This is a genomic window from Stenotrophomonas testudinis (genome assembly GCF_024499815.1).
Classification (GTDB): Bacteria; Pseudomonadota; Gammaproteobacteria; order Xanthomonadales; family Xanthomonadaceae; genus Stenotrophomonas.
This window is the reverse complement of the sequence record NZ_JAMOKY010000001.1, coordinates 228,070-315,923: the sequence shown is the minus strand read 5'-3', so window position 1 is coordinate 315,923 and position 87,854 is coordinate 228,070. Positions and strand designations below refer to the sequence as shown.

At 67.5% G+C, this 87,854-nt stretch carries 80 protein-coding genes; 47 read left to right on the top strand and 33 right to left on the bottom strand.

Annotated features, from left to right (window positions below):
- Together NQ204_RS01375 and NQ204_RS01370 are read left to right on the top strand one after the other, a co-directional pair.
- Window positions 1-502 (top strand): SPOR domain-containing protein (locus NQ204_RS01375; protein WP_256642855.1); only part of this gene is annotated, 502 nt, incomplete at its 5' end.
- 98 nt (window positions 503-600) lie between these two features.
- Complete coding sequence (locus NQ204_RS01370) at window positions 601-1,818, top strand: D-alanyl-D-alanine carboxypeptidase family protein (protein ID WP_116865054.1); 1,218 nt, start codon at window positions 601-603, stop codon at window positions 1,816-1,818.
- Window positions 1,819-1,967: 149 nt separating this feature from the next.
- Here the strand turns inward: NQ204_RS01370 and NQ204_RS01365 are convergent, their stop codons facing one another.
- The gene (locus NQ204_RS01365) at window positions 1,968-3,026 is read right to left on the bottom strand and encodes a lipid A deacylase LpxR family protein (protein WP_256642854.1); all 1,059 of its coding nucleotides are present in this window, start codon (window positions 3,024-3,026) and stop codon (window positions 1,968-1,970) included.
- A 276-nt stretch (window positions 3,027-3,302) separates the two neighbouring features.
- Between NQ204_RS01365 and NQ204_RS01360 the strand changes: the two genes are divergently transcribed.
- The 8 genes from NQ204_RS01360 to gnd all read left to right on the top strand — a co-directional run bounded on the left by NQ204_RS01360 (window position 3,303) and on the right by gnd (window position 12,015).
- The gene (locus NQ204_RS01360; protein ID WP_116865056.1) at window positions 3,303-4,295 is read left to right on the top strand and encodes a CsgG/HfaB family protein; all 993 of its coding nucleotides are present in this window, start codon (window positions 3,303-3,305) and stop codon (window positions 4,293-4,295) included.
- A 164-nt stretch (window positions 4,296-4,459) separates the two neighbouring features.
- Window positions 4,460-4,738, top strand: a complete 279-nt coding sequence (locus tag NQ204_RS01355; RefSeq protein WP_116865057.1) for a DUF493 family protein — start codon at window positions 4,460-4,462, stop codon at window positions 4,736-4,738.
- Window positions 4,726-5,436 (top strand): lipoyl(octanoyl) transferase LipB, encoded by a 711-nt coding sequence (gene lipB, locus NQ204_RS01350; protein WP_256642853.1) that lies wholly within the window; start codon window positions 4,726-4,728, stop codon window positions 5,434-5,436. Before NQ204_RS01355 ends, lipB begins: the two co-directional genes overlap by 13 nt.
- 18 nt (window positions 5,437-5,454) lie before the next feature.
- Window positions 5,455-6,465, top strand: a complete 1,011-nt coding sequence (lipA, locus tag NQ204_RS01345; protein ID WP_116865059.1) for a lipoyl synthase — start codon at window positions 5,455-5,457, stop codon at window positions 6,463-6,465.
- Window positions 6,466-6,804: 339 nt separating this feature from the next.
- On the top strand, window positions 6,805-8,982 hold the full coding sequence (locus NQ204_RS01340) for a carboxy terminal-processing peptidase (protein ID WP_116865060.1): 2,178 nt from the start codon (window positions 6,805-6,807) through the stop codon (window positions 8,980-8,982).
- 180 nt (window positions 8,983-9,162) lie between these two features.
- Window positions 9,163-9,843 (top strand): DUF2242 domain-containing protein, encoded by a 681-nt coding sequence (locus NQ204_RS01335; RefSeq protein WP_116865061.1) that lies wholly within the window; start codon window positions 9,163-9,165, stop codon window positions 9,841-9,843.
- A gap of 2 nt (window positions 9,844-9,845) precedes the next feature.
- The gene (locus NQ204_RS01330) at window positions 9,846-11,099 is read left to right on the top strand and encodes a hypothetical protein (RefSeq protein WP_256642852.1); all 1,254 of its coding nucleotides are present in this window, start codon (window positions 9,846-9,848) and stop codon (window positions 11,097-11,099) included.
- A gap of 10 nt (window positions 11,100-11,109) precedes the next feature.
- Entirely contained in the window at window positions 11,110-12,015 is a 906-nt protein-coding gene (gnd, locus tag NQ204_RS01325; protein WP_108747384.1) for a phosphogluconate dehydrogenase (NAD(+)-dependent, decarboxylating), read from the top strand.
- Window positions 12,016-12,390: 375 nt separating this feature from the next.
- On the opposite strand, the gene NQ204_RS01320 is transcribed toward gnd, so the two are convergent.
- Window positions 12,391-13,434 carry an oxidoreductase gene (locus NQ204_RS01320; RefSeq protein WP_256642851.1) on the bottom strand — a complete coding sequence of 348 codons (1,044 nt, stop codon included), beginning with the start codon at window positions 13,432-13,434 and terminating at the stop codon, window positions 12,391-12,393.
- 171 nt (window positions 13,435-13,605) lie between these two features.
- Here NQ204_RS01320 and NQ204_RS01315 point away from each other — a divergent pair, with 171 nt between their 5' ends.
- The 4 genes from NQ204_RS01315 to NQ204_RS01300 all read left to right on the top strand — a co-directional run bounded on the left by NQ204_RS01315 (window position 13,606) and on the right by NQ204_RS01300 (window position 17,859).
- Window positions 13,606-13,977 (top strand): BON domain-containing protein, encoded by a 372-nt coding sequence (locus tag NQ204_RS01315; RefSeq protein ID WP_116863443.1) that lies wholly within the window; start codon window positions 13,606-13,608, stop codon window positions 13,975-13,977.
- A 114-nt stretch (window positions 13,978-14,091) separates the two neighbouring features.
- A complete protein-coding gene (locus NQ204_RS01310) occupies window positions 14,092-15,906 on the top strand; it encodes a sensor histidine kinase (protein WP_256642850.1) in 1,815 nt (604 codons plus the stop codon).
- On the top strand, window positions 15,903-16,343 hold the full coding sequence (locus NQ204_RS01305; RefSeq protein WP_116863445.1) for a response regulator: 441 nt from the start codon (window positions 15,903-15,905) through the stop codon (window positions 16,341-16,343). The genes NQ204_RS01310 and NQ204_RS01305 overlap by 4 nt, the downstream gene beginning before the upstream one ends.
- Window positions 16,344-16,347: 4 nt before the next feature.
- A complete protein-coding gene (locus tag NQ204_RS01300) occupies window positions 16,348-17,859 on the top strand; it encodes an ATP-binding response regulator (RefSeq protein ID WP_116863446.1) in 1,512 nt (503 codons plus the stop codon).
- Between the two features lie 71 nt (window positions 17,860-17,930).
- On the opposite strand, the gene NQ204_RS01295 is transcribed toward NQ204_RS01300, so the two are convergent.
- Window positions 17,931-18,680: a proteasome-type protease gene (locus NQ204_RS01295; RefSeq protein ID WP_116863447.1), complete on the bottom strand. Its 750-nt coding sequence runs from the start codon at window positions 18,678-18,680 to the stop codon at window positions 17,931-17,933.
- A 93-nt stretch (window positions 18,681-18,773) separates the two neighbouring features.
- Here NQ204_RS01295 and folK point away from each other — a divergent pair, with 93 nt between their 5' ends.
- Complete coding sequence (folK, locus tag NQ204_RS01290; protein WP_116863448.1) at window positions 18,774-19,259, top strand: 2-amino-4-hydroxy-6-hydroxymethyldihydropteridine diphosphokinase; 486 nt, start codon at window positions 18,774-18,776, stop codon at window positions 19,257-19,259.
- 42 nt (window positions 19,260-19,301) lie between these two features.
- Here the strand turns inward: folK and NQ204_RS01285 are convergent, their stop codons facing one another.
- Entirely contained in the window at window positions 19,302-20,039 is a 738-nt protein-coding gene (locus NQ204_RS01285) for a pteridine reductase (RefSeq protein WP_116863449.1), read from the bottom strand.
- Between the two features lie 58 nt (window positions 20,040-20,097).
- Here NQ204_RS01285 and NQ204_RS01280 point away from each other — a divergent pair, with 58 nt between their 5' ends.
- Complete coding sequence (locus tag NQ204_RS01280) at window positions 20,098-21,282, top strand: class I SAM-dependent methyltransferase (protein ID WP_116863450.1); 1,185 nt, start codon at window positions 20,098-20,100, stop codon at window positions 21,280-21,282.
- The gene (locus NQ204_RS01275) at window positions 21,279-21,671 is read left to right on the top strand and encodes a VanZ family protein (RefSeq protein WP_116863451.1); all 393 of its coding nucleotides are present in this window, start codon (window positions 21,279-21,281) and stop codon (window positions 21,669-21,671) included. The genes NQ204_RS01280 and NQ204_RS01275 overlap by 4 nt, the downstream gene beginning before the upstream one ends.
- Before the next feature lie 88 nt (window positions 21,672-21,759).
- Here the strand turns inward: NQ204_RS01275 and NQ204_RS01270 are convergent, their stop codons facing one another.
- The 3 genes from NQ204_RS01270 to NQ204_RS01260 all read right to left on the bottom strand — a co-directional run bounded on the left by NQ204_RS01270 (window position 21,760) and on the right by NQ204_RS01260 (window position 28,004).
- Entirely contained in the window at window positions 21,760-24,084 is a 2,325-nt protein-coding gene (locus tag NQ204_RS01270) for a beta-N-acetylhexosaminidase (protein WP_256642849.1), read from the bottom strand.
- A 128-nt stretch (window positions 24,085-24,212) separates the two neighbouring features.
- Window positions 24,213-26,837 (bottom strand): TonB-dependent receptor, encoded by a 2,625-nt coding sequence (locus NQ204_RS01265; protein WP_116863453.1) that lies wholly within the window; start codon window positions 26,835-26,837, stop codon window positions 24,213-24,215.
- Window positions 26,838-26,987: 150 nt separating this feature from the next.
- Window positions 26,988-28,004, bottom strand: a complete 1,017-nt coding sequence (locus NQ204_RS01260) for a glucokinase family protein (RefSeq protein WP_116863454.1) — start codon at window positions 28,002-28,004, stop codon at window positions 26,988-26,990.
- A 375-nt stretch (window positions 28,005-28,379) separates the two neighbouring features.
- Here NQ204_RS01260 and NQ204_RS01255 point away from each other — a divergent pair, with 375 nt between their 5' ends.
- The 6 genes from NQ204_RS01255 (at window position 28,380) to NQ204_RS01230 (ending at window position 37,285) form a co-directional block, all read left to right on the top strand.
- The gene (locus NQ204_RS01255; protein WP_116863455.1) at window positions 28,380-29,669 is read left to right on the top strand and encodes a sugar MFS transporter; all 1,290 of its coding nucleotides are present in this window, start codon (window positions 28,380-28,382) and stop codon (window positions 29,667-29,669) included.
- Between the two features lie 39 nt (window positions 29,670-29,708).
- Window positions 29,709-30,776 carry a LacI family DNA-binding transcriptional regulator gene (locus tag NQ204_RS01250; protein WP_116863476.1) on the top strand — a complete coding sequence of 356 codons (1,068 nt, stop codon included), beginning with the start codon at window positions 29,709-29,711 and terminating at the stop codon, window positions 30,774-30,776.
- Between the two features lie 7 nt (window positions 30,777-30,783).
- Window positions 30,784-31,812 (top strand): SIS domain-containing protein, encoded by a 1,029-nt coding sequence (locus NQ204_RS01245; protein ID WP_116863456.1) that lies wholly within the window; start codon window positions 30,784-30,786, stop codon window positions 31,810-31,812.
- Complete coding sequence (nagA, locus tag NQ204_RS01240; RefSeq protein ID WP_116863457.1) at window positions 31,812-32,960, top strand: N-acetylglucosamine-6-phosphate deacetylase; 1,149 nt, start codon at window positions 31,812-31,814, stop codon at window positions 32,958-32,960. The genes NQ204_RS01245 and nagA overlap by 1 nt, the downstream gene beginning before the upstream one ends.
- Entirely contained in the window at window positions 32,960-34,027 is a 1,068-nt protein-coding gene (locus tag NQ204_RS01235; protein ID WP_256642848.1) for an acyltransferase family protein, read from the top strand. The genes nagA and NQ204_RS01235 overlap by 1 nt, the downstream gene beginning before the upstream one ends.
- A gap of 237 nt (window positions 34,028-34,264) precedes the next feature.
- Window positions 34,265-37,285, top strand: a complete 3,021-nt coding sequence (locus tag NQ204_RS01230; protein ID WP_116863459.1) for an autotransporter family protein — start codon at window positions 34,265-34,267, stop codon at window positions 37,283-37,285.
- An 88-nt stretch (window positions 37,286-37,373) separates the two neighbouring features.
- On the opposite strand, the gene NQ204_RS01225 is transcribed toward NQ204_RS01230, so the two are convergent.
- Window positions 37,374-37,805 (bottom strand): hypothetical protein, encoded by a 432-nt coding sequence (locus tag NQ204_RS01225; protein ID WP_116863477.1) that lies wholly within the window; start codon window positions 37,803-37,805, stop codon window positions 37,374-37,376.
- Window positions 37,806-38,192: 387 nt separating this feature from the next.
- On the opposite strand from NQ204_RS01225, the gene NQ204_RS01220 reads away from it, so the two are divergent.
- The 5 genes from NQ204_RS01220 (at window position 38,193) to NQ204_RS01200 (ending at window position 40,786) form a co-directional block, all read left to right on the top strand.
- Entirely contained in the window at window positions 38,193-39,218 is a 1,026-nt protein-coding gene (locus NQ204_RS01220; RefSeq protein ID WP_256642847.1) for a S41 family peptidase, read from the top strand.
- A gap of 3 nt (window positions 39,219-39,221) precedes the next feature.
- Window positions 39,222-39,560 carry a hypothetical protein gene (locus tag NQ204_RS01215; protein WP_256642846.1) on the top strand — a complete coding sequence of 113 codons (339 nt, stop codon included), beginning with the start codon at window positions 39,222-39,224 and terminating at the stop codon, window positions 39,558-39,560.
- A 46-nt stretch (window positions 39,561-39,606) separates the two neighbouring features.
- On the top strand, window positions 39,607-39,909 hold the full coding sequence (locus NQ204_RS01210) for a type II toxin-antitoxin system HigB family toxin (RefSeq protein ID WP_256642845.1): 303 nt from the start codon (window positions 39,607-39,609) through the stop codon (window positions 39,907-39,909).
- Complete coding sequence (locus NQ204_RS01205) at window positions 39,906-40,265, top strand: helix-turn-helix domain-containing protein (protein ID WP_116863463.1); 360 nt, start codon at window positions 39,906-39,908, stop codon at window positions 40,263-40,265. The genes NQ204_RS01210 and NQ204_RS01205 overlap by 4 nt, the downstream gene beginning before the upstream one ends.
- Window positions 40,266-40,351: 86 nt before the next feature.
- Window positions 40,352-40,786, top strand: coding sequence for an SseB family protein (locus tag NQ204_RS01200; protein ID WP_116863464.1), 435 nt, complete (start codon window positions 40,352-40,354; stop codon window positions 40,784-40,786).
- Between the two features lie 43 nt (window positions 40,787-40,829).
- Here NQ204_RS01200 and NQ204_RS01195 read toward each other — a convergent pair whose 3' ends face one another.
- Window positions 40,830-42,050 (bottom strand): multifunctional CCA addition/repair protein, encoded by a 1,221-nt coding sequence (locus NQ204_RS01195; RefSeq protein WP_116863478.1) that lies wholly within the window; start codon window positions 42,048-42,050, stop codon window positions 40,830-40,832.
- A gap of 78 nt (window positions 42,051-42,128) precedes the next feature.
- Entirely contained in the window at window positions 42,129-44,102 is a 1,974-nt protein-coding gene (locus tag NQ204_RS01190; RefSeq protein WP_256642844.1) for a transglycosylase SLT domain-containing protein, read from the bottom strand.
- Window positions 44,103-44,366: 264 nt separating this feature from the next.
- On the opposite strand from NQ204_RS01190, the gene NQ204_RS01185 reads away from it, so the two are divergent.
- The 4 genes from NQ204_RS01185 (at window position 44,367) to NQ204_RS01170 (ending at window position 47,952) form a co-directional block, all read left to right on the top strand.
- Window positions 44,367-45,263, top strand: coding sequence for a nitrilase family protein (locus tag NQ204_RS01185; protein WP_116863466.1), 897 nt, complete (start codon window positions 44,367-44,369; stop codon window positions 45,261-45,263).
- A gap of 9 nt (window positions 45,264-45,272) precedes the next feature.
- Window positions 45,273-46,463, top strand: coding sequence for a hypothetical protein (locus tag NQ204_RS01180; protein ID WP_256642843.1), 1,191 nt, complete (start codon window positions 45,273-45,275; stop codon window positions 46,461-46,463).
- On the top strand, window positions 46,460-47,458 hold the full coding sequence (locus tag NQ204_RS01175) for an asparaginase (RefSeq protein WP_256642842.1): 999 nt from the start codon (window positions 46,460-46,462) through the stop codon (window positions 47,456-47,458). The genes NQ204_RS01180 and NQ204_RS01175 overlap by 4 nt, the downstream gene beginning before the upstream one ends.
- Window positions 47,459-47,544: 86 nt before the next feature.
- Window positions 47,545-47,952, top strand: a complete 408-nt coding sequence (locus tag NQ204_RS01170; protein ID WP_256642841.1) for an ExbD/TolR family protein — start codon at window positions 47,545-47,547, stop codon at window positions 47,950-47,952.
- 406 nt (window positions 47,953-48,358) lie between these two features.
- Here the strand turns inward: NQ204_RS01170 and NQ204_RS01165 are convergent, their stop codons facing one another.
- Window positions 48,359-48,895, bottom strand: coding sequence for a hypothetical protein (locus tag NQ204_RS01165; RefSeq protein ID WP_256642840.1), 537 nt, complete (start codon window positions 48,893-48,895; stop codon window positions 48,359-48,361).
- Between the two features lie 253 nt (window positions 48,896-49,148).
- Between NQ204_RS01165 and NQ204_RS01160 the strand changes: the two genes are divergently transcribed.
- The gene (locus NQ204_RS01160; RefSeq protein ID WP_116863469.1) at window positions 49,149-52,010 is read left to right on the top strand and encodes a TonB-dependent receptor; all 2,862 of its coding nucleotides are present in this window, start codon (window positions 49,149-49,151) and stop codon (window positions 52,008-52,010) included.
- 149 nt (window positions 52,011-52,159) lie between these two features.
- On the opposite strand, the gene fhuE is transcribed toward NQ204_RS01160, so the two are convergent.
- From fhuE to NQ204_RS01140, 4 genes are all read right to left on the bottom strand, one after another.
- The gene (fhuE, locus tag NQ204_RS01155) at window positions 52,160-54,322 is read right to left on the bottom strand and encodes a ferric-rhodotorulic acid/ferric-coprogen receptor FhuE (RefSeq protein WP_256642839.1); all 2,163 of its coding nucleotides are present in this window, start codon (window positions 54,320-54,322) and stop codon (window positions 52,160-52,162) included.
- 226 nt (window positions 54,323-54,548) lie between these two features.
- Window positions 54,549-55,025, bottom strand: a complete 477-nt coding sequence (locus NQ204_RS01150; protein ID WP_256642838.1) for a hypothetical protein — start codon at window positions 55,023-55,025, stop codon at window positions 54,549-54,551.
- A gap of 75 nt (window positions 55,026-55,100) precedes the next feature.
- A complete protein-coding gene (locus tag NQ204_RS01145) occupies window positions 55,101-55,652 on the bottom strand; it encodes a M23 family metallopeptidase (RefSeq protein ID WP_256642837.1) in 552 nt (183 codons plus the stop codon).
- Entirely contained in the window at window positions 55,649-56,122 is a 474-nt protein-coding gene (locus NQ204_RS01140; RefSeq protein WP_116863473.1) for an Lrp/AsnC family transcriptional regulator, read from the bottom strand. Before NQ204_RS01140 ends, NQ204_RS01145 begins: the two co-directional genes overlap by 4 nt.
- A 72-nt stretch (window positions 56,123-56,194) precedes the next feature.
- Here NQ204_RS01140 and NQ204_RS01135 point away from each other — a divergent pair, with 72 nt between their 5' ends.
- Window positions 56,195-57,070, top strand: coding sequence for an EamA family transporter (locus NQ204_RS01135; protein WP_116863474.1), 876 nt, complete (start codon window positions 56,195-56,197; stop codon window positions 57,068-57,070).
- A 78-nt stretch (window positions 57,071-57,148) separates the two neighbouring features.
- Here the strand turns inward: NQ204_RS01135 and NQ204_RS01130 are convergent, their stop codons facing one another.
- From NQ204_RS01130 to NQ204_RS01115, 4 genes are all read right to left on the bottom strand, one after another.
- The gene (locus NQ204_RS01130; protein WP_256642836.1) at window positions 57,149-57,886 is read right to left on the bottom strand and encodes an endonuclease/exonuclease/phosphatase family protein; all 738 of its coding nucleotides are present in this window, start codon (window positions 57,884-57,886) and stop codon (window positions 57,149-57,151) included.
- A gap of 53 nt (window positions 57,887-57,939) precedes the next feature.
- Window positions 57,940-58,767 (bottom strand): thiol:disulfide interchange protein DsbA/DsbL, encoded by an 828-nt coding sequence (locus NQ204_RS01125; RefSeq protein ID WP_256642835.1) that lies wholly within the window; start codon window positions 58,765-58,767, stop codon window positions 57,940-57,942.
- Between the two features lie 106 nt (window positions 58,768-58,873).
- Window positions 58,874-59,524 (bottom strand): thiol:disulfide interchange protein DsbA/DsbL, encoded by a 651-nt coding sequence (locus NQ204_RS01120; RefSeq protein ID WP_256642834.1) that lies wholly within the window; start codon window positions 59,522-59,524, stop codon window positions 58,874-58,876.
- Window positions 59,525-59,630: 106 nt separating this feature from the next.
- Window positions 59,631-60,431: a c-type cytochrome gene (locus NQ204_RS01115; protein ID WP_116865410.1), complete on the bottom strand. Its 801-nt coding sequence runs from the start codon at window positions 60,429-60,431 to the stop codon at window positions 59,631-59,633.
- A 157-nt stretch (window positions 60,432-60,588) separates the two neighbouring features.
- Between NQ204_RS01115 and yihA the strand changes: the two genes are divergently transcribed.
- Complete coding sequence (yihA, locus tag NQ204_RS01110; protein WP_079223317.1) at window positions 60,589-61,191, top strand: ribosome biogenesis GTP-binding protein YihA/YsxC; 603 nt, start codon at window positions 60,589-60,591, stop codon at window positions 61,189-61,191.
- A 93-nt stretch (window positions 61,192-61,284) separates the two neighbouring features.
- Here yihA and NQ204_RS01105 read toward each other — a convergent pair whose 3' ends face one another.
- The 3 genes from NQ204_RS01105 to NQ204_RS01095 form a co-directional block, all read right to left on the bottom strand.
- On the bottom strand, window positions 61,285-62,259 hold the full coding sequence (locus tag NQ204_RS01105) for an MBL fold metallo-hydrolase (protein ID WP_116865409.1): 975 nt from the start codon (window positions 62,257-62,259) through the stop codon (window positions 61,285-61,287).
- Between the two features lie 702 nt (window positions 62,260-62,961).
- Window positions 62,962-63,786 carry a helix-turn-helix transcriptional regulator gene (locus NQ204_RS01100; RefSeq protein WP_116863821.1) on the bottom strand — a complete coding sequence of 275 codons (825 nt, stop codon included), beginning with the start codon at window positions 63,784-63,786 and terminating at the stop codon, window positions 62,962-62,964.
- Window positions 63,783-64,487 carry a VIT1/CCC1 transporter family protein gene (locus NQ204_RS01095; RefSeq protein ID WP_116863822.1) on the bottom strand — a complete coding sequence of 235 codons (705 nt, stop codon included), beginning with the start codon at window positions 64,485-64,487 and terminating at the stop codon, window positions 63,783-63,785. The genes NQ204_RS01100 and NQ204_RS01095 overlap by 4 nt, the downstream gene beginning before the upstream one ends.
- Window positions 64,488-64,638: 151 nt before the next feature.
- Here NQ204_RS01095 and NQ204_RS01090 point away from each other — a divergent pair, with 151 nt between their 5' ends.
- Window positions 64,639-66,003, top strand: a complete 1,365-nt coding sequence (locus tag NQ204_RS01090; RefSeq protein ID WP_256642833.1) for a glutamate--cysteine ligase — start codon at window positions 64,639-64,641, stop codon at window positions 66,001-66,003.
- Between the two features lie 130 nt (window positions 66,004-66,133).
- Here the strand turns inward: NQ204_RS01090 and NQ204_RS01085 are convergent, their stop codons facing one another.
- Window positions 66,134-67,186 (bottom strand): NAD(P)-dependent alcohol dehydrogenase, encoded by a 1,053-nt coding sequence (locus NQ204_RS01085; RefSeq protein WP_116863824.1) that lies wholly within the window; start codon window positions 67,184-67,186, stop codon window positions 66,134-66,136.
- Between the two features lie 105 nt (window positions 67,187-67,291).
- Here NQ204_RS01085 and NQ204_RS01080 point away from each other — a divergent pair, with 105 nt between their 5' ends.
- Window positions 67,292-68,176, top strand: coding sequence for a LysR family transcriptional regulator (locus NQ204_RS01080; RefSeq protein ID WP_116863825.1), 885 nt, complete (start codon window positions 67,292-67,294; stop codon window positions 68,174-68,176).
- 48 nt (window positions 68,177-68,224) lie between these two features.
- Here the strand turns inward: NQ204_RS01080 and NQ204_RS01075 are convergent, their stop codons facing one another.
- Window positions 68,225-68,641, bottom strand: a complete 417-nt coding sequence (locus NQ204_RS01075; RefSeq protein ID WP_256642832.1) for a VOC family protein — start codon at window positions 68,639-68,641, stop codon at window positions 68,225-68,227.
- A 115-nt stretch (window positions 68,642-68,756) separates the two neighbouring features.
- Here NQ204_RS01075 and NQ204_RS01070 point away from each other — a divergent pair, with 115 nt between their 5' ends.
- The gene (locus NQ204_RS01070) at window positions 68,757-69,434 is read left to right on the top strand and encodes an SMI1/KNR4 family protein (protein WP_256642831.1); all 678 of its coding nucleotides are present in this window, start codon (window positions 68,757-68,759) and stop codon (window positions 69,432-69,434) included.
- 52 nt (window positions 69,435-69,486) lie between these two features.
- On the opposite strand, the gene NQ204_RS01065 is transcribed toward NQ204_RS01070, so the two are convergent.
- Window positions 69,487-70,590 carry an alkene reductase gene (locus NQ204_RS01065; protein ID WP_116863852.1) on the bottom strand — a complete coding sequence of 368 codons (1,104 nt, stop codon included), beginning with the start codon at window positions 70,588-70,590 and terminating at the stop codon, window positions 69,487-69,489.
- A gap of 128 nt (window positions 70,591-70,718) precedes the next feature.
- Between NQ204_RS01065 and NQ204_RS01060 the strand changes: the two genes are divergently transcribed.
- The 4 genes from NQ204_RS01060 to fghA all read left to right on the top strand — a co-directional run bounded on the left by NQ204_RS01060 (window position 70,719) and on the right by fghA (window position 74,033).
- Window positions 70,719-71,627 carry a LysR family transcriptional regulator gene (locus NQ204_RS01060; protein ID WP_256642830.1) on the top strand — a complete coding sequence of 303 codons (909 nt, stop codon included), beginning with the start codon at window positions 70,719-70,721 and terminating at the stop codon, window positions 71,625-71,627.
- Between the two features lie 82 nt (window positions 71,628-71,709).
- Window positions 71,710-71,985 carry a metal/formaldehyde-sensitive transcriptional repressor gene (locus NQ204_RS01055; protein WP_256642829.1) on the top strand — a complete coding sequence of 92 codons (276 nt, stop codon included), beginning with the start codon at window positions 71,710-71,712 and terminating at the stop codon, window positions 71,983-71,985.
- 59 nt (window positions 71,986-72,044) lie between these two features.
- Window positions 72,045-73,154: an S-(hydroxymethyl)glutathione dehydrogenase/class III alcohol dehydrogenase gene (locus tag NQ204_RS01050; protein WP_116863828.1), complete on the top strand. Its 1,110-nt coding sequence runs from the start codon at window positions 72,045-72,047 to the stop codon at window positions 73,152-73,154.
- Window positions 73,155-73,202: 48 nt separating this feature from the next.
- Window positions 73,203-74,033, top strand: coding sequence for an S-formylglutathione hydrolase (gene fghA, locus NQ204_RS01045; RefSeq protein WP_256642828.1), 831 nt, complete (start codon window positions 73,203-73,205; stop codon window positions 74,031-74,033).
- 92 nt (window positions 74,034-74,125) lie between these two features.
- Here fghA and NQ204_RS01040 read toward each other — a convergent pair whose 3' ends face one another.
- Complete coding sequence (locus tag NQ204_RS01040) at window positions 74,126-74,989, bottom strand: PA4780 family RIO1-like protein kinase (RefSeq protein WP_256642827.1); 864 nt, start codon at window positions 74,987-74,989, stop codon at window positions 74,126-74,128.
- A 199-nt stretch (window positions 74,990-75,188) separates the two neighbouring features.
- Here NQ204_RS01040 and NQ204_RS01035 point away from each other — a divergent pair, with 199 nt between their 5' ends.
- A complete protein-coding gene (locus NQ204_RS01035) occupies window positions 75,189-76,634 on the top strand; it encodes a GGDEF domain-containing protein (RefSeq protein WP_256642826.1) in 1,446 nt (481 codons plus the stop codon).
- Between the two features lie 62 nt (window positions 76,635-76,696).
- On the opposite strand, the gene NQ204_RS01030 is transcribed toward NQ204_RS01035, so the two are convergent.
- Window positions 76,697-77,038 carry a hypothetical protein gene (locus NQ204_RS01030; RefSeq protein ID WP_116863832.1) on the bottom strand — a complete coding sequence of 114 codons (342 nt, stop codon included), beginning with the start codon at window positions 77,036-77,038 and terminating at the stop codon, window positions 76,697-76,699.
- A gap of 69 nt (window positions 77,039-77,107) precedes the next feature.
- Window positions 77,108-77,548 carry a universal stress protein gene (locus tag NQ204_RS01025; RefSeq protein WP_256642825.1) on the bottom strand — a complete coding sequence of 147 codons (441 nt, stop codon included), beginning with the start codon at window positions 77,546-77,548 and terminating at the stop codon, window positions 77,108-77,110.
- Between the two features lie 141 nt (window positions 77,549-77,689).
- Between NQ204_RS01025 and NQ204_RS01020 the strand changes: the two genes are divergently transcribed.
- The 4 genes from NQ204_RS01020 to NQ204_RS01005 all read left to right on the top strand — a co-directional run bounded on the left by NQ204_RS01020 (window position 77,690) and on the right by NQ204_RS01005 (window position 82,809).
- A complete protein-coding gene (locus NQ204_RS01020; protein WP_256642824.1) occupies window positions 77,690-78,595 on the top strand; it encodes a LysR family transcriptional regulator in 906 nt (301 codons plus the stop codon).
- 223 nt (window positions 78,596-78,818) lie between these two features.
- A complete protein-coding gene (locus NQ204_RS01015) occupies window positions 78,819-80,333 on the top strand; it encodes an MFS transporter (RefSeq protein WP_343238406.1) in 1,515 nt (504 codons plus the stop codon).
- Window positions 80,334-80,359: 26 nt separating this feature from the next.
- Window positions 80,360-81,397, top strand: coding sequence for an HlyD family secretion protein (locus NQ204_RS01010; RefSeq protein WP_116863836.1), 1,038 nt, complete (start codon window positions 80,360-80,362; stop codon window positions 81,395-81,397).
- Window positions 81,394-82,809 (top strand): efflux transporter outer membrane subunit, encoded by a 1,416-nt coding sequence (locus NQ204_RS01005; RefSeq protein WP_256642822.1) that lies wholly within the window; start codon window positions 81,394-81,396, stop codon window positions 82,807-82,809. The genes NQ204_RS01010 and NQ204_RS01005 overlap by 4 nt, the downstream gene beginning before the upstream one ends.
- Window positions 82,810-82,886: 77 nt before the next feature.
- Here the strand turns inward: NQ204_RS01005 and NQ204_RS01000 are convergent, their stop codons facing one another.
- The 5 genes from NQ204_RS01000 to NQ204_RS00980 all read right to left on the bottom strand — a co-directional run bounded on the left by NQ204_RS01000 (window position 82,887) and on the right by NQ204_RS00980 (window position 87,648).
- Window positions 82,887-83,225, bottom strand: coding sequence for a hypothetical protein (locus NQ204_RS01000; protein WP_116863838.1), 339 nt, complete (start codon window positions 83,223-83,225; stop codon window positions 82,887-82,889).
- A 69-nt stretch (window positions 83,226-83,294) separates the two neighbouring features.
- On the bottom strand, window positions 83,295-84,236 hold the full coding sequence (locus NQ204_RS00995; RefSeq protein ID WP_116863839.1) for a DegV family protein: 942 nt from the start codon (window positions 84,234-84,236) through the stop codon (window positions 83,295-83,297).
- A 92-nt stretch (window positions 84,237-84,328) separates the two neighbouring features.
- Window positions 84,329-84,961 carry a 2-hydroxychromene-2-carboxylate isomerase gene (locus tag NQ204_RS00990; protein ID WP_256642821.1) on the bottom strand — a complete coding sequence of 211 codons (633 nt, stop codon included), beginning with the start codon at window positions 84,959-84,961 and terminating at the stop codon, window positions 84,329-84,331.
- A gap of 18 nt (window positions 84,962-84,979) precedes the next feature.
- A complete protein-coding gene (locus tag NQ204_RS00985; protein WP_256642820.1) occupies window positions 84,980-86,242 on the bottom strand; it encodes an amidohydrolase family protein in 1,263 nt (420 codons plus the stop codon).
- Window positions 86,242-87,648, bottom strand: coding sequence for an amidohydrolase (locus NQ204_RS00980; protein WP_116863842.1), 1,407 nt, complete (start codon window positions 87,646-87,648; stop codon window positions 86,242-86,244). The genes NQ204_RS00985 and NQ204_RS00980 overlap by 1 nt, the downstream gene beginning before the upstream one ends.
- Window positions 87,649-87,854 lie beyond the last annotated feature (206 nt).

Here is an 87,854-nt window from a genome sequence, read left to right as displayed (position 1 = left end):
GCGTGCCGCCGCGCCAAGCGATATCGACCGCCTGGTCCAGCGCCTGCCCGCCGATGGCACGCCGGCCCGTGGCCAGCCCGCCACCACCCAGGCCGCCAGCAGCGCCCTGCCCGAAGTGGCGGTCAGCAGCCTGCCGCCGAGCGCAGCGCCGGTGCGCAGCGCCGCCATCGCTCCGGTGGCCGTGGCCGCTGCCGCCCCGCGTGCGGGCACGCCGCCGGTCCGCAGCACGCCAGCCGCCACCCCGTCGCCGACGCTGTCGCAGCAGGTGGTGGGCGCGGTGATGGTGCAGGTGGCCAGCTTCTCCAGCCGCGACAACGCCACCCGCGCGATGGGCCAGCTCAACGCCGCCGGCATCGTCGGCGCGACCATCAGCGACATCGCCGCCGGTGGCCGCACCCTGTTCCGCCTGCGCGTACCGGCCAGCGACCATGCCAGCGCCGCGGAACTTGTCGGCCGCATCGCAGGTCTCGGCCTGGGTTCGCCGCAGATCGTCAAGGATTGATCCGCCCGGGCCGGTGCTGCCGGCCCCTGTCACACCGGCCTTACAATGGTCGTTCGAACCACCCTCCATTCTGGCCGTCCCCTGGAGCCTGCAGTCCAATGAATTTTCGTTCCGCCGCCACCGCCCTGGCCGCCACCCTGGTGGTTGGCCTGGCTTCCGCCCAGACGCCGCTGCCGACCCCGGCCACCCCGGCGCCCGCTGCCGCCGCCGCCCCGGCTGTCGTCGCCACGCCGCCGGCCCCGGTGCCCAGCACGTCCAAGGCCTGGATCCTGATGGACTACGCCACCGGCCAGATGCTGGCGGGCGAGAACGTCCATGAACAGCTGGCCCCGGCCAGCATCACCAAGGTGATGACCTCCTATGTGGTCGCCGCCGAGGTCAAGAACGGCAAGGTCCGCGCCGATGACCAGGTGATGATGAGCGAGCGCGCCTGGCGCGAAGGCGGCGCCGGCACCGACGGCAGCTACAGCGGCTTCCCGGTCAACCAGACCGCGCGCCTGGAAGACATGGAAAAGGGAATGGCGATCCAGTCCGGCAACGACGCCGCGATCGCCCTGGCCGAGCACGTGGCCGGCAGCGAGGAAGCCTTTGCTTCGTTGATGAACAGCTACGCCGCCAAGATCGGCATGAAGGACTCGCACTTCGTCAACGCCCACGGCCTGAGCGCCCAGGGCCACCACAGCACCGCCTATGACCTGGCGCTGCTGGGCCGCGCGATGGTGCGTGACTACCCGGAAACCTACGCCTACAACAAGGTGAAGGAATTCCAGGTCGGCAACATCAAGCAGCCCAACCGCAACCTGCTGCTGTGGCGCGATGGCAGCGTGGACGGCATCAAGACCGGCCACACCTCCGAAGCCGGCTACTGCCTGATGAGCTCGGCCCAGCGTGGCGACCAGCGCCTGATCGCCGTGGTGCTGGGTGGTTCTTCGGAAAAGCAGCGCGCCGATGACAGCCTGGCCCTGCTCAACTGGGGCTTCCGCTTCTTCGAAACCCACCGCCTGTACGAGCCGGGCAAGGCCGTGGCCGAGCACAAGGTGTGGAAGGGTGCCACCGACAAGGTGCAGCTGGGCGTGGCCCAGCCGATGCTGGTGAGCGTGCCGCGCGGTCGCTACAACGACCTGAAGCCGAGCATCGATGTGCCCAAGACCCTGGAAGCGCCGTTCACCGCGGGCCAGCAGATCGGCACCGTCAAAGTGACCCTGGATGGCAAGGTCGTCGCCGAAGCCCCGCTGGTGGCCGTGGCCGCCGTCGAACAGGCCGGCTTCTTCAAGCGCCTGTGGGACAGCTTCTGGATGTGGTGGGAATCGGAATGATCCACGCCCCGGCGTGGTGAATGAAAAGGCCGGCGAAAGCCGGCCTTTCTTGTTTCGCGAGGATGCTGTAGTGCCGGCCGCTGGCCGGTTCCCCGTGAACCCATCCGTACATACCGGGAGCCGGCCAGTGGCCGGCACTACCATCAGCCTTAAATCGAGCGGCTGATGGTGAAGCTGCCGAACACCGGGGCTTCGCGCTGGCCGTTGAACTCGCGGGTGCTGTGGTAACGCGCCATCGCGAACTTCCAGCGGCCGCGCATCACCGCGATGCCGTAGCCGCCGTAGGCCACCACGTGGCGCTTGTCGACGCTGTGGCTGTCGCGGAAGGTGTTGCCGTCCAGGGTGATATCGCGGATCACCCAGGCTGCATCGGTGGTGGCGAACAGGTGCCACGACCAGCCGCTGGGCTTGCCGCCGCGGGTCGGCGCGGTGTTTTCACCGGCCGGGCGCAGCGGGGTGCTGCCGAAGTCGTCGGGCAGCTTCCAGCCGAAGCGCACTTCACCACCGAAGTTGGCCTTGGTTTCCAGGTTGCCGATCGAGCCGCCGTAATGGCTGATCGCATCCCAGCCCCAGCCGCCGGCATTGACGCTGGCATCGCCCGGCCAGCGGCGCATGCGCTCGTGGGTGTACATCACCACCGGCTCGTTGTGCAGCTGGTTGTCCCAGCCCTGGAATTTCTCGTCGCCCAGCAGGTCGTGCACCGCGTTCTGCACCTGTTTGCCCTGCGCCCATGGGCCGACCACGCCCAGCGTCAGCAGGGTGGTCTGCAGGCGGTCGCCGCGGCGGGCGTTGTAGCCGAAGCTGGCCACCAGCACGCCGGCATACGGCCGGTCATCCTCGATCAGGTCCTTGCGGGTGAAGTCGGTGGGCGTATAGATGCCCTGGCCGAGGCTGAAGATCATGTTCTGCTGCTCGAACTCACCCGGGTGCAGGCGCTCGAGATGGCGGTTCACCCAGCGGGCCAGGCGCGGCAGGCAGGGGTCATCGGTGTAGTCCACCAGGTTGGGCGAGACCAGGGTCAGCTGGGCGCCGTTGGTATAGCCCTGGTCCTGGTCCTTGGCGCCGAACAGGTCGTTGTCGACGCGGAAATTGACCTGCGGCGGGTGCTCACTCATTGCATCGGATCCGCACAGCGCGGCGGCATGGGCAGTGAGGGGCGGGGCGGCGGCGATCAGTCCGGTAAGCCCCAAGGCGGCGATTGTACGCATGGATGGGATGATTCTCGGCAGGAGAGAAGGAGGAAGCATTTTTATGCAACGGCACGGTACTCCTCCCCGTGTGATGGAACGAGGGTGTGGCGTTCACCGGTGTGTTCCAGCGCCGGGGCTGGCGGGAAGGCTGCCTCTTCCGGGCGCGTTGTGGTCGGATTCGACCTGCTCTATGCTCTGCGCGGGCGCCTGGGGAGGCGCCGCCAGGACCCGGTTACCAACCCTTTCTCAACCATGGATTGTGCTTTGCCGACGGCAGGGCACTGGACGACTGAAATGAACAGATCAAACGTGCTCGACCACGCGCTGGCGTGTGTGCTGGTGGGCGTCAGTCTCGCTGCTGTCAGCGCCCCGGCGTCTGCCGGTCTGCGTGATGCTTTCGGCGGAGGTCGCGCCTCGGCGCAGGATCAAAGCAAAAAAGGACAGGCCGAAATTCCGGTGTGCGCCAAGCCGCTGGGCACCATTGCAGTGATCGAGCCGGAAGATTCGGTCAACTGGTGGACCGGCCAGCAATTGCCGGCGCCGTCCAAGCTCATCAAGGTCTTTGTCAATAAATCCAGGTGCTTCACGCTGGTCGACCGCGGCGTGGGCATGTCTGCGGCGCAGTCCGAACGCGCGTTGGCCGCTGAGGGGCAGCTGCGTGGTCGTTCCAATATCGGCAAGGGCCAGATCCGTGCTGCTGACTACGTACTGGTTCCGGACTTGATCTCGCAGAACAGCAACGCGAGCGGCAATGCGGTGGGCGGCCTGATTGGCGGTCTCATCGGCGGCAACGCCGGCAAAATTGCCAGCGGTCTGAACCTGCGCAGCAAGACCGCCGATGTGACCCTGACCCTGACCGATGTGCGCTCGTCCGAGCAGGTTGCGCTGGCCGAGGGCAATTCCAAGAAGACTGATCTGGGCTGGGGCGCCAGTGGTGGCCTGTTTACCGGCGGTGGCCTCGGAGCAATGGGCCTGGGTGGCTACACCAACACCGAAATCGGCCAGGTCATCACCCTGGCCTACCTGCAGGCCTATACGAACCTGGTCGGCGAGCTTGGTGGTCTGTCCGGCAACCCTGCCGCGTCCAATGTCGCCCAGGCCGTGACCATGCTCAAGCCCGGCCGCCTGCTTGCCAATGCCAAGGGCACCGGCGCACCCGTGCGCGCGCTTGAGCCGGGCATGCTGCTGTATCCCACCGGTGTGAAGGAAGGCTCCATGTGGGAAGTGGAAGACGAAATGGGCAACAAAGGCTGGGTCAATTCCACCCTGATGGAACTGGCCAAGTAAGCACCGGGCCCGCTGGCCCAGCGGCCAGCGGGTCGGCCCCGTCCACTGGCCCGGGTGGGCCGGGCTCTTCAGGGCGGGGACTGCAACCCAGCAGTCCGCCGGTGCGCGCTCTGGCTTTGATGAATACTCTTGGGTTTGTCGCCCTGCGGCCCGATAATGGGTCCATGGAAATCAAGTCCGACAACCCCGAACACGGCTTCCAGTTCCCCGGTCAGTTCGAGCTCAGTGCCATGGGCCCGGCCAACCGTGGCCTGGAGCAGGAGCTTCCCAGCCTGCTGAGTGCTGCAGGCGTCGATGTGGTGAACGAGCGCATCAGCTGGAAGCATTCATCCAACGGCAAGTACGTCTCGGTGCGCCTGGTATTCCGGGCCGAGAACCGCGAGCAGTACGACGTGGCCCACCAGGCCCTGCGCGACCACCCGGAAGTGAAGTGGACGGTGTAGCCACCCACTGCGCGGCCGAACCTGCCCCCGGGCAGCGTCCGGCCCGTCCTGCGGTGGTGCGCGACCTCGGCCGCCAGGCCTATGAACCGGTCTGGCGCGCCATGCAGCGCTTCACCGACCAGCGTACCGACGACGACGCCGACGAATTGTGGGTGGTCGAACACGATCCGGTGTTCACCCGCGGCCAGGCCGGCAAGGTCGAACACGTGCTGGCGCCGGGCGATATCCCGGTGCTGCACGTCGACCGCGGTGGCCAGGTGACCTACCACGGCCCCGGCCAGATCGTGGTCTACCCGCTGCTGCGCCTGCCGCGGCTGGGCATCGGTGTGCGCGACTATGTCTGCCGCATCGAACAGGCCCTCATCGACACCCTCGGCGAATGGAACATCGGTGCCGAGCGCCGTGATGGTGCGCCGGGCGTCTATGTGGGCGATGCGAAGATCGCCGCCCTCGGCATCCGCGTCCGCCGCGGTTGCACCTTCCACGGCCTGGCCTTCAATGTGTCGATGGACCTGGAACCCTTCCACCGCATCAACCCCTGTGGCTATCAGGGGCTGCAGGTGACCTCGGTGGTAGACTTGGGAGGCCCGTCCGGGATGGACGCCGTCAAGCCGGTGCTGCTGGACCATCTGGCCCGCCAGTTTGGCCTTCTGCTGCAGCCCACGCCCGAACTGCCCGATCTTTCTGCGGCCGCCTGACCGCCCCCCGGAACTGCCATGACTGAGACCACCGCCCGCACCATTCCCCTGCAGATCGTGCAGGCCGAGCTTCCGTCCGCCGCGCCGCTGCAGGTGGGCGTCAAGCAGATGGGCGGGGACAAGATCAACCGTTCGCCGGTGCAGTTCGCCGACGCACCGGTGCTGCGCAAGCCGTCCTGGATCCGCGTGCGCATTCCTTCGGGCAATGCCGTGCAGAACCTGAAGGCCAAGCTGCGCGAGAACCGCCTGGTGACCGTGTGCGAGGAAGCCAGCTGCCCGAACATCCACGAGTGTTTCAGCCACGGCACCGCCACCTTCATGATCCTGGGTGAGGTCTGCACCCGTCGCTGTTCGTTCTGCGACGTGGCCCACGGCCGTCCCAAGCCGCCGGATGCCAATGAGCCGGCCACCCTCGGCCAGACCGTGGCCGACATGGGCCTGAAGTACGTGGTGGTGACCAGCGTCGACCGCGATGACCTGCGCGACGGCGGTGCCCAGCACTTCGTCGACTGCATCACCGCCATCCGAGAGAAGTCGCCGGGCACCCGCATCGAAGTGCTGACCCCGGACTTCCGTGGCAAGGGCCGCATGGAGCGCGCGCTGGAGATCCTGGCGCAGAACCCGCCGGACGTGTTCAACCACAACATCGAAACCGTACCGGACCTGTACCGCAACGTGCGCCCGGGTGCGGATTACCAGTGGTCGCTGACCCTGCTGAAGAACTTCAAGGCGCAGCACCCGTCGGTGCCGACCAAGAGCGGCATCATGCTGGGCCTGGGCGAGGAGTTCGAGCAGATCAAGGCCACCATGCGCGACCTGCGCGCGCACGACGTGGACATGATCACCATCGGCCAGTACCTGCAGCCGACCGCGCACCACCACCCGGTGCTGAAGTACTGGACCCCCGAGGACTACAAGGCGCTGGAAGACTACGGCTACGAGCTGGGCTTCAGCCACGTGGCCTCCGGCCCGATGGTGCGCTCGTCGTACCACGCCGACGTCCAGGCCAAGGGCGCCGGCGTCCGGTAAGCGGTTGCGCGATGCGCGCTACCGCTTCCCACGATGCGCTGTGCACATCGTGGGCCCCGGCTTACCACCACCCACACCCCCGCCGCTTCGCAGCCGCCCCCTGACTCAGGGGGCTCTCCACCCGATGCCATCGGCAATCTGACAGCCGGCGTCTCATGAGGCAGGTGCGGACCGTTGGTCCGCACGCCTTGCCCTGCATTCACAATTTGCTACACCGGCCCCGCTAGGCTGGATTTCCACCGAACGCGGCCGGGTGACAAACACGGCAACTTTCGGCACTGTCGTGGTGTCTGAACACCCTGCAGTCTCCCCCTTGGCAAGGCGCCTTCGAGCACGTCCATGAAATTCAAAGCCCCCGCATTCCTGATGGCCCTGGCGCTGGTCGCGCCGTTGGCGCTGGCGGCCAAGGCCGACTCGCCGGCGCTGCCGGCGGCCGCGACCGCCGACCAGGTCACCACCTCCAAGCTGGTCTACGGCCTGCTGTCCGACAGCCGCTACGCCTACCGGCCGCGCGCGCTGGACGAGGCGACCTCCAAGGACGTGTTCAAGCGCTACCTGGAAACCCTCGACGGCGGCAAGCAGTACTTTACCCAGGCCGACGTGACCCGTTTCGCGCCGTTCCAGGCCGGCATCGCCAACGCCATCCGTGGCGGTGAGCTGGAGCCTGCCTTTGAAGTGTTCGCCGTCTACAAGCAGCGCGTCGGCGAGCGCGTCGGTTACGCACGCAAGCTGCTGAAGCAGGAACCGGACTTCACCGCCGACGAGCGCTTCGAATACGACCGCAAGGACGTGCCGTGGGCGGCCAGCAACGCCGAGCTCGATGAGCTGTGGCGCAAGTCGGTGAAGAACGATTGGCTGCGCCTGAAGCTGGCCGGCAAGAAGTCCGACGACATCCGCAAGACTCTGGACAAGCGTTACGCCACGCTGGAAAAGAGCGTCAACGAGCTGAAGGGCGAAGATGTCTTCCAGTTCTTCATGAACGCCTACACCAGCGCCGTCGACCCGCATACCGACTACTTCACCCCGCGCACCGCCGAGAACTTCAACCAGGCGATGTCGCTGTCGCTGGAAGGCATCGGCGCGCAGCTGCAGCGCCAGGACGACATGGTGGTGATCCGCGAGATCATTGCCGGTGGTCCGGCCGCCGTGGACGGCACCCTCAAGCCGGGCGACCGCATCGTCGGCGTCGGCCAGGGCAAGTCCGGGCCGGTGGACGATGTGATCGGCTGGCGCATCGATGACGTGGTGGCCAAGATCCGTGGCGCCAAGGACACCCAGGTCCGCCTGGAGTTCATCTCCGCCGAGGACGGCGTGGACGGCAAGCACCACACCCTGCTGCTGACCCGTCAGAAGGTGCGCTTGGCCGAACAGGCCGCCAAGGGCGAAACCATGACCATCCCGGGCAAGGATGGCCAGCCCGAGCGCAAGGTGGGCGTGATCAAGCTGCCGACCTTCTACCAGGATTTCGAAGGCCGCCGCCGCAACGCTGCCGACTACGCCTCGGCGACCCGCGACGTCACCAAGCTGCTGGCTGGCTTCAAGGCCGACAAGCTGGACGGCGTGGTGCTGGACCTGCGCAACAACGGCGGTGGTTCGCTGGATGAAGCCATCGAACTGACCGGCCTGTTCATCGAACAGGGCCCGGTAGTGCAGGTGCGCGAATCCGGTGGCCGCGTCACCGTCAACAGCGACCGCAACCAGGGTGTTGCCTGGGACGGCCCGCTGGCCGTGCTGATCAACCGTGGCTCGGCCTCGGCGTCGGAGATCTTCGCCGGTGCCATACAGGATTATGGCCGTGGCCTGGTCATCGGTGAAACCAGCTTCGGCAAGGGCACCGTGCAGAACATCGTCGACCTGGACCGCTGGCCGAGTGGCGAGACCCAGCGCTTTGGCCAGGTGAAGCTGACCATCGCCCAGTTCTTCCGCATCAGCGGCAGCAGCACCCAGCACAAGGGCGTGGTGCCGGACCTGGCCTTCCCGGCCAGCGTCGATGCGACCGAATTCGGCGAAAGCACCTACGACAACGCGCTGCCGTGGACCCGCATCGCTGCCGTGCCGCACACCCAGTACGGCAACTTCGCGCCGCTGCTGCCGAAGCTGGAAACGCGCCACGAAGCCCGTATCGCCACCGACAGGGAATTCCAGTGGTGGAACGAGGACGTGCAGCAGTTCCGCACCGAGGCGGCGAAGAAGTATGTCTCGCTCAACGAAGCCACCCGTCTGGCCGAGCGTGAGCGCCAGGACAAGCAGCGCAAGGACCGCCAGGTCATCCGCAAGGAACTGGGCCTGGCCCTGGACCCGCTGGCCGATGACAGCAGCGATGACGGCCTGACCGGCAACGAGCGCGACATCGTCAAGGATGCCGCCCGCGAGAAGGCCGCCGAGAAGCGCCCGGACCCGCTGCTGCGTGAATCGGCCTCGATCCTGTCTGATGCGGTGAACCTGCTGGAAACCGACCGCCCGCTGTCGGCCCAGGTGTTGCCGCAGTCCACCGGCGCCGGCCGCTGGGCCGACTGACCCGCCGCTGACGTGAAGTACCCCACGGGGCCGGCACTGCCGGCCCCGTTTGTTTTTCCGGTAGCGCCGGGCCATGCCCGGCGGGCGTCGATGAACCGGGAGCAACGGGGGCGGGGGCTTCGACCTGGCGCACACGGCCCCGGGTCTACCCTTGGGGCTTCCGTTCTCGCAGGAGTACCCATGCGGGCCTCCCGTCTTTCGCTGTCCCTGCTGGCCGTGGCCAGCACCCTGGTCCTGGCCGGTTGCGGTGGCCGTGCTGCCGACAACAGCCTGCTGCGCGAATCCTTCGATTCGGGCGACACTTTCTCGCGCACTGTCGACGGCCGCCCGGCCGAGGCATGTGAGGCGGCACGACGCACCCTGCTCAGTCAGGGCTATGCGATCGCGCGTGCCGACGATGGGCAGGTGGAAGGCAACAAGAACTTCCAGGTACGCGAGGACGACCATGAGCAGCTGGTGCTGCGCATTTCCTGCGCGCCCCGTGGCAGCGAGCAGGCGCTGGTGTTCGTCAGCGCCGTGCAGGACCGCTATGCGCTGAAGAAGAGCCCGACCTCGGCCAGCGTCGGCGTGGGTGCGCTGGGCTCGGTGTCGCTGCCGTTCGGCAGCAACGACGATTCGCTGGTGAAAGTTGCCAGCAGCACGATCACTGATTCCGACTTCTACCGCCGCTTCTTCGACCGCCTGCACCAGTATCTGCCGGCGGCCGCAGCGGCGAAGCCGACGCCGACGCCTATGCCCGCCCCGCAACCGGCGGCGGTGCAGGAGCCGGCACCGGCGGCTGTGCCTGCCCCTGCGCCCGCGGCGCCGGCCACCCCCAGACCTGACGAGCCAGTCCCGCAACCCGCGGCCGAACAGGGCTGACGATGAAGGTCAGGGCGCTGGGGTTGGCCCTGCTGCTGGGCTGGCCCGTGCTTGGCAGCGCCTCCACCGGCGCGTGCGCGCAGGGCCTGCTGCAGCGGCTGGGCTGGCGCTTCGAAACTGCCACGATTGAAGCGCCGAGCATCCACGGCGGACCGGTCTGCACGCGCGCGTCGCTGCAGGCCGCGCAGCAGGCCGGCGACCTGCAGGTGCGCTGGCCGGCGTCGATGACGGACGACGCGCGGCAGGACCTGTTGCAGCGTCTGCTCGACGACCCGGCCACGCTCTGCGCCTACACCTTCGAGCTGGGCGCAGCGGCGCAACGCGCGGCGCAGGCGCTGCAGGACAACCCCGGGTTCCGCTTCAGCGGCCTGCAGCTGGGCTGGATCGGTTTCGGCGCACGCGGCGCGCCTGCGCAGGGCTGGCAGAACACCCGCAGCTTCGGACGTGGCTACACGCCGCTGACCGGCAACAGCCGTGCGCTGGATGCGTTCTACACCGGCAGCGTGCGCGCCGAATGTGGCGTGGGCCGCCAGGTCGCACAGCTGGCCACCCAGCGTGAGCTGTACGGCGATGCCGCCTTCGATGCCGAATTCGCGCCCGGTGAGTTGTCGATCGGCACCCTGCTGGGCCTGCACGACACCGACAGCATCCTGCTCGGCACGCGAGCCGGTGAGTTCTTCGCTGATGGCAAGGCGGTGCGCACCGCAGCGATGGGGCGCACCGCCTTTCTCGGCGTGCCCGGTTTCATTGAACACGTGGGCGACGTCGCCACGCTGGACGACCTGAGCAACCAGGCCGAGAATTTCATCGTCGTCGACGTGGGCGCAGACGCGGCGCAGGCGCTGGCCACGCACGGCGGGCTGGCCTGGTACGACCAGCGCAACGCCGAGATCTGGACGCTTGCGCAGGGCATTCCGCGGCTCGGCCGCCGTTACTTCGAACGCCTGTTGTACGAACGCGACCCCGGCCTGCGCGCGCAGCTGCAACCGCGTTTCCAGGCCACGCTGGCGCGGATGGACCAGCTGCTGGACGATCCGTTCTACCAGCAGTTCGTGATCTATGTGCACCCACGCGGTATACGTCCCATCGGTTACCACATCATCCGCCTGCTCGACCGCAACCCACGCACGTCGTTTTCCATCGACCTGGCGTTGCACAATCTGCATACCACGCTCTTTCGGCGTTGGCGCGAGGCGCAGCTGCGCCACTGCGCGGCGACCGGCCGGCCAGGCAGCCTGACCCTAGACTCCAACTGAAGGTGAAACAATGGACATTGCAATGATCGGCCTCGGCCGCATGGGCGCCAACATGGCCCAACGCCTGCATCGCGGCGGCCACCGCGTGGTCGGCTACGACCCGGGCGAAGGTGCCCGCCAGCGCGCCGCCGAGGCCGGCCTGGAGGTCGTCGATTCGCTGGCCGCGGCGGTTGCCGCGCTGCCGGTGCCGCGCGTGGTGTGGCTGATGGTGCCGGCCGGCGAGACCGTCGACCAGACCCTGGGCCAGCTGACCCCGCACCTGGCTGAGGGTGACATCGTCATCGACGGCGGCAACTCCAACTACCAGGACTCGATCCGCCGCGCCAAGGCGCTGGCCGAGGATGACCTGGGCTACGTCGACTGCGGCACCAGCGGTGGCGTCTGGGGCCTGCAGGAAGGCTACAGCCTGATGGTCGGTGGCGAAGCATCGGTGGTCGAACAGGTCGCGCCGCTGCTGCGCACCCTGGCACCGGCAGAAGACCGCGGCTGGGGCCGTGTCGGCCCGTCCGGCGCCGGCCACTTCACCAAGATGGTCCACAACGGCATCGAGTACGGAATGATGCAGGCCTATGCCGAAGGCTTCGCGCTGATGGAGCGCAAGCAGGAGATGGAACTGGACCTGGCCCAGGTGGCCGAAGTCTGGCGCCACGGCAGCGTGGTGCGTTCGTGGCTGCTGGACCTGAGCACCGAAGCACTCAAGCGCAATCCGTCGCTGGATGGCATCGCCCCGTACGTCGAGGATTCCGGCGAAGGCCGCTGGACCGTCGCCGAAGCGATTGCCCTGGACGTGCCCGCACCGGTGATCACCCTGTCGCTGCTGGAACGCCTGCGCTCGCGCGAATCCAATTCGTTCACCGACCGCCTGCTCTCGGCGATGCGCAACGAATTCGGCGGCCACGCGATCAAGAAGTCGTAAGCCCCGCAACGGGAGGCCGCAGAAACACATTCCGATCGATACCACGTCATCCACGCATGGCGTGGCTCTACCGTGTCGACCAAGGTCGACACCTACCAGATCCGATCCCGTGCCGACCAACGGTCGGCACCCACCAACAGCACCCACCAAAAGCACCCACCATCAGCAGCAGGTTCCAACAGCCTGCAGGAAACTGTCGAAGGCGGGGTGGGTCCGGTTGAGGGGGTGTGAGCGGCATGGATGCCGCGACCAAGCCCCCATGGATGGGTTTACGGCGTCCCCCTCAACCGGACCCGCCCCGCCATCCCACGGAGAGCCAGCTTTTGACGTTGAAGTCGACGTTGATTCGGCAGGTGCAGGGCGCAGCCCTGCCGATCACCCCAGCACCACCCGCCGTCCTTCGCGCGCACTCATCATCCCCGCCTCCAGCAACCGCATCAGCTGCAGCGCCTGCACCGCACTCACCGTCGGCTCGCCCTCGCCACGCATCGCCCCTGCGAACTGCGCATACAGCCGGCGGTAGTCACCCGGCAGGTTGTCCACCGTCGTGCGCTGCACGTTGTCCTCCGCATCGCAGCGCAGCAGCTCGCCATGCCGCGGGTCGATGCCCCAGCCGGGCGCGCCCGGTGCCACGCCACGGCGCAGCTGCGCTTCCTGCACGTCCAGGCCGTGCTTGACCCAGCTGCCGCCGCGGCCATGCACCGCGAAATGCGGCGTCGGCGCCGCCACCAGCGAACCGGCATGCACGATCGCGCGATGCCGTGGGTAATGGAGCACCGCATGGAAATAGTCGATGCCGCTGCCGCCTTCGCGCTGCACCGCCAGATCGGCATCGATCGCCTGCGGCCATCCGAACAGCACCAGCATCTGGTCCAGCAGGTGCGGGCCAAGGTCGTACCACAGGCCGCTGCCGGGTCCTTCCTTTTCGCGCCAGCGATCGCGTACCTGTGGCCGGTAGCGGTCGAAATGCGCGTGGCATTCGGCCACCTCGCCCAGCGTGCCCTCGACCAGCAGCGCCTGCAGGGTGAGGAAATCCGCATCGAAGCGCCGGTTCTGGAACACCGTGGCGATGCGCCCGGCATCGCGCGCCGCGGCCAGCACCGTTTCCGCCTCGGCCACGTCCAAGGCGAACGGCTTGTCGACCAGCACGTGCTTGCCGGCGGCCAATGCGGCAATCGCCAGCGGTGCGTGCTGCTCGTTCGGCGTGGCGATCACCACCGCGTCCACGGCGGGGTCATCGAACACCTCCTGCGCGGTGGCACGCACGTGCACATCGCTGAAGCTGCGCAGCAGCGTGTCACGCTGCGAACTGACGATGCTGTGCAGGGCCAGCCCGGGCGTGTGCTGGATGAGCGGGGCGTGGAAGACACGGCCGGCCAGGCCGTAGCCGATCAGGGCCAGTTGCAGGTCGGGGCGCATGGGCGCGTTCCGCAGAGTGGGGAGACAAAGCGTAGAACGTGGTTACGGGCGAGGCAAAACTGAATGGCTACCGATGCCTTTCGCGGATTCACGGCAGCGTGACCCCAGCCCGACGCGTGCAACACAGGCACCTGTCCACACTGGCAGCACATCCAGAAGGAGCACCGCACGATGAGCAGCCTGACCCGTACCCTGATTGCTTCGTCCCTCACCCTGGGCCTGGCCCTGTCTTCTTCGGCGGTAATGGCCAAGGACCCGCCGAAGGCCGACCATGCCGCGATGACCCACGCGGATCGCCACGACTCCAACGAGCCGGTGACCGACAGCTGGATCACCACCAAGGTGAAGGCCGACCTGCTGGCCAGCAGCAATGTCCCGGGCACCGAAGTGAAGGTGGAAACGGTCAACGGTGTGGTCAGCCTCAGCGGCACCGTTGCCACCCAGGCCGAGAAGGACAAGGCCGTCACCACCGCCAAGGGCATCAAGGGCGTGACCCGCGTCGATTCGGCCGCGCTGAAGGTCAACGCCGCCGCCAAGCGCTGATCCCGGCGCTCGCTTGAAGTGGACAGGGGCGTCCCGCGAGGGGCGCCCCTGTCGTGTGTTCGCGGAGTGAACGGCTGCGCTATATTGGCGGCATCGCTTCGTTGACGGTGGATCATGGCGCTGGTGTTCAGTGATGGCATCTGGGACCGCTGGCGGCTGCCTGCGCTGGCACTCGCCGCTGCTGCGATCATCATCGTCCCTTGGCTGACCCTGCGTCAGCTGCAGCAGGACAACGAACAGGCGATGGCCTGGGTCAGCCACACGCAGGCGGTCGGCGTGGCCCTGCAGCAGCTGCAGGCCGACGTGCGTGACGTCGAGTCGGCGGCGCTGACCCTGTCCAAGGGCGTGGATGCGCCCGGCCTGCGCGAGCGCATGGGCAAGGCCAATGACATTCCCGGGCGGCTGACCGAGCTGGCCCGGATGACCCGCGACAACCCCGACCAGTTGATCCGCATCGGCCGCATCGAGTCGATGCTGGAAGGGCGCATGGCGCTGGCCCGCCAGCTGGCGCGGTCCGAACCCAATACCGACCAGCGCGAACTGGTGCAGGACCTGAGCACGCGCTACCCGATCCGTGGCCTGGTGGAAGAAATGCAGGCCAGCGAACAGAAGCTGCTGGCGGCGCGTGCCGAACAGGCGGCGCGCCAGCGCAAGCAGACCGAGCTGGTGTCGTGGAGCTCGCTGGTGGTGCAGCTGTGCCTGCTGGGCCTGGTGCTGTGGCTGCTGCAGCGGCAGATCGGCCGCCGCCTGCACGCCGAGCGGCAGTCGCTGCGCGCGGCCGCGCGTGCCGCCTCGGTGCTGCAGACCGTGCGCGAGCCGATTGTGCTGCTCGACCGCGACCTGCGCGTGCAGCTGCACAACCCGGCGTTCGCCGAACTGTACGGGCTGCAGGACGAACGTGCCGACGGCACGTTGCTGGCCGATGTCGGCGAAGGCGCGTGGCAGGATCCGGTAGTGCGCCAGCGCCTGTCCGACGTGCTGCTGCGAGGGCGCGAGCTGTGGGACTTCGAACACGAACAGCGCACCGACGGCACGGTGCGTTACATGCTCATCAATGCGCGGCGCATGCCGCTGCCCGACACCGATGATGAAGTGGTGCTGATGACGGTCAGCGACGTGACCGTGCAGCGTGCCGTGCAGTGGCGCGTGGAAGAGCTGAACCGCCAGCTGGAAGGCAAGGTGGCCCAGGTCTCGGAGGTCAACCGTGAGCTGGAGGCCTTCAGCTATTCGGTGTCGCACGACCTGCGCGCACCGCTGCGCCACGTCGCCGGTTTCTCCGACAAGCTGTCGCGGCACCTGGGCGAGGGCGCCGACGAGAAGAGCCATCACTACCTGGACGTGATCTCCGGTTCGGCGCGGCGCATGGCGGCGCTGATCGACGACCTGCTGGTCTATTCGCGGCTGGGCCGCGCGGCGATGCGCCAGCAGGCGGTGGACATGCAGACGCTGGTGGCCGACACGCGGGCCATGCTCGATGCCAATCTGAAGACCGATGCCGAAAGCAGCGGTGTGGCCCACCACGTGGAGTGGAACATCGCGCCGCTGCCGATCGTGGTGGCCGACGAGAACATGATGCGCCAGGTGTGGCTGAACCTGCTCGGAAACGCGGTGAAGTACTCGGGCAACCGTGAACCGGCGCAGATCCACGTGGACTACCAGCAGCAGGCCGATGGCGGCCATCAGTTCACGGTCAGCGACAATGGTGCAGGCTTTGACATGGCCTACGCCGGCAAGCTGTTCGGCGTGTTCCAGCGCCTGCACAAGGCCAGTGACTACCCTGGCACCGGCATCGGCCTGGCCAGCGTGCGCCGCGTGCTGACCCGCCATGGCGGCCGCATCTGGGCCGAAGCCGCGCCCGATGCCGGTGCCACCTTCCACTTCTATCTGCCTCCGGCACTGGATGCAGTCAACCAAGGGTCTTCCGCATGACGACGCTGCGCACCATCCTCCTGGCCGAAGACAGCCCGGCCGACGCTGAAATGGCCATCGATGCACTGCAGGAGGCCCGTCTGGCCAACCCCATCGTCCACGTCGAGGACGGCGTGGAAGTGATGGACTACCTGCTGCGCCGTGGTGCGTGGGCCGGCCGCGAAGAGGGCTTGCCGGCGGTGCTGCTGCTGGACATCAAGATGCCGCGCATGGATGGCCTGGAAGTGCTGCGGCAGATCCGCGAGCACGACGAACTGAAGCGGCTGCCGGTGGTCATCCTGTCGTCCTCGCGCGAGGAAAGCGATCTGGCGCGCAGCTGGGACATGGGCGTGAACGCCTACGTGGTAAAGCCGGTGGACGTGGACCAGTTCTTCGGCGCGGTGCAGACCCTGGGCAAGTTCTGGGCGCTGATCAACCAGGCACCGGAGGTCGAGTAAGGCCATGCCCTTGACTGGTCCGGCCCTCGGGGCGCTGCGCATCCTGCTGGTGGAAGATTCAGCGGAAGATGCCGAGCTGATGTCCGAACAGATGCTCGACGCGGGCCTGGACGCCCGTTTCGAGCGCGTGGAGAGCGGCCCCGAGCTGCGCCAGGCGCTGGCCAGCTTCGCGCCGGACATTGTGCTCTCGGACCTGAGCATGCCGGGTTTCTCCGGTGACGAAGCGCTGCGCATCGTGCGCGAGGCCGCACCGGATGTTCCCTTCATCTTCGTCTCCGGCACGATGGGCGAGGAGAACGCGGTGGAGGCCCTGCAGAAGGGCGCCAATGACTACATCATCAAGCACCACCCGGCGCGCCTGCCGTCGGCGGTGGCGCGCGCGGTGCGTGATGCACGCAGCGCGGTGGAGCGCCTGCGCGTGGAAACCGAGCTGATGCGTGCGCAGCGGCTGGAGAGCCTCTCGCTGCTTGCCGCCGGCCTCAGCCACGATCTGCGCAACATCCTGCAGCCGCTGCTGATCATGCCTGACCTGCTGAAGGCGCGTACCGAAGACCCGCAGCTGCATCATCTGGCCGATGTCATCGCCGAGTGCGGCCGCCGTGGCCACGAGATGGCCGAATCGATGCTGTCCTTCGTGCGTGGCTCGCGCAATCCCAGCGAGCGCATCGTCATTGATGATCTGTTCCAGGCCGTGGCGCTGCTGTTGCGCAGCAACGTGCCCGAGGCGGTGAACCTCGAGCTGGAGGTGCAGGACGAAGGGCTGGTGGTCGATGCCAACTACACCGAACTGCAGCAGGTGCTGCTGAACCTGGCGCTCAACGCGATCCAGGCGATGCCGCAGGGCGGGCGCCTGAGCCTGACCGCCGAACATGCCGGCGAACGCGAGGGCGTCGATTGGCTGCGCATCGTGGTCGAAGACGAAGGCATCGGCATGGATGCCGACACGCTGTCGCACCTGTTCAATCCGTTCTTCACCACCAAGGCCGACGGCACCGGGCTGGGCCTGATTTCCTGCAAGCGCATCGTCGAAGGTGCCGGTGGCAGCATCCACGTCAGCAGCCAGCTGGGGCAGGGCACGCGATTCGAGCTGCGGCTGCCGATGCATGAGCTGGCCGAGGGCGGTGAGCCGGTCGAACAGCTGGTGGCGCTGGGCAGTGGCCAGTCGATCCTGGTGGTCGATGGCGAAGCCACGCGCCTGTCGCTGCTGGGCAATGCGCTGTCCAGCCAGGGCTACCAGCTGCAGTTGGCTTCCGACGGCCCGGCCGCGCTGCGCTGGATGCAGCAGGAAGCGATGCCGGCGCTGGTCATTGCCGATGCCGGCTCGCGCCTGCTGCCGGCCAGCCAGCTGCTGGGTGAGATGGCCACGCTGGGCTACGCCGGCCCGGCACTGGTGCTGGAAGAGGCCGCGGTGGAGCTGGACACCAGCGCCTTCCCGGCGGGAATCGACGTGCACGTGCTGCGCAAGCCGCTGCAGATGCAGCAGGTGTTCCGCGCGGTGGCCGAAGCGCTGGGTTGAAGGGGCTGCCGGCCAGCGGCCGGTACTACCGTCACCGTGACCCGGTAGCCCCGGGCCATGCCCGGCCGGTCTTATTGGTCGGTGCCGGGCGCTTCCCACGGGAACCGCGGCAGGCTTGCCACCGCCTGCTCCAGCCGCCGTGACCAGTTGTTGTGGATGTCGGCATACAGCGGCGAATCGGCGGTGAAGCGCAGCTGCTGGTCTACCTGCAGTTCGCCCTTGCGCAGCATCACCATGTCGATCGGCAGGCCCACCGACAGGTTGGAACGGATGGTCGAGTCCAGCGACAGCAGCGCCGTGCGCGCGGCATCTTCCAGCCGCGTGGCCGGGCTGAGGATGCGGTCGAGGATCGGCTTGCCGTACTTGGATTCGCCGATCTGCAGGTAGGGCGTCTCCGGCGAGGCGGCAATGGCATTCCCCAGCGGGTAGATCATGTACAGGCCTGGCTGCTCGCCGGCGATCTGCCCACCGAAGATCAGCGTGGCCTGCGTGTTGATGCCGTCGTGGCCGTGTTCGGTGTGCTGGCACTTCACCTGGCTGTCCACCAGCAGCGCGCCCACGTAGGCGGCGGCTTCGAACAGGTGCGTCATCTGCCGCAGGTTGGGCGTGCGCGCTTCGGCGGCATCACGCTGCAGGCGCGAGACCAGCAGCTGGGTCGTGGCCAGGTTGCCGGCGGCCATCAGTACGAAGGTCGCCTCGCCGGGGTACTCGAACACGTGCAGCTTGCGGTGCACGCGGACATCGTCCAGCGCGGCATTGGTCCGGGTGTCGGCGGCGAAGACCAGGCCTTCGTCCACCTCGATTCCAACGCAATAGGTCATGTGGGTGTCCTATCATGTGCGTCCTGGATTGTAGGCAGGCCGCCGTGACGATGGCATGCCCACCCCCCCCCTGAACGCCGTCACCGGAACCGCATGACCACCGTGCTCCTGAGCCTGGGCAGCAACGTCCAGCCCCGCCGCTACCTCCACGCCGCGGTGACGGCCCTGCGCAAGCGTTTCGGCGCGCTGCGGGTATCACCGGCCTACCGCACGGCCGCGGTCGGCTTCGATGGCCCGGCCTTCCTCAACAACGGCGTGGCGATCGAGACCGATCTGCCGCTGCAGGAACTGGACGACTGGCTGCACGCGCTGGAAGACGCGCATGGCCGCGACCGCAGCGGGCCGCGCTTTTCCGACCGTACGCTGGATATCGACGTGGTGTTCTACGGCGACCTGGTGGTGGAAGGGCCCGGCCACCTGCGCATCCCGCGCCCGGAGCTGAAGCATGCCTTCGTGCTGAAGCCGCTGGCGGACATCGCCCCGGACTTCATCGATCCGGTGAGCGGCCGGGATCTGGCCACGCTGTGGCGCGCGCACAAGCAGCATGGCGAAGCGTTCGAGGTCGTGGACCTGGAATGATGGGTTTTTGTTGCCGGCCAGCGGCCGGCACTACCGGTCGTGTCAGCTGACAGTACGCCCGCCATCCACGCGCAGCGTGTGGCCGGTGACGAAGCTGGCCTCGGCCACCAGCCAGTACACCGCCTCGGCGATCTCCTCGACGGTGCCGATGCGGGCCAGCGGCGTGCGCGCCAGCAGCGCTTCGCGGGCGAAATCATCCTTGCCCTGTTCCGGCCACAGGATCGCGCCCGGCGCCACGGCATTCACCCGCACCTTCGGCGCCAGTTCCAGCGCCAGCGAACGGGTGGCCATTTCCAGCGCGGCCTTGGCCATGGTGTAGGCGACGTGGTCGCGCATCGGGTCGGTGCCGTGCAGGTCGGTCAGGTTGACGATGCAGCCCTGCTGGCGGCGCAGGTAGGGCGCGGCCGCCTGTGACAGCAGCAGCGGCGCGCGGGCGTTGACCGCGTAGAGCTCGTCCATGGCCTCGGCGGTGACCTGGCCGAACGGGGTGGGGAAGAAGTTGGAGGCGTTGTTGACCAGCGCGTCCAGGCGGCCGAAGTGGGCCACGGCCTGTTCGACCAGGTCGGGCAGGGCATCGGCGTCGCGCAGGTCGGCCTGCAGGGCCAGCACGCTGCCCGGGCGGACGTTCTCCAGGTCGAACGCGGCCTGCTGCAGCTCGGCGCTGGATGCGTGGGCGTGCAGCACCACCGACCAGCCACAGGCGTGGAACTGGCGGGCGATGGCCGCACCGATCCGGCGGGCGCTGCCGGTGATCAGGGCCACGGGGGCGGTGTCGCTCATGAGGGTCCTCCAAGGCTCGGCTATCCTGTGCACCATTGTCACCGCATTCGAAGACACCATGCAGCCCACCTTCCCCCTGCCTGAAGCCGACGCCCTGGCCCACAGCGACCAGCTGGCGGCCGCCCTGCGTGCCGAAATCCTTGCGCAGGGCGGGGCGATCCCGTTCTCGCGCTTCATGGAGCTGTGCCTGTACGCCCCCGGCTGGGGCTATTACAGCGCCGGCGCCAGCAAGTTCGGTGGCAGTGGTGATTTCACCACCGCGCCCGAGCTCGGCAGCCTGTTCGCCGGCAGCGTGGCCAACGCGCTGGCCCCGGTGTTCGCACAGCTGGATGCGCACGCGCGCATGCTGGAGCTGGGCGGCGGCACCGGCGCCTTCGCCGAGGCCGTGCTGCTGCGCCTGGCCGAACTGGACGCGCTGCCGGCACGCTACGCCATCCTCGAGCCCAGCGCGGACCTGCGCCAGCGCCAGCAGCAGCGCCTGCAGCAGAACCTGCCGGCCGAGCTGGCCAGCCGCGTGGAATGGGTCGACCGCCCGTTCGATGACGACTGGGACGGCGTGGTGTTCGCCAACGAGGTGATCGACGCGCTGCCGACCCCGCGCTTCCTGATCAAGGACGGCGAGGTCTACGAGGAAACCGTCGAGCTGGATGGCGAGGGCAACTTCATGCGCGGCGCGCAGCCGGCCGACGTGCTGCTCAATGGCGCGGTGCGCCACCTCGAGCGCTACCTGGAAAAGCCTTTCGCCGATGGCTACCGCTCCGAAGTGCTGCCGCAGCTGCCGTACTGGCTGCAGGCGGTGGCCGGTGGCCTGCAGCGTGGCGCGATGCTGTTCGTCGATTACGGCTACAACCGTGGCGAGTTCTACCAGCACGACCGCGACGACGGCACCGTGCGCGCGTTCTACCGCCACCACGTGCACAACGAGGTGTACCGCTGGCCGGGCCTGCAGGACATCACCGCATCGGTGGATTTCACCGCCATGGCCGAGGCCGGCCTGCACGGTGGCTTCGAGCTGGCCGGTTACTGCAGCCAGTCCAGTTTCCTGCTCGGCAATGGCCTGGACCAGGTGCTGGTGCTGGCCGAAGAGCGCACCGATGAAGTGGGCCGCATCCAGCTGCGCGACCAGGTGAAGAAGCTGACCCTGCCGACCGAGATGGGCGAACGCTTCCAGGTGATCGGCCTGCAGCGCGAGGTGGATTTCGAACCGGCCTTCGAGCTGGGTGACCTGAGCTGGCGCCTGTGAGCGCAGGGTTGCCGGTGATCAAGCCGCTGCGTCGGCCGCGGCTGTGGACCGCGCTGTGGCTGCTGGCGGTACTGGTGGTGATCGTGGTCTGCCTGATTCCGCCGCCGCCGATCGACCTGCCGGAGAACGGCGACAAGGTCGAGCACTTCCTGGCCTATTTCATCCTGTCCGGCAGCGCGGTGCAGTTGTTCCGTCGTGGCACGCCGCTGCTGTGGGCGGGCGTGGGCCTGGTGCTGATGGGCGTGGGCATCGAGTTCGCGCAGGGTGCGCTGACCAGCAACCGCAGCGCCGACCCGATGGATGCGCTGGCCAATACGGTGGGCGTGCTGTCGGGTCTGGCGACCGCCTTGACCCCGGTGCGCGACATCCTGCTGCGCTGGCGCGGTTGAGGTAGCACGGCGGTGCCAGTACATCCACGCCATGCGTGGATGTCGTTCCGGTGGAGCCGAGACATGCTCGGCTCCACCGTGTCCCGCATCACTTCTGCAGCGTCACCTCATCCAGCACCCACATCGCTGGGCGCGTGTCGCCGGTGAAGTTGATGCACAGATCGTCCGTGCCCGACCCACCCTTCGGCAGCGCCGCGCGCAGGGTGACGAAGCCATCGGCATCGGTGCTGGCCGGCAGCGGCACCTGGGCCACGACCTTGCCGGTGCAGTCGCCACGACGGATCAGCATTTCGCCGTTGCGGCCCTTGGCCTTCTCGAACCTGCGCGCCGGTTCGTCATGGGCCAGCTGAAAGTAGTACGGAATGCGCCCGGCACGTACTTCCACGCTGCCGATGCCATCGAGCTGCGCGGCCGGCCAGCGCCAGCACGGCTGGAAGATGTCCACGGTGAACACCTTGCGCGCACCTTCGCGCGGGCCATCGTCTTCCAGGCGCAGTACCAGGCCCTTCTCGCCCACGCAGCTGTGCAGTTCCTCGCTGTGGCGGCTGAGCAGCGACTGCGCGGTGTAGGACGCCACGGTCGGTGCCGCTGCCAGCGGCTGGCCCTGGAAGAACGCAGCGGCCTGCACCGTGGCGGGCAGCGGCTGGGTCAGCGGCTGCTGGTACAGCGGCGAGCTTGCGGTCACCGGCGTGCCGTCGGTGCTGTAGCGCACCTCATAGCCCAGCGGATTGGCCAGCGACACCGTCACCGTGTTAGCGGCGCGGTCGTCGGTATGGCCCACGCCCACTTCGAACGGGGTCTGCGCATAGGCCAGGCCCCAGGCGCGGTAGCGCTGCAGCTGCGCCGGCAGGCGGGCGAGGAAATCGCGGAAATCGCGATGCTCCGGCGCGCTCCAGCCGGTTTCGGCGACCGCGGCCAGGCGCGGGAACAGGTTGTGCTGCAGGCGTGCGTAGGTGCGGGTGTGCTCGGTGAACATGTTCGCCTGCAGGCCGAGGATGTGCCCGCGCTTGTCGGCGGCCAGCTCGGCCGGCACCGGCTCGAAGTTGTACAGCTTGGCCAGGTTGACCTGGGCCGGGCGGCCCGGCGGCTCGTTCGGCGAACCGGTCTGCAGGTAGTCCAGATACAGGTGGCTGACCGGCGACATCACCACGTCATGGCCGCTGCTGGCCGCGGCGAGGCCGCCTTCGGTGCCGCGCCAGGACATCACCGTGGCCTGCGGCGGCAGGCCGCCTTCGAGGATCTCGTCCCAGCCGATCAGGCGGCGGTCGTGCGCTTCCAGGAAGGTTTCCAGGCGCTTGATGATGTGGCTCTGCATGGCCATCTCATCCTTGATGCCCAGCTCGCGCATGCGCTTCTGCACCTGCTTCGAGGCGATCCACTGGTCCTTGACCGCCTCGTCGCCACCCACGTGCACGTACTTTGCCGGGAACAGCTGGATCACTTCCTCCAGCACGTTCTCCAGGAAGGTGACGGTGCCGTCCTCGACGTTGAACAGGTTGGGGAACACGCCCCATTCGCTGATCGGCTTCAGCGGCGTGCTGATCGAGCCCAGTTCCGGGTAGGCGGCGATCGCGGCCGTGGCATGGCCGGGCACGTCGATTTCCGGGATCACCTGGATGTGCAGCTTGGCTGCATAGGCAATCACTTCGCGGATCTGGTCCTGGGTGTAGAAGCCGCAGTACGGGTATTCCTGCTTCGTCACCGGATCGATGCCGCCATCGCCGGCCGGCAGGCGGCAGCTGCCGACCTCGGTCAGCTTCGGGTAGCGCTTGATCTCCATGCGCCAGCCCTGGTCATCGGTCAGGTGCCAATGGAAGGTGTTGAGCTTGTGCGCGGACATCGCATCGAGCACGCGCTTGATCTCGTCCAGGCTCTGGAAGTGGCGCGCCGAGTCGAGCATGAAGCCGCGCCAGCTGAAACGCGGTGCGTCCTGGATCTGCACGGCCGGCAGCGCGCCCTGGCTGCCGCCGGTGGCCAGCTGGGCCAGGGTGGTGGCGCCGTAGAACAGGCCGGTCTCGTTGCCGGCCTGCACCAGCACGCCCTGCGCGGTGCTCTCCAGCGTGTAGCCCTCGCCGGTATCGCGGAAGGTGGGGATGATCTGGAAGCGGATGCCGCCGGCCTTGCCGGTAGCCAGCGCCAGGCGCGGGCCGCCACTGCGGGCGAGCAGATCGGCGAACTGGCCGGCCACGCGCTGCTCGGCTTCGCTGTCGGCGCGCAGGGCCGTGCCTGCGGCCACGGTGATGCCGGCGCCATTGCCGCGCTGCACCTTGGCCGGTGCGGGAATCAGCATCAGGCTGCCGGCGCGCAGCTGCGGGCCGGGGCCGGTATCCAGTGCCGGGGCATCGGCGGCGCGGGCGGCGGCGGGAAGCATCGCCAGGCCCAGCAGCATGCTGGCAAGGGGGAAGGGTCGCATCGTCTCACTCCTGTGGTGGGCGGCTCGCTGTGCCGCGCGTGGCCGCCGCGCAGGCGGCGATTCCGGTCTCCCATCGTACGACGGGCCCGGAAATCCGGGCCCGTCGCGATGTGCAGCTGGGTGCAGTCTTAGAACTTGAAGTGCAGGGTGGCCATGTAGCGGCGGCCGCTCTTGTACTTGCCAGCCAGGTGTTCCTTGTCGCCCAGGTACTGGAAGTAGGTCTCGTCCAGCAGGTTCTGCGCGTCCACCGTCAGCGACCAGTTATCGTTGAAGGTATAGCCGAAGCTGGCACCCAGTTCCGCGTAGTCGTCCACGCTGGACGGGGCGGCACCGGCCACGTAGCCGCCGGCCAGATAGCTGTCACGCCAGTTGTAGGTCAGGCGCGCATTGATCGGGCCCTTCTCGTAGTACGGGCTGAAGGCGATGGCATTGCGCGACTGGTACGGCAGCGGATCGCCGGTGTTGTTCTCACCGTTGGCGTAGGTGTAGTTGGCGGTCAGGCCGAAGCCGCTTTCGCCGAAGGGCTGCTGGAAGCTGATGTTGAAGCCCTTGACGTGGCCGCTGCCGGCGTTGCGCGGGCGCTGGATGCTGTAATCGCAGTAGCCGTCGGCGGTGCAGCCGTTGGTACCGACGAGGTTCGCCCAGGTGGCCGGCGAGGTATCGCGGATCGAGTTGTACTGGCGCTCGATGGTGGCCGAGGTGTCGATGTAGTTGTCGATCTTCTTGTAGAACACCGACCACGCCACCACGGCCTGCGGCGCGTAATAGTACTCGGCCGAGGCGTTGAAGTTCCACGACTCATACGGCGACAGATCGGCGTTGCCGCCCGAACCGGTCAGGGTGGTGTCGTTGAGGAAGGTGTTGTTGACCATCTGGTTGTACGGCGCCCAGGCGATCACCTTGGCCGCGGCGAAGCGGAACACCCAGTCGTTGTCGGTGTCCCACGCGACGTTCAACGACGGCAGCACGAAGTCTTCCTTCTTGGTGCGGGTCTGCCACTTGCTGTCCAGGTCGGTCAGGGTCGGCGTGCCGCCGTAGACGAAGCCGCTGCCTTCGGTCTTGGAATCGACGTAGCGCACGCCCAGGTTGCCGCGCAGCGGGCCGTTGGAGAAGTTCAACTGCGCGTAGGCCGCGTTGTTGGTCTGGGTCAGCGCCCAGCTGTTGTTGAGGTAGCTGGCCGGATCGGGGTTGCTGTAGTCGATCGGGCTGTTGCGCACCCAGTTCAGCACGTTGTTGCGGCCGGCCTGCACGTGGCGGCCCTGGTCGCTGGTGAAGCCCTGGATGTCGGTCAGGCCGATGGTGCCGACGTCGGCCAGCGTGCCCGGGGTGACGCCGCCGTACACGTTGAGGGTGAAGGCTTCATCGTGCTTGCCGTGGCGCACGCCGAACTGCAGCTGGTTGAAGATGCTGTCGAACTGGACGTTGAAGTCGAGCTGGGCGTAGGTGTCCTTGCTCTCGGTGGAGAACACGCCGTTGTTGCCGAACCATCCGCCGGCCGAACCCCAGTTGGCCGGGTCGCGGGCGCCTGCCGGGTCATCGAAGGTGATGCCCTTGTCCATGTTCCAGCTGTAGCCGCCGTTGTAGAACGGCTCGATGAAGTACTGGGCCAGGTTCTTGTTGTCGGACTTGCTCTGGCCGGCCTGGCCGGTCACGCCCCAGCTTTCGCCCTTCCAGGCGCCACGCAGGTCCACGCCCTTTGTGACCACTTCGGACAGGCGCACGTTGTTGTCATAGATCAGCGTGCCGCTGTTGGCGATGGCGCTGGCGTTGGAGTGGCCGCTGGTGGCCACGCCGTTGCGCACGTCGCCGAGCTGGTTGACGGCGTTGACGGTGCCCGGGTTCCAGGTCAGGAAGGAGTAGAGCGACTGGTTGTAGTTGTCGAACTTTTCCTTGATGTACATGCCGCTCAGGTTGAACTCGAGGTCATCGGTCGGCTTGAACTGCAGGTTGACCACGGCGCTGTCGCGCTTGCGTTCCTGCTGGAACCAGGCGGCGTTGAACGAGTTCGGCACGTCCACGTCGGCAGCCACGCCGGTGGCATTGGGGAAGGTGCTGGCCTTGGTGTAGCCGAACACTTCCTTGCCCTGGCGGTCGACGGCTTCTTCGTAGTGCTGGGCCGAGACGGCCACGCCGAAGGTCTCGTCGTTGTTCTTCCAGCTGTACAGCACGGCCGCGTTCGGCTTGCCTTCGCTGGCCTGCTGGCTGTAGCTGTAGCCCACCGAGGCGGCCACTTCGTTCTGCTTCAGGTCCAGCGGCTGGCGGGTGTGCATCAGCACGGTGCCGCCGAGGCTGCCTTCGGTCAGTCGCGCTTCGGACGACTTGATGATCTCCGCGCGGCCCAGAATCTGCGGGGCCAGCAGCGTGTAGTCGAAGCCGCGGTTGGGCTGTTCGCCGTACAGCCAGATGGCCTGCGCAACCGGGTGGTTGTCCAGGAAGGACAGGTTGAGGCTGGGGTCGGTGCCGTCGATGCTGACGCGCTCGCCCTGGCCGAATCGGCGGTCCAGGGTCACGCCCGGGATCTGCGACAGCGCTTCGGCAACGTTGGTGCTGGGGAACTTGCCGATGTCCTCGGCGGTGATCGCTTCGGACACACCGACGTTGTTGCGCTTGGTGTCCAGCGATTTTTCCAGGCTGGCGCGGATGCCCACCACCTGCACGGTGTCCAGGTCCTGCGGGGTAGCCTGCTGGGCGTGCGCCGAGAAGGCGAGGCAGCCGACGATGGCTGCCGAAAGCAGAGTCTTGCGGGTGTTCATGATGTCTCTCCTCATCACTGATGTGCGTTGTCGGCGGCGAACGGATGGCAGGTCATGCCTGGCGCCAGCAGGGGCTGCCGGGCGCGATGGTGCGGTTCCAGTGCGTCGTGCGTACTGCGGTGCTGCGTACTGCTTGCTGCGTACTGCGGTTCAGGCGTTGGCGTGGAGCAGGAACCAGCTGGCGGCGCCGATGACGCCCAGCTGCCCGTGCTCGACCACCTTCACCGGGATGCGTGCCAGCGCTTCGCCCATCGGCCCCTTCTGCAGGTAGCGTTCGACGAAGGTGCTGGCATGCAGGTATTCACGGATCTGCGGCAGGATGCCGCCGGCCAGGTAGACACCACCCTGCGCACCGTAGAACAGCGCCATGTCGCCGATGGTGCTGCCGAGCAGGCCACAGAACACATCCAGCGCCTGGCGGGCGAGGGCATCGGTGCCGGCCATCGCTGCGGCGGTCACCGCATCCGGGCTGGCCAGCACCGGGGACTGCCCCTGCAGGGCGCAGATGGCGTGGTACACGTTCATCAGGCCGGGGCCGGACAGCGCATGTTCGATCGACACGTGCGCGCGGTCGCGCTGCATGTGGCGGACGATGGCCATCTCCAGTTCGGTGCTGGCCGCCAGCGTCGGCTGGCCGGCCTCGGTGGCGAGCACCACCGGACCATGAGGAGTGGGGATCCACAGCGCGGCGCCCAGGCCGGTACCGGGGCCGACCACCAGGGTCGGGCCGCGCGGCGCAGTCTCGGGGCCGCACAGGTGCAGCACGCCGCTTGCGTCAACCTGAGCCGCGGCATAGGCCACCGCTTCGAAGTCGTTGACGATGTGCACGTGCTGCAGGCCGACCTCGGCTTCGACCTGGCGGGCCGACAGCGGCCACGGCAGGTTGGCGGTGATCACCGTGCCGTCCTCGCGGGCGAAGCCGGCGGTGGCGACCACGCACTGGCTGGGCCGCGCGCTGTCACCGAGGAAGTCGGTGAGGATCGCACTCAGGCCTGCGTAGTCCGCATTGCGGTACTTGCGGTATTCCAGCAGCTGCACCGGATGGGCCTCGTCGCCGCTGGCCTGCGCCCTTGCCACGCGCACATGGGTGCCGCCGACGTCGGCGGCCAGGAACGAGGGCGCGACGCAGGACAGGACATGGGCCGGGGCGGGATGGCTTGCGGTCACGCGGGCTCCTGCTGCAGGTGGGAAGCGGACCCACGAAAGGCCCGTCGATGGGGCGGAGTCTGTAACTGCGTTGACAACGATGTCAACGAGTTCGTGACACTTTCGTTGCTGCGCCGCAACGAATGACAGACGCCGTAAACGTTTACATCGTCTTGACCCGGTATTAACCCGCTAGCCGTTGCGCCATGGGCTTCTAGGCGCAGAGCGCATTCAGCGCTGAGCGTGCTGGTGCTGTTGCGCAGTGCAGCACGGCCGCACCGGGCCTGTGCAATCAAGTTGACAAACGGCGGTACTCCACCGAAAGAATGTGACAACGTTGTTCCCAGCCACTCTCCGACACCGCCTTCTGCGGTCGTCGCCGCAGGAGCCCACCTGATGTCCGCCGTCACTGCTGCAAGCGCGCGTCCAAACGTTGCCGCCTCCATCGCCATCGTCGGCGTGTTGTTCTTCCTGATCGGCTTCTTCACCTGGCTCAACGGCCCGTTGATCACCTTCGTCAAGCTGGCATTCGAGCTCAGCGAGGTTGGCGCCTTCCTGGTGCTGATGGTGTTCTACCTGTCGTACTTCTTCCTCGCCCTGCCGTCGTCGTGGATCCTGCGCCGCACCGGCATGAAGAAGGGCCTCAGCCTGAGCCTGCTGGTGATGGCCGCGGGCGCGGCACTGTTCGGCGAGTTCGCCACGCAGCGCTGGTATCCCGGTGCGCTCGGCGGCCTGTTCGTGATCGGCAGCGGCCTGGCCCTGCTGCAGACCGCGATCAATCCCTACATCTCCATCCTCGGCCCGATCGAAACGGCCGCGCGCCGCATCGCGCTGATGGGCATCTGCAACAAGATCGCCGGCATGCTGGCACCGGTGCTGATCGGCACGCTGGTGCTGCACGGCATCGGCGATCTGTCGGCCAGCGTGGCCGCTGCCGATGAAGCGACCAAGGCGCAGCTGCTCAACGAATTTGCCGCCAAGATCCACGCGCCGTACCTGGCCATGGCCGGTGTGCTGGTGGTGCTGGCGGTGGCGGTGCTGTTCTCGCCGCTGCCGGAGATCAAACCGTCCGAAGCCAACGCCACGCCGACTGCAGCGGGTGCCGCCGAGCGCCGCAGCATCTTCCAGTTCCCGCACCTGTGGCTGGGCGTGCTGTGCCTGTTCGTCTACGTCGGCGTGGAAGTGATGGCCGGTGATGCCATCGGTACCTACGGCCACGGCTTCGACCTGCCGCTGGACCAGACCAAGATGTTCACCTCGCTGACCCTGTTCGCCATGCTCATCGGCTACGTGGTCGGCCTGGCGTTGATTCCGAAGGTGGTTTCGCAGTCGCGTTACCTCACCGTCTCGGCAGTGCTGGGCGTGCTGTTTTGCCTGGGCGCGTGGGCCACCCACGGCTATGTCTCGGTCGCCTTCGTGGCGCTGCTGGGCTTCGCCAACGCCATGATGTGGCCGGCCATTTTCCCGCTGGCCATCCGCGGCCTGGGCCGTTTCACCGAAACCGGCTCGGCCCTGCTGGTGATGGGCATCGCAGGCGGCGCGATCATTCCGCAGCTGTTCGCCGTGCTCAAGCAGCACATCGACTTCCAGCTGGTGTTCGTCCTGCTGATGGTGCCGTGCTACCTCTACATCCTGTTCTACTCGGTGATCGGCCATCGCGCCGGCCTGCCGCAGGACAAGGCCTGATCGGCGATGATGGACGGCAGCCAACCCCAGGAAAAGCCGATGCGCAGAGCGACCATCAAGGACGTTGCCGAAAAGGCCAAGGTCTCGCTGAAGACGGTGTCGCGGGTCATCAACAACGAGCCGTCGGTGATGCAGGCCACCCGTGCGCGGGTGCTGCGTGCCATCGCCGAGCTCGACTACGAACCCGATCCGTCGGCGCGGAACCTGCGCAGCGGCACCACGTTCGTGATCGGGCTGGTGTACGACAACCCGAACCCGTACCACATCATCGGCGTGCAGAACGGCGTGCTCGCCGCCTGCCGCGAAACCGGCTTCGGCCTACAGATCCATCCCTGCGATTCGAGCTCACCGATGCTGGCCGATGAACTGGCCGACTGGGTGCAGCGTTCGCGCCTGGCCGGGCTGGTGCTGACCGCGCCGATGTCCGAGCGTCGCGACCTGATCCAGATGCTGACCGCGCGCGGCATCAAGCTGGTGCGGATCATCGCTGCCACCGAGGACCCGGCCGATGGCGCCTGCGTGTTCGTCGACGACCGCGAGGCCGCCTACGAAGTCACCGAGCATCTGATCCAGCTCGGCCACCAGCGCATCGGTTTCCTCTGGGGTGGCGCCTCGCACCGTTCCTCGGGCGAGCGCTACGCAGGTTACGAAGCCGCGCTGAAGGACTACGGCATGACCGTGGACAAGCATCTGGTGGTGCAGGGCGACTACACCTTCGACGATGGTTTCCGTGGTGCGCGACGCCTGCTGGCGCTGCGCGAACCGCCCACCGCCATCTTCGGGTCCAACGATGAAATCGCCGCCGGCGTGCTGGCGGCCGCGAAGTCGGCCGGCATGAACGTGCCCTACGACCTCTCCATCGCCGGCTTCGAGGACAGCCCGTTCTCGCGCCAGTCGTGGCCGCCGCTGACCACCGCCAAGCAGGCCACCGAGGACATCGCCCGCCACGCCGCGCGCCTGCTGATCGCGCAGCTGCGCAGCGATGCCTACGACGATGCACCGGCCGCCCTGCAGAACCAGGGCTTCGTGCCGCAGCTGGTGGTGCGCGGCTCCACCGCACCGATGCGCCCGGCCGGCGTGCGCCCCCTTCCTTCCGAACCCGCCTGAGTCCGCCATGTCGCTGTCCGACCCCACCGCCACCCTGATGTTCGCCGAGGCTGCTGAAGCGGCCGACGTGGTTGCCCGCCAGTTCGCCCGCAACCACGCCACCATGGAAACGCTGGCCGCCAGCCTGCGTGCGGCACCGCCGCCGTTCGTGGTGACCTGCGCACGCGGGAGCTCCGACCATGCCGCCACCTACGGCAAGTACCTGCTGGAAACCCAGCTGGGCCTGGTGGTCGCCTCGGCCTCGCCGTCGGTGGGTTCGGTCTACGCCGTGCCGCTGCAGCTTCGTGGTGCATTGTTCATCGTCATCTCGCAGTCGGGCAAGAGCCCGGACCTGCTGCGGAATGCAGAAGCCGCCAAGGCCGCCGGTGCGCGCGTGGTCGCCCTGGTCAACGTCGAGGATTCGCCGCTGGCGCAGCTGGCAGACACGGTCATCCCGCTGCATGCCGGCGCCGAGAAGAGCGTGGCCGCGACCAAGAGCTACCTGGCCTCGCTGGCCGCGCTGCTGCAGCTGGCCGCCTACTGGAAGCAGGACAGCAGCCTGCGCAATGCGCTGGACCTGCTGCCCGATGCGCTGCGTGCGGCGTGGCAGTGCGACTGGAGTGCGGTCTCCGATGGCCTGGTCGATGCCACCAACCTGTTCGTGCTCGGCCGTGGCCTCGGTCTCGGCGCGGCGCAGGAGGCCGCGCTGAAGTTCAAGGAAACCTGCAGCCTGCATGCCGAGGCCTACAGCTCGGCCGAGGTCAAGCACGGCCCGATGGCGCTGGTCGGCCGCGGCTTCCCGGTGCTGGCCTTTGCCCAGCCCGATGAAACCGGTGCCGGCACCCGTGCGGTCGTCGAGGAATTCAGTGCGCGCGGCGCCCAGGTGTGGATGGCCGGCGCCGGTGGCAACCTGCCGGTGGCGGTCGCGCCGCACCCGCTGTGCGCACCGCTGCTGACCGTGCAGAGCTTCTACCGTGCCATCAACGCACTGGCGATCCGCCGTGGCTTCAATCCCGACCTGCCGCCGCACCTGAACAAGGTCACGGAGACGGTCTGATGGCCACGGTCCTGCGCAACGCCCGCATCCTCACCGGCGATGATTTCCGCGACGACCTGGCGGTGGTGATCGAAGACGGCCGCATCATCGCGCTGCTGCCCGACGCCGCGCCGCAGCTGGGCGAGGCCGACGAACAGGTGGACCTGGGCGGTGGCTGGCTGCTGCCGGGCTTCATCGACGTGCAGGTCAACGGCGGTGGCGGTGCGCTGTTCAACAACACGCCGGATGTCGCATCGCTGCGCACCATCGCGCAGGCCCACCGGCGCTTCGGCACCACCGCGATGTTGCCGACTCTGATCAGCGACGACGTGGACGTGATGCGCGAGGCGATGGGTGCGATGCGCGAGGCGATCGCGCAACAGGTGCCGGGCATCATCGGCATCCACCTGGAAGGCCCGTACATCGCCCCGGCGCGCAAGGGCACCCACGATGCCAGCAAGTTCCGCGTGCCCGATGCCGATGAAATCGCACTGGCCGCGTCGCTGGACAACGGCGTGACCCTGCTGACCCTGGCGCCGGAGCGCGTACCGCTGGAGACGATCCGCGCGCTGGTCGAGCGCGGCGTGATCGTGGCGGCCGGGCATACCGCCGGTACCTATGAAGAGATCCGCGACGGACTGGATGCCGGCGTGCGCGGCTTCACCCATCTGTACAACGCGATGTCGCCGCTGCAGGGGCGTGAGCCCGGTGCCGTGGGTGCAGCGCTGGAAGACCGCGACAGCTGGATCGGCATCATCGTCGATGGCGTGCACGTGCACCCGGCCAGCCTGCGCGTGGCGCTGGCCGCCAAGCCACGCGGCCGCCTGCTGCTGGTGACCGATGCGATGCCGCCGGTCGGTGCCGATGACCCCAGCTACGTGCTGTACGGCGAGACCATCACCGCCGTCGATGGCGTGGTGCGCAATGCCGCCGGTGCGCTGGCCGGTTCGGCGCTGGACATGGCCACGGCCGTGCGCAACACCGTGCAACTGCTCGGCCAGCCGCTGGCCGAGGCGGCGCGCATGGCGTCCACCTATCCAGCGGAATTCCTCAACGTGGATGACCGCCTGGGCCACATCGCCGAGGGCTACCAGGCCGACCTGGTGCTGCTGGATGATGCCCTGCAGGTGCGTGGCACCTGGATTGCCGGACAGTACGAGGCGGCCTGATGGACGCAGCGCCGCCACGCCGGCTGGGCTCGATCGACGCCCTGCGCGGCCTTACCGTGGCGGCGATGCTGCTGGTCAACAACCCCGGTGACTGGAGCGCGGTGTTCGCGCCGCTGCGCCATGCGGACTGGCATGGCTGCACGCCCACCGACCTGGTGTTCCCGCTCTTCCTGTTCCTGGTCGGCGTGTCGATGGCCTTCAGCGTGGCACCGCGCGCGCACGACGACGCCGCGCGCCCGGCACTGGCCCGTGGCGTGCTGCAACGCGCGCTGCGCATCGCCCTCGCCGGCGTGCTGCTGCACCTGCTGGTGTGGTGGGCGCTGCACACGCATCACTTCCGCATCTGGGGTGTCCTGCAGCGCATCGCGCTGTGTGCGGCCGTGGTCGGCGTGGTGGCGGTGTACGTGCGGCCACGCACCCAGGTGGCGCTGCTGGTCGCCCTGCTGGTGGGCTACACGGTGCTGCTGCTGGGCATCGGCGATCTGGCGCCGTGGACCAATCCGGCCAGCCGCCTGGATACCAACCTGTTCGCGCCCTTCATCTACCAGTGGCAGGCCGACACCGGCCTCGGCCACGATCCGGAAGGCCTGCTGAGCAGTCTCGGCGCACTCGCCAGCACCGTGCTCGGCCTGCTGGCCGGTGGCCTGCTGCGCCACGGGCGCGCTTCCGCACTGGCCGGTCTGGGCGTGGCGACCGCCGTGCTGGGTCTGCTGCTGGCCACGGTGCTGCCGCTCAACAAGCAGCTGTGGACACCGAGCTACGTGCTGTGGACCGGCGGCCTGGCGGCGCTGGCGCTGTGGCTCGGGCACCTGCTGGTCGACCGCAGGGGCTGGCCCGCGCTGGGCCGCCGCTTCGGCGTCAATGCCATCACCGCCTATCTGGGGGCCTCGGTGATGTCGGTGATCCTGCTGGCGACCGGTGCCTGGGGATGGGTCTGGCAGCAACTGGCTGCAGCGATGCCGCAGGCGTTGGAGCTGGCCTCGATGCTGCAGGCGTTGGTGTTCGTCGCGCTGTGGTGGGGCGTGGCGTGGTGGCTGGACCGGCGTCGCATCTACCTGAAGATCTGACCCGGGCCGGGGCCTTGGCAACTCAGTAGATCCACGCCACGCGTGGATGCTCTTCACCATGATGGGTGAAAAACATGAACCCTTTCATGCACATGCACCCGGTGTGATGCATGAATTACTTCACGCGCCAAGCGTGATGCATCCGGCATAACGTCAGACCTGAATGCTTACGGCGCCTCTGCAGCGCCAGCAGTGCCCATCTCCGCAGTTCCTGACCTTCCGACCCAGGAGTGCCCTATGTCCGTTGCCGCACCAAGTCCGCGCCGCTTGACCCGCTGCCTGCTGCAGGCCCTCGCTGTTCCCGCTGCACTGGCTGCCACCGTGCCCATCGCGTGGGCGGGCTGTGACAACGTCGCCCCGCTGGCCGGGCAGAGCGTCACCTGCAGTGCCGCAGCGCCCAACCCGCAATCCGTGCCGGTCAGCGCCAACGGCGAAGCCGGCATCACTCTCAACGTCGCCAGCGGCGCACAGCTGCAGCAGAACGGTGGCGGCAGCGCCATCAGCCTGGTCGGCGCCGGCGGCCATCAGCTTGGCAACCAGGGGGCGATCAGTTCGGTCGGTGGCATCGCCGTGCAGCTGGGTGGCGGCAGCCGTGTCGACAACCTCGGCAGCATCAGCACCGGCAACAACACCGCATTGCAGTTCGTCGGTGCCGGCGACAGTGTGCTGGTCAACCGCGGCACCATCAGCGGCCGCACCGGCGTACAGTTCGGCGCCGGCAATGATCGCCTGGAGATGCTGGACGGCAGCATCAGCGGCGGCGTGCTGCAGGCCGATGGCAACGACGTGCTGCTGATCAGTGGCGGCACGCTCGACAGCGTCGACCAAGGCAACGGCGATGACCAGATGACGGTCAGCGGCGGCACCATCACCGGCCTGGTGGCGCAGGGCAGCGGACGCGATGATTTCGTCATGACCGGCGGCACCCTCGGCGCGCTGCAGCAGGGCGACAACATCGACACCTTCCGCATGAGCGGCGGCCGCATCATCGGCGCCTTCGAGGATGGCGACCAGGCGTGGATGACCGGCGGCCGCATCGGCCGGGTCAACATGAAGCTGGACAAAAACCTGTGGGACCAGTCCGGCGGCACGGTCGACGGCAACGTGGTCACCGGCTTCGATACCGATACCATCATCATCTCCGGCACCGCGTACATCGGCGGCAACATCAGCGTCAGCGGCGGCAATGACAGCGTGACCATCACCGATGGCACCGTGCGGGGACAGGTGCTGCTGAGCACCGGCAACGACACCTTCAACTGGAATGGCGGTGGCATTGTCTACGGCGCCATCGACGGCGGCCCGGACGATGACGTGGCCAACCTCAGCAACCTCAACCAGGCCAACCTGGGCGCAGTGCCATTGTTCGACGGTGGCACCGGCAATGACCAGCTCAACTTCCGCAACGTCAAAACCACCGGCGTGGCCCGCTTCCAGAACTGGGAAGCGATCAGCCTGGCCAGCAGCACCGAGCTGACCTTCGACGGCGACCTCATGCTCGGTGACAGCGGCACGGGCACCGGCACGCTCACCCTGGATGACACCAGCACGCTCTACGCTGGCAACGGCGCGCATGCACTGCGGCCGTTCGCTGCGGGCGCGCTGGTCAACGTGGTCAACGCCGGGCGCATCGATCTCACCGGCATGGGCGCAGGCGATGTCTTCAGCATCCGCGGCAATTACCGCGGCGAGGGCGGCGGCCTCTACCTGCGCACGGTGCTGGCGGGGGATGGCTCCAACAGCGACCGCTTGGTCATTGACGGCGGCACGGCCAGCGGGACGACCGGCATCGGCATCCTCAACGCCGGCGGCGGTGGCGCGGCGACGTTGGCCGACGGCATCCTGGTAGTGCAGGCGTTGAATGGCGGTACCACCGCGGCGAATGCGTTCTCGCTGTTCGCTCCGGTATCGGCCGGTGCCTATGAGTACTTCCTGTTCAAGGGCGGCGTCAGCGCAGGCACCGGCGAGAACTGGTACCTGCGTTCGACCCTGGTGGCTGGCCCGACGCCGGCACCGAACGGCAACGGCAACGCCACGCCGCCGCCACCCACTCCCGACGTCGCGCCACCGCCGCCGATCACGCCGGCACCGCCACCGCCGCCGGAGGATCCGATTGATCCCGACCTGACCGCCGGCGAGACCGCACCGCCGCCGCCACCGCCGGAGCCGACACCGGTAGCGCCGCCCGGCGACCCCGCCGTACCCGATGTACCGGTGGCCGGCAGCAGCCTGCCCGGTGCAGGCTCGACCCCGCCCAGCCCGGGTGCACGGCCGGCGCAGGGCGACGTGGTGCCGCTGTACCGCCTGGAAACCGCCGCCTACGCGGTGGTGCCGCCGCTGCTGCGCGAGACCTCGCTGGCCAGCCTCGGTACCTTCCACGAGCGCCAGGGCGAACAGCGCCTGCTCTACAGCAACGGCGCCTTCCGCACCGCCTGGGGGCGACTGGTGGGGCAGAGCAGCGAGATCCATTGGAAGGGCGACGCACAGCCTGGCTTCGATGGCGATGTGATGGGCGTGCAGGCCGGTCTGGATGTGTGGGCGGCAGCCGCCGACAACCATCGCAACCAGGTGGGCGTGTTTGTCGGCCGCACCCGCGCGCAGGGCAGGACCACCGGCCTGGCGCTGGGCTGGGAGAACGTACAGGTCGGTCAGAGTCGCCTGGACGACAAACATGTGGGCCTTTACTGGACCTTGACCGGCAGCGAGGGCGGTTACCTCGACGCGGTGGCCCTGCAGAGCCGCTACGACGGCCGTGTGCGTTCCTCGCGCGGCCTCGGCATCGACGTCAAGGGCGATGGCACTACGTTGTCGCTGGAAGCGGGCAAGCCGCTGCTGCAGTTCGGGCAGTCCTCATGGTGGCTGGAACCGCAGGTGCAGGTGATCTGGCAGCGCAGTTCGCTGGATGACCGGCGCGACGACGTGTCTGCGGTGCGCTTCGACAGTGACAACGCCTGGACCGGCCGCGTCGGCCTGCGCCTGGCCGGTGATTACCAGCTGGCCGACAACGGCTGGCAGCCGTATTTCAAGGTGAACTACTGGCATGGCCGCTCGGGCGAGGATCGCATCCAGTTCGACAGTGACACGATCATCAACGCGCAGCGCTCGCGTGCGCTGGAAGCCGGTGTCGGTGTGGTCGCACGCTTCAACCGCACCATCAGCTCGTATGCCGTGGCCGACTACACGCGCGAGCTGGGCGGTGACCGCAACGAGGAGCGCCGCATCATCGAAGGCAACATCGGCTTGCGCGCGGACTGGTAGCGCCGGGCCATGCCCGGCGAGGTGGCGGGTGTGCCGACGGCGGTCGGCACACCCCGCAACGCGGCCATGATCCTCGCTTGAATCGGCGTCATGATCTCTCGCCTGCGTCCGATGCCACCAACGCCTCCGCATGATCGGCCATCACCACCACGGCATGCAGCAATCCCTCCTCCACCTGCGGTGGACACTGAGCTTCAGCATCATCCAGTTCCCGCGCGGCCTGCGCCGCCAGCAGTACGCGCCCGCACGCCGACACCGCCGCCATGCAGCGCGTGGCTTCAGCCATTCCCCGCATACGCGCGTCGCTGAGCTTTCGATTCTGCCAAGGCTGCCCATCGGCGCCATGACCGCGCGCGAGGCCGTACAGCCTCGCGAAGAAGGCCGAGGGCGGGGCACTTTCTTCAGCCACGCTCAATGCATCTTCCAGCGCTTTCGCCGTGGTATCGGGCAGGGCCAGGGTGGACAGCGCATCGCCCAGCAGAGACTGCAGGCAGGGATAGGTGGGGTAGGGCGTATTCATGGCGACAACCTCACAAGACAAGGCCACCTGCGGGGTGCAAGGTGGCGGACGGTGCGGGTTGGCGTGCCGGTCAAAATCCGAAGAGAAAAAGCCGACGGATCGCAAGGATCCCCACGCACCGCCCGCCATGGGCGAGCCGGTGCATTGTCGTGATTGCCTCAATGAAGGCAAATCATTCTTTCGGATGTTTGATTCAGGACGCCAATCCCGGCCAGCGCAAAGCGCGCTGGCATACGGAATGTCACTCGCGTTCTCCGGCAGTGGAATGAGTAAAGTTGCAAAGCTTCCCCATGGCAAACATTGGGTCGAAAACGACGTAATGCGCGATAGCGCCAGATCGAACGACGCGGTTATTCTGCCCCTCTGCTACGTGACAAGGAGTCGTCAATGCTTGACCTTCGTTCCGCCGTGCTCGCTGCGCTGTGGTTTTCATCTTCTGCCGCCATGGCAGAACAGACAGTTGAATTGCCGTCGCCAGAAGCGCGCGAACAGATGCTGCATTTCCTTGAGTTCCAATCGCTGTACCGCGATCGCGTCGATTGGAGTAATGCGCGCGCGCGGCTGGCCGCCGCAGGCGACGATCGTGCACAGCAGCGCCGCGTGCTGGATGAGGCGGCCACGCGCAGCAGCGGTGGACATGGCCGGTGGATATCGCCCAGCCAGCAGCGCGAACGCTCCAGCCTCGCCCAGCGTCTGAATGCCGGGCAGAGCACTGCGTTGGCAGAATCCCCAAGCGTTGATGCCCGCATTGGCGTACTGAAGGTCGGCCCCTTCGTGGAGGATCTGCAACGCAGCGAACAGCAGCGCTACGACGCGCGCAAGGCCTACGCGTTGGCACTGCAGCAGCGCATCGTCGATCTGGACGACGGCACGCGCTGTGGCTGGGTGGTCGACGTAAGTGGTAATGGCGGCGGCAACATGTGGCCTATGCTGCTCGGGCTGTTGCCGTTGTTGCAGGGGACTCCAGATGCGCAGGGGGCATTGATCGGTGCCTTCCGCAGTGCCAATGGCCTGCAGTGGTGGCGACAAGAGAAAGGTGAGGTGAGGCAGGACGGCACGCAGGGGCTGCGCTCACGGCAGGCTGCCTATCGCCTGCGTGCGGGTAGCGCCCCGGTGGCGGTGCTGATGGGTGCGCGCACCGCGAGTTCGGGCGAAGCCGTCGCGCTGGCATTCCGGGGACAGGCGGGCAGCCGCAGTTTCGGCCAACCCAGCGCAGGTTTCTCAACCGGCAACCGGCCCGTCAAGCTGGTGGACGGCAGCACCCTGCTGTTGACCCACAACGTGATGGCCGACCGCAACGGGCTGGGCGACGGTGCCAGGTTGCAGCCGGACGAGGCCACCGCTATTGGACCGGACACTCTGGCCGCCGCGCAGGCTTGGCTGCTGGCCCAGCCTGCGTGTGTCGGGGGCTGACCGATGATGATGATCGGCCAGCAGGAGCGAGTGGTGGTGGTTGGCCCGACCGAGGCCCATCACTGCCTACGCTGCCAGACCGAGACAGACTTCGCCCCGCAGCTGCGTTACCGCATGGCGCGCATCGACCTGCTGTTCGGCTTCGTCTACCAGCGCCGTTACGAGCTGGCCTGCACCGGCTGCGGGCATGGCTGGGTGCTGGACACCGACACCATGGACCAGCAGCTGGGCGGGGTGCCGATCCCGTTGCGGCACCGCTTTGGGCTGCTGCTGATGCTGCTGGTGGTGGCTGGGCTGGCGGTGGCAGGGTGGATGTGGCGCTCAGGGGCTGGGGCGGGCTGATGGCGATTGATTTGCATATGTCCCAAATTGGGACTAGGATCCTCCCTTGAAGATATTCTCGCTTTCCACGTTGAGGCGCTACTGGGAGAAATTTCCGGAATGCGAGCAGGCTCTGAAGGCTTGGCATGACGAGGTGAGGCGCGCCGTCTGGGCGAGCCCACACGACATCCGCGACCGCTTCGCCAGCGCCAGTTTCGTGGGCAGCACCCATGTGGTTTTCAACATCAAGGGCAACAGCCATCGTCTTGTGGTGGATGTCTCTTATCAGCGACAGATGGTCTACATCAAATTCATTGGCCGTCATGCCGACTACGATCGAGTAGACGTCTCGACTGTGGAGGGAAAATGAACATTCGCCCCATCCGTACCGAAAGCGACTACGAGATCGCGCTGCGCGAGCTTGAGGCCTATTTCGAGAACGAGCCTGCCATCGGCACTGAAGAAGGGGATCGTTTCGAGATTCTTTCCACGCTTGTCGAGGCCTACGAAGCGAAGCACTACCCGATCGGACTGCCAGATCCCATTGAAGCGATCCGTTTCCGCATGGAGCAGGGTGGGTTGACGGTAAAGGACCTGGTGCCTTCCATCGGCCAGCTCAATCGCGTCTATGAGGTGCTGAACCGCAAGCGCGGGCTGACCCTGGAAATGATCCGCAATCTGCACCGCAACCTGGGCATCCCTGCCGAGAGCCTGATCGGTCGTTGACTGTTCCCATGACGGCGGGTCCGGCACGTGGACCATGCTTCCGTCCTGCTAAAGTGACCCCCTGCAATCACGTACCGGAACCGACCATGGACCACGACACGCCGTTCGAACCCCTCAACGACCTGGAGGTCCGCCTGCTGCAGGCACAGGACGGTACGCTGACTGCCTCGCAGTTCCTCGATGGCCTGCTGACCGCGCCGGTGTTCGTGCTGCTGGACAAAGCCATCGGCGAGGATGGCGCTTGGGACGAGAGCATTTCGCCGCTGGTGCTGACCAGCGAGGGCGGCGAGCCGATGTTCGCGGTGTTCACCGCGCCCGAGCGCGCCGGTCTCTGGCACGAGCAGCTGCCGCAGTTCGCCCATGCCATGCCGATTGCCGTGCACGCGCTGCTGGCGGGCATCGGCGAGGGCGTGGGCCTGGTGCTGAATCCGGGCCTGGATGTGGGCATGGAGATGATTCCCGACGCGGTGGCGCAGCTTAAGGAACGTGCTGCGGCGATCACGCGTGGGATGGCGCACTGATAAAGCTGTGGTTGCCGGCCAGCGACCGGCACTACCAGATGCTTCAGCGGGCGGCGGCGATCGCCTTCACTCGCGCCTTGGCCAGCGCCTCGCCAATGGCCGGCCCCTTCAGGTGCGTGGTATCCAGATCACGTGCCTGCACTGACAACGCGGCCTGGTGCAGGCGCTTGAGCGTTTCGCCCTGCGGGTAGTCGCTGTCCTCGAAACCAAGCCGGCCGCGCTTGTCGGCCTCGCAGCACAGCGCGATGCGGGCCACCCGTTCCGGCCGGCGCAGTGCATCGCAGCGGCCCAGCAGGTCCAGCACAGTGGCATCACGCAGTTCGTCGATGCGGTGCACGTTCAAGTGCTCGCGGCAGACCGCTTCGGCCAGCTGCTGGTGCTCGGTGGGAATCTTCAGGCGCGCACACAGCTCCTTGAGCGGCTTCAGGCCACGCTGTTCGTGCATGATGTGGCGTGGCCATTCGTCCGGCGGCGTCAGGCCCTTGCCAAGGTCGTGGGTGAGCGCGGCGAAGCCGACCAAGTCATCGCCCGGTGCCAGCCGGGCGGCCATGTCACTGACCATCTCCTGATGGATGCCGGTATCCACTTCCGGATGGAACTCGGCGCGCTGCGGCACGCCATACAACGCTTCCAGTTCCGGCAGGATCGGGCCGAGCGCGTGCGCGTCGTGCAGGGTGCGCAGGAAGGCCGACGGCCGTTCGCAGGCCAGCGCCTTGCGCAGTTCCTGCCACACCCGTTCGGGCACCAGCGCATCCAGTTCGCCACTGGCGGCGACCTGGCGCATCAGCGCCATCGTTTCCTCGGCTACCGTAAAGCCCAGCGGCGCGAAGCGCGCCATGAAGCGCGCCGCACGCAGCACGCGCAGCGGGTCTTCAACGAAGGCGGGACCGACATGGCGCAGCACGCGCTGCTGGATGTCGCGCGCACCGCCGTAAGGATCGACCAGGGTGCCATCGGCCTCATCGCAGGCGATGGCATTGATGGTGAAATCGCGGCGCTGCAGGTCTTCCTCCAGGGTGACCCCCGGATCGGCATCGACCACGAAGCCGCGGTAGCCGCGGCCGGATTTGCGCTCGGTGCGCGCCAGCGCGTATTCCTCACCGGTCTTCGGGTGCAGGAACACCGGGAAATCGCGGCCCACGGCGGTGTAGCCCTGCGCTTCCATCTGCGCGGGGGTGGCACCGACCACCACCCAGTCACGGTCGCCGGCGGGGCGCTGCAGCAGGCGGTCGCGTACGGCGCCGCCGACAAGATAGATCTTCATGGCGGTGATGATCGCACGGGCGTGTGCCGCCGCGCTGTGTGCTCGCCGGGCATGGCCCGGCGGCACTACCCGCGTCGATCAATCCCCGCCCTGGTCGGCGTCCGCCGCACAGGTGAACGCCTTGCGCTTGTCCACCAGGCGGCCCATCAGGCGGTCGCTCAGCGGCAGCGCATTGCCATTGAGGCGCCAGTCGTAGATCACGCTGAAGGCCAGCACGCGGGCCACGTACTCGCGCGTTTCCTTGTAGCTGATCGTCTCGATCCACAGGTCCGGGTCGAAGCCCGGGCGCTGGCTCTGCCAGCGCGCGGTCGGGGTCGGGCCGGCGTTGTAAGCGGCGATGGTGACGTAGGGCAGGCCGTCGTACTTGTTCATCAGCTGGCGCAGGTAGGCCGTACCGATGGCGATGTTGGTGTCGGGGTCGTACAGGCTGTCGGCGCCGCCGTAGGCGGTCAGGCCGATGTTCTTGGCCACGCCCGCACCGGTGGCCGGCAGCACCTGCATCAGGCCCATGGCGTTGGCAGGCGAACGCGCGCGCGGGGTGAAGGTGCTTTCGGCGCGGATCTCCGCGGCCACCCAGGCCGGGTCGATGGCGTTGCGCGAGGCTTCGCGGCGAATGGTGCCGTCGTGGTGCAGCGGGAAGCGCAGGTCGTACAGGCGCTGTTCCTGCGGCTGCTTGCCGAGTGCGAACACGGCGCGGTCGAACCAGCCGTTGTCCTGCGCCACGCGTACCGCCAAGCGGCGCTGGGTGTCATCGAAACGCGACAGCGCGCTGTTCCACTCGGCCACGGCCCAGCCATTGCGGTCGATCTGGTACAGCGCCATCGCGCGCTGGATGGCCGGGTCGCGGGCGACGGCGGCCTGCGCCTGCGCACTGTCGTTCGGCTTCCACGGGCACAGCGTGTAGTTCTGCTGCAGCTTGTCGGCGGCCAGGAAACCGTGGAAGGTCGGTGCGCGCGCGGCCGTGCGGAACAGCGGCTGGGCCTGCTGCGCCTGCCCGGTCTTTTCCAGCATGCGTCCTTCGAAATACGCCCAGCGCGAATCGTTGCGCTGCTTGCTGCCCATCTTGCGGATGGCGGTCAGCGCGGCCGCCCAGTCACCGCGCGACATCGCCTCGCGCACGCGCCATTCGTGCAGGCGCTCGTCGTAGGCCGATTCGGGCACGGCGTTGAGCCGGCGCGCGGAGTCGGGCAGGTAGGAGGCCACCGTCCACAGCGCGATCTGGTAACGCACCTGGGCCTGCTGGTCGGCGCTCAGGCCCAGTGCCTGCGCGTACTGCGGCAACTGCTGTTCGGTGGCGCCGGGGTCGGCCTTGGCCAGCTTTTCCAGGCCGTCGGTGGCGATGCGCCGGCTGCGCTCGTTGCGCGGCCAGTTCAGCGCGCTGGCATTGGGCGTGTCAACGAAGGCGGCGTAGGTGTTGGCCAAGGCCAGGTCGGCCGCGGGCAGGCCGCGTGCGGCGCTGCGCATCACTGCCGGCTGCTGTGCATCGGCGGCGGCGTCGATGCGTTCCCAGCGCAGGGCATCACTCATCCCACCCTGCGCCTGCAGTACCGCGAACACCGCGTCACAGGCATCGGGCAGTGACTTGCCGTTCTTGCGCCACAGATCCTGTGTTTCGCTGATCCACTGCGGATCGACCTTGCCAGTGGCCTGGCGCGCCGTCAGCTGGGCGCAGCGCAGGCCGAGGTTGTCGGTAGGTGCCCAGTTGGCCAGCAGGGTGGTCCAGTCCTGGCGGCGCGCCACCGAGGGCAGCCAGACGCTGCGGAAACTGTTGGCCACGGCCTGGCCGTCATAGCGCTTGAGGAAGGCCTGGGCCTGGCCGGTATCGACCGTGTCGATATTGCGGCGAAGCTGGGCAAACTCGACCCAGCCGTAGGCCGGGTGGCGGCTGAGCGCGGCGGCCTGGCGTGGATCGAGCTGGCCGCGTTCGGCCGCAGCGATGGCGGCCTTGAGCTGGCCGCTCTGGGCGTCGAGTGACTGGGCGCTGGCGCAGCCGATCAGCAACGATGCGGACAGCGGGAGCAGGGACAGGGCGGTCGAAGAGCGTCGGGTCATGGGCCCAGCATAGCGGGCGCTGGCTGAATTCAGTTTCGCATCGCGTGCACGGTGGCTGCACTGATGCAAATGGCCCGCTTTGGCGGTGGGTCAGGCCGGATGCTCGGGCCGGTCCAACGCGGAATTCAGTGAGAGTCGTCGCATAAAGCCCACTTTGAAGGCGTTTCGCGCAGTTGACGCTTTTGCCAATTGAAGCGGCCGCACAACGGGTGCCTGCTGCAGTGAAACGGGAGCAGCCGCTCCGCCCCTGCAGAGGACCATCGCATGTCAGACCAGCCCAAGCCGTTCAGTCCTGTCTCGGTTGCCGCCATCCAGTTCGACCCACAGTGCGGGCCGGAGAACGTCCCCGCCAACATCGAACGGGCGCGCCTGCTTGCCACGCAGGCGGTGGAACGTGGGGCCCGCCTGATCGTGCTGCCGGAGCTCTGCTGCACCGGCTATTCATTCAACAGCCGGGCAGAAGCGTTTGCGATGGCTGAATCCGTACCTGATGGAACGACGGCGCAATACTGGGAGGCCTTCGCGCGCGAGGCAGGCATCCATCTGGCCGTGGGCATTGCGGAACGCGATGGTGCCCGTCTTTACAACACCGCCGTGCTGTTCGGTCCGGACGGCTATATCGGGCGCTATCGCAAGACCCATCTGTGGTGCCGCGAGAAGCTCTACTTCTGTGCCGGCGACCTCGGCTATCCGGTGTTCGAGACGAGCGTTGGCCGGATCGGCCTGATGGTCTGCTGGGATGTCTGGTTCCCGGAGGTGCCGCGCCTGCTGGCGTTGCAGGGGGCTGACATCATCCTCAGCCTCAACTGCTGGGTGTGGACGCCGCCGCCGCTGTTCGATGAAAGCGGCCGCTGCATGGCCAGCTACCTGACCATGACTGCCGCACACGTCAACAATGTGTTCATCGCAGCGGCCAACCGGGTTGGCACTGACCGCGGGGATCGGTTCCTGGGCTGTTCGCTGATCGTCAGTACGAACGGATGGCCACTGGCCTCCATCGCAGCGCCTGAAGGCGAGGCGGTGGTGATGGCCGAGGTGGACCTTTCCACGGCACGCAGTGCACCGATCTGGAATTCTCTCAACGACCTGTGCCGCGACCGGCGTACCGATCTCTTCGATCCGATGCTGGGCTATCGCCAGCATCCCATGCTGCCGCGCTGAGGCTCACGCATGGCGCGCACCCCCTTACCGGCCCAGTCGCCAGCCGCCCGCTGCCACTGGGGCTGGGTACTGTTCTCAGCGACATTTGCACTGGCGATCATCGTGACGATGGTGGCTGGTTGGCGCACGATGCCCCCCGGCCAGCTCTGGCCAGACCACAGCCAGTTGATGGGCAGCCTCGCAACATGGGCGGGCCGCTGGCGATGGTGGGTTGGCGATGCCAGTGAGGTGACCTTCTACAAGCACGAGTTCGCCTCGCTCGGTCTGATCGGGGGTGCTGCAGTGGCTCATTGGGCGAACAGGCGTGGGAAATCATGGGAGGGATTCCCGATCTGCTACGGCACTGGCCGCTGGCCCTGGGTCGCAGTAGCGTCGATTGGCGGACTACTGCTTGCCAATATGATATTTGCCAGCACAGTGCAGGACGGGAGCTGGCAGCCCACGTTTGTTGCTGCGGTCTCGCTGCCGGCGGCGATGGTGCTGCTGTTCGGTGGCGGCTGGAAGATTACGGGAATCGCCGCCGCATCTGGCGCATTGCTGGTCACGCCGCTGGCGTTGTTGCTGGTGAATCAGCTCTGCGCACCGCTGGGCCTGCCAGCCGTCATCGGCAACGTCCTTGCAATGGCACTGGCAAGCGCGGCCGCCTTCGTCGCCGCGAGGCGGCTGGGCTGGAAGCCGGTTCCCGCTGCGCCTAGGCCAGAGCCCGTTGTGCACGTCACGCGGTATGGCTGGCAATGGGGCATGCGCCGGGTGCTGGCGGACTTCAGCGAAGCTCCATTCCTGGGCAACGAGCTCGCCAGTGCCGGGCTGATCGGCGGCGTACTGCTTGCCGCCCTGCTGCAGCCGGCCGGACCCTTCTATGGCACCGGTTGGCTGATGGCACTGCTGTGCGGCCAGGCGCTCGCCTCTGCGGTGGGAGTCTGGGTATGGCGGGAGCGCTGGATCCAGCGTGGCTGGTACCCCACGTATATCCCGATTGTCTCCGTGGTTCCTGCCTGCATTCTTGCCCACGGCGGGAGCGCGGCGGTGGTGGTGCTGTCCGCGCTGCTGGGGGCACTGCTGACGCCACCGTTGGCTGCGGCATGTTCGGCTCGCCTGCCTGCACATGTGCATCCGTATATAGGCAATCTCCTATCGATGGCGGCAGGCGTTCTGCTGATCGTCCCTGCGGTGGGCTGGATACTGAAGGGGGCCATATGAAGCGGCTGGCATTGGGTTCACTCGGTGGCACCCTCAGCATGCGGGGGGACGCAGCGGAAGTGGGCATCGTTCCGAAGATCTCCGCGCAGTTGCTGGCGGAGGCAGTGCCGGGACTGAGCAGGTTGGCAGCCGTGCAGGCGCATACGCTCGGTCTGTCCCCCAGTGCATCGATGTCCTGGGTCGATGTGCTTGCTGCACGGGACTGGGCAGACACGATGGTGGGCGACGGCGCTGATGGCGTGATCATCACCCAGGGCACCGACACGCTCGAGGAGTCGGCGTACCTGCTGGATCTGTTATGGACGCATCCGCAACCGCTGGTGTTGACGGGCGCCATGCGCGGTGCAGATGCAGCTGGTGCTGATGGCCCCGGCAATGTGCTGGCCGCAGCGGTTGCGGCACTTGATCCCCACACTCGCATGCGCGGGGTGATCGTCGCCATGCAGGACCGCCTGTACGCGGCGGACCAGGTGCGCAAGGTGCACAGCCTGGATCTGGATGCCTTCCAGTCGCCAGATAAAGGCTGTATCGGGCGGGTGCAGGAAGGGCAATGCAGCTATGCGGGACTGCCTCCGGAACGACTGCCTGCAGTAGTGCCCACGCGTGTTCAGCAACGGGTAGCCCTGCTCGAGGCGGTGCTGGGCGAAGGTCCTGAGGTGCTGCATTCGGTACTGGAGAGCGGATGCGAGGGACTGGTCGTGGCGGCCATGGGCGCGGGCCATGTCCCGTCCAGCTGGGTTGAGCCCTTGGCGCGTGCCGCAGTGCATCGTCCCGTCATCATCGCCTCGCGCACCGGCGCCGGCGCGACGGCACGCCATACCTATGGCTTTGCTGGCGGAGAAATCCACCTGCAGCGGCGGGGGCTGCTGATGGCCGGATCACTGTGCCCCCGTAAGTGTCGCCTGTTGTTGTGGGCGCTGATCGGCTCGGACGCACTCGGCTCTCTGCGGGAGCGCCTGCAAGCATACGGCGGAGGCGTGAGCAACGGCAGCTGAATGCTCCACGCGCAGACACTGCCGCCAGCCTGCAATGGCGACGTACTGTCGGCTTGGGCGAACGGCCCGGGTGCAAGGAGTGGCACATGGCGTTCAGTAGCGCAGGAAAAAGCGGCCCCTTGGCGGAGATCAATGTCACGCCGCTGGTGGATGTGATGCTGGTGTTGTTGATCATCTTCATCGTGACCGCGCCGATGCTGTCGCGGCCCATCGCGGTGCAGCTGCCACAGGCAACGGACCGGGTGGTCGACCGTCCGGATCCACCACCGCCGATCGAGCTGCGCCTGGATGCGTCCAGCCAGCTGAGCTGGAACGGCCAGCCGATGGCCATCAATGATCTGCAGGCGCGCCTGCGCACCCAGGCCAGCGAGCACGCCGGCAACCTGCCGGAGCTGCGCATCGCCACCGATCCGTCTGCCGAATACGAAGGCATGGCGAAGATACTCTCGGCTGCCGAGGCCACGGGAATGGAGCGGATCGCCTTCGTGCGATGACGCAAAGTGGCGCTCTCAGGGCATTACTCCCTGAGAGCGCGGACTGATCGGGTGAGGTCAGTATTGCTGGCAGTAAACCGTGCGGCCGTCCCAACTGCAGGAAATGCGGCTGCTTGGGCCACGTTGGACCGGTACGCCGTACATCTGTGCAGAGCGGACCCATTTATCAAGGTCGCCCTCGCGGCCGAAATAGTACTGGCCAGCGTAAGAGGGAGCTGTGGCAGGATCTGCGATAGTCATCGGGCACCTTGTTTCCGGTGCTGTCACGACTCTCTCCCTTCTGGTATTTGGCCTCTGACACGTTGTCAGGTGTGATTCTATAGAGGGTCTTCGAACCATCTCGCCAGGTAATAATCACATTGACTGCGCCGCCGCCCTTGATGCTGGCCCAGCTAAGCGCAAACTGTTAGATGGAAAGCGCAAAGCTGTTCCAGGCGGTGCTGCTGGTATTAGCTCCTGCAATTTCCAAGGCCAGATACTGGCCTAGTCGCGTTCTCATGGTTGCGGAGTTGACGATTTCGAAGGCGTCCGAGGATTTGTAGGAGTCGGGAAATCGCATTCCGTTTGAATTTCCCGGGTTGTCGGGATGCAGGGGGACGACGGCGCCTCCACCTGCTTTAGGAAAGGCTTGGTCGGAGTGGCCAGTGGTGTTTGACACACTCTCTACAATTCGTAGAAACGCCATTTGGATCTGACTGGGAACCGGCGTGGAAATGGCACGCCATTTCCTGAGCTCACGATCGTACTCAACATTGAAAGCGGTGAGTTGCGCTTTGTCGAAGTCAATTATTACTGTGAGCCCGGCCCCCGACTGCAGTGCAACGGATTTGGGGGATGCGCAGTTGTTGCATTCTATGAGGCCACCTGCTTTTGCTCCGCCCGTGAACGAGAGGGTTGCCAGAGCGATGATTGCAGCCTGCAGTGCGGCAGTAATTGCTTTCACGATAGGACCTCACACGACGCTTCGGAGGTTTGAGTCTCTGCCCAGTTCCTGCTGAGATTCGCTTTGGACTCAAGATTTCAAATAACTCCTAGATCTCCATCTGGGACAAGAATGATTCATTCATCAGAACGGCGTGAAAGGGTGTCGCAGGTCACGCCAATGTTTTTACAGCTTGTTTACAAAGGAGACGCTGCCGCCACGCAGGGGGGAGCGCGGCAGCCCATGTCCCGCCATTCCTTTGGAGAGAGAGCGAATGAATCACCTGCATTACCGCCCCTTGGCGGTCGCTGTCGCGCTGTGCGTGGCGGCCCTGGCACCGCTGGGGGCAATGGCCCAGACGGCCACCACCCTGGATGCCGTTGAAGTGACCGGTACGCGCATCAAGCGTGCTGAAGTGGAAGGTCAGGTGCCGATCCAGACGCTGAGCCGGGGCGACATCGAGCGCACCGGCCTGAGCTCGATCGGCGAAGTGCTGCAGCAGCTCACCGGTTCGGGTTCGGCGTTGAATGCCAAGTTCAACTCGTCCGGCAATTTCGGCTTCCCGCCGGATGGCAGTGGTGTCGGTGCCGGTTCGGCACAGGTCGATCTGCGCCACCTGGGCGCCAAGCGCGTGCTGGTGCTGGTCGATGGCATCCGCTGGGTCAATGAATCCTCGGCGTCAGGCGTGGGCGCGGCCACCGACCTCAACACCATTCCGCTGGCGATTGTCGAACGCATCGAAGTATTGGAAGACGGTGCCTCGTCGCTGTATGGCTCCGACGCGATTGCCGGCGTGGTCAACATCATCACCCGCCGCGATTTCGATGGCGGGCAGGTCACCCTGAACTACGGCGAATACAGCAAGGGCGACGGCACGCAGAAGGGCGTGGACCTGGCCTGGGGCACCAGCGGCGAGCGCTACAGCCTGTTCCTCGGCGCCAGCTGGACCAGGCAGGATGCGGTGTATGCGCGCGACCGCGAACAGTCACGCTTCCCGATTCCCGGCACCGGCCTGGCCTTCGGCAGCGGCGGCATCCCGCAGGGGCGCTTCGCCTTCGTCGATCCCAACACCGGCGCCGAGCAGGACATCGTGCCCAACACCGGCGTCAGTAACCCGCGCTATGACGGCAGCGCCGGCTGCAACCGCAGCGACGACTACCACTGCTTCACCAGCGCCGACCGCTTCAACTTCGCCGAATACAACATGGTGCTGACGCCGTCCGAGCGCAAAGGCATGTTCGGCCAGTTCCGCTTCGACATCACCGACGACGTGCAGTGGTACGTGAAGGCGCTGGGCAACCGCCGCGAATCGACCAATCAGGCCGGTCCGGAACCGCTGTTCTTCGGGCCTGACGGTGCCACCGGCAATCCGCTGGCCGACAACATCGTGGTGTCGGCGCTGAACCCGTACAACCCGTTCGGCTTCGACCTGGTGTCCGGCGGCAACATGAGCCTGATCGGTCGCCGCCCGGTGGAAGGCGGCGCGCGCGTGTTCGAGCAGGAGGTCAACACCACGTACTTCGCCACCGGCCTGGTGGGCAGCTTCCAGGCGGCGAACCGCAGCTGGTACTGGGACGTCAACGGCATGTACAGCAAGAACAAGGCCGAGCAGACCAACTACGGCAGCTACAACATCTACAACGTGAACCTGGCGCTGGGTGATCCGGCGCTGTGTGCGGCCACGCCGGGCTGCGTGCCGCTGAACATCTTCGGTGGCGTCGGTTCGATCACCCCGGACATGCTGCGCTGGATCCAGCCGGTGGTGCGCGACCGCAGCCAGAACGAGCTGAGCCTGGTCACCGCCAACCTGTCCAGCGATCTGTTCACCCTGCCGGCCGGCCCGGTCTCCTTCGCCACCGGCCTGGAACACCGCCGCTATGAAGGCTGGTACCAGCCCGACCCGCTGACGGTGATCGGCCACTACAACGGCGTGCCTTCGCAGCCGACGTCCGGTTCCTACGACGTCAACGAAGCCTACCTGGAGCTGAGCGTTCCGATCTTCGCCGACGCGTCGCTGGGCAAGAAGCTGGACCTGAGCCTGGCCGGGCGCTATTCGGATTACTCGACCTTCGGCGGCGAGTTCACCCCCAAGTACGGCCTGCGCTGGCAGGTGACCGATGACTTCGTGCTGCGCACCACCTATGCCGAGGGCTTCCGTGCACCGTCCATCGGCGAGCTGTACGGCTCGGCCGCGCGTGCCGACCTGCAGCTGTTCGATCCCTGCTCGGTGGGCCTGGGCGGTACCGCGCCGCGCGGCAATCCTGCCAACTGCGCCGCGCTGGGCGTGCCGACCGGCTTCCAGCAGGCCAACTCGCAGATCTCGGTGACCACCGGCGGCAACCGCGAGCTGGAGCCGGAGCGTTCGCGCAGCTTCAGTGCCGGCTTCGTGTGGAGCCCGTGGTTCGGCAACAACGCCACCTGGTCCGAACGCTTCGACGTGGAGGTGACCTTCTACCGTCACAACATCGACGGCGCGATCCAGGCGATCAATGCACAGACCCAGCTGGACCTGTGCGTGGACACGCTGGACCCGGTCTACTGCGGTGGCATCACCCGCGCCAGCACCGGTGCGGTCAACAGCTTCAACAATCGCCTGACCAACCTGGGTTCGATCAAGACCGATGGCTGGGACGTGGACATGTTCTGGACGCTGCCGCAGAGCGACATCGGCCAGTTCAAGCTGGGCTGGAAGAACACCTTCGTCGGCCGCTACGAGGCCACAGGTGCGGCCGGCCAGCGGCAGCCGCAGAAGCCGGGCGTGGAAGTGGCCGACAGCTCGATTCCTGAGTGGACGAGCAACGCCAGCATTGGCTGGACGCTGGACAACTGGAGCGCCAACTGGACGGTGCGCCACATCTCCGAGCTGACCGAAGACTGCGGTGATGCAGTGGCCTTCCCGGTGTGCAGCAACCAGGCCGCCGGCACCAACAAGTTGGCCGCCACCACCTACCACGACCTGCAGGTGGGCTACAAAATCGACTGGATGAAGGGGCTGCAGCTGACCGCAGGCCTGAACAACGCGTTCGACAAGGATCCGCCGATCTGCCTGTCGTGCTCGTTGAACGGCTACGACGCCTCGACCTACGACATCCCGCGCGGGCGTTACTGGTACATGCGGGCGGACCTGCGGTTCTAGGGCCTGTACGCCGCGCCGGGATCATCCCAGCGCGGCAGCGTTACGCGATTCTGTAGAGCCAAGCCCACGCTCGGCTGCTCTGGTCGAAAGCCAGTCGAGCATGGCTCGACTCTACAAAAGGCGCCGGGGGCTGCCCGGCGCCGTCTGCATCAGAACGACCAGGTGAAGGTCAGCGAGCCATTGCGGCCGTCGCCGAACGCACCGTAGCCGTTGATCTGCGAGTAGTACTTCTTGTCCAGCAGGTTGTTGAGGTTGGCTTGCACGCTGAACTCCGGCGAGATGCGGTAGCGCACGAAGGCGCTGACCAGCGCGTAGCCGTCCTGTTCGATGCGGCCGTACGCCGGCACCGCGTAGTAGATGCGGTTCTGCCAGTTGGCACCACCGCCGACGGTCAGGTCCTGCAACGACTGCGGGGTGTAGCTGGTGAACAGCTTCAGCGTGGTCTGCGGCAGGTTGGTGTTGATGTCCGCATCGTTGATGTCCTTGGCCACATAGCGCGAGGCGCCGAAGGTGGCATTCCAGCCCGGTGCCAGTTCGCCGTTCAACTCAAACTCGAAGCCGCGGCTGACGGTGCCGCGTGCGGCGATGTAGGCGGTTTCGCCGCCGGTTCCGCCGATCACCGGTTCACCGGTCGACTGGCCGACGTTGTCCTGCTCGATGCGGAACACGGCCACCGAGGCATTCAGGCGGTTGTCGAACCAGGCACCCTTCACGCCCACTTCGTAGCTCTTGCCGTCGACCGGATCGAGGTAGCTGCCGTTGCGGTCCTTCAGCATCTGCGGCTGGAAGATTTCGGTGTACGAGGCGTAGGTCGAGTAGGTGTCATTGATGTCGAACACCAGGCCGGCATACGGGGTGGTCACCTTGTGCGAACGATCGGCGCCTTCGCCTTCACTCTTCCAGTCGGTGTAGCGCGCACCGATGATCAGCTTCAGCGGATCGGCCAGCGACAGGCGCGTGGCGGCATAGCCGGCCTTCTGGGTGATGGTGCCTTCGCTGGCCAGGCTCAGCGGGTTCCAGTTCGGTTCGCTGATGTTGCCGTTCCAGTTCAGGTAGCTGGAGAAGGGGTCCCACGTGAGGCCGGCACCACCGACCTGGTAGTCGCCGTAGTTGGCGTAGTCGCGCTTGTTGTAGCTCAGGCCTGCCATGAACTGGTGTTCGCGGCCGAACAGCTGGAACGGGCCGTCGACGAAGCCATCGATTGCGTCGACTTTGCGCTCGGTGTTGTAGAAGCCGGCCGACGGCGAGATGCCGGCACCGGTATTCTTGTCGAAGTACGAGGCGCCGGTGACCCAGTCGTTGTAGGCCGGGTAGAACAGCTTGTCGTCTGCCTTGGTCTCGTCATGCGTGGCGCCGATCTTGAACTTCCAGCCGTTGGCGAAGCCGTGCTCCAGGGTGGCGAAGGCGCGCTTGCTGGTGGTATTCCAGTAGGTCCAGTTCGGGCTGGCATTGAACGATTCGTCGTAGCCGGTGCTGGTGCCGTCGGAGAACAGCATCGGGAAGCCGCCCCAGGTCGCGCCGTTGGCGCGCTTCTGCTGGTAGTCGTAGCCCACGCTCAGCTGCGTATCGGGGGTCAGGTCGGCATCGATGACCATGTAGCCCAGCGTCTTGTGCTGGTTGTAGCGGTCCATCTGCGCATCGGTGTCCAGGTAGCTGCCGATGACACGACCACGCACGGTGCCGCTGGCATTCAGCGCGCTGCCCACGTCCACGGTGGTGCGGGTGCGGCCCCAGCTGCCGACGTTTACCGAGACGCTGCCGGCCAGTTCGGCGCTGTCGGCGTGCTTGCGGATCAGGTTCACCGACGCCGACGGGTTGCCGGCGCCGCTGAGCAGGCCGGTGGCGCCGCGCACCACTTCCACGCGGTCGTACAGGGCCAGGTCCAGGCCGGAGTCACCGTAGCTCCAGTTCTGCACCATCTGCGTCGGCAGGCCATCGAACTGATAGCTGTCGATGTAGAAACCGCGCGCGTAGAACTCGGTGCGCTCGGTGTCGGACTGGGTGCTGCTCACGCCGGTGGTGTTGCCCAGCACGTCGATGATGTCGTCGAGGTTCTGGTCCTCGATGCGCTGGTGGCTGATGATACTGATCGACTGCGGGATCTCACGCGGGGCCAGGTCGAAGCGGGTACCGGCGGAGGTCTTGCGCACCGAATAGCCTTCGGCGCGCTCACCCTTCACCACGACCTTGTCGAGCGTGGTCGGGTCGGCGGCGGTTTCGGCGAACGCGACCGGCGCGGCGGCCAGGCACAGGGCGGAGAGCACCGCCGCGGACAGGCGATGCGGCAGGAGAGCAGGGGTCGAGCGGATCATGTGGGTTCCTGGACGGGCACGTGCGTGCGTCCGACCGGCTTCCCGGATGGTCTGGCGCCGCGGCTGGTGGGGGTCTCACGCCACTGGCGGGGCCCTGCGCTGCAGGACGGTGGCTGGGCAATGCGAGGAGGGCGAACCGTCCTGGCTGCCCGGAAAACGCAAATATGGTAATGCGAATTGTTTCTATTTACAAACGGCGCCGGGGCATGCCAGTCCCTTCGCCGCGTCAGTCGTCCAGCGGGGTGCGCTCGGCCTGGATCTTCATGTGCGGCAACTGGCCCTCGATGCCATCGGCGTACTCGACGGTGACCATCACGTCTTCATCGATCATGGGCGCGCCGTACACCTCCACCTTGCCGGTCATGTATACCGGGGTGCTGCGCAGACGCCCGGCATGGATGGCTGTTGGATCCAGGCAGGCCAGCGTGTGGCGAATATTGGCCGAGGCGAATTCGGTCGAGGTGTTGGGGATCAGCCAGCGGCAGAACCGCTTGCCCGCGTCGCTGCCATCGTCCTCGCAGCCCTTGCTCCAGCGGCTCCAGTCGGTCACCAGTTCAATCGATCGCGGGGCATCGACCTGTGCGGTGTTGGCGTAGGCAGCCAGTTGCCTGCACCACGGGTCGCGGTGTGCCTGCAGGGTGCTGCAGCCGGTGGCCAGGATCACGGTAGCGATCAACAGCGGGGTGGCGCGAAGCTGGGTCATCGGCGTGCTCTCCCTGTCACTGCGGTTGATGATGCGGCGGGCCCGTCGTGGCGTCGAGCCGCAGCGTCACTGCGATCAACGCAGGAGCGGCAACGGGTCGCGGGCGCCGTCCTTGCCGTAGATGCCCCAGTGCAGGTGCGGCGGCGTGCCCTTGGCGTTGCCGCTGTCGCCGACATGGCCCAGCAGCTGCCCGGCCTGCACCACCTGGCCTCGCGCCAGGCCCTCGGCCCAGTCTTCCAGATGCGCGTAGTAGTAGCGCTCGCGGCCGGGCCCGATCACCCAGACCTGGCGCCCGCCGAGCCCGCGTTCGCTCACATCGGCGATGACGCCTGCGGTAACGCTGCGCACGGGCGTGCCGCGTTTGCCGAAGATGTCGATGCCGGCATGCGTGCGGTCACTGCCGCGTGGGGCACCGAAGGTGTCGGCGATCTGCCGCGGGCGCACGCCGTCCACGGGCACGGGCAGCTCCGTGGCCGGTGGCATGCGTCCCAGCGCCCACAGCATCTTCGGTGCCGCCGCCCACGGGCTGTTCCACAGCGAGAGCACGGCGATGCCTGCGGCCAGCAGCAGGGCGCCGGACAGCAGCCAGCGGCGCAGGCGTCGGGCAGGGGAGGGCGGCGGGGTCATGGCAGCGGCACCGAGAAGCTGCGCTTCAACGTGCCCAGCGCCACCGAGGTGCGGAAGCGCTCGATGTTGTCATCGCCGCCGAACAGGCGCTCGGTGATCGCTTCGTACTCTTCCATCGAGGCCGCCGAAAGCAGCAGCAGGAAATCGCCGTCGCCGGTGATCGAATAGCACTGCTGCACGGCAGGATCGTCCTGCACGCGGCGGCGGAACGGGGCGACCTTTTCGCGCTGCTCGCTGACCACCCGCACCTCGACGATGACGGTCAGCGGACGCCCGACCTTGGCCGCGTCGAGCACGGCCACGTTGGCGGCGATCACGCCGCTGTCCTGCAGACGCTTGATGCGCCGCTGCACGGCGGGGGGGGACAGGTGCACGGCCTCGGCGATCTGCCGCTGCGGCAGGGCGTTGTCCTGCTGCAGCAGGTCGAGGATGGCGTGGTCGAAGCTGTCCAGCATGGGGGCGGTGGCCATGGCGAGCAGAAATTGCGCGGACGGACCGTCAATTGAGCCAAGTGCTCGCCGCCAGCGCAATAGACTGTGCGTATGCAGACGTCCCGATTCGCGCCGATGTTGCCGGCGCTGGCGGTGCTCGGCTCGGTTACCGCGCTGGCCATCGGCACCTCCTACGCAAAACACCTGTTTCCGCTGGTCGGCGCGCAGGGCACCAGCGCCCTGCGCGTGGGCTTCTCGGCGCTGTTGCTGCTGCTGTTCTGGCGGCCGTGGCGCTGGAAGACCAGCCGCGTGGATGCGATGACCATCCTCCGTTACGGGCTGACCCTGGGCCTGATGAACCTGCTGTTCTACATGGCCATCCGCACCATTCCCTTCGGCATCGCCGTGGCCATCGAGTTCACCGGCCCGCTGACGGTGGCGATGCTGTCCTCGCGGCGGCCGATCGATTTCCTCTGGGTGGGCTGCGCGCTGGTCGGCCTGTTGCTGCTGCTGCCGCTGGGCGGCGGCCCGGCGCTGGACCCGGCCGGCGTGCTCTATGCGATGGGGGCGGCCGCGTGCTGGGGCCTGTACATCGTGTTTGGCAAGCGCGCCGGCCACCTGCACGCCGGCCATACGGTTTCGCTGGGGCTGCTGGCTGCTTCACTTGTGGTGGTGCCGGTGGGCGTGGCCCATGCCGGCATGGCGCTGCTGGAGCCGAAGATCCTGCTGGCCGGCCTGCTGGTGGCGCTGGTGTCCAGCGCGATCCCGATGTCGTTGGAGATGATGGCGCTCAAGCGCCTGCCCAAGGAGACATTCGGCATCCTGATCAGCATGGAACCGGCGGTGGCCGCGCTGTGGGCGATGCTGCTGCTGCACGAGCACCTGGAGGGCGTGCAGTGGCTGGCGATCGGCTGCACGGTGGTGGCCTCGGTGGGCAGCACGATGACCGCGCGGCGGCTGAGGAGCCCGGTGGTGCAGGCCGGGTAGCACCGGGCTGTATTGGTAGCGCCGCGCCATGCCCGGCGGATTGGATTGCGTTCGCCGGGCATGGCCCGGCGCTACCGGTCAGCGCAGGGCTTCGGCCGGGACGTCGATGGCCATGGCCAGGGCCAGGTGGTCGGAGAACGCGGCCGGTACGGCTTCCACGCTGCGGGTCCGCAGGTTGCTGCTGACCAGGATGTGGTCGATGGCCCGGTCCGGGCGCCAGCTGGGGAAGGTCGGTACCACGCAGCCGGGCGGCTGCAACCGGGTCTTCTGGTACAGCACCTGCATTTCAGGGCGCTCGGCCAGGCAGTTGAAATCGCCCATCAGCACCGCGTTCGGGTGGTCGGACAGCAGCTCGGCGATGAATCCGAGCTGTGACATCCGCGAACCCGCGCCCAGTGAGAGGTGGGCCACGGCCACGGCCAGGCCGTCCTCGCCATCGCCGAACCTGGCCAGCAGCACGCCGCGCCCGCCGATGCGGCCGGGCAGAGCGTGGTCCTGTACTTCCACCGGTTCCAGCTTGCTCAGCAGGCCGTTGGCGCTGGACGCCACCCCGCCCATGCGCCGGTTCGGCTGGTGGCTCCAGTAATTGAAGCCGGCACGCTGGGCCAGGTAGTGCGTCTGGTTGGTGAAGCCCGACCGCAGGCTGCCCGGGTCGGCCTCCTGCAGGCCTACGATGTCATGGCCGCGCGCCAGGGTGGCGATCGCGTCCAGGCTGCTGCGCTTGCTTCCCGCCGGCAGCGCATGTGACCAGCTGCGGGTCACATAGTCGCTGTAGCGGCGGGTGCTTGAGCCGGCCTGGATATTGGCCGTCAGCAAGCGCAGGGTCCGTGTGTGGGGGGAAGTCACGGCCGGTAATGCTTTCTCTTGGATCAACGAGCCTGAGCCGCACCGCGTTCGCGGGCGATCAGGTGGTCGGCGATGCGCAGCATGTCCGGGAAGCTCTTGCCCTTCACCAGGTACTTGCCGTTGATGATGATCGACGGGGTGCCGCTGATCGCGCTGCGCTGGGCGAACTGCTTGGCCGAGTTGGTCTTGGCGTTCACCGCGAAGCTGCCCATGGTGGCGGCGAACTGCTTCGGATCCACGCCGTAACCGGCGTAGAACTTGGCGATGTCGTCGACCGAGTCGGCGCCGCGCTCACCCTTCAGGGTCTGCTGCGAGTGGATGGCGGCGTACAGCGCTTCGTGGGTCTTCTCCTGCACACCCAGGGTCTGCGCGGCGTAGAAGGCACGGGCATAGTTGTCCCAGGTGCCGCCGAACATGGCCGGCACGTAGACGAAGTTCACGTCGCTCGGCAGGCCGGCTTTCCACGGGCCAACCAGCGGCTGGAAGGCGGCGCAGGCCGGGCAGACGTAGCCGAAGATCTCGACCACTTCGACCTTGCCGGCGGCCGGCTGGAACGGCTGGCCGTTGCTGATCACCTGGTAGTCGCTGCCTTCCACCGGGGCCGGACCGGTCAGTGCGGTGGTGGTCGGGGCCGGAGCGGCGGCCGGAGCGGCTTCGGTGGCGGCCGGGGCAGCAGCGCCTTCGGTGGCGGCAGCCGGCTCGGCGGCGGGGGCCGCGGCAGGCTCGGCGGCAGCCGGGGTGGCAGCCGGTTCAGCCGGGGCGGTGGTGTTGGTGCGGCCGTCGTCGGCCTTGCAGGCCGCCAGGAGCGGCAGCAGGGCTGCAAGTGCGAGCGCGGCGATACGGGTCTTCATTGAAACGTCTCCAGCAACTGGAAAGGTGGGGCCGACGGCGGGCGCCGGCCAAGGGGAAATGATGACATGCGGCGGCGACAGCGCCGTGTCGATGGTCGGGATCGGTTCAGCGGCCGCCGCGGGCGCGGGCTTCGGAGATCAGCTTGGAGGCCACGCGCAGCTGGTCCTCGAAGCTGTTGCCACGCACCAGATACTGGCCATTGATGATGATGGCCGGGGTGCCCGGCACCTGGGTGCGCTGGGCGAAGGCACGGGCTTCGGCAACCTTCTTCTGCACCGCATCGCCGCGCAGGGCCTGCTTGTAGCGGTCGGCGCTCACGCCATAGGCGGCATAGAAGGTGGCGAGCTCATCGGCCGAGACGTTCTGCATCGGCAGCGAGCCGTCTTCGTGCAGGGCCTTGAACACAGCGGCGTGGCTGCGCTTGGCGACGCCCACTTCATCGGCCGCGTAATAGGCCAGGGCCCAGGCATCCCAGGCACCGCCGAAGGCGGCCGGGACCGGGGTGAAGCGCACGTCGGCCGGCAGCTTGGCGGCCCAGGCTTCCAGCTGCGGCTCGAAGTGGGCGCAGTGCGGGCAGGTGTAGCCGAACACTTCAACGACTTCGATCTTGCCGGCCAACGGCTGGAACGGGCCGGACTTGGCGATGCGCTCGTAGTCTTTGCCTTCAACCAGCGGGGCATTGGCGGGGGTGGCGGCGCAGGCGGCCAGCGGCAGCATCACCAGCAGGGACAGCAGAAGGCGGGGAATCAACCTCATCGACACGCATCTCCATTGAAAATAACAACGCCGGCGCAGCCGCCGGCGTGAAGGAAACATACCGCAGCCGCGGGCCGCCGTGGCGAGCCGGGCCGACCAGTGGCGGTCAGGGGGCGGCGGCCGGTTGCGTGGCGGTGGCCTCGGCGGCGATGTCATCGGCCTTGTTGTGCAGGCCCTGCAGGTAGCTGGAGAGCGCTTGGACTTCCTGTTCGCTCAGCTTCTGGGCGACGGCGGCCATGATCTGGAAGTGCGCCTTGTCGGTCTCGTTGGTCTGCCCGGCCTGGTATTCCTGCAGGCGGCGGGCGACATAACTGGCGTGCTGGCCGCCGATGTGCGGGTAGGCCGGGCCGGGGTTGCCGGCGCCGCTGGGACCGTGGCAGGCCATGCAGGCCGGCAGGCCGCGCTTGGCGTCGCCGCCGCGGTACAGCTGCTGGCCGATCTCGTAGAACTTCATGCCCTTGTAGGGGCCGTCGGCCACGGCGGTGTCGTCGGCGATGCCGGCGGTGGCCTTCTGGGTGGCGAAGAACGCGCCGATATCGCGCATGTCCTGCGGGGTGAGGTTCTGCACGAAGGGCACCATCGCCACCGACGCGCCGGAACTGCGCTGGCCGTTGGCGATCAGGGCCATCTGCTGGGCCACGTAACGTTCGCTCTGGCCGGCGATGGACGGGTACATCTCCACCGTGGAATTGCCGTCGGCCCCATGGCAGGCCGCGCAGGCCGAGGCCTTGGTCTGGCCGGCCTTGGCGTCGCCCCAGGTGGTCTTGCTGAAATCCACTTCCAGCGAGGCAGTGCGGATCGGCCCGTTGTCGGGCAGCGGGGTCAGCGTGGTCTGCGCGAACGCAGCGGCGGCAACGACGACGGCAGTGGCAAGAGCGGATACGGCAAGAACGCGAGCGTGGCGCATGCTGAAGCTCCGTATGGACCGGGCCGGGGCGTGGCCGCCGGCATCGTCCGGATTATCAACGCCGTTTCAGCGCACGGTCAACGCAGCAGTGCAGCATTTTCCTGGCCTGCGGCCCACGGAACGGGCGCGCGGCGCCGCAACATGCGATCCTAGGCGCATGTCATTGCTCATCGAACGCGCCCGTTACCACCTCTCGGCCCACAACGTGCGGCAACTGCCGCCCGATGAAGGGGCCGAAGTGGCCTTCGCCGGCCGCTCCAACGCCGGCAAGTCCAGCGCCCTCAACGCGCTGACCCGGCAGAACTCCCTGGCCCGCGTGTCCAAGACCCCCGGCCGCACCCAGCAGCTGGTGTTCTTCCAGATCACCCCGGAAGCGCACCTGGTCGACCTGCCTGGTTACGGCTATGCCAAGGTGCCGCTGGACCTGCAGGCGCACTGGCAGGCCTTCATCGACCGGTACTTCCGCACCCGCGAAGCGCTCAAGGGCCTGGTGGTGGTGATGGACATCCGCCACCCGCTGAAGGACTACGACCGGCAGATGCTGTCCTACGCCGTGCAGCGTGGCATGCCCGCGCACGCGCTGCTGACCAAGGCCGACAAGCTCAGCCGCAGCCAGCAGATGCAGACCCTGCAGAAGGTCCGCAAGGAACTGCATTCCGCCTACGGCGACAGCGTCAGCGTGCAGGTGTTCTCCGGTGAGGACCGTACCGGCGTGGACGAAGCCCGCGGTGTGATCGGCGGCTGGCTGGGGCTGGCGTAAGGCGTCTCCGCTGCGCTCGCCGGGCATGGCCCGGCGCTACCCCATGTTGCCGCGACCGGGGACCGGTAGCGCCAGGCCATGCCCGGCGACCTTTCATTTCAACGGCGAATACTCCGCCGGCACCCACGCATAGGCCTCGCCCTCGCGGCGCACATGGCCCAGGCCGGGGAACGGCAGATGCGCACCGGCCACCCACCAGCCCTTGGCGGTGGCCTGCTCAAGCAGCCCGCGACGGCTGGCGATGGCCGCCTTGCGGTCCGCATCGGCCTCGAACGCCGCTTCCGGGTGTGCGAACTGCACCGCGTGGAAGTGCAGCACATCGCCCCACACCAGCAATGACTGGCCCTGGCTGTCGAACCGGTAGGAGACATGGCCGGGGGTATGGCCGTGAGTGTCCATCGCCACCGCGCCACCGGGCAGCGCATCGCCTGGCTTGAACGTGCGCAGTCTGCCGTGGGCCTGGTACGGCGCCACCGCGTTGCGGGCCAGCGGGAAGGCGAAACGCACGCCCTCCGGCGCACCTGCTTCGCTGGCCGGGTCCAGCCAGTAGTCGGCATCGGCCTTGGACAGCCACACCGTGGCATTGGGGTAGGCAGGCTGGCCCAGTGCGTCGAGCACGCCGCACATGTGGTCCGGATGCGCGTGGGTGAGCAGGATGTCATCCACCTCGGCCGGGTCGACGCCGGCGGCGCGCAGGTTGCCCAGCACCTGGCCCAGGCCGGGGCCGAAGCACTGCGCGGTGCCGGTATCGACCAGGGTCAGGTGGTTGCCCTGGCGGACCAGGAAGGCGTTGACCGCGGTCTGCAGGCCCTTCTTGTCTTCGGGCACGTAGCGGCCGTCGAGCAGGCGGGTGACCAGGGTGGGCGAGACATCGACCACTTCCTGGCGGCCGAGCGCTACCACGCCATCGAACAGGGCGGTGACCTGCAGGGCGCCGACGCGCTGGTGGTAGACGCCGGGCACCTGCTGGGTGGGGGCGGGCGAGGTGGCTTCGGCCAGGGCGGCCAGCGACAGGGAGGACAGGGCCAGCAGCAGGGCGCCGCGCAGGGGCAGGTGACGCAGGGTCATGGGGTGGGGCTCGGTAAGGCGGGTTATTCCGTCGCTGTGCAGCGTGCCGGGTGGCGCGCGCGCGATGCGCTCAAACCACTGCGTGGAATGCTCAGGGGAGAGACGGCAGGGCTTGCAGCCCTGCACCTGCTGCAGATCAACGTCAACGTCAACGTCAACGTCAAAAGCAGAAGCTGGCTTCCTGTGGGTTGGCGGGGTGGGTCCGGTGGCAGGGGACGCCGTAAACCCATCCATGGGGGCTTGGTCGCGGCATCCATGCCGCTCACACCCCTGCCACCGGACCCACCCCGCCTTCGACAGTTTCCCGCGGCTGTTGGTGCCAGCTGCAATTGGTGGGTGCCGACCGTTGGTCGGCACGGGGTTGGATATCGATGTCTGACAGATGTGTCGACCAAGGTCGACACCTACCAACCGCCTGTGGCAGTAGATCCACGCCATGCGTGGATGAATTCATTCGATATCCAACAGATGTGCCGACCAACGGTCGGCACCCACCAACAGCCGCGTGAACCTGTCGAAGGCGGGGCACTGTGGGGTTGCGGGGTGTGAGCCGCATGGATGCGGCGACCAAGGCTACATGGACGTACTTGCGCCGTCCCCGCAAATCCACAGTGCCCCGCCACCCCACGGAATGCAGGCTTTTGACGTTGACGTTGACGTTGAGCAGGTGCAGGGCTGCAAGCCCTGCCAGACAACCCCACCCTAGATGTCTGTCGGAGCCAGCCCGTACTGCTCGGCGAAGCGCTTGCTGAAACTCGCCGCCGAGCGATACCCCGCGCGGGCGGCCACGGTCTTCAGCGGTAGATCGGTCGTGTACAGCAGCGTCATGCCGTGCGCCAGTCGCGCCTCGGTCAACAGCTGGCGAAGGCTGGTGCGTTCGGCGGCGAGGCGCCGGCGCAGGGTCGCGCCGCTCAGCGCGAACTGGTCTTCCACATCGCGCGACTGCCAGTCACGCGCCGGTTCGGCCGCGATGCGGTCGCGGATCTGCTCACCCAGGCTTGGGGCCTGCGGCAACAGCAGATTGCCGTGGCCCTGCCGGCACCAGGCCAGCACCAGTTCGGCCAGGGCCAGCCGTGCTTCACTGTAATGCCCGTCCTGCAGTGCCTGGCGCCAGCGCCGCAGTACCGTGCCGTGGTCGATCAGCCGCGGCTGCGCGATCGCATCGCCGGGCGCAGGCAGTGCTTCGCTCCACAGCGTGCGCGCTGCGCTCAGTACTTCCGCGCACAGCGGCACGATGGCGCCGAGGTAGCGGCCGGTGCCCGCGTCGGGGGTGTTGACCACATCGATCCGGCAGCGCTGGGTAAACAGCAGCATGTCACCTGCGTGTGCGGTCAGCGACTGGTGCGCGGTGCGTACCTGCTTGCTGCCTTCCAGCAGGATCACGAACTGCGGCTGCGGTATCTCCACCGAACTGGCGCCGTGTTCGCGACGCGCGGTGATGCAGGCGTAGCCTTCGGCACGGTCGCAGCCGGCCAGGCTGGCCATCTCGGCCAGCAGGGCAATGTCAGGGGGCAGCATCGTGGTCATGACAGGTGGGCTCCCAGCAGCTTGCCGATGCCCGCGGCGGCGGCCATCGCCAGTGCGCCCCAGAACATCACCCGCACCGCGCCGCGCAGCGGCGGCGCGCCACCGGCACGCGCGGCCACCGCGCCGGTCAGGCACAGGCCGATCAGGGTGCTGGCGGTGGTGGCCACCGTGACCTGCGCCGTGCTGGAGAACAGGGCGGTCAGCACCGGCAGTGCGGCGCCGCAGGTAAACGCGCCGGCCGAGGCCAGCGCGGCCTGCAGCGGGCGTGCGCGAAGGGTGTCGGTGATGCCGAGTTCGTCGCGTGCGTGTGCGCCCAGCGCATCGTGTGCGGTCAGCTGCTCGGCCACCTGCCGGGCCAGTGCCGGCTGCAGGCCGCGATGGCGGTAGATCGCCGTCAGCTCGTCCAGCTCGCTGTGCGGGTCTTCGTGCAGCTCGCGCATTTCCACGGCCAGGTCGGCCGCTTCGGTGTCGGCCTGGGTCTGCACTGAAACGTACTCTCCGGCGGCCATCGACATCGCGCCGGCCACGGTGCCGGCCACGCCGGTGGCCAGGATCGTGCTGGCCGAGGCACCGCTGGCGGCCACGCCGACCACCAGGCCGGCGACCGAGACGATGCCGTCGTTGGCCCCCAGCACGGCGGCGCGCAGCCAGCCGACGCGGTCGGCGCGGTGCAGTTCCGGGTGTCGTGAATGGCGGTTCATGGCCTGAGTGTACGGGGGTCAAGAGGTCGTCGGTAGGATGCTGAAACCCGTCACCGTCGCATGCTGCGAAGGGCCGCCACGCTATAGTGCGCCCTTGCGATGGAAGGCCCCCAGCCCCACATCCCCTGCCACTGTCCAGCGAGTCCTCCCCTTGTCGAGCCCCAGCCACGTCGCCGATACGCCCATTACCGACCGCTCGGAGCTGGTCGAGGTGCTTGCCTCCGGCGAAAAGCCCCGTGCGCAGTGGCGCATCGGTACCGAACACGAGAAGTTCGGGTTCCGCCTGGACGATCTTCGCCCGCCGACCTTCGAAGGCGAGCGCGGCATCGAAGCCCTGCTCAACGGCCTGACCCGCTTCGGCTGGGAGCCGGTGCAGGAAAACGGCAACACCATCGCCCTGCTGCGTGACAACGCTTCGGTGACGCTGGAGCCGGCCGGCCAGCTGGAACTGTCCGGCGCGGCGCTGGAAACCATCCACCAGACCTGCGTGGAAACCGGCACCCACTTGAACGAAGTGGCACAGGTGGCCGGCGAACTGCAGCTCGGCTTCCTCGGCATGGGCTTCCAGCCGAAGTGGACGCGCGATGAAATGCCGTGGATGCCCAAGGGCCGCTACAGGATCATGCGTTCGTACATGCCCAAGGTCGGTTCGCTGGGCCTGGACATGATGACCCGCACCTCCACCGTGCAGGTCAACCTGGATTACGCCACCGAAGCGGACATGGTGAAGAAGTTCCGCGTGTCGCTGGCGCTGCAGCCGATCGCCACCGCGCTGTTCGCCGATTCGCCGTTCACCGAAGGCAAGCCGAATGGCTACCTGAGCTACCGCTCGCATATCTGGACCGACACCGACGCCGATCGTACCGGCATGCTCGACTTCGTGTTCGAGGATGGCTTCGGTTACGAGCGTTATGTCGATTACCTGCTCGACGTGCCGATGTACTTCTCCTACCGCGATGGCATCTACCACGACGCCAGCGGGCAGAGCTTCCGCGATTTCATGCAGGGCAGGCTGCCGGTGCTGCCGGGTGCGCTGCCGACGCTGCGTGACTGGTCGGACCACATGACCACCGCCTTCCCGGAAGTGCGGCTGAAGAAATACCTGGAAATGCGCGGTGCCGACGGTGGTCCGTGGAGCCGCCTGTGTGCACTGCCGGCGTTCTGGGTGGGCCTGCTGTACGACGACACCGCGCTGGATGCGGCCTGGGACCTGGTGCGTGATTTCAGCCTGGCCGAGCGCCACGCGTTGCGCGACGGCGTGCCGAAGTACGCCATGGGCCTGCCGTTCCGCAACGGCACCGTGCGCGACCTGGCCCGCGAAGCCGTGAAGATTTCCGTGGAAGGCCTCAAGCGCCGCGGTGCGCGCAATGCCGATGGCCAGGACGAAAGCAAGTTCCTGGACGTGCTGCAGGAGATCGTCGAATCGGGCCTGACCCCGGCCGAGCGCAAGCTGGCGCTGTTCCATGGCCGCTGGCACGGCGACGTCGATCCGGTGTTCCGCGAGTTCGCGTACTGAAAATGTGCCCTCCGGGCATGGCCCGGCGCTACCCCTCACGGATCCGGTAGCGCCAGGCCATGCCCGGCGGGTGTTGTACGCAAAAAAAACCCGGCAAGGCCGGGGTTTTTTCATTCCATCAGCGCAGCGATCAGGCCTTGATGGTGGCCATGTCGATCACGAAGCGGTAGCGCACATCGTTCTTCGCCATGCGCTCCCAGGCCTGGTTCACGTCCTTGATGTTGATCACTTCAACTTCGCTGACGATGCCGTGCTCGGCGCAGAAGTCCATCATTTCCTGGGTTTCGGCCATGCCGCCGATGGCCGAGCCGGTGACGTGCTTGCGGCCGAAGATGACCGTGCCACCCATCAGCGGCGGGTCCAGTTCGGTGATGACGCCGACCAGGCACATGGTGGCATCGCGCTTGAGCAGGCTCATGTACGGGTTGGTGTCATGGCTGACCGGCACCGTGTTGAGCAGGAAGTCGAAGCTGTTGGCGTGGGCCTTCATCTGCTCCGCGTCGCGCGAGACCAGCACTTCGTCGGCGCCTAGGCGCTTGGCGTCGGCACCCTTTTCCGGGGTGGTGGTGATCATCACCACGGTGGCGCCCATCGCCTTGGCGAACTTCACGCCCATGTGGCCGAGGCCACCCAGGCCGATCACGCCGACCTTCTGGCCCGGGCCGACCTTCCAGTGGCGCAGCGGCGAGTAGGTGGTGATGCCGGCGCACAGCAGCGGCGCGGCGGCCTTCAGGTCCAGCTTTTCAGAGACCTTCACCACGAAGCGCTGCTCGACCACGATGTGGTCGGAGTAACCGCCCATGGTCAGCTCGCCTGTGTTGCGGTCGTGGCTGTTGTAGGTGTAGGTCGGGCCCTTTTCGCAGTACTGCTCCAGGTCGTGGTCGCAGGCATCGCAGTGGCGGCAGGAATCGACCATGCAGCCGACGCCGGCGAAGTCGCCGACCTTCAGGGTGGTGACGGACGGGCCGACTTCGACCACGCGGCCGATGATCTCGTGGCCCGGCACCATCGGGTACTCGGCGCCGCCCCAATCGTCGCGGGCCTGGTGCAGGTCGGAATGGCAGATGCCGCTGTACAGCACTTCGATGCGGATGTCGTTGGCGCCGACGGCGCGACGTTCGAAGGTGAAGGGCTCGAGCGGGGCGGTGTTGGTACGTACCGCATAACCATGGGCGAGGGACATGGGGAATCCTTGGCGGGGTTTGTCGAAAGGCGCTTTACAATACGCCCCCTCGTACCGGCCCACAAAGCCTGGAAATCGGCATGATTCATCAAGGCAGACTGCACAATGGCCTCTGACAATCTCTCCCACCTGGCCGCCTTCGCCGCCGTGGCCCGCCACCGCAGTTTCCGCAAGGCCGGCGGCGAGCTGACCCTGTCGACCTCGGCGGTGAGCTATGCGATCCGCGCGCTGGAAGAGCGGCTGGGCGTGGGCCTGTTCCACCGCACCACCCGCAGCGTGGCCCTGACCGAGGCCGGGCAGCGCCTGCTGGACCGGCTGCAGCCGGCGCTGGGCCAGGTGCACGACGCGCTGGAAGAGATGAACCAGTTCAGGGACAGCCCGACCGGTCTGCTGCGCATCAACGCGGCGCGCGCGGCGGTGCCGACCCAGCTCGGTCCGCGGCTGACCCGCTTCCTGCGCGCGCATCCGGATGTGCGGCTGGAACTGACCGAGAACGATGGGCTGGTCGACATCGTTGCCGACGGCTTCGATGCCGGCGTGCGCCTGCACGAGTTCGTGCCCGAGGACATGGTGGCGGTGCCGCTGGGACCGGCCCTGCACGGCATGATCGTGGCCTCGCCGGCGTACCTGCGCCAGCACCCTGCACCGCAGCACCCGCGCGACCTGCTGCAGCACGAATGCATCCGCTTCCGTTTCGCCAGCGGGCACCTGTACAAGTGGCAGTTCGACCGCGATGGGCAGTCGCTGGAAATCGACGTGCGCGGGCGGCTGACGCTGAGCGAGCAGACCACCATCATGCGCGCGGTGCTCGATGGTTTTGGCCTGGCCTACGTGCTGGAAGATGCCGCGCGCCCGCATGTCGAGGCCGGGACGATGGTGGCGGTGCTGCAGGACTGGAGCGAGCCGTTTCCCGGCTTCGTGCTGTATTACCCGAAGCAACGGCAGATGTCGTCGGCGCTGCGCGCGTTCGTGGATATGCTGCGGGAGTAAGCCGGGTTGCAGTGCCGACCAACGGTCGGCACCCACCCGTGTGGCCAATCACTCCACCAGCGCGTCATACCCCAGGCCGACGAACTGGATCAGGCAGAACCCATGCCCGAATGGATCGGCCAGCACTGCCAGCCGTCCCCAGCGACGTTCGCTCACCGGCAGTTCGATCACCGCGCCGGCGGCCACTGCGCGTGACAGCGCGACGTTGATGTCTTCCACCACCCAGTCCAGGTGCAGCGGCGTCCAGTGCCGCTCGTAATCGCGCACGTCGCCTTCGTCGGTGGCCACGCTGCCCGCATCACTCTGCAGCAGGTACAGCGCGGTCGGGCCGCCCAGCAGTTCAAGCGCGCCGGTCCCCAGCCGGCGGCCGCCGTACAGGCCGAAGGCTGCGACGTAGAACGCTTCGGCAGCGGCCAGATCGGGCACATCGATGTTGACGATGAAGGTGGGGGCGGGGGAGTCCATGGCACGGGTCTGCGGCGGCCGGTTGCGTGCAGTCTAGACGTGCCGCAGCGGGATGCCGGTTCATCTGTCGGCGGGATTCAGGCAAGGTAGAGGGCTGCTATCGACAGGGACCTTCATGAGCGCACTTTCGGATATCGAACAGGCCACCGGCCAGGCCTTTCCGCCGTTGTTTCATCAGATCGCCGCCGAGGGTCGCGCGGATTGGGGCGCGTTGGGTAACCCGTGGTTCCTCGAGGTGTTTCCCACCCTGCTGGCACAGCCGCCGCTGCTGCTGCACGCCAACGAGTTCGAGCCGATCGAACGGGGCGAACTGCGCGAAGCCTGGGAAGACCTGACCGCCGAGGACCACTACAACCCGCTGCGCGAGGACCTGCAGCTGCTGCCGTTCGCGCGCAGTGGTGCCGGCGATACCTACTGCTTCTGGACCAACGCGCCGGGGTTCGCCGAAGCGCCGGTGCTGCTGGTCCGGCACGACGACGACCGTGCCGACGTGCTGGCCGCCAACCTGCAGGACTTCCTGTTCCGCAAGATGGTGGAAGCGGTGACGGAACTGGAAGCGGAGTACACGACGCTGGTCGAAGGTGATCTGGCCGCCAACCTGCAGGCCTGGCTGGGCAGCCATCGCGGCTGGTTGCGCGACGACCAGGCGACGGCGCTGGAGGACTTGTTCGCGCGCACCGATGACGTCGCCGCAGGGCGGATCACCGACGAGGAAGCGCAGGCGCTGGTGAAGCAGGTGATCGGCTTCCCGCGGCTGGACGAGTCGTTCGCCTACGTGCGCGAGGGCGCTTGAAGGCAGGGATCGGATCCCTTTCCGTTGGAAAGGGCTCCGACCCCATGATCGATCAGCTCGCCGTCGGGTAATCCAGATAACCCTCGCGGCCACCACCGTAGTAGGTGTCGCGATCCGGCGCGGCCAGTGCGATGTCCTGCTGCAGGCGCTCGACCAGATCCGGGTTGGCGATGAACGGCTGGCCGAAGGCGGCGATGTCGATCGTGCCTTCGTCGACCAGGCGCAGGGCGTACTCACGGGTCATGCCGCCGGCCAGCAGCACGGTGCCGCCGTACGCCTGCTTGAAGGCCTTAAGGAAGTCTTCGCCGATGGCGCGCTCGCCGCGCAGGTAGTTGTCATTCAGATGCACGTAGGCCAGCCCGCGCTTGCCCAGTTCTTCGGCCAGGTACAGGTAGCTGGCTTCGTTCTCGGCATAGGCCGGCATGTCGAAGACCTGGCTGTTCGGTGCCAGGCGCACGCCGACGCGGTGCGCGCCGATGCTCGCGGCCAGTGCATCCACGGTGTCCAGGATCAGTCGTGCGCGGTTGCGCAGCGAGCCGCCGTAGAGGTCCTGCCGATCGTTGGTGAGCGGGTTGAGGAACTGCTCGAACAGGTAGCCGTTGGCGGCGTGCAGTTCGATGCCATCGAAGCCGGCGGCGATGGCATTTTCCGCGCCACGCACGAAGTCGCTGACGATGGCCGGTACCTCGTCGGTGCGCAGGGCGCGCGGCGGGGTCGGATCGACGCGGCCGCGGCTGCCGTCATCCAGGTACACGAAGGCGAAGTTGCGCGGGTCGCTGCCAACCGCACGCGTACCGGCGCTGACCGGCTGGCCGCCGTCGGGCTGCAGCGAGCTGTGCGACATGCGGCCGACGTGCCACAGCTGGGCGAAGATCGTGCCCTGCGCGGCGTGTACCGCGTCGGTCACCAGCTTCCAGCCCGCCACCTGTTCGGCTGACCAGATGCCCGGCACGTCGATGTAGCCCTGGCCCTGCGGCGAGACCGGCGTACCTTCGCTGATGATCAGGCCGGCGCTGGCGCGCTGCCGGTAGTACTGCGCGGTCAGCTCGTTGGCCACGGCGCCGGGGTTGCGGGCACGGGTCATCGGCGCCATGGCAATGCGGTTGTGCAGCGGGGTTCCCGCCAGGTCGAAGGGGCGGAACAGCAGGTCGGTCATCTCGGTCATCTCGGTGTGGGGGAGGGCGCCCGCGGCGCCATGCACACAGGATGGAGTTGACATCGAGGCACATAAAGAGCTTCGATTTCCCATTTGGCGGGACATGGTGTCCCCAATGGAAGCTGCAGATGCTGCCCGTGGAATCCCTGAACGGCCTGGTGACCTTCGTCACCACGGCCCGTGCCAGCACCTTCACCGAAGCGGCCGAGGCGCTGGGCATCTCGCGCTCGGCGGTGGGCAAGGCCATCGCGCGGCTGGAGGCGCGGCTGGGTGTCCGCCTGTTCCATCGCACCACCCGGCGCATCTCGCTGACCACCGACGGCGAGGCCTATTACGCCTCGTGCGCGGCCGCGCTGGATGAGATCTCCGCCGCAGAGGCCTGCCTGGGCTCGGCCGCGCACCTGCCCAGCGGGCGCCTGCGCATCGACATGCCCTCGTCCTTCGGCCGCCTGGTGGTGATGCCGGTGCTGCTGAAGCTCTGCCAGCAGTACCCCGACCTGCAGCTGACGGTGACCTTCACCGACCACTTCGTCGACCCGATCGAGGAAGGCATAGACCTGCTGATCCGCTTCGGTGGCCTGCAGCAGGCAGAGCACCTGGTGGCGCGCCGGCTGGGCACCCAGCGCCTGGTCACCTGCGCCGCGCCGTCCTACCTGCAGGCGCACGGCGTGCCGCGCAGCGTGGACGAGCTGCGTCAGCACCGCAGCATCGTCGGCTACCGCCACGGCCAGCCGATGGCGTGGCGGATCGGCCCGGACGGCGAGGGCGGCACCTTCATTCCGCAGGCCACCCACCAGCTCAACGATGGCGATGCGGTGATCGACGGCGCCATCGCAGGGCTTGGCATCTGCCAGATGCCGGTCTCGCTGGTCCGTCGGCACCTGCAGTCGGGTGCCCTGCAATCGGTGCTGGACGAGTGCATGCAGCGGCATATCGAGATTCACGCACTGTGGCCGCCGACCCGCCACCTGCGGCCGAAAGTGCGCTTCGTGGTGGATGAACTGACCCGGCTGGCCGCGGCGGGTGCGTTCGACTGAATGCCCTGGAACGCCCCGCGGATTGAGCACCGGCGCCGCACGTGTATACTATCCCCCAGTATAGTTCCGCAGGTGGCCCGCCATGCCGCATTCCCCCGCAGAAAAGAAAAAGGTCCTGGCCCGCGTGCGCCGCATCCGCGGCCAGTGCGATGCGCTGGACCGCGCGCTGGAGGCAGGCGCCGACTGCGGGCCGGTGCTGCAGCAGATCGCGGCCATCCGTGGCGCGGTCAACGGGCTGATGTCCGAGGTGATGGAAGCCCACCTGCGCGAGGAATTCGGCCAGCCGGCCACCTCCGATGAACAACGCGCCGAACGCGTGCGCGAGATGAGCGGTTTGATCCGCTCGTACCTGAAATAGACAACGGCGCAACATAGCGCCGCCCATCCTGTTACTGCCTGTCTTTTGGAGAGTCCGCCATGAAATCCCGTGCCGCCGTCGCCTTTGGTCCCGGCCAGCCGCTGCAGATCGTCGAGATCGACGTCGCCCCGCCGAAGGCCGGCGAAGTACTGGTCAAGATCACCCACACCGGTGTCTGCCACACCGATGCGTTCACCCTGTCCGGCGATGATCCGGAAGGCCTGTTCCCGGTGGTGCTGGGCCATGAAGGCGCCGGCATCGTGGTGGAAGTGGGCGAGGGCGTGACCAGCGTCAAGCCGGGCGACCACGTGATTCCGCTGTACACCGCCGAGTGCGGCGAGTGCCTGTTCTGCAAGAGCGGCAAGACCAACCTGTGCGTATCGGTGCGTGCCACCCAGGGCAAGGGCGTGATGCCCGACGGCACCAGCCGCTTCAGCTACAACGGCGAGCCGATCTACCACTACATGGGCTGCTCGACCTTCAGCGAGTACACCGTGGTGGCCGACGTCTCGCTGGCCAGGATCAATCCGGAAGCGAACCCGGAACACGTCTGCCTGCTCGGCTGCGGCGTCACCACGGGCATCGGCGCGGTGCACAACACCGCCAAGGTGCAGGAAGGCGACAGCGTGGCCGTATTCGGCCTGGGCGGCATCGGCCTGGCGGTCATCCAGGGTGCGCGCCAGGCCAAGGCCGGCCGCATCATCGCGGTGGACACCAACCCGTCCAAGTTCGAGCTGGCCCGCGAATTCGGCGCCACCGACTGCATCAACCCGAAGGACTTCGACAAGCCGATCCAGCAGGTCATCGTTGAAATGACCACCTGGGGCGTGGACCACAGCTTCGAGTGCATCGGCAACACCAGCGTGATGCGTGCGGCGCTGGAATGCGCACACCGTGGCTGGGGCCAGAGCGTGGTGATCGGCGTGGCCGGTGCCGGCCAGGAAATCTCCACCCGTCCGTTCCAGCTGGTCACTGGCCGCAAGTGGATGGGCACCGCGTTCGGCGGCGTGAAGGGCCGCAGCCAGCTGCCGGGCATGGTGGAAGACGCGATGAAGGGCAATATCGAACTGGCCCCGTTCGTCACCCACACCATGGACCTGGACAAGATCAACGAAGCCTTCGACCTGATGCATGAAGGCAAGTCGATCCGCTCGGTCGTCCACTTCTGAATCACGCCAGGCGGCAGGCCGCGTGCCTGCCGCCGCTGGGAGCACTCCATGGAACGCATCGAACACCGCGCCTGTTTCGGCGGCTGGCAGGACGTCTATCGCCATCACTCGACCACGCTCGGCTGCGACATGCAGCTCGCCGTGTACCTGCCGCCGCAGGCGGCCACGCAGACGCTGCCGGTGCTGTACTGGCTGAGCGGCCTGACCTGCACCGAGCAGAACGTCATCACCAAGGCCGGCGCGCAGCGCTACGCCGCCGAACATGGCGTCATCCTGGTGGCGCCGGACACCAGCCCGCGCGGCGATGACGTGGCCGATGCCGAAGGCTACGACCTGGGCAAGGGCGCAGGCTTCTATCTCAACGCCACCGAACAGCCGTGGGCGGAGCACTACCGCATGCATGACTACGTGGTGCACGAACTGCCGGCGCTGATCGAAGCGAACTTCCCGGCCAGCGATGCGCGGGCGATCAGTGGCCATTCGATGGGTGGGCACGGCGCGCTGGTGCTGGCGCTGCGCAACCCGGGCCACTACCGCAGCGTGTCGGCGTTCTCGCCAATCGTCGCGGCCAGCCAGGTGCCGTGGGGCCAGAAGGCGTTCACTGCCTATCTGGGCGACAACCCGGCCGAGTGGGCGCAGTGGGATGCCACCGCGCTGGTGGCCACCGCCAGCGAGCGCCTGCCGCTGCTGGTCGACCAGGGCGATGCGGATGAGTTCCTGCAGAACCAGCTGCAGCCCGAACGCCTGCAGCAGGCCTGCGAGGCCGCCGGCCACCCGCTGACCCTGCGCCTGCAGCCGGGCTATGACCACAGCTATTACTTCATCGCCAGCTTCATCGGCGAGCACATCGCCCACCACGCCCGCGCGCTGCACGCCTGAGTTGTAGAGCCGAGCCTATGCTCGGCTTGCCTTTCCGTAGAGTCGAGCGTTGCTCGACTGTTTTTGCAGGAGCAGTCGAGCAACGCTCGACTCTACCAGTCGTCGTCTTCTTCCGCCGCTTCACGGCCCTGCTGGCGGATCAGGGCTTCCTCGCGCGCATCGTTGATGGCGTGGCGCACGCTGTCCAGGTCGATGGTGGATTCATCGTGCACGAAGGTGCCGGTCAGCTCGCTGTCCGGCAGCAGGTTGCCCGCCTCGAACAGCGCCCACATTTCCTCGCCATACCAGGTGTCCAGCAGGTCGGGGGCGAAACGGCCCAGGTAGGCGGTAAGGTTGTTCACATCCCGCAGCAGCATGCTGCGCGCGGCGTTGTTGCCGCCTGCGCTGACCACCTGCGGGAAATCGATCACCACCGGGCCATCGGGACCGACCAGCACGTTGTACGGCGAGAGATCGCCATGGATCAGGCCGCAGCACAGCATGCGCACCACCTGCCGGACCAGGGTCTGGTGGAACTGGCGGGCCTGTTCCGGCTCCAGCACCACCTCGCCCAGGCGGGCGGCGGAGAAACCCTCGGCATCGGTGACCAGCTCCATCACCAGCACGCCGTGGTAGTAGCCGAACGGCTCGGGCACGCGCACGCCGGCGTCGCGCAGCAGGTACAGCGCGTCCACCTCGGTGTTCTTCCAGGCCGTTTCCTGCTGCTTGCGGCCGTACTTGCTGGCCTTGCCCACCGCACGTGACTCGCGGCTGCCACGCACCTTGCGCCCTTCCTGGTACTGCACGCGCTGCTGGAAGCTGCGCTGGGCCATGTCCTTGTAGACCTTGGCGCAGCGCACCTCGTCGCCGCTGCGTACCACGTACACGGCCGCTTCCTTGCCGCTCTTGAGCGGGCGTAGTACTTCATCGATCACGCCGTCGTCGATCAGCGCGCGCAGGGCTTCGGGGGTTTTCACGGGATCTCGGGGGCGGCCGGCGCGTAGGCGCTCGCTGGGATGGGGGGGATTTTCGCATTTACGGGTCGCGGCTGCCCAGCGGCCTCCCGGTGGGCCCACGAGCGTCGCGGATCCGCTTTTTCCAAAGCGGATCACGCCGCAGTGGCCGCGCGCTGCGCTATGGTGCGCGCATACGGCCTTACGGATGGGGGGGTAGTGCATGCCGGTCGTGCTGGCGCTGCTGTACGTGCTGTGGCACGGGTTGGTCGTGGCGTTCTGGCCTGGGACGGCCGGTGGCGGGTCATTCGCCTTCCTGACCGCGGCACCGTTGCTGGCTGCCGCCGCCTGCCTGTGGCGGGCCCAGCGCGACCGTGCGGCGCTGGGCTGGCGTGCCACCGCGCTGGCCCTGCTGCTGTGGGCCGGTGGCATGGGCTTCAACATGGTCGATGCGCTCAGCGCTGGCCGCTCCAACATCACCCCCAGCGCCAGTCTGCTGCTGTATGTCCTGTACGGCGTGCCGCTGGTCTTCATCCTGGCCCGGGCACGCCGCGAGCGCTGGACCATCAGCCTCATCGACGGGCTGATGGCCGCCCTGCTGGGCGTGCTGTTCTTCGTGCACACCCAGTCCTTCGCCGACCGCATCGACATCGACAGCGGGGCGCTGGCCAACATGCAGCACATGTTCGACATCCAGAACCTGTGCATCGCTGCCTTTGCGGTGGTGCGCTGGCTGGCCGGCGACGTGCCCGAGCGTCGTGCGTTCTTCCGTGCGCTGGCGCTGTATGCGCTGGGCTACCTGGTGGTGGCGTACTACATCAACCACTACACCGCCGAGCAGTCCTTCGGTGCCTACAACGACCTGCTGATCGACGTGCCGTTCCTGCTGCTGGCGGTGCTGGCCCTGCGCCAGTCCCCGGTGCCGGGGCACGTGCTGCACCCGCGCCTGTCGCGGCTGGTGCAGGCCGGTGGGCCGATGATCCTGCCGTTGCTGCTGCTGGTGGTCGGCACCCTGGTGGTGGACCACGCGCGGCCGCTGGCGGTGGCCGGGTTCGTGGTGGCCACGCTGGGCTTCGGCCTGCGCAGCACCCTGCTGCAGATCGATCTGCTGGAAGGCCAGGCCACCCTCGACCAGCTGGCGCGGCAGGACGGCCTGACCGGCGTGGCCAACCGGCGGCAGTTCGACACCGTGCTGCAGGCCGAGTGGAACCGCGCCCGCCGCAGCGGCACCGAGCTGGCGCTGCTGCTGGTGGACATCGACCACTTCAAGGCATTCAACGACCAGCACGGCCACCCGGCCGGCGACCGCTGCCTGCGTGCGGTGGCGGCGGTGCTGCAGGCCACAGCCGGGCGCGCGGCCGACAGCGTGGCGCGCTATGGCGGCGAGGAATTCGCGGTGATCGTGCCGGGCAGTCCGCTGTCGGGCGTGCTGGCGCTGGCCGAGCGGCTACGCATGGCGGTGGAAGCGCTGAGCCTGCCCGAAGGCCCGGTCAGCATCAGCATTGGTGTGGCCTACCTGCACCCGCCGGCCACGGCCAGCGCCGACCAGCTGCTGGCCGATGCCGATGCCGGCCTGTACGCCGCCAAGCGCGCCGGCCGCAACCAGGTGACCCTGCACGCACGGGTGCTGGACGACGAGAGCGGCGAGGAAGGCGTGATCGACTGCTGAGGCGTTGCCGGCCTGGCGATCAGCACAGGCCCGGCAACGAAGCCGGGTCTGTGCGTGGCATGTCAGTTGGCAGTGACGTCGACAATCTTGACGTCGTTTGCATCCTGCGCCAGCGCGATGATCTCCGCGGCGGTCATGCCGCTCACATCGTCCTTGATCGGCACGATGGACGGATCCGGTCTGCCGACGAGATCGTAAGCGCTATTCACGCCGCGCATGTTGAGCTTGAGCATCGCGACGGCCAGCTCCGCCTGCTTGGCAGCAGGCAGGGCATCGATCATGGCCGCGAAGCTGCTGCTGGCCGCTTCATCACTGCTCGCGTCGATGCGCGGCACTTCCTTGGCGATGGCGCTGCCGGCACACATTGCCAGGAGCAGGCCGGTACAGATCAAGGTCTTGCGCATGACAGATCCTTGTCTCGGTTGATGGGACAACAATAGCGGCCCGGCACCGTGCGGGCAACGTGCGCGATGTCAGCCGCCGCGCGTTTCCACCAGCACCGGGCACGGCGCGTGGTCCAGCGTCCACTGCGCCACCGAGCTGTCGAGCAGCCGCTGCAGCCGCGACAGGTGGCGATGGCCGATCACGATCAGGTCGGCCCCCAGCGTGCGCGCCTGGGTGCTGATCACCTCGGCGGGATCGCCTGCCGGCAGCAGCGGGCGGGCATCCACCCCACGCTCGCGCAGCTGTGCGATGGCGTCCTGCAGCAGGCCTTCAGCCTTCGCCCGCTGGCGTTCGGCGGCGGGGTATTCGCGGCGGTCGGCGTCGCTGGCATCGGCGGGCAGGGCAAACTCCGGGTCGATCACGCAGAGCAGGTGGATGCGGCTGCGCGGGCCGGCAACGTGGGTGACCAGGTCCAGCAGGGCGTCGTGCTGGGGGCCGCCATCGAGGGCGACCAGCAGGGTGGTGAACATGGGGAGGCTCCTTGGCAGGCGGTGATGGTCGCCCATGCCGCGCCGTGCACCCATGCCGTGCGGCGCAGGCAATACCTGCACGGGATGCAATCGACTTTGGCCAAGGGTGTCGTAGAGTCATTCCATCTGCTGGAGACTGCCATGCCCTTGCCTGACCTGAACCTGCTGCTCGCCCTGGATGTCCTGCTGGACGAAGGCAGCGTCGCCGGCGCGGCACGGCGCATGAACCTCAGTGCCCCGGCCATGAGCCGCACCCTCGGACGGATCCGCGACGCGCTGGGCGACCCGGTGCTGGTACGCGCCGGCCGCGGCCTGGCACCGACCCCGCGTGCGCTGGAGCTGCGCGAACAGGTGCGCGACGTGATCGAGCAGGCGTACCGGGTGTTCCACGACGGCCGCGAAGTGGACATCCAAACCCTGGAACACACCTTCAGCATCCGCGCCAACGATGTGTTCATCGGCAGCTACGGCGGCCGCCTGCGCGAGGTGTTCCGCCAGCAGGCGCCACGCTGCACGCTGCGCTTCATGCCTGAAGGCGATACAGACGATGATGCGATGGTGCAGGGCCGGATCGACCTGTTCATCAGCACGGCCGGCAAGCATGCGCCGGAGACCAAGGTGCAGAACCTGTTCACCACGGCGCTGCTGGGCGCGGCCCGCGAGGATCATCCGTTGTTCGACGGGGACATCTCCGCCGAGCGTTTCGCCGCCTGCGACCACATCGCCGTCTCGCGGCGGGGCATCGCCCATGGTCCGATCGATGATGAGCTGGCGCAGATGGGCCTGGCCCGACGGGTGGCGATGGTGATCCCCACCTTCCATGGCGCTATCTTCGCAGCGGCCGCGTCGGACCTGGTGCTGCCGCAGATGCCGAGCGTCATGCTTGATCGCATCGCTTACATGGGGCTGCCGCTGCGCATGTTCCCGCTGCCGGTACCGGTGCGGACGGTGGCCCTGGTGCAGGCCTGGCACCCGCGCATGGACAACGATCCGGCACACCGCTGGCTGCGCCGCGCGATCAAGTCGATGTGCGACGCCGACTTGTAGAGCCGAGCCAACGCTCGGCTGCATCGAAGGGCGTGCCGACCAACGGTCGGCACCCACATGAAATCAGCCCTGGCACCTGAACCCGTGCGTCTGGCGCACGGCTGGCATCGCACCCACGCCATTTTTCGCAGCAGTGGGCCTGCCTAGACTGCGCTCCCCACCGTCACCGAGCGCACGCCATGTCGCTTCACCTGCCGTGCGCTGCACGGATCGGCCGCTGCCGATGAGCGCGGTCGCCTTGCCCCGGGCCCCCGCCGCGCCCTCTGCCCCCGCCTTTGACCGCCGCATCGTGGTGGGCCTGTGCGGCGTGCTGCTGGTGGTGCTGGTGTCGGGCTTCAACGAGAACATCACCAAGGTCGCGCTGGCCGACATCCGCGGCGCGATGGGCTTCAGCGTCGATGACGGCAGCTGGATCATCAGCGTGTACAGCGCGATGTCGGTCAGTGCGATGGCATTCGCGCCGTGGTGCGCGATGACCTTTTCGCTGCGCCGCTTCGCCCTGGTGATGATTGCCGCCTTCATGCTGCTGGGCGTGCTGTGCCCGCTGGCACCGGACCTGCCCACCTTCCTGCTGCTGCGCGCGCTGCAGGGCCTGGCCGGTGGCGCGCTGCCGCCGTTGCTGATGAGCGTGGCGCTGCGCTTCCTGCCACCGGGCATCAAGCTGTACGGCCTGGCCGGCTATGCACTGACCGCCACCTTCGGGCCAAGCATGGGCACGCCGCTGGCCGCGCTGTGGGTCGAGCACGCGGGCTGGCAGTTCGCGTTCTGGCAGATCGTACCGTTTTGCGTGGCTGGCATGGCGATGGTCGGCTGGGGCCTGCCGCAGGACCCACTGCGGCTGGAGCGCTTCGCCCAGTTCAACGGCGTGGGCTTGGCCCTGGGGCTGCCCGCGCTGGTCATGCTGGTGCTGGGCCTGACCCAGGGCGCGCGCCTGAACTGGTTCGATTCGCCGCTGATCACCGTGCTGCTGGGCGGCGGCAGCGGCCTGCTGGTGCTGTTCTTCATCAACGAATGGTTCCACCCGCTGCCGTTCTTCAAGCTGCAGCTGCTGGCCCACCGCAACCTCAGCTACTCGCTGGTGACCTGCGTGGGCGTGCTGTTCGTCCTGCTGGCCGTCATTTCCATTCCCTCCGGCTACCTGGCCAGCGTGCAGGGCTACCGCCCGCTGCAGACCGCGCCGATGCTGCTGTGGGTGGCGCTGCCGCAGGTCATTGCGCTGCCGCTGGTGGCCACCCTGATGAACCAGCGTGCGGTGGATTGCCGCTGGGTGCAGGCGGCAGGACTGTTGCTGCTGGCCGTGGCCTGCTTCCTCGGCGCGCACCTGGACGTGCAGTGGAACCGCGACAACTTCCTGTGGGTGCAGCTGCTGCAGGTGGTGGCACAGCCGATGGCGGTGCTGCCGTTGCTGCTGCTGGCGACCACCGGCCTGGCACCGCAGGACGGTCCGTTCGCCTCGGCCTGGTTCAACACCGTCAAGGGTTTCTCCGCGGTGTTCGCCGGCGGCGTGCTCGATGCGGTCGGGCAGTCGCGGCGCCACCTGCATTCCACCGCACTGGTGGACCACCTGGGCAACCAGCCGTGGTTGCCGGCCAGTGCCGATCTGCCCGCGCGGCTGCACGCCCAGGTACAGGCGCTGACCTCGGCCGACCTGTACTGGCTGGTGGCGTTGGTGGCCCTGGGCTGCCTGCCGCTGCTGCCGTGGGCGACCCGCGTCCATCCGCCACGTGCCGTGGCCTGACTCCCACTTTTCAAGGACTCCCCCGCATGAGCCTCAACAAGACAACCCTCAATACCGGCCTTGCGCTGGGCGTGCTGGCGTTGGCCATCGGCGGCTGGCTGCTGCTGCGCGACGGCCGCTACCAGCGCACCGACAACGCCTACGTCAATGCTGATTTCACCGTGGTCGCACCGAAGGTGGCTGGCTTCGTCAGCAGCGTCGAGGTGCAGGACAACCAGAAAGTAAAAGCAGGTGATGTGCTGGCCCGCATCGACGACCGCGACTACCAGGTGGCGCTGCAGGCGGCGCGCGCCGACCTGGCCAATGCGCGCGCGCAGCTGGCCAATGCGCAGGCCGCGCTGGCACAGCAGGGCTCGCTGATCGAACAGGCCCGCGCCAGCGTCGATGTCAGCCGCTCCGAACTGACCTTGGCCAGCGCCGACCAGCAGCGCTACCGCGAACTCGCCCGCGATGGCGCCGGCACGGTGCAGAACGCGCAGCAGGCGCAGTCGAAGCAGGCCGTGGCCAGCGCGCACGTGCAGCAGGGCCAAGCCGCACTGAGCACCGCACGCCAGCGCACCGGTATCCTCGCTGCCGGCGTGCAGTCGGCGCAGGCCGCCGTGCAGCGCGCCGAAGCGGCGCAGGCGCGGGCGGAACTGGATCTTTCGCACACCGAACTGCGTGCACCCATCGACGGGGTGGTCGGCCGCCGCGCGGTACGCGTCGGTGCCTACCTGACGCCGGGCACGGCGGTGGCGGCCGTGGTGCCGCTGCAGCGCGCCTTCGTGGTCGCCAATTTCCAGGAAACGCAGATGACCCGCATGCACGCCGGCCAGCCGGTGGAGCTGACGGTGGACGTGTTCCCCGGCACGCGCCTGCACGGCCACATCGACAGCATCGCCCCGGCCACCGGCGTGACCTTCGCCGCCGTCGCGCCGGAGAACGCTACCGGCAACTTCACCAAGGTGGTGCAGCGCATTCCGGTGAAGATCGTGCTGGAACCGGGCCAGCCGCTGCTGGACCAGCTGCGCGCCGGCATGTCGGTGGAAGCGCGCGTGGACCTGCAGGGCGGGGAGGGCGCATGAGCACGCGTCGCGCAATGAAGACGCTTGCCAGTGCGGCGCTGTGCCTGGCCGTGGCGGCGTGCACGATGGGGCCGGACTACGTGCGGCCGCAGGCCCAGCTGCCGGCACAATGGCAGGGTGACGCCGTGGCCACTGCGACCCTCGACGACGATGCGACGTGGTGGGCGGGCTTCGATGATCCCCTGCTGGGGCAGCTTGCGCAGCAGGTGCTGCAGTCCAACCTGGACCTGCAACTGGCGGCCAACCGCGTGCAGCAGAGCCGCGCGGCGCGTGGCATCAGCGCGGCCGACCGGCTGCCCTCGGTGGCGGCCAGCGTCAGTGGCGTGCGTGCGCGTAACAGCGAGGTGGGCCTGAGCGATCCCTCCGGCAATGCGGGCCGCGAGGACTTCGGCCTGTTCCAGGCCGGCATCGGCCTGAGCTGGGAACTGGACCTGTGGGGGCGCGTGCGCCGCCAGGTGGAAGCCGCCGATGCGCGCGTGCAGATGGCCGAGGAGGATGCGCATGCCGTGCGCATCGCGCTGCTGGCCGAAACCGCGCGTTCCTACCTGCAGCTGCGCGCGACCTCGCAGCTGCTGGCGATCACCGAGGACAACCTGGGCATCGCCGCCGACATCCAGCGGCTGACCGAAGCGCGGCAGCGCCAAGGCGTGGCCAGCACGCTGCAGGTATCGAGTGCGGCGGCACAGGTGGCCGCGCTGCAGGCACGCATCGCGCCGCTGCGGCACCGGCAATCGCAGCTGCGCAATGCGCTGGCGTTCCTGCTGGCCAGGCCGCCGCAGGCGCTGGATGCGCAGCTGCAGGACGTGCGTGCCGATTGGCCGGTGCTGCCGCCGGTGGCGGTGGGGCTGCCCAGCGAACTGGCCGAACGCCGACCGGACATCCGCCGCGCCGAAGCGGCGTTGCACGCGGCCACCGCGAACATCGGCGTGGCCAAGGCCAGCTTCCTGCCGCGCATCACATTGAATGGCGATGCGGGATTCCAGGCAAAGCAGCTGGATGACCTGGACGGCTGGAATGCACACCGTTTCAGCATCGGGCCGTCGATCAGCCTGCCGATCTTCCAGGGCGGGCGCCTGAAGGCCAACCTGGCGCTGAGCCGGCTGCAACAGCAGCAGTCCGCGCTGCAGTTCCAGCGCACGGTGCTGCAGGCCTGGCATGAAGTGGATGATGCCATCGACGGTTACGCGGCCGAGCAGCAGCGCAGCACGCAGCTGCAGGCGGCCGTTGCGCAGAGCGAAACCGCCCTCGGCGCGGCGCGGCGGCAATACCAGGCCGGCGTGGTGGACATGCTGGATGTGCTGAATACCCAGCGCATCGCGCTGGACAACCAGGCCGCGCTGGCCAACAGCCAGGCCACGGCCGCCATCGCCCGGGTGGAGCTGTACCGCGCGCTGGGCGGTGGCTGGCAATGACATGAAAACGCCGGGCATGGCCCGGTGCTACCCATGGTGGCGGTAGCGCCGGGCCATGCCCGGCGGGTGCGGGGGCCTCAACGCACGTCGCGCAGTTCCCAGTGGTGGCCGGCCAGCAGGCGCAGGCGCTGCTTGAACACATCACTGTCGATGCGGGTGGTGGCCACCAGGTTGATGCGCAGGTCCTTCTGCTCGCCGGTCACGGTGGCGTCCGGGTCGGTCACGCCCCACTGCGGTTCCACTGCGTCCGGGTCGGGCTGCTTGGCCTTCCAGCGCTCGAACAGGGTGCCGCTGCGCAGGGCGTCCTGCAGCTCCTCGGCGAAACCGCCGGCGCTCTGCGAATGGAAGGACAGGTCAGAGTCGTTGCCGCGGGCCTTGGACGGGTCGGGCAGGCTGATGTGGTACTGCGCAGGCATGGTTCGTCTCCTTGAGGTGTGGCAAGGCTGGCACAGCCGCAGTGCAATGCTTGTGTACGCCAGAACGGCTTACTCGAAGCGATGCGGCCCATCGGCAAAGCCGATCGTCACCGCGCCCTTGCCGACGTTGACCATGCCGGTCAGGCTCATCACCGACTCGTACACCGCCACGCCGTGGCTGGCGCACAGGTTCTTCATCGCGGCATAGCCGGGCAGGGCACGCAGTTCCTCAAGCTCGCCGCCGTAGCTGACGCAGACGGTGGGGGTCATCAGGCCGTTGCGCACGCGCTGGCCGACCACGCCGAACAGCTTCTGCACGGCGTTGTCGAATCCCTTGATCTTGGCCACCGGCCCGGTCTCGCCCTTGTAGCCGTGCAGCACCGGCTTGATGTCCAGCGCGCTGCCCAGCGCGGCGCTGAGCAGGCCGACGCTGCGGTCGCCCTTGTGGCGGGCGCGGGCGCGCATGTAGTACAGGTCGCGGGTGACCATGTAGCCGTGCACGTTGCCGAACAGCTCCTCCAGCCGCTCGCGGATCTGCTGCACGCTGGCACCGCTGTCGCGCAGCCGCACCGCCTCCACCGCGGTCACCGCCTGGGCGGCGAACAGGTTCTGGGTATCCAGCACGCGCAGCGCGAACGGCGAGTTGTAGCCCGCCGCCTGGCGCACCGGCTTGTAGTCGTTGAGGATGGCGAAGCTGGCCTGCAGCGCGTTGTCGTGGATCGGACTGCGCGTCTTGGTGATGGTCATGCAGAACACGTGGTCGTAATCGATCACCAGCTGCTGCAGGAACAGATCGCGGATCTGGTTGACGCTGAAGGGGATGGTCTCGGCTTCGGCACCATGCTCGGCCACGTGGGCGTGCAGGAAGCTGAGCGTCGCCTGCTCGTCGCGGTGGTCGGCCAGCACCGCTTCGCCGATCCGCACGGTGATCGGCAGCACCACGATGTTGTGCGCGGCAATGAAATCCTGCGGCAGGTCGCAGGCCGAATCGACAACGATTCCGATGCGCATCCGGCTCCCCCTCCAGGGCGGTTGTAGGTTCGGAATGTGAAAGCTATCTCAATTTTATGCGGGGCGCGCGAGGGAATCACGCCACTGCCTGTTCAGCGATTGCGCTGCACCGCTACTGGAAGCGTTACCACGGCCTGCCAGTCCGGACGGTGCAGCAGGCCGGGGTCGGCCAGCACGGCGGCCATCATCGGGTGCGCATCGTTGCCCCAGAACAGTTCGCCGTCGATGGACAGGGTCGGCACGCCGAACAGGCCAGCGTCGATCGCGGCCTCGGTATTGCGGCGCAGCTGTTCCTTCACCGCCGGCTCGGCACAGGCCGCCTGTACGTCGTTGATGCCCAGCCGGGCCGCCGGTATGCGCAGCGTTTCGGCGCTGTCACCGGTATTGCCTTCGCGCCAGATCCAGTCGAACAGCACATCCACCGCCTGCGTGCTGGCACCGGCGGCCAGGCACAGGCGCAGCGCGGCCAGTGGGTTGAACGGATGGGCGGGCGGGAAGCGCAGCGGCGTGCCTTCGGCCTGCGCCGTCCACAGCAGCTGCCGGTAGATGAAACGACGCTTGGCCGGAATCTCGGCCGGGCCGAGGTTGCCCAGGTGGTGCAGCACCGCGCCGAAAGCGATTGGTACCGGCTGGATGGCCGCGAACTGCGGCAGCTGCTTGACCTTCTGCCAGTGCAGGTAGGCGTAGGGCGAGACGAAATCGAAGTACCAGCGCAGGGTCGGCATCGGCGGATTCCTCGGGGGTCAGGGCTGCGCGTTGTGCTGCAGGTAACGGTCACGCAGTTCGGTCTGGCGCGAGCGCATCGGCATCGCGCGGCCTCCCAGCCAGACCTGTTCGGCATAGTGCGCCACATCAAGCGGGTCGCCTTCCCATAGCACCAGGTCGGCGCGTTTGCCCGGTTCGATGGTGCCGATCTGGTCGGCCACGCCCAGCACCTGTGCCGGCACCCGGGTCAGCCCGGCCAGGCCATCGGCCCAGGGCAGGCCATTGGCCACCGCGTTGCCGGCCAGCTGGCGCATCTTGCGCGCGTTGTGCGAGGCATCGTCGCGCTGGGCGAAGCTGACCGGCACGCCCACACGCTGCAGGCGCGCGGCGTTTTCCAGGGTGGCGCCCATCTGGTCGAAGCTGGTGGGCAGGTTGCCCAGCGCATCGACGAACACCGGCACCTGCGCGGCTGCCAGTTCCGGGGCCATCTGCCAGGCCTCGGCGCCACCGGCGATGGCGATCTTCACCTTCTCGCGCGCCGCCCAGCGCAGCAGTTGGCGGATGTCGGCAGCACGGTCCACTTCCACCACGATGCGGCCCTGGCCGGCCAGGTAGCGGGCCAGGGTGCGGCGGCCCGCGGGCGTCAGCAGGGCATGCGGCGAATCGGCGGCGACCTGGCCGCGCGCTTCGTCCACCATCTGCTGCAGCAGCATCCACTGCGCCGCGCGCGACTGTCCGGTCAGTTCCGAAGCGGCCGCGCCCAGGCGCAGGAACAGCGCACGCGGTCCGATCGGGTCGGCGCTGCCATCCATGCGCATCACGCCGCCCTGACCTGCCACGAAGCCACCGCCGGTGGCTGCGCCCAGCGCGGTGAAGCCGATGCCATCCAGGCGCGCCACGGGAATCAGCACCGAGGCCGGGTTGTAGGCGAGGGTGACGTCGAATTCCGGGCGCAGCGGCTGCTCGCCGATCTTCAGCGTGCTGTCCACCGTGCTCGATTCGCCGGAGACCTCTTCGATGCCGATCTCGGTGATGCCGCCGAACAGGGCCGGTGTGAGCGGACGGCCGTTGGCCTCCACCACGGCCACGCCGGCCGGTGCCGCCAGGCCGGGGCCGACCGCGCGGATCATGCCGCCCTGCACCAGCACGTCGGTGTTCTGCAGGCTGCCGCGCGCGCTGGCGGTGTGCACCGTGGCGTTGCGTACCAGAAGGTCCTGCGCCGAAGCCGCGGTTGCCAGCAACAGCAGCGCGACCACGGTAACGCCGGGCCATGCCCGGCGACGCTTGTTCAACGCGCCCATCAGCGCACCTCCTGGCCAAGCTGGAAATCCGAACGCGGCGTCGCCGCAGGCGCACCGCGGTCATACAGCCGCCGGCCATCGACGAAGACCTGCTCGGCCAGCGCATACGAACTGAAGGGATTGCCGTTCCACACCACCACGTCGGCCATCTTGCCGGCCTCCAGGGTGCCGGTCTGGCCTTCGATGCCCAGCGCCTTGGCGGCGTTGGCGGTCATCCAGGTGATCGCGTGTTCCGGGGCGATGTCGGGCATGCGCGCGCGGCGCGCCGCAGCCATCACCTTGGCCGCCTCCTGGTTGAGGCGCTGGATGCCCTCGGGCGAGTCGGAGTGGACGATGGCGCAGCTGTTCTTCGGCCGGTCGACCAGCGCGATGTTCTCGGCGATGCCATCGAAGGCTTCCATCTTGAAGCCCCACCAGTCGGCCCAGAGCGCACCGCAGACGCCATCGGCGGCCAGCCGGTCAGCCAGCTTGTAGGCTTCCACGCCGTGGTGGAACGCGGCCACCTTGAAGCCGAATTCCTTGGCCAAGTCGAGCATGGTGGCCATCTCGTCGGCGCGGTAGCAGTGGATGTGCACGCGGATGTCGCCCTGGATGGCACCGGCCAGCGTGTCCAGCTTGAGGTCGCGCTTGCCGCCGGCATCACCGGCGCTGTCGCCCTTGTCGCTGCCGAACCAGCCCTTGCGCTTGGCCGGCTTCGGGTTGTTCTTGGCGATGTAGTCGGCCGCGTCGATGAAGGCGGCGCGGTAGCCGGCCACGTTGCCCATGCGCGTGGCCGGGGCGGTGCCCTTGCCGCCGTAGACGCGCTTGGGGTTCTCGCCGCAGGCCATTTTCAGGCCCCACGGCGCGCCGGGGAATTTCATCGCCTGATAGGTGGTGGCCGGCACGTTCTTCAGCACCACGCCGCGGCCGCCGACCAGGTTGGCCGAGCCGGGCAGCACCTGCATGCTGGTTACGCCACCGGCCAGGGCCGCGGTGAAGCCGGGATCCTGCGGCCACACCGAGTGCTCGGCCCAGACATTGGCGGTGACCGGCGCGGTCATCTCGTTGCCGTCGCTGTGCGCGCTGACGCCCGGGCTGGGGTAGACGCCCAGGTGCGAATGCACGTCGATCAGGCCCGGGGTGACCCACTTGCCCTGCGCATCGATGCGGGTGATGTCAGCATCGGCCTGCAGCTGCGGGCCGACGGCGACGATGCGGCCGTCGCGCAGCAGCACGTCGGCATGCTCCAGGCGCTGGCCGGTGCCGGTCAGCACGGTGGCGTTCTGGATCAGCACCGGGCCGTCGGGATGGGCCTGGTAGGTGCTGGGGTAGGGGTCGGCGACGAAGCGCGACGCGCCCACCGCCGGTGCGGTGCTCAGTGAGGCCAACGCCAGGCCAAGCCCGGTGCGCAACAGCGTGGATGGCATGCAGATTCCCTGGCAGGCGCGTGAATCCACCGACGCTATCCGGCAACGGGGGCAGTTGCCAAGTGACGTTGGGCAGGGGCGGATGTAGGAATTTCCCTATACAGAAATTGTGAACGAAGCATTAATTTTTAATGACACCTGCCGTCAATGAACGCAGCAGCGTGTGGCTCCCCCCTTGCTGGCAGCCCTGTGCCGACGCACGCGGC

What these genes read in the sequence shown, in the direction of transcription:
- NQ204_RS01370 (WP_116865054.1), top strand. Translation starts at nt 601, where the DNA reads ATGAATTTTCGTTCCGCCGCCACCGCCCTGGCCGCCACCCTGGTGGTT.
- NQ204_RS01365 (WP_256642854.1), bottom strand. Translation starts at nt 3,026, where the DNA reads ATGCGTACAATCGCCGCCTTGGGGCTTACCGGACTGATCGCCGCCGCC.
- NQ204_RS01360 (WP_116865056.1), top strand. Translation starts at nt 3,303, where the DNA reads ATGAACAGATCAAACGTGCTCGACCACGCGCTGGCGTGTGTGCTGGTG.
- NQ204_RS01355 (WP_116865057.1), top strand. Translation starts at nt 4,460, where the DNA reads ATGGAAATCAAGTCCGACAACCCCGAACACGGCTTCCAGTTCCCCGGT.
- lipA (WP_116865059.1), top strand. Translation starts at nt 5,455, where the DNA reads ATGACTGAGACCACCGCCCGCACCATTCCCCTGCAGATCGTGCAGGCC.
- NQ204_RS01340 (WP_116865060.1), top strand. Translation starts at nt 6,805, where the DNA reads ATGAAATTCAAAGCCCCCGCATTCCTGATGGCCCTGGCGCTGGTCGCG.
- NQ204_RS01335 (WP_116865061.1), top strand. Translation starts at nt 9,163, where the DNA reads ATGCGGGCCTCCCGTCTTTCGCTGTCCCTGCTGGCCGTGGCCAGCACC.
- NQ204_RS01330 (WP_256642852.1), top strand. Translation starts at nt 9,846, where the DNA reads ATGAAGGTCAGGGCGCTGGGGTTGGCCCTGCTGCTGGGCTGGCCCGTG.
- gnd (WP_108747384.1), top strand. Translation starts at nt 11,110, where the DNA reads ATGGACATTGCAATGATCGGCCTCGGCCGCATGGGCGCCAACATGGCC.
- NQ204_RS01320 (WP_256642851.1), bottom strand. Translation starts at nt 13,434, where the DNA reads ATGCGCCCCGACCTGCAACTGGCCCTGATCGGCTACGGCCTGGCCGGC.
- NQ204_RS01315 (WP_116863443.1), top strand. Translation starts at nt 13,606, where the DNA reads ATGAGCAGCCTGACCCGTACCCTGATTGCTTCGTCCCTCACCCTGGGC.
- NQ204_RS01310 (WP_256642850.1), top strand. Translation starts at nt 14,092, where the DNA reads ATGGCGCTGGTGTTCAGTGATGGCATCTGGGACCGCTGGCGGCTGCCT.
- NQ204_RS01305 (WP_116863445.1), top strand. Translation starts at nt 15,903, where the DNA reads ATGACGACGCTGCGCACCATCCTCCTGGCCGAAGACAGCCCGGCCGAC.
- NQ204_RS01300 (WP_116863446.1), top strand. Translation starts at nt 16,348, where the DNA reads ATGCCCTTGACTGGTCCGGCCCTCGGGGCGCTGCGCATCCTGCTGGTG.
- NQ204_RS01295 (WP_116863447.1), bottom strand. Translation starts at nt 18,680, where the DNA reads ATGACCTATTGCGTTGGAATCGAGGTGGACGAAGGCCTGGTCTTCGCC.
- folK (WP_116863448.1), top strand. Translation starts at nt 18,774, where the DNA reads ATGACCACCGTGCTCCTGAGCCTGGGCAGCAACGTCCAGCCCCGCCGC.
- NQ204_RS01285 (WP_116863449.1), bottom strand. Translation starts at nt 20,039, where the DNA reads ATGAGCGACACCGCCCCCGTGGCCCTGATCACCGGCAGCGCCCGCCGG.
- NQ204_RS01280 (WP_116863450.1), top strand. Translation starts at nt 20,098, where the DNA reads ATGCAGCCCACCTTCCCCCTGCCTGAAGCCGACGCCCTGGCCCACAGC.
- NQ204_RS01270 (WP_256642849.1), bottom strand. Translation starts at nt 24,084, where the DNA reads ATGCGACCCTTCCCCCTTGCCAGCATGCTGCTGGGCCTGGCGATGCTT.
- NQ204_RS01265 (WP_116863453.1), bottom strand. Translation starts at nt 26,837, where the DNA reads ATGAACACCCGCAAGACTCTGCTTTCGGCAGCCATCGTCGGCTGCCTC.
- NQ204_RS01255 (WP_116863455.1), top strand. Translation starts at nt 28,380, where the DNA reads ATGTCCGCCGTCACTGCTGCAAGCGCGCGTCCAAACGTTGCCGCCTCC.
- NQ204_RS01250 (WP_116863476.1), top strand. Translation starts at nt 29,709, where the DNA reads ATGCGCAGAGCGACCATCAAGGACGTTGCCGAAAAGGCCAAGGTCTCG.
- NQ204_RS01245 (WP_116863456.1), top strand. Translation starts at nt 30,784, where the DNA reads ATGTCGCTGTCCGACCCCACCGCCACCCTGATGTTCGCCGAGGCTGCT.
- nagA (WP_116863457.1), top strand. Translation starts at nt 31,812, where the DNA reads ATGGCCACGGTCCTGCGCAACGCCCGCATCCTCACCGGCGATGATTTC.
- NQ204_RS01235 (WP_256642848.1), top strand. Translation starts at nt 32,960, where the DNA reads ATGGACGCAGCGCCGCCACGCCGGCTGGGCTCGATCGACGCCCTGCGC.
- NQ204_RS01230 (WP_116863459.1), top strand. Translation starts at nt 34,265, where the DNA reads ATGTCCGTTGCCGCACCAAGTCCGCGCCGCTTGACCCGCTGCCTGCTG.
- NQ204_RS01225 (WP_116863477.1), bottom strand. Translation starts at nt 37,805, where the DNA reads ATGAATACGCCCTACCCCACCTATCCCTGCCTGCAGTCTCTGCTGGGC.
- NQ204_RS01220 (WP_256642847.1), top strand. Translation starts at nt 38,193, where the DNA reads ATGCTTGACCTTCGTTCCGCCGTGCTCGCTGCGCTGTGGTTTTCATCT.
- NQ204_RS01215 (WP_256642846.1), top strand. Translation starts at nt 39,222, where the DNA reads ATGATGATGATCGGCCAGCAGGAGCGAGTGGTGGTGGTTGGCCCGACC.
- NQ204_RS01205 (WP_116863463.1), top strand. Translation starts at nt 39,906, where the DNA reads ATGAACATTCGCCCCATCCGTACCGAAAGCGACTACGAGATCGCGCTG.
- NQ204_RS01200 (WP_116863464.1), top strand. Translation starts at nt 40,352, where the DNA reads ATGGACCACGACACGCCGTTCGAACCCCTCAACGACCTGGAGGTCCGC.
- NQ204_RS01195 (WP_116863478.1), bottom strand. Translation starts at nt 42,050, where the DNA reads ATGAAGATCTATCTTGTCGGCGGCGCCGTACGCGACCGCCTGCTGCAG.
- NQ204_RS01190 (WP_256642844.1), bottom strand. Translation starts at nt 44,102, where the DNA reads ATGACCCGACGCTCTTCGACCGCCCTGTCCCTGCTCCCGCTGTCCGCA.
- NQ204_RS01185 (WP_116863466.1), top strand. Translation starts at nt 44,367, where the DNA reads ATGTCAGACCAGCCCAAGCCGTTCAGTCCTGTCTCGGTTGCCGCCATC.
- NQ204_RS01180 (WP_256642843.1), top strand. Translation starts at nt 45,273, where the DNA reads ATGGCGCGCACCCCCTTACCGGCCCAGTCGCCAGCCGCCCGCTGCCAC.
- NQ204_RS01175 (WP_256642842.1), top strand. Translation starts at nt 46,460, where the DNA reads ATGAAGCGGCTGGCATTGGGTTCACTCGGTGGCACCCTCAGCATGCGG.
- NQ204_RS01170 (WP_256642841.1), top strand. Translation starts at nt 47,545, where the DNA reads ATGGCGTTCAGTAGCGCAGGAAAAAGCGGCCCCTTGGCGGAGATCAAT.
- NQ204_RS01160 (WP_116863469.1), top strand. Translation starts at nt 49,149, where the DNA reads ATGAATCACCTGCATTACCGCCCCTTGGCGGTCGCTGTCGCGCTGTGC.
- fhuE (WP_256642839.1), bottom strand. Translation starts at nt 54,322, where the DNA reads ATGATCCGCTCGACCCCTGCTCTCCTGCCGCATCGCCTGTCCGCGGCG.
- NQ204_RS01150 (WP_256642838.1), bottom strand. Translation starts at nt 55,025, where the DNA reads ATGACCCAGCTTCGCGCCACCCCGCTGTTGATCGCTACCGTGATCCTG.
- NQ204_RS01145 (WP_256642837.1), bottom strand. Translation starts at nt 55,652, where the DNA reads ATGACCCCGCCGCCCTCCCCTGCCCGACGCCTGCGCCGCTGGCTGCTG.
- NQ204_RS01140 (WP_116863473.1), bottom strand. Translation starts at nt 56,122, where the DNA reads ATGGCCACCGCCCCCATGCTGGACAGCTTCGACCACGCCATCCTCGAC.
- NQ204_RS01135 (WP_116863474.1), top strand. Translation starts at nt 56,195, where the DNA reads ATGCAGACGTCCCGATTCGCGCCGATGTTGCCGGCGCTGGCGGTGCTC.
- NQ204_RS01125 (WP_256642835.1), bottom strand. Translation starts at nt 58,767, where the DNA reads ATGAAGACCCGTATCGCCGCGCTCGCACTTGCAGCCCTGCTGCCGCTC.
- NQ204_RS01120 (WP_256642834.1), bottom strand. Translation starts at nt 59,524, where the DNA reads ATGAGGTTGATTCCCCGCCTTCTGCTGTCCCTGCTGGTGATGCTGCCG.
- NQ204_RS01115 (WP_116865410.1), bottom strand. Translation starts at nt 60,431, where the DNA reads ATGCGCCACGCTCGCGTTCTTGCCGTATCCGCTCTTGCCACTGCCGTC.
- yihA (WP_079223317.1), top strand. Translation starts at nt 60,589, where the DNA reads ATGTCATTGCTCATCGAACGCGCCCGTTACCACCTCTCGGCCCACAAC.
- NQ204_RS01105 (WP_116865409.1), bottom strand. Translation starts at nt 62,259, where the DNA reads ATGACCCTGCGTCACCTGCCCCTGCGCGGCGCCCTGCTGCTGGCCCTG.
- NQ204_RS01100 (WP_116863821.1), bottom strand. Translation starts at nt 63,786, where the DNA reads ATGACCACGATGCTGCCCCCTGACATTGCCCTGCTGGCCGAGATGGCC.
- NQ204_RS01095 (WP_116863822.1), bottom strand. Translation starts at nt 64,487, where the DNA reads ATGAACCGCCATTCACGACACCCGGAACTGCACCGCGCCGACCGCGTC.
- NQ204_RS01085 (WP_116863824.1), bottom strand. Translation starts at nt 67,186, where the DNA reads ATGTCCCTCGCCCATGGTTATGCGGTACGTACCAACACCGCCCCGCTC.
- NQ204_RS01080 (WP_116863825.1), top strand. Translation starts at nt 67,292, where the DNA reads ATGGCCTCTGACAATCTCTCCCACCTGGCCGCCTTCGCCGCCGTGGCC.
- NQ204_RS01075 (WP_256642832.1), bottom strand. Translation starts at nt 68,641, where the DNA reads ATGGACTCCCCCGCCCCCACCTTCATCGTCAACATCGATGTGCCCGAT.
- NQ204_RS01070 (WP_256642831.1), top strand. Translation starts at nt 68,757, where the DNA reads ATGAGCGCACTTTCGGATATCGAACAGGCCACCGGCCAGGCCTTTCCG.
- NQ204_RS01065 (WP_116863852.1), bottom strand. Translation starts at nt 70,590, where the DNA reads ATGACCGACCTGCTGTTCCGCCCCTTCGACCTGGCGGGAACCCCGCTG.
- NQ204_RS01060 (WP_256642830.1), top strand. Translation starts at nt 70,719, where the DNA reads ATGCTGCCCGTGGAATCCCTGAACGGCCTGGTGACCTTCGTCACCACG.
- NQ204_RS01055 (WP_256642829.1), top strand. Translation starts at nt 71,710, where the DNA reads ATGCCGCATTCCCCCGCAGAAAAGAAAAAGGTCCTGGCCCGCGTGCGC.
- NQ204_RS01050 (WP_116863828.1), top strand. Translation starts at nt 72,045, where the DNA reads ATGAAATCCCGTGCCGCCGTCGCCTTTGGTCCCGGCCAGCCGCTGCAG.
- fghA (WP_256642828.1), top strand. Translation starts at nt 73,203, where the DNA reads ATGGAACGCATCGAACACCGCGCCTGTTTCGGCGGCTGGCAGGACGTC.
- NQ204_RS01035 (WP_256642826.1), top strand. Translation starts at nt 75,189, where the DNA reads ATGCCGGTCGTGCTGGCGCTGCTGTACGTGCTGTGGCACGGGTTGGTC.
- NQ204_RS01030 (WP_116863832.1), bottom strand. Translation starts at nt 77,038, where the DNA reads ATGCGCAAGACCTTGATCTGTACCGGCCTGCTCCTGGCAATGTGTGCC.
- NQ204_RS01025 (WP_256642825.1), bottom strand. Translation starts at nt 77,548, where the DNA reads ATGTTCACCACCCTGCTGGTCGCCCTCGATGGCGGCCCCCAGCACGAC.
- NQ204_RS01020 (WP_256642824.1), top strand. Translation starts at nt 77,690, where the DNA reads ATGCCCTTGCCTGACCTGAACCTGCTGCTCGCCCTGGATGTCCTGCTG.
- NQ204_RS01015 (WP_343238406.1), top strand. Translation starts at nt 78,819, where the DNA reads ATGAGCGCGGTCGCCTTGCCCCGGGCCCCCGCCGCGCCCTCTGCCCCC.
- NQ204_RS01010 (WP_116863836.1), top strand. Translation starts at nt 80,360, where the DNA reads ATGAGCCTCAACAAGACAACCCTCAATACCGGCCTTGCGCTGGGCGTG.
- NQ204_RS01005 (WP_256642822.1), top strand. Translation starts at nt 81,394, where the DNA reads ATGAGCACGCGTCGCGCAATGAAGACGCTTGCCAGTGCGGCGCTGTGC.
- NQ204_RS01000 (WP_116863838.1), bottom strand. Translation starts at nt 83,225, where the DNA reads ATGCCTGCGCAGTACCACATCAGCCTGCCCGACCCGTCCAAGGCCCGC.
- NQ204_RS00995 (WP_116863839.1), bottom strand. Translation starts at nt 84,236, where the DNA reads ATGCGCATCGGAATCGTTGTCGATTCGGCCTGCGACCTGCCGCAGGAT.
- NQ204_RS00990 (WP_256642821.1), bottom strand. Translation starts at nt 84,961, where the DNA reads ATGCCGACCCTGCGCTGGTACTTCGATTTCGTCTCGCCCTACGCCTAC.
- NQ204_RS00985 (WP_256642820.1), bottom strand. Translation starts at nt 86,242, where the DNA reads ATGGGCGCGTTGAACAAGCGTCGCCGGGCATGGCCCGGCGTTACCGTG.
- NQ204_RS00980 (WP_116863842.1), bottom strand. Translation starts at nt 87,648, where the DNA reads ATGCCATCCACGCTGTTGCGCACCGGGCTTGGCCTGGCGTTGGCCTCA.